Source organism: Pseudomonas sp. LAIL14HWK12:I7 (genome assembly GCF_000483465.1).
Lineage (GTDB): Bacteria > Pseudomonadota > Gammaproteobacteria > Pseudomonadales > Pseudomonadaceae > Aquipseudomonas > Aquipseudomonas kermanshahensis.
In genome coordinates this window covers 1-114,784 of sequence record NZ_AXYZ01000015.1, presented here as the reverse complement: position 1 = coordinate 114,784, position 114,784 = coordinate 1, and the positions used below count along the sequence as shown (strand labels likewise).

The 114,784-nt window shown below is 61.0% G+C and carries 106 protein-coding genes and 3 pseudogenes (1 of these 109 cut by a window edge); 48 read left to right on the top strand and 61 right to left on the bottom strand.

All coding sequences use genetic code 11. The features are described from left to right. Positions 1-955, top strand: the 3' portion of a protein-coding gene (locus D886_RS0115645; RefSeq protein WP_027594821.1) for a HAMP domain-containing sensor histidine kinase. The gene continues 437 nt to the left of window position 1, outside the view; only the last 955 of its 1,392 coding nucleotides appear in the window; its start codon lies beyond the left edge, outside the window; the stop codon is at positions 953-955. On the opposite strand, the gene D886_RS0115640 is transcribed toward D886_RS0115645, so the two are convergent. Continuing rightward, positions 868-1,713, bottom strand: a complete 846-nt coding sequence (locus tag D886_RS0115640; protein WP_027594820.1) for a helix-turn-helix domain-containing protein — start codon at positions 1,711-1,713, stop codon at positions 868-870. The genes D886_RS0115645 and D886_RS0115640 overlap by 88 nt on opposite strands. A gap of 113 nt (positions 1,714-1,826) precedes the next feature. On the opposite strand from D886_RS0115640, the gene D886_RS0115635 reads away from it, so the two are divergent. Beyond that, positions 1,827-2,714 carry an EamA family transporter gene (locus D886_RS0115635; RefSeq protein ID WP_027594819.1) on the top strand — a complete coding sequence of 296 codons (888 nt, stop codon included), beginning with the start codon at positions 1,827-1,829 and terminating at the stop codon, positions 2,712-2,714. A 45-nt stretch (positions 2,715-2,759) separates the two neighbouring features. Here the strand turns inward: D886_RS0115635 and cysS are convergent, their stop codons facing one another. Next, entirely contained in the window at positions 2,760-4,142 is a 1,383-nt protein-coding gene (gene cysS / locus D886_RS0115630; RefSeq protein ID WP_027594818.1) for a cysteine--tRNA ligase, read from the bottom strand. A gap of 9 nt (positions 4,143-4,151) precedes the next feature. Beyond that, positions 4,152-5,855 carry a glutamine--tRNA ligase/YqeY domain fusion protein gene (locus D886_RS0115625; protein WP_027594817.1) on the bottom strand — a complete coding sequence of 568 codons (1,704 nt, stop codon included), beginning with the start codon at positions 5,853-5,855 and terminating at the stop codon, positions 4,152-4,154. A 249-nt stretch (positions 5,856-6,104) separates the two neighbouring features. On the opposite strand from D886_RS0115625, the gene D886_RS0115620 reads away from it, so the two are divergent. Together D886_RS0115620 and D886_RS0115615 are read left to right on the top strand one after the other, a co-directional pair. Then, entirely contained in the window at positions 6,105-6,608 is a 504-nt protein-coding gene (locus D886_RS0115620; RefSeq protein ID WP_027594816.1) for a peptidylprolyl isomerase, read from the top strand. After that, a complete protein-coding gene (locus tag D886_RS0115615; protein ID WP_027594815.1) occupies positions 6,605-7,327 on the top strand; it encodes a UDP-2,3-diacylglucosamine diphosphatase in 723 nt (240 codons plus the stop codon). Before D886_RS0115620 ends, D886_RS0115615 begins: the two co-directional genes overlap by 4 nt. A gap of 139 nt (positions 7,328-7,466) precedes the next feature. On the opposite strand, the gene D886_RS0115610 is transcribed toward D886_RS0115615, so the two are convergent. Next, positions 7,467-9,737, bottom strand: coding sequence for an acylase (locus D886_RS0115610; RefSeq protein WP_081717505.1), 2,271 nt, complete (start codon positions 9,735-9,737; stop codon positions 7,467-7,469). Positions 9,738-9,954: 217 nt separating this feature from the next. Between D886_RS0115610 and D886_RS0115605 the strand changes: the two genes are divergently transcribed. After that, positions 9,955-10,329 (top strand): fe2+ zn2+ uptake regulation protein, encoded by a 375-nt coding sequence (locus D886_RS0115605; RefSeq protein WP_027594813.1) that lies wholly within the window; start codon positions 9,955-9,957, stop codon positions 10,327-10,329. Between the two features lie 36 nt (positions 10,330-10,365). Here the strand turns inward: D886_RS0115605 and D886_RS0115600 are convergent, their stop codons facing one another. Then, positions 10,366-10,554, bottom strand: a complete 189-nt coding sequence (locus D886_RS0115600) for a hypothetical protein (RefSeq protein WP_027594812.1) — start codon at positions 10,552-10,554, stop codon at positions 10,366-10,368. Positions 10,555-10,703: 149 nt separating this feature from the next. Between D886_RS0115600 and D886_RS0115595 the strand changes: the two genes are divergently transcribed. The 4 genes from D886_RS0115595 to D886_RS0115580 all read left to right on the top strand — a co-directional run bounded on the left by D886_RS0115595 (position 10,704) and on the right by D886_RS0115580 (position 13,143). Then, entirely contained in the window at positions 10,704-11,162 is a 459-nt protein-coding gene (locus D886_RS0115595) for a hypothetical protein (protein WP_027594811.1), read from the top strand. Between the two features lie 249 nt (positions 11,163-11,411). After that, positions 11,412-11,819, top strand: coding sequence for a Mor transcription activator family protein (locus D886_RS0115590; RefSeq protein ID WP_027594810.1), 408 nt, complete (start codon positions 11,412-11,414; stop codon positions 11,817-11,819). A gap of 40 nt (positions 11,820-11,859) precedes the next feature. Next, positions 11,860-12,522, top strand: coding sequence for a DUF2589 domain-containing protein (locus D886_RS27050; protein WP_033694218.1), 663 nt, complete (start codon positions 11,860-11,862; stop codon positions 12,520-12,522). A 60-nt stretch (positions 12,523-12,582) separates the two neighbouring features. Beyond that, positions 12,583-13,143, top strand: coding sequence for a DUF2589 domain-containing protein (locus D886_RS0115580; protein WP_027594809.1), 561 nt, complete (start codon positions 12,583-12,585; stop codon positions 13,141-13,143). Between the two features lie 9 nt (positions 13,144-13,152). Here the strand turns inward: D886_RS0115580 and D886_RS0115575 are convergent, their stop codons facing one another. Genes D886_RS0115575 through D886_RS0115565 form a run of 3 tightly spaced genes read right to left on the bottom strand, consistent with a single transcriptional unit; the run spans position 13,153 to position 19,268 of the window. Continuing rightward, positions 13,153-16,827, bottom strand: a complete 3,675-nt coding sequence (locus tag D886_RS0115575) for a translocation/assembly module TamB domain-containing protein (RefSeq protein WP_027594808.1) — start codon at positions 16,825-16,827, stop codon at positions 13,153-13,155. Next, positions 16,824-18,566, bottom strand: coding sequence for an autotransporter assembly complex family protein (locus D886_RS0115570; RefSeq protein ID WP_027594807.1), 1,743 nt, complete (start codon positions 18,564-18,566; stop codon positions 16,824-16,826). The genes D886_RS0115575 and D886_RS0115570 overlap by 4 nt, the downstream gene beginning before the upstream one ends. A gap of 51 nt (positions 18,567-18,617) precedes the next feature. Continuing rightward, positions 18,618-19,268 carry an N-acetyltransferase gene (locus D886_RS0115565; RefSeq protein ID WP_027594806.1) on the bottom strand — a complete coding sequence of 217 codons (651 nt, stop codon included), beginning with the start codon at positions 19,266-19,268 and terminating at the stop codon, positions 18,618-18,620. 163 nt (positions 19,269-19,431) lie between these two features. On the opposite strand from D886_RS0115565, the gene xthA reads away from it, so the two are divergent. Further along, positions 19,432-20,244, top strand: coding sequence for an exodeoxyribonuclease III (gene xthA, locus D886_RS0115560; RefSeq protein ID WP_027594805.1), 813 nt, complete (start codon positions 19,432-19,434; stop codon positions 20,242-20,244). 331 nt (positions 20,245-20,575) lie between these two features. Here xthA and D886_RS0115555 read toward each other — a convergent pair whose 3' ends face one another. After that, a complete protein-coding gene (locus D886_RS0115555; RefSeq protein ID WP_027594804.1) occupies positions 20,576-21,328 on the bottom strand; it encodes an anti-sigma factor in 753 nt (250 codons plus the stop codon). Then, positions 21,325-21,846 (bottom strand): sigma-70 family RNA polymerase sigma factor, encoded by a 522-nt coding sequence (locus D886_RS0115550; protein WP_027594803.1) that lies wholly within the window; start codon positions 21,844-21,846, stop codon positions 21,325-21,327. The genes D886_RS0115555 and D886_RS0115550 overlap by 4 nt, the downstream gene beginning before the upstream one ends. Before the next feature lie 124 nt (positions 21,847-21,970). Between D886_RS0115550 and D886_RS0115545 the strand changes: the two genes are divergently transcribed. From D886_RS0115545 to D886_RS27045, 5 genes are all read left to right on the top strand, one after another. Beyond that, positions 21,971-23,023 carry a catalase family peroxidase gene (locus D886_RS0115545; protein WP_027594802.1) on the top strand — a complete coding sequence of 351 codons (1,053 nt, stop codon included), beginning with the start codon at positions 21,971-21,973 and terminating at the stop codon, positions 23,021-23,023. Continuing rightward, complete coding sequence (locus tag D886_RS0115540) at positions 23,020-23,553, top strand: cytochrome b (RefSeq protein ID WP_027594801.1); 534 nt, start codon at positions 23,020-23,022, stop codon at positions 23,551-23,553. Before D886_RS0115545 ends, D886_RS0115540 begins: the two co-directional genes overlap by 4 nt. Positions 23,554-23,638: 85 nt before the next feature. Then, entirely contained in the window at positions 23,639-24,844 is a 1,206-nt protein-coding gene (locus tag D886_RS0115535; RefSeq protein ID WP_027594800.1) for an MFS transporter, read from the top strand. 79 nt (positions 24,845-24,923) lie between these two features. Next, on the top strand, positions 24,924-25,469 hold the full coding sequence (locus D886_RS0115530; RefSeq protein ID WP_027594799.1) for a cupin domain-containing protein: 546 nt from the start codon (positions 24,924-24,926) through the stop codon (positions 25,467-25,469). Positions 25,470-25,471: 2 nt separating this feature from the next. Beyond that, entirely contained in the window at positions 25,472-25,771 is a 300-nt protein-coding gene (locus D886_RS27045) for a hypothetical protein (protein WP_027594798.1), read from the top strand. Here the strand turns inward: D886_RS27045 and D886_RS0115520 are convergent. Beyond that, the gene (locus tag D886_RS0115520) at positions 25,744-26,358 is read right to left on the bottom strand and encodes a 2-hydroxychromene-2-carboxylate isomerase (RefSeq protein WP_027594797.1); all 615 of its coding nucleotides are present in this window, start codon (positions 26,356-26,358) and stop codon (positions 25,744-25,746) included. The genes D886_RS27045 and D886_RS0115520 overlap by 28 nt on opposite strands. Positions 26,359-26,386: 28 nt before the next feature. Continuing rightward, on the bottom strand, positions 26,387-27,118 hold the full coding sequence (locus tag D886_RS0115515) for an SDR family oxidoreductase (RefSeq protein WP_027594796.1): 732 nt from the start codon (positions 27,116-27,118) through the stop codon (positions 26,387-26,389). Positions 27,119-27,207: 89 nt separating this feature from the next. Between D886_RS0115515 and D886_RS0115510 the strand changes: the two genes are divergently transcribed. Next, positions 27,208-27,771, top strand: coding sequence for a TetR/AcrR family transcriptional regulator (locus D886_RS0115510; protein ID WP_027594795.1), 564 nt, complete (start codon positions 27,208-27,210; stop codon positions 27,769-27,771). Then, positions 27,758-28,351, top strand: coding sequence for a DUF4157 domain-containing protein (locus D886_RS0115505; protein WP_027594794.1), 594 nt, complete (start codon positions 27,758-27,760; stop codon positions 28,349-28,351). The genes D886_RS0115510 and D886_RS0115505 overlap by 14 nt, the downstream gene beginning before the upstream one ends. 195 nt (positions 28,352-28,546) lie before the next feature. Here D886_RS0115505 and D886_RS0115500 read toward each other — a convergent pair whose 3' ends face one another. Beyond that, positions 28,547-29,539 carry a bile acid:sodium symporter family protein gene (locus tag D886_RS0115500; RefSeq protein ID WP_027594793.1) on the bottom strand — a complete coding sequence of 331 codons (993 nt, stop codon included), beginning with the start codon at positions 29,537-29,539 and terminating at the stop codon, positions 28,547-28,549. 119 nt (positions 29,540-29,658) lie between these two features. On the opposite strand from D886_RS0115500, the gene ampC reads away from it, so the two are divergent. Both ampC and D886_RS0115490 read left to right on the top strand, forming a co-directional pair. Further along, positions 29,659-30,801 carry a class C beta-lactamase gene (ampC, locus tag D886_RS0115495; protein ID WP_027594792.1) on the top strand — a complete coding sequence of 381 codons (1,143 nt, stop codon included), beginning with the start codon at positions 29,659-29,661 and terminating at the stop codon, positions 30,799-30,801. 324 nt (positions 30,802-31,125) lie between these two features. Next, positions 31,126-31,458: a hypothetical protein gene (locus D886_RS0115490; RefSeq protein WP_027594791.1), complete on the top strand. Its 333-nt coding sequence runs from the start codon at positions 31,126-31,128 to the stop codon at positions 31,456-31,458. A 46-nt stretch (positions 31,459-31,504) separates the two neighbouring features. Here D886_RS0115490 and D886_RS0115485 read toward each other — a convergent pair whose 3' ends face one another. The 6 genes from D886_RS0115485 to D886_RS0115460 form a co-directional block, all read right to left on the bottom strand. Beyond that, positions 31,505-31,810: a hypothetical protein gene (locus tag D886_RS0115485; RefSeq protein ID WP_027594790.1), complete on the bottom strand. Its 306-nt coding sequence runs from the start codon at positions 31,808-31,810 to the stop codon at positions 31,505-31,507. 144 nt (positions 31,811-31,954) lie between these two features. Next, complete coding sequence (locus D886_RS0115480) at positions 31,955-32,143, bottom strand: hypothetical protein (RefSeq protein ID WP_027594789.1); 189 nt, start codon at positions 32,141-32,143, stop codon at positions 31,955-31,957. A 139-nt stretch (positions 32,144-32,282) separates the two neighbouring features. Further along, a complete protein-coding gene (locus D886_RS0115475; RefSeq protein WP_027594788.1) occupies positions 32,283-32,603 on the bottom strand; it encodes a YbjQ family protein in 321 nt (106 codons plus the stop codon). Between the two features lie 61 nt (positions 32,604-32,664). Next, positions 32,665-33,552 (bottom strand): EamA family transporter, encoded by an 888-nt coding sequence (locus D886_RS0115470; RefSeq protein WP_027594787.1) that lies wholly within the window; start codon positions 33,550-33,552, stop codon positions 32,665-32,667. Between the two features lie 141 nt (positions 33,553-33,693). Beyond that, positions 33,694-34,449: a class II aldolase/adducin family protein gene (locus D886_RS0115465; RefSeq protein ID WP_027594786.1), complete on the bottom strand. Its 756-nt coding sequence runs from the start codon at positions 34,447-34,449 to the stop codon at positions 33,694-33,696. A gap of 41 nt (positions 34,450-34,490) precedes the next feature. Beyond that, complete coding sequence (locus D886_RS0115460; RefSeq protein ID WP_027594785.1) at positions 34,491-35,534, bottom strand: ABC transporter substrate-binding protein; 1,044 nt, start codon at positions 35,532-35,534, stop codon at positions 34,491-34,493. 177 nt (positions 35,535-35,711) lie between these two features. On the opposite strand from D886_RS0115460, the gene D886_RS0115455 reads away from it, so the two are divergent. The 4 genes from D886_RS0115455 (at position 35,712) to D886_RS0115440 (ending at position 40,686) form a co-directional block, all read left to right on the top strand. Then, on the top strand, positions 35,712-37,664 hold the full coding sequence (locus tag D886_RS0115455) for an FAD-dependent oxidoreductase (protein WP_027594784.1): 1,953 nt from the start codon (positions 35,712-35,714) through the stop codon (positions 37,662-37,664). Positions 37,665-37,702: 38 nt separating this feature from the next. After that, the gene (locus D886_RS0115450) at positions 37,703-38,305 is read left to right on the top strand and encodes a cupin domain-containing protein (protein WP_027594783.1); all 603 of its coding nucleotides are present in this window, start codon (positions 37,703-37,705) and stop codon (positions 38,303-38,305) included. Between the two features lie 38 nt (positions 38,306-38,343). Further along, positions 38,344-39,399 carry a GlxA family transcriptional regulator gene (locus tag D886_RS0115445; RefSeq protein WP_027594782.1) on the top strand — a complete coding sequence of 352 codons (1,056 nt, stop codon included), beginning with the start codon at positions 38,344-38,346 and terminating at the stop codon, positions 39,397-39,399. Positions 39,400-39,480: 81 nt separating this feature from the next. Then, entirely contained in the window at positions 39,481-40,686 is a 1,206-nt protein-coding gene (locus D886_RS0115440) for an NAD(P)/FAD-dependent oxidoreductase (RefSeq protein WP_027594781.1), read from the top strand. A gap of 121 nt (positions 40,687-40,807) precedes the next feature. Here the strand turns inward: D886_RS0115440 and D886_RS0115435 are convergent, their stop codons facing one another. Continuing rightward, on the bottom strand, positions 40,808-41,419 hold the full coding sequence (locus tag D886_RS0115435) for an FMN-dependent NADH-azoreductase (RefSeq protein ID WP_027594780.1): 612 nt from the start codon (positions 41,417-41,419) through the stop codon (positions 40,808-40,810). 132 nt (positions 41,420-41,551) lie between these two features. Here D886_RS0115435 and D886_RS0115430 point away from each other — a divergent pair, with 132 nt between their 5' ends. Continuing rightward, positions 41,552-42,454 carry a LysR substrate-binding domain-containing protein gene (locus tag D886_RS0115430; protein WP_027594779.1) on the top strand — a complete coding sequence of 301 codons (903 nt, stop codon included), beginning with the start codon at positions 41,552-41,554 and terminating at the stop codon, positions 42,452-42,454. Further along, positions 42,447-42,806 carry an MmcQ/YjbR family DNA-binding protein gene (locus tag D886_RS0115425; RefSeq protein ID WP_027594778.1) on the top strand — a complete coding sequence of 120 codons (360 nt, stop codon included), beginning with the start codon at positions 42,447-42,449 and terminating at the stop codon, positions 42,804-42,806. Before D886_RS0115430 ends, D886_RS0115425 begins: the two co-directional genes overlap by 8 nt. 3 nt (positions 42,807-42,809) lie before the next feature. On the opposite strand, the gene D886_RS0115420 is transcribed toward D886_RS0115425, so the two are convergent. Beyond that, entirely contained in the window at positions 42,810-43,214 is a 405-nt protein-coding gene (locus tag D886_RS0115420; RefSeq protein WP_027594777.1) for a DUF1294 domain-containing protein, read from the bottom strand. A 1-nt stretch (position 43,215) separates the two neighbouring features. Further along, on the bottom strand, positions 43,216-44,046 hold the full coding sequence (locus D886_RS0115415) for an undecaprenyl-diphosphate phosphatase (RefSeq protein WP_027594776.1): 831 nt from the start codon (positions 44,044-44,046) through the stop codon (positions 43,216-43,218). Between the two features lie 296 nt (positions 44,047-44,342). Here D886_RS0115415 and mcpP point away from each other — a divergent pair, with 296 nt between their 5' ends. The 11 genes from mcpP (at position 44,343) to D886_RS0115360 (ending at position 56,090) form a co-directional block, all read left to right on the top strand. After that, entirely contained in the window at positions 44,343-45,977 is a 1,635-nt protein-coding gene (gene mcpP, locus D886_RS0115410) for a methyl-accepting chemotaxis protein McpP (protein WP_027594775.1), read from the top strand. A gap of 100 nt (positions 45,978-46,077) precedes the next feature. After that, a complete protein-coding gene (gene pnuC, locus D886_RS0115405) occupies positions 46,078-46,644 on the top strand; it encodes a nicotinamide riboside transporter PnuC (protein WP_027594774.1) in 567 nt (188 codons plus the stop codon). Then, positions 46,641-47,192 (top strand): AAA family ATPase, encoded by a 552-nt coding sequence (locus D886_RS0115400; protein WP_027594773.1) that lies wholly within the window; start codon positions 46,641-46,643, stop codon positions 47,190-47,192. The genes pnuC and D886_RS0115400 overlap by 4 nt, the downstream gene beginning before the upstream one ends. 298 nt (positions 47,193-47,490) lie before the next feature. After that, entirely contained in the window at positions 47,491-47,928 is a 438-nt protein-coding gene (locus D886_RS0115395; protein ID WP_027594772.1) for a hypothetical protein, read from the top strand. Position 47,929: 1 nt separating this feature from the next. Next, the gene (locus D886_RS0115390) at positions 47,930-48,502 is read left to right on the top strand and encodes a hypothetical protein (RefSeq protein ID WP_027594771.1); all 573 of its coding nucleotides are present in this window, start codon (positions 47,930-47,932) and stop codon (positions 48,500-48,502) included. A 51-nt stretch (positions 48,503-48,553) separates the two neighbouring features. Further along, positions 48,554-50,053 (top strand): hypothetical protein, encoded by a 1,500-nt coding sequence (locus D886_RS0115385; RefSeq protein ID WP_027594770.1) that lies wholly within the window; start codon positions 48,554-48,556, stop codon positions 50,051-50,053. A 64-nt stretch (positions 50,054-50,117) separates the two neighbouring features. After that, positions 50,118-50,798 carry a C39 family peptidase gene (locus D886_RS0115380; RefSeq protein WP_027594769.1) on the top strand — a complete coding sequence of 227 codons (681 nt, stop codon included), beginning with the start codon at positions 50,118-50,120 and terminating at the stop codon, positions 50,796-50,798. 44 nt (positions 50,799-50,842) lie between these two features. Beyond that, positions 50,843-51,601: a hypothetical protein gene (locus D886_RS0115375; RefSeq protein ID WP_027594768.1), complete on the top strand. Its 759-nt coding sequence runs from the start codon at positions 50,843-50,845 to the stop codon at positions 51,599-51,601. A 46-nt stretch (positions 51,602-51,647) separates the two neighbouring features. Further along, the gene (locus D886_RS0115370) at positions 51,648-52,928 is read left to right on the top strand and encodes a hypothetical protein (RefSeq protein WP_027594767.1); all 1,281 of its coding nucleotides are present in this window, start codon (positions 51,648-51,650) and stop codon (positions 52,926-52,928) included. A gap of 138 nt (positions 52,929-53,066) precedes the next feature. Next, complete coding sequence (locus tag D886_RS0115365; RefSeq protein ID WP_027594766.1) at positions 53,067-55,268, top strand: LTA synthase family protein; 2,202 nt, start codon at positions 53,067-53,069, stop codon at positions 55,266-55,268. A gap of 96 nt (positions 55,269-55,364) precedes the next feature. Continuing rightward, positions 55,365-56,090 carry a thioredoxin family protein gene (locus tag D886_RS0115360; protein WP_027594765.1) on the top strand — a complete coding sequence of 242 codons (726 nt, stop codon included), beginning with the start codon at positions 55,365-55,367 and terminating at the stop codon, positions 56,088-56,090. 138 nt (positions 56,091-56,228) lie between these two features. Here the strand turns inward: D886_RS0115360 and ureG are convergent, their stop codons facing one another. The 18 genes from ureG to D886_RS0115270 all read right to left on the bottom strand — a co-directional run bounded on the left by ureG (position 56,229) and on the right by D886_RS0115270 (position 76,340). Continuing rightward, positions 56,229-56,852: an urease accessory protein UreG gene (gene ureG, locus D886_RS0115355; protein ID WP_010953755.1), complete on the bottom strand. Its 624-nt coding sequence runs from the start codon at positions 56,850-56,852 to the stop codon at positions 56,229-56,231. An 11-nt stretch (positions 56,853-56,863) separates the two neighbouring features. After that, positions 56,864-57,538, bottom strand: a complete 675-nt coding sequence (locus tag D886_RS0115350; protein ID WP_027594764.1) for an urease accessory protein UreF — start codon at positions 57,536-57,538, stop codon at positions 56,864-56,866. Continuing rightward, positions 57,538-58,083 (bottom strand): HupE/UreJ family protein, encoded by a 546-nt coding sequence (locus D886_RS0115345; RefSeq protein WP_027594763.1) that lies wholly within the window; start codon positions 58,081-58,083, stop codon positions 57,538-57,540. Before D886_RS0115345 ends, D886_RS0115350 begins: the two co-directional genes overlap by 1 nt. 18 nt (positions 58,084-58,101) lie before the next feature. Then, positions 58,102-58,599: an urease accessory protein UreE gene (ureE, locus tag D886_RS0115340; protein WP_027594762.1), complete on the bottom strand. Its 498-nt coding sequence runs from the start codon at positions 58,597-58,599 to the stop codon at positions 58,102-58,104. A 10-nt stretch (positions 58,600-58,609) separates the two neighbouring features. Beyond that, positions 58,610-60,313 carry an urease subunit alpha gene (gene ureC / locus D886_RS0115335; RefSeq protein ID WP_027594761.1) on the bottom strand — a complete coding sequence of 568 codons (1,704 nt, stop codon included), beginning with the start codon at positions 60,311-60,313 and terminating at the stop codon, positions 58,610-58,612. Continuing rightward, positions 60,310-60,627, bottom strand: coding sequence for an urease subunit beta (locus D886_RS0115330; RefSeq protein WP_027594760.1), 318 nt, complete (start codon positions 60,625-60,627; stop codon positions 60,310-60,312). Before D886_RS0115330 ends, ureC begins: the two co-directional genes overlap by 4 nt. 19 nt (positions 60,628-60,646) lie before the next feature. Next, a complete protein-coding gene (locus D886_RS0115325; RefSeq protein ID WP_027594759.1) occupies positions 60,647-60,949 on the bottom strand; it encodes an urease subunit gamma in 303 nt (100 codons plus the stop codon). A 10-nt stretch (positions 60,950-60,959) separates the two neighbouring features. Beyond that, on the bottom strand, positions 60,960-61,793 hold the full coding sequence (locus D886_RS0115320) for an urease accessory protein UreD (RefSeq protein WP_027594758.1): 834 nt from the start codon (positions 61,791-61,793) through the stop codon (positions 60,960-60,962). Between the two features lie 364 nt (positions 61,794-62,157). Next, complete coding sequence (gene xerC, locus D886_RS0115315; RefSeq protein ID WP_027594757.1) at positions 62,158-63,072, bottom strand: tyrosine recombinase XerC; 915 nt, start codon at positions 63,070-63,072, stop codon at positions 62,158-62,160. A 261-nt stretch (positions 63,073-63,333) separates the two neighbouring features. Continuing rightward, positions 63,334-65,595 (bottom strand): ATP-dependent DNA helicase, encoded by a 2,262-nt coding sequence (locus tag D886_RS0115310; protein WP_027594756.1) that lies wholly within the window; start codon positions 65,593-65,595, stop codon positions 63,334-63,336. Next, entirely contained in the window at positions 65,592-67,241 is a 1,650-nt protein-coding gene (locus D886_RS0115305) for a VRR-NUC domain-containing protein (RefSeq protein ID WP_027594755.1), read from the bottom strand. The genes D886_RS0115310 and D886_RS0115305 overlap by 4 nt, the downstream gene beginning before the upstream one ends. 93 nt (positions 67,242-67,334) lie before the next feature. Next, entirely contained in the window at positions 67,335-68,642 is a 1,308-nt protein-coding gene (locus tag D886_RS27040) for an MFS transporter (protein ID WP_050580762.1), read from the bottom strand. A 97-nt stretch (positions 68,643-68,739) separates the two neighbouring features. Further along, complete coding sequence (locus tag D886_RS0115295; protein WP_027594754.1) at positions 68,740-69,957, bottom strand: fumarylacetoacetate hydrolase family protein; 1,218 nt, start codon at positions 69,955-69,957, stop codon at positions 68,740-68,742. A gap of 26 nt (positions 69,958-69,983) precedes the next feature. Continuing rightward, positions 69,984-71,054, bottom strand: coding sequence for an Ldh family oxidoreductase (locus D886_RS0115290; protein ID WP_027594753.1), 1,071 nt, complete (start codon positions 71,052-71,054; stop codon positions 69,984-69,986). A 16-nt stretch (positions 71,055-71,070) separates the two neighbouring features. Continuing rightward, complete coding sequence (locus tag D886_RS0115285; RefSeq protein ID WP_033694217.1) at positions 71,071-72,651, bottom strand: aldehyde dehydrogenase (NADP(+)); 1,581 nt, start codon at positions 72,649-72,651, stop codon at positions 71,071-71,073. A 35-nt stretch (positions 72,652-72,686) separates the two neighbouring features. Next, positions 72,687-74,228 (bottom strand): UxaA family hydrolase, encoded by a 1,542-nt coding sequence (locus D886_RS0115280; RefSeq protein WP_027594751.1) that lies wholly within the window; start codon positions 74,226-74,228, stop codon positions 72,687-72,689. A 164-nt stretch (positions 74,229-74,392) separates the two neighbouring features. Beyond that, the gene (locus tag D886_RS0115275; RefSeq protein WP_027594750.1) at positions 74,393-75,358 is read right to left on the bottom strand and encodes a LysR family transcriptional regulator; all 966 of its coding nucleotides are present in this window, start codon (positions 75,356-75,358) and stop codon (positions 74,393-74,395) included. 34 nt (positions 75,359-75,392) lie between these two features. Beyond that, a complete protein-coding gene (locus tag D886_RS0115270) occupies positions 75,393-76,340 on the bottom strand; it encodes a LysR family transcriptional regulator (RefSeq protein WP_027594749.1) in 948 nt (315 codons plus the stop codon). A gap of 101 nt (positions 76,341-76,441) precedes the next feature. Between D886_RS0115270 and D886_RS0115265 the strand changes: the two genes are divergently transcribed. Continuing rightward, positions 76,442-77,755 carry an L-fuconate dehydratase gene (locus D886_RS0115265; RefSeq protein ID WP_027594748.1) on the top strand — a complete coding sequence of 438 codons (1,314 nt, stop codon included), beginning with the start codon at positions 76,442-76,444 and terminating at the stop codon, positions 77,753-77,755. Between the two features lie 67 nt (positions 77,756-77,822). Further along, the gene (locus D886_RS0115260) at positions 77,823-79,124 is read left to right on the top strand and encodes an MFS transporter (protein ID WP_027594747.1); all 1,302 of its coding nucleotides are present in this window, start codon (positions 77,823-77,825) and stop codon (positions 79,122-79,124) included. A 7-nt stretch (positions 79,125-79,131) separates the two neighbouring features. Here D886_RS0115260 and D886_RS0115255 read toward each other — a convergent pair whose 3' ends face one another. The 3 genes from D886_RS0115255 to D886_RS0115245 form a co-directional block, all read right to left on the bottom strand. Then, positions 79,132-80,505 (bottom strand): GntR family transcriptional regulator, encoded by a 1,374-nt coding sequence (locus tag D886_RS0115255; RefSeq protein WP_027594746.1) that lies wholly within the window; start codon positions 80,503-80,505, stop codon positions 79,132-79,134. Beyond that, positions 80,505-81,887, bottom strand: a complete 1,383-nt coding sequence (locus D886_RS0115250; protein ID WP_027594745.1) for a hypothetical protein — start codon at positions 81,885-81,887, stop codon at positions 80,505-80,507. The genes D886_RS0115255 and D886_RS0115250 overlap by 1 nt, the downstream gene beginning before the upstream one ends. Before the next feature lie 515 nt (positions 81,888-82,402). After that, positions 82,403-83,428: a zinc-dependent alcohol dehydrogenase family protein gene (locus D886_RS0115245; protein ID WP_027594744.1), complete on the bottom strand. Its 1,026-nt coding sequence runs from the start codon at positions 83,426-83,428 to the stop codon at positions 82,403-82,405. Between the two features lie 204 nt (positions 83,429-83,632). On the opposite strand from D886_RS0115245, the gene D886_RS0115240 reads away from it, so the two are divergent. After that, positions 83,633-84,547 carry a LysR family transcriptional regulator gene (locus D886_RS0115240; protein ID WP_027594743.1) on the top strand — a complete coding sequence of 305 codons (915 nt, stop codon included), beginning with the start codon at positions 83,633-83,635 and terminating at the stop codon, positions 84,545-84,547. Between the two features lie 151 nt (positions 84,548-84,698). Next, positions 84,699-85,969, top strand: a pseudogene (locus D886_RS27035) (tyrosine-type recombinase/integrase). Positions 85,970-86,208: 239 nt separating this feature from the next. Here D886_RS27035 and D886_RS27030 read toward each other — a convergent pair. Both D886_RS27030 and D886_RS28865 read right to left on the bottom strand, forming a co-directional pair. Then, positions 86,209-87,365: pseudogene (locus tag D886_RS27030) on the bottom strand (IS3 family transposase). 112 nt (positions 87,366-87,477) lie between these two features. Continuing rightward, entirely contained in the window at positions 87,478-87,714 is a 237-nt protein-coding gene (locus D886_RS28865) for a hypothetical protein (protein WP_371097963.1), read from the bottom strand. On the opposite strand from D886_RS28865, the gene D886_RS0115210 reads away from it, so the two are divergent. After that, positions 87,706-88,167 carry an MmgE/PrpD family protein gene (locus tag D886_RS0115210; RefSeq protein WP_256215110.1) on the top strand — a complete coding sequence of 154 codons (462 nt, stop codon included), beginning with the start codon at positions 87,706-87,708 and terminating at the stop codon, positions 88,165-88,167. The genes D886_RS28865 and D886_RS0115210 overlap by 9 nt on opposite strands. 504 nt (positions 88,168-88,671) lie before the next feature. On the opposite strand, the gene D886_RS0115205 is transcribed toward D886_RS0115210, so the two are convergent. From D886_RS0115205 to D886_RS0115170, 9 genes are all read right to left on the bottom strand, one after another. Beyond that, the gene (locus D886_RS0115205) at positions 88,672-90,186 is read right to left on the bottom strand and encodes a sodium:solute symporter (RefSeq protein ID WP_027594738.1); all 1,515 of its coding nucleotides are present in this window, start codon (positions 90,184-90,186) and stop codon (positions 88,672-88,674) included. A gap of 1 nt (position 90,187) precedes the next feature. After that, positions 90,188-90,409, bottom strand: a complete 222-nt coding sequence (locus D886_RS27020; RefSeq protein WP_033693166.1) for a hypothetical protein — start codon at positions 90,407-90,409, stop codon at positions 90,188-90,190. Positions 90,410-90,467: 58 nt separating this feature from the next. Then, positions 90,468-91,556 (bottom strand): class II histone deacetylase, encoded by a 1,089-nt coding sequence (locus tag D886_RS0115200; RefSeq protein ID WP_155951430.1) that lies wholly within the window; start codon positions 91,554-91,556, stop codon positions 90,468-90,470. A 277-nt stretch (positions 91,557-91,833) separates the two neighbouring features. Next, the gene (locus D886_RS0115195; RefSeq protein WP_027594736.1) at positions 91,834-92,649 is read right to left on the bottom strand and encodes a LuxR C-terminal-related transcriptional regulator; all 816 of its coding nucleotides are present in this window, start codon (positions 92,647-92,649) and stop codon (positions 91,834-91,836) included. A 258-nt stretch (positions 92,650-92,907) separates the two neighbouring features. Continuing rightward, entirely contained in the window at positions 92,908-94,263 is a 1,356-nt protein-coding gene (locus D886_RS0115190; protein WP_050580760.1) for an alginate export family protein, read from the bottom strand. A gap of 349 nt (positions 94,264-94,612) precedes the next feature. Further along, complete coding sequence (locus tag D886_RS0115185; RefSeq protein WP_027594734.1) at positions 94,613-96,112, bottom strand: PucR family transcriptional regulator; 1,500 nt, start codon at positions 96,110-96,112, stop codon at positions 94,613-94,615. A gap of 141 nt (positions 96,113-96,253) precedes the next feature. Further along, positions 96,254-97,615 (bottom strand): MFS transporter, encoded by a 1,362-nt coding sequence (locus D886_RS0115180; protein WP_027594733.1) that lies wholly within the window; start codon positions 97,613-97,615, stop codon positions 96,254-96,256. Positions 97,616-97,659: 44 nt separating this feature from the next. Further along, positions 97,660-98,007: a cupin domain-containing protein gene (locus tag D886_RS0115175; protein WP_027594732.1), complete on the bottom strand. Its 348-nt coding sequence runs from the start codon at positions 98,005-98,007 to the stop codon at positions 97,660-97,662. A gap of 19 nt (positions 98,008-98,026) precedes the next feature. Continuing rightward, complete coding sequence (locus tag D886_RS0115170; protein ID WP_027594731.1) at positions 98,027-99,433, bottom strand: FAD-binding oxidoreductase; 1,407 nt, start codon at positions 99,431-99,433, stop codon at positions 98,027-98,029. Between the two features lie 180 nt (positions 99,434-99,613). Here D886_RS0115170 and D886_RS27885 point away from each other — a divergent pair. Continuing rightward, a protein-coding gene (locus tag D886_RS27885; RefSeq protein WP_155951429.1) for an IS3 family transposase occupies positions 99,614-100,769 on the top strand; the annotation gives its coding sequence in 2 pieces (ribosomal slippage) (positions 99,614-99,879 and positions 99,878-100,769; 1,158 coding nt in all). A 189-nt stretch (positions 100,770-100,958) separates the two neighbouring features. On the opposite strand, the gene D886_RS0115155 is transcribed toward D886_RS27885, so the two are convergent. Further along, on the bottom strand, positions 100,959-101,861 hold the full coding sequence (locus D886_RS0115155; RefSeq protein ID WP_027594729.1) for a LysR family transcriptional regulator: 903 nt from the start codon (positions 101,859-101,861) through the stop codon (positions 100,959-100,961). A 125-nt stretch (positions 101,862-101,986) separates the two neighbouring features. On the opposite strand from D886_RS0115155, the gene D886_RS0115150 reads away from it, so the two are divergent. Then, positions 101,987-103,057: an AbrB family transcriptional regulator gene (locus D886_RS0115150; protein WP_050580759.1), complete on the top strand. Its 1,071-nt coding sequence runs from the start codon at positions 101,987-101,989 to the stop codon at positions 103,055-103,057. 11 nt (positions 103,058-103,068) lie between these two features. On the opposite strand, the gene D886_RS0115145 is transcribed toward D886_RS0115150, so the two are convergent. The 4 genes from D886_RS0115145 to D886_RS0115130 form a co-directional block, all read right to left on the bottom strand. Beyond that, the gene (locus D886_RS0115145) at positions 103,069-103,839 is read right to left on the bottom strand and encodes an IclR family transcriptional regulator (RefSeq protein ID WP_050580646.1); all 771 of its coding nucleotides are present in this window, start codon (positions 103,837-103,839) and stop codon (positions 103,069-103,071) included. A 125-nt stretch (positions 103,840-103,964) separates the two neighbouring features. Next, on the bottom strand, positions 103,965-105,350 hold the full coding sequence (locus D886_RS0115140; RefSeq protein WP_256215109.1) for an MFS transporter: 1,386 nt from the start codon (positions 105,348-105,350) through the stop codon (positions 103,965-103,967). A gap of 113 nt (positions 105,351-105,463) precedes the next feature. Beyond that, complete coding sequence (locus tag D886_RS0115135; protein ID WP_027594725.1) at positions 105,464-106,666, bottom strand: CaiB/BaiF CoA-transferase family protein; 1,203 nt, start codon at positions 106,664-106,666, stop codon at positions 105,464-105,466. Then, a complete protein-coding gene (locus D886_RS0115130) occupies positions 106,663-107,604 on the bottom strand; it encodes a hydroxymethylglutaryl-CoA lyase (RefSeq protein WP_027594724.1) in 942 nt (313 codons plus the stop codon). Before D886_RS0115130 ends, D886_RS0115135 begins: the two co-directional genes overlap by 4 nt. A 391-nt stretch (positions 107,605-107,995) precedes the next feature. On the opposite strand from D886_RS0115130, the gene D886_RS0115125 reads away from it, so the two are divergent. The 4 genes and pseudogenes from D886_RS0115125 (at position 107,996) to D886_RS0115110 (ending at position 112,432) form a co-directional block, all read left to right on the top strand. Then, positions 107,996-108,928, top strand: a complete 933-nt coding sequence (locus D886_RS0115125) for an SMP-30/gluconolactonase/LRE family protein (protein WP_027594723.1) — start codon at positions 107,996-107,998, stop codon at positions 108,926-108,928. 103 nt (positions 108,929-109,031) lie between these two features. After that, positions 109,032-110,318, top strand: coding sequence for a CitMHS family transporter (locus D886_RS0115120; RefSeq protein ID WP_027594722.1), 1,287 nt, complete (start codon positions 109,032-109,034; stop codon positions 110,316-110,318). 234 nt (positions 110,319-110,552) lie between these two features. Beyond that, positions 110,553-111,097: pseudogene (locus D886_RS27010) on the top strand (TerC family protein). A gap of 87 nt (positions 111,098-111,184) precedes the next feature. Then, positions 111,185-112,432, top strand: coding sequence for an OprD family porin (locus D886_RS0115110; protein WP_050580757.1), 1,248 nt, complete (start codon positions 111,185-111,187; stop codon positions 112,430-112,432). Between the two features lie 147 nt (positions 112,433-112,579). On the opposite strand, the gene D886_RS0115105 is transcribed toward D886_RS0115110, so the two are convergent. Both D886_RS0115105 and D886_RS27005 read right to left on the bottom strand, forming a co-directional pair. Next, complete coding sequence (locus D886_RS0115105; protein WP_027594720.1) at positions 112,580-113,491, bottom strand: LysR family transcriptional regulator; 912 nt, start codon at positions 113,489-113,491, stop codon at positions 112,580-112,582. A gap of 59 nt (positions 113,492-113,550) precedes the next feature. Then, complete coding sequence (locus D886_RS27005; RefSeq protein ID WP_081717502.1) at positions 113,551-114,456, bottom strand: LysR family transcriptional regulator; 906 nt, start codon at positions 114,454-114,456, stop codon at positions 113,551-113,553. 81 nt (positions 114,457-114,537) lie between these two features. Between D886_RS27005 and D886_RS27880 the strand changes: the two genes are divergently transcribed. Then, positions 114,538-114,784: helix-turn-helix domain-containing protein (locus D886_RS27880; RefSeq protein ID WP_155951427.1), on the top strand; the 247-nt coding region annotated here is incomplete at its 3' end.

Genomic DNA, 114,784 nt, shown 5'->3' with positions numbered 1-114,784 from the left:
GGTACGGGACAATGGCTCGTTGTTCGTGGTCACGCGGATCATCCTGCATGCCCTGCTCTGGGGTATTTCCCTGACCTTGATCCCCGGGTTTGCCGGCTGGTACCTGCTGCGCCGCAGGCCGCTCAAGCGCATTCGCGCGATCCAGGCCCAGGCCGAGTTGATCGTCGCCGGCGATCTCACCCACCGGCTGCCGCTGTCAGCCCGTCGCGACGAGCTGGACATGCTTGCCGCCATCGTCAATGCCATGCTCGACCGCATCGAGCGGTTGATGCACGAGGTCAAGGGGGTGTGCGACAACATTGCCCACGACCTGCGCACGCCGCTGACCCGCCTGCGCGCGCAGCTGTACCGAATCCGCCAGCAGAGTGCCACCGACTCGGCGCAGGCCGAGGCGCTGGACCAGGCGATTGGCGAAACCGATACCTTGATGGCGCGCTTTCGCGGCTTGTTGCGCATCAGTGAACTGGAGGACCGTCAGCGGCGTGCGGGTTTTGTACAACTCGACCCGCACGATCTGCTGGTAGAGCTGCACGACTTCTACCTGCCATTGGCCGAGGATGGCGGCATTCGCCTGGAGCTTGAGCAGCCCGCGCAGCTACCGGCGCTGCACGGTGACCGCGAACTGCTGTTCGAGGCATTGGCCAATCTAGCGGGCAACGCTATCAAGTTCACCCCAGAGGGTGGCCGCGTGCGCGTGCTGGCGACGCAGGACGACCAAGGCCTGCACATCGCCATCGAGGACAGCGGCCCGGGGATTCCCGAAGAGGAACGTACGGCGGTACTGAAGCGGTTCTATCGCAGCGAGGAAGGTCACCGGCACCCAGGCTTCGGGCTGGGCCTGTCGATCGTTGCCGCGATCGTCGACCTTCATGGGTTTGGGCTGGAGGTAGGCACCAGCGAACTGGGCGGCGCCAGGCTGGTACTGCATTGCCCATTGACGGGGGCATCGAAGTAGCGGCTGGGCGCCTCGCCCAGCAAGCGCTTGAACACAGTCGCAAAGGCGCTCGGGCTGCTGTAGCCAAGCGCCAGTGCGACGCGGGTGACTGGCTCCCCCTTGCCAAGCCGCACCACGGCGTCCAGCAAGCATGCCTGCTGACGCCATTCAATGAAGCTGATCCCGGTGTACACGCGAAACTGGCGCGTGAACGTGCGCCGGCTCATGCAGGACCAGTCCGCCATGCCATCGATGCCTGTTTGCAGCGAAGGCGCCGCCAGAAACGCTCTGCATGCCCGCGCAAGGCGCGGCTCCTCGGGAATCGGCGCATTCAGCGACAGCGCCGGCATGTCGGCAATCTCATGCAGCAGCAAGCCCATCAAGCAGGCATCACGCCCCTGCAGGGGGTACTGCGCAGGCACTTCGATCGCCTTTTCAAGCAGCTGCTGCACCAAAGGCGAAACCGCAAACACCTGGCAATGCCCAGGCAACCCAACCCGCTCGGCGGCCTGCGGGCAAATATAGGCATTGAGCATGGTCACCGGGCCGCGCATCTGCATGGCATGGGCCACTTGTGCAGGCACCCAGATGGCCCGTAAGGGCGGCACGGCCCAATTACCTGATTCGGTTGCAACCGTGATCACGCCGCAAGCGGCAAAGGCAAACTGGCCTCGACCATGGCGATGCATCGGGAACAGTTCGCCATCCGCAAAGGCCTTTCTCGTCACCACCACATCACAAGGCGTGTCGTCGTACAGCGTATCTTCAACGTAGGTCATGGCCTGATTTTAATTAGATTCGACCTTGAATTGAAAGCGGGCCAAACCGTTACCGCGGCATAGTGACTGAAGCGTCAAGGCGCACTGCCGCGACCTCAGAAGATTGCCAAACCATGCACAGAAAACACCTGACCCTTGCCGTCCTGGTCACAGCCCTATGGGGCCTCAACTTCCCGATCACCAAACTGGGCCTGGCCCACGTCGACCCACTGCTGCTCACCGGCTTACGCTTCGCGCTGTGCGCATTGCCGTGGGTGTTTTTCGTCAAGCGCCCCAAGGTTGCCGTCCGCTGGTTAGGTGCCTATGGTCTGATCTTCGGCGTAGCCATGTGGGCATTGATCAATCTCGGCATCGCCATGGGTGTGCCACCAGGCAGCGCCTCGCTACTGATTCAGTTCAGTGCATTCTTTACCCTGGCGTGGGGCTGCTTGCTGTTTCGCGAGCCCCTGACCGGCCCGCAACTGGTCGGCATCGTGCTAGCGGCGACCGGCTTGGTTGGCATCCTCGCAGCAAGCCCGTGCAAAACCACGACAACAGGGTTGCTGCTGGTCTTGATCAGCGCACTGGCCTGGAGCATTGGCAACGTCATCATCAAGCTGTCAAAGGTGAAGGAGATCTTTGCCTTCGTGGTATGGGCCAGCCTATTTGCGCCAATACCCTTGCTGTCGCTCACGTGGTTGCTGCATGGCGCAACCCCGTTCGTGGCACTGGCAGCGCAGACGAATGCCATCGTGGTCTTTTCCCTGGTCTTCCAGGTGTATGCCGCGACGCACTTCTGCTATTGGGGATGGAATTACCTGTTGCGCGAATACCCGGTGTCCACGGTAGCGCCGCTGTCGCTGCTGATTCCGGTATTCGGCATCGTCAGCTCAGCCTTGATCGTGGATGAGGTGCCTAGCGGCTGGGAGTGGCTGTGTATTGCCCTGATCTTGTCAGCGCTGGCGGTCGGCATGAAAAAAGGGCGAGCGGTGCTGAGGAGAAAACCGCTGCCTGCTGTTTAGTGGCGTGTCGCGAAAGGGCTGCGTGGCAGCCCCTCGCGCCATTGATCAGTCGGCCAAGCGCCAGGTAGTCCCGCCCTTGCCGTCTTCCAGCACCACGCCCATGGCGGTCAGCTGGTCACGGACACGGTCGGATTCCGCCCAGTTCTTGTCTGCACGCGCCTGCAGGCGCGCCTGGATCAACGCTTCCACTTCAGCCGCATCGACCTTGCCTTCTGCGCCTGCACGCAGGAAGTCGTCGGCCTCCAGCTGCAGCACACCCAGCACATCACCCAGCTCACGCAGGCGGCCAGCAAGGCCCGCTGCCGCGTCGAGATCGCTGTCGCGCAGGCGATTGATCTCGCGCACCAGGTCAAACAGCACGGCGCAGGCTTCGGGGGTGCCGAAGTCGTCGTTCATCGCCATGCTGAAGCGCTCGACAAACGCCTCGCCACCCTTGGCCTCCACCCGTGGCAAGCCGCGCAGGGCGTGGTAGAAGCGCTCCAACGCGCCTTTTGCATCGCGCAGGCTGTCTTCGGAGTAGTTGATGGCACTGCGGTAGTGGCTGGCCACCAGCAGGTAGCGCACTACCTCCGGGTGGTACTTCTCGAGCACGTCACGGATGGTGAAGAAGTTGTTCAACGACTTGGACATCTTCTCGCCGTTGATACGGATCATGCCGCAGTGCATCCAGGCATTGGCGTACTGCTTGCCGGTGGCCGCTTCGCTCTGGGCGATCTCGTTCTCGTGGTGCGGAAACTCCAGGTCGCTACCGCCACCGTGAATGTCGAAGCTCTCGCCCAGGCAGCAGGTGGACATCACCGAGCACTCGATGTGCCAGCCCGGACGGCCCGGGCCCCACGGCGACTCCCAGCTCGGCTCGCCCGGCTTGACGCCCTTCCACAGCACGAAGTCCAGCGGGTCTTGCTTGGCCTCGTCGACCTCGATGCGGGCACCGATGCGCAGGTCTTCGATCTTCTTGCGCGACAGCTTGCCGTAACCGACGAACTTGCCTACCCGGTAGTACACGTCGCCGTTACCGGGCGCGTAGGCGTAGCCCTTGTCGATCAGCGTCTGGATCATGGCGTGCATGCCCGCGATGTGATCGGTGGCACGTGGTTCCTGGTCCGGCGGCAGGATGTTGAGGCGGCGCTCGTCTTCGTGCATCGCGTCAATCATGCGGGCGGTCAGCGCGTCGAAGGTCTCGCCGTTCTCGTTGGCCCGGTTGATGATCTTGTCGTCGATGTCGGTGATGTTGCGCACATAGGTCAGCTCGTAGCCGCTCTTGCGCAGCCAACGGGTGACCAGGTCGAAGGCCACCATGCTGCGGCCGTGGCCAAGGTGGCAGTAGTCGTACACGGTCATGCCGCACACGTACATGCGCACCTTGTTGCCATCCAGCGGCTTGAAGGCTTCCTTGGTTTTGCTCAGCGTGTTGTAGATGTTAAGCACGACGGTTCCTTAGCTGCCCCAGGAGTCACGCAGGGTGACAGTGCGGTTGAACACCGGGCGACCCGGCTGGCTGTCCTTGAGGTCGGCGCAGAAGTAGCCTTCGCGCTCGAACTGGAAGCGGTCTTCAGGCTGTGCCTGGCCCAGCGACGGTTCGGCGCGGCAGCCGGTCAGCACTTGCAGCGAATCTGGGTTGATGTTGTCCAGGAAGCTGCCGCCGTCCTCGGTCTTTTCCGGGTTTGGCGAGCGGAACAGGCGGTCGTACAGGCGCACTTCACACTCGACGCTGCCTGCGGCCGGCACCCAGTGGATCACGCCCTTGACCTTGCGGCCTTCCGGGTTTTTGCCCAGGGTGTCCGGGTCGTACGAGCAGCGCAGTTCGACGATGTTGCCGTCGGCATCCTTGATGGCTTCATCAGCGCGGATCACGTAGCTGCCACGCAGGCGCACCTCACCGGCCGGCTCCAGGCGCTTGTAGCCCTTTGGCGGTTCTTCCATGAAGTCGTCGCGGTCGATGTACAGCTCGCGGGCGAACGGCAGTACACGTACCCCCATGTCTTCCTTCGGATGGCGCGGCAGTTCGAGCTGCTCGACCTGGCCTTCCGGGTAGTTGGTGATGACCACTTTCAGCGGGCGCAGTACGCACATGGCACGTGGCGCGGTGCGGTCGAGGTCGTCACGGATGCTGAATTCAAGCATCGACATGTCGACCACGCCGTCGGAACGGTTGGTACCGATCATCTCGCAGAAATTGCGGATCGACGCCGGCGTGTAACCGCGGCGGCGGAAGCCGGACAGGGTCGACATGCGCGGGTCATCCCAAGCGTCGACATGTTTCTCGTCGACCAGCTGCTTGAGCTTGCGCTTGGAGGTGATGGTGTAGTTCAGGTTCAGGCGGCTGAACTCGTACTGACGTGGGTGCGCCGGCACCGGCAGGTTGTCGAGGAACCAGTCGTACAGCGGACGGTGGCCTTCGAACTCCAGGGTGCAGATCGAGTGGGTAATGCCCTCGATGGCGTCCGACTGGCCGTGGGTGAAGTCGTAGTTCGGGTAGATGCACCACTTGTCACCGGTCTGGTGGTGGTGGGCATGACGGATGCGGTAAAGAATCGGGTCGCGCAGGTTCATGTTCGGCGACGCCATGTCGATCTTGGCCCGCAGCACGCGCTCGCCGTCCTTGAACTCGCCGGCCTTCATGCGTGCGAACAGGTCGAGGTTTTCTTCGACGCTGCGCTCGCGGAACGGGCTGTTCTTGCCAGGCTCCTTGAGGTTGCCGCGGTATTCCTTGGCCTGATCAGGGGTCAGGTCGCAGACATAGGCCTTGCCACGCTTGATCAGCTCGACCGCCCAATCGTGCAACTGGTCGAAGTAGTTGGAGGCATAGCGCACGTCGCCGGCCCAGTCGAAGCCCAGCCACTTGACGTCGCTTTGGATGGCGTCGATGTATTCCTGGTCTTCCTTGGCCGGGTTGGTATCGTCGAATCGCAGGTGGCAGACGCCACCAAATTCCTTGGCCAGGCCAAAGTTTACGCAGATCGACTTGGCGTGACCAATGTGCAGGTAACCGTTGGGCTCCGGCGGGAAGCGGGTGACGATGCTGCTGTGCTTGCCCGAGTCCAGGTCGGCCTGGATGATCGGCCGCAGGAAGTTCGCAGGGACAGCGGGGGCGCCTTTGGCAGCGGCGTTGGGCGCGTTGTCGGCAGTGGGCTTGCTCATAGGATCCTTGAATGCACGTGTCCGGCCTGGGTAGGCCGATTGAATCAAAGGGCCTATCATAGCCGAAGCAGTCAAGCTGCTGACAGCCGGGCTCGGACAAACTGGCGTGATTTATCACGGCTTTTTGCCGCAGGCTGGCAAAATGGCCTGTGCGCGCCATTGTGTCGCGATCGCCTGATACTGCGTCAGGTGATAACCCGCGCACTGCGCACCCTAATTCCTTAATGCCTTGAAAGAGCGAATTTCAGCATGTCCAAAGTTAAACTGACCACCAACCACGGCGACATCGTCCTGCAACTGAACGCCGAAAAAGCCCCGCTGACCGTTGCCAACTTCCTGGCATACGTTGAAGCCGGTCACTACTCGAACACCGTGTTCCACCGTGTGATCAAGGGCTTCATGATCCAGGGCGGCGGTTTCGAGCCAGGCATGAACGAAAAGCGTGACAAGCGTGCCAGCATCCAGAACGAAGCCGACAACGGCCTGAAGAACGACAAGTACACCATCGCCATGGCCCGCACCATGGAGCCGCACTCGGCCTCGGCGCAGTTCTTCATCAACGCCTCCAACAACGACTTCCTCAACCACAGCGGCAAGAACGTGCAGGGTTGGGGCTACGCGGTATTCGGCGAAGTGATCGAAGGCCGTGAAATCGTCGACGCCATCGAAAAAGTCGCCACCGGTTCGAAAGCGGGCCACCAGGACGTACCGAAAGAAGACGTGATCATCGAGAAAGCCGAGATCATTGGGTGATACTGCTGATCTCCGATCTGCACCTGCAAGAAGAACGCCCGGATATCACCCGGGCGTTTCTTGATCTGCTCGATGGCCGTGCGCGGCATGCCAAAGCGCTGTACATCCTGGGCGACTTCTTCGAAGCGTGGATCGGCGACGATGCCATGACGCCGTTCCAGCAGTCGATCTGCCAGGCCATGCGCCAGTTGAGCGACAGCGGTACGGCGGTCTATCTGATGCATGGCAACCGTGATTTCCTGATCGGTCAGGCCTTTTGCGATGCCGCAGGCTGCACCTTGCTGGCCGACCCGAGCGTTGTCGAACTGGGCGGTGAGCAGGTGCTGCTGATGCATGGTGATACGCTGTGCACGCGGGACGTGGCCTACATGAAGCTGCGTCGTTACCTGCGCAACCCGTTGAGCCTTTGGATTCTGCGGCACCTGCCGCTGTCCACGCGGCACAAGCTGGCGCGCAAGCTACGCAGTGAAAGCCGCACGCAAACGCGCATGAAGGCCACGGAAATCGTCGACGTCACGCCAGATGAAGTGCCCAAGGTGATGGCGGCGCACGGTGTCAGGACACTGGTTCACGGTCACACCCACCGGCCGGCGATTCACAAGCTGGTGGTGGACGGGCAACCGGCACGGCGCATTGTGCTGGGGGACTGGGACCGCCGGGGCTGGACCCTGCAGGTCGACGAGCAGGGCTTTCAGTTAACGCCGTTCGAGTTTTCCTGACTACCCGGAAATCTGGGGCCGCTTTGCAGCCCATCGCAGGCAAGCCAGCTCCTACAGGTATGTGCGAATCCCTGGGAATACGCTGTACCTGTAGGAGCTGGCTTGCCTGCGATGGGCTGCGAAGCAGCCCCAGATTCACTTATCTATCCCCTTCGCTGATCACTGTCTCGCGATACTCAGGATCTGCCTTTATCTGCGCCTCGGTAAACGGAATCACTGCCAACTGCTTGGCCGAGAACGCCTTGGTCTGGTCATGCGCATGCGCCGAGCCCGCCTCGCTTGACTGTGAAAACGCCAGCAGTCCGCGCGCCTGCGGCCCTTGTTCGGTAAAGCTGACCACTTGCAGGTAGCTGGTACCACTGACCACCAGGCGCTTGCCCGGCCCATGCGGCACACTGTGGATCGCGTTATACACCCCAAGCCCCTGCGGCCCGCCAGGCACCGGCGTACCATCGATAGCCTGCTGCACCTGCCCCCAACGGCTATCGCCCCCTACCCCGCTTTTGGCCACTTGCTGCTGGGACGCCAGCGCCGCCTGGTGCAGCAGCTTGCGCACTGCCGCCTGCTCGACCGCCAGGCCACGCGGCGTATGCTGCGGGTCGGCCGGGTTGAACGCTACCCGCCAGCTTTCAGGGTGAGCCACCAGGGCCTCAAGCATGTTTTCGAAATGCACCAGGCCAACGCCGCTGTCCAGGTCTGCCTTGCCATTCCAGGCGACCAGGCTGGCACAGACAGGCTGCACATCTGCCTCGGCATCCTTGCACCACGCCAGCAGGTCCGGCAGCAGCAGGCTCGCGAGGTAGACCTCATCATCCGTCACCATGCGCTGCAGGTCGTCTACACCCAGCTTGGCCGTGCCTTGCAGGCGCTGCAGGGCAAACCGCCCACGCATGCCGAGCGGCTGGTCATCGCGGCTGACCAGCGGCGAAAACCCGGTCAACGGCTGAGCCGGGTTGGCCATCCAGGCAGGGTCGTTGGAGTTCTGCACGAAGTCCTTGCGCTCGAGGCTCGGCAGCAATCGTGCGGGGAAGATGCCGGGCTGCGCCGCCTGCGCGTCGACCTTCCACTGGCACGCACTGCGCGAGCCATCGAGCACCACCATGCGCCCTTGCGCCTTGGGGTTGCCGCACTCACTCAGCAGTTGCTGGTCGACGTACGGCACCACCGACTGGTTCAGGTACAGCGCCCCGCCCCCCTCATCGACAGCAAGCGTGTTAACCCAGGGAATGCCCTGCAACTGCTGCACCGAACCCTTCAACGCGTCCAAGCTGTCGGCGCGGTTGATGCGGTACCACTGCTGCAGCACCCGCGTGTTGCCCAGGTTGGCGTCGCGCAGGCTGTAGGCCGCGTGCGCGTCCCAATCCAGGCGCCCAGGCCATTGCACCACTGGCCCGAATTCCGAGCTGTAGACCTGGCGTTCTACCTGGCTCAAGGTGCCATCCTCGGCCTTGACCGTAACGCTGACAGCCTGCCGCATCAACGGCAGTGACTTGCCATCGAGCATGTAGCGGGTCGGGTCCTTCGGGTCGAGCTGAAGGCGATAAAGGGTGAAATGGTTTGACGTGTCGACCGTATGCGTCCACGCCAGATGCCGGTTGAAACCGATGTTCACCACAGGCAAGCCCGGTAGTGCCGCCCCCATCACATCCAGCTGGCCCGGTATGGTCAGTTGCATCTGGTAGAAGCGCATGCCGCCCATCCAGGGAAAGTGCGGATTAGCCAGCAGCAGGCCACGGCCATTGGCCGAGCGCTGCGAACCGACGGCCACCGCGTTGCTGCCGCGCTCCAAGGCAAAACGCTCCTGCCGGGCCAACGCCGTGGCAAAGCCTGTGGCCTCGCGCTGGCTGGTCAATGAGGGGGGCTGTGCCCCTGCCAACGCCTCGGCGAATTGTCCTACGCCCCCCTCAGCCAACAGGCGACGGGTCAACTTGAGCAAGTCTTCGCTGGTGATCGGCCGCACCCAGTCACCCTTCCCGCACTCTGCCGGCAGGCCTTGGCTGCGGCGCTCGGCGAGGGCACGGTTGAAGCCGCGTGCATAGCCATCGAGCAGGTCACGCACCGGTGCCGGTTGTGCCTGCAGAAATGCCCCCACAGCGCTCGGCGTATTGAGCCAGGTGAAGAACAGGTCGCTGGCAAGGTTGTCCCGTTGCTCGACGGTCTTGGCCTTGGCACCGAAGTGCCGCGATCGCTCGCCGCTGACCGTCAGCACTTCGTTAGCCAACAGGCACAGGTTGTCCTGTGCGTAGGCATAGCCGATGCCATACCCAAGGCCGCGCTCATCCTTGGCCACGATGTGCGGCACTCCGTAGCTGGTACGCCGGATCTGCGCACTGGCATCCATGCTGGCGGGCTGCGCCAGCGCGGCAGTGCTGAAGGCGACCAACGCAGCCGCCAGGCCTGCGCTGGTCATGGGACGAGAAATTGAGAACACGGGCACACCTCGGATCCAGGGGTCATCCCGATCAGACGAATGGTTGAATGAAAATTTTACGTATTACAAGGCGATAGAACGTCTTGAACAGGAAAGGCATATTTTTTTTCGAGCGGGCTGCAGATTTTCCGTTCTCATTCGTCCTAGTAAGTGAGGCAACCACATTTCGGGTTAGTCCACGAAAAGGAGCATTCACATGTACAACCCGCAACCCTCAATGCAGGCTGCACGCGTACCCGGCAAAGCGCCCAAGGGACAGGACGTTTTCGCCGACGAACGTGTCGGTAACGAACAGATTCGCGAACTTTTACGCACCTTTGGCTTGCGCACCAGCCTGATCCGCTTGAAGGTCATCGATGCGCTGCATGCGGCCGACCGTAATGGCCGAAGCATTGGCGTGCGTGGCGTGCACGCGCAACTGGAACAACTGGACATTCCACTGTCGTTCCTGAGCGTGCGTGAAGTGCTCAAGCGGCTGTGCGCTGAAGGCGTCATCAACCTGGGCAGCGACAAATGCTACAGCCTCAACCCCCAGGCCCGCGCCGTGCTGGATCAAGCGTCCCCGCGCTGAGCGTACGGCCGGCCACACCTGGCCGGCCCGCACAGATCAGGGCTTGACCTTGCGCCGCAGAATGCCGTTGATGACTACCACGACCACCGCAATGGCGATCGCCAGCAACTGGAAGGTCTGCTCACTGATCGTGCCCTGCTTTTGCAGGTGGGACAGGCCAACCATGAGGCCCAGTACTACCAGTATGATCAGAAGTGAATATTTGAGGCGCTGCACGTGTGTCATTGAAAGTTCCTTGCAACATCAGGGGCAAAAGGCTCGCAACGAGCCGCGGCAATGATACAACGCCCACCCGCACTGGCGCTGCATTTCCTGCTTAGTGTGGTGCCACTCGCCTGAAAGCATGGGCCCTCATCGCCCGTGCCGGAGGCACTATGTACAAATCCCTGCTGCTCGCATCCCTTGCTGTGACGCCCTTACCTCTTTACGCGCTGGACACGCGCCAGACACCCCCCGAACAGTTGCTCAAGCTAGGCAGTGAACTGGCGACCAACGCCGGGTCCAGCCAATGGCAGCAACTCTGGTACAGCGTTCGCGAAGCGGGTTACCTGCAGGCTCATGCCTTCCAGGTGCACTTCACCGTGCCGGCAACCCTGTTACCGGAGTTGGCCCGACAAACACTGGCACAGGCCGACCAGGTGCACGCAGTGAAGCAGACCCGGGCACTTTATCGCCGAAATTTTCCCGATCGCATTGTAGGAAAACGCGCCGAGCATGCGTTCAACGCGCTGTGCCTGCTGGTCGACTGGCGCGCCCTGCCCCAAGGCATGAGCACGACCCCCAAGGCATACCTGAGAAGCGCAAGCCTGTTGAGCCTCTATCCGTGCGACTGAGGGTCACTGACCCAGCAGGTAAGCCATGGCGTGTCACAGCGGGAATTCACCGGCTGCAGCGAATAGTTGAAGGCATGTCCTACGAGAAGGGAAATCACTGCCTGCAAACACTGTTCAACGAGGCTACAAACCCAAGCCTATATGGCGCCTAGCGACGCACCTTGGCTCTACCTGAGAATTCGGTCACACCTTCGACACAACGCCGCAGGTGATCGCTTACCGCATCTACACCGAACGAAGGAGCGTCTTATGGAGTTACCAGACCTTACCCGGATAGACATCAGCCAGTTACCCCACTCACTGCAAGCGCTGATCGACTGCATCGGTATCGACAATGCATTCCAGCTCACCTGCGCCTATGGCGGCAGACCCAAATACATCCCCAAACACCGCGAGCGCACCAAGCTCGCCGATGTGCTCCCGGCCGACGCGCTCGATGCGCTGATCAAGCGCTTCGCTGGTGTGGCCCTGGAAATCCCCAAGGCCGACCACTTCATGCGCCAGTTGCGCAACCTGCAGATTCAGCAGGAAAGCGCCGAGGGCTTGTCACGTAGCCTGCTGGCCGACAAGTACGGCCTGAGCCTGCGGCAGATCGGCAATATCCGCCGACAAGACCCCCTATGTTCGCTGGTCGATAACCCTAGTGGTCGCCACTGACGGCCAGGTTTGCAGCACCCATTAAAAAGAGAATCCAGCTATGTCCCTAGACAACAGCCTCATCGGATCCGTCATCAATGCCTTGCCGATGGACCGCATGATCGCAGGCCCCCTGCAAGCCGTGGTTCAGGCACAAGTTACCGCAAGCAAGTCCTACGCCGACTTCCTGATGCAAGTGTGCGTTCAGGAAGGCAAGGCGGTCGCCATCCAATTCGACTACGACGAAACCATCGTCGATGAACAGGGTGAGTACCAAGGCGTCGTCAGCAAAACCATGAAAGTGCCGCTGGTAGCGGCGATCACTCACCCTAACATCGCCATTGAGGAAGGTAATGTCGAGTTCGAACTGACCATCAACCAGATGTCGGAAGACGTGACCGACAAGAACCTGGCCGCAACTGCAACCGGGTCGCTGGGTTGGGGGCCATTCAAGCTCAACGTCAAGGGCAGCATCAGCCACAAGTCCACGCAAACCCGCAAGACCGACACCCGCGCCCGCTACGCTTTCAGCACGACCCTGAAGCGCCAAGACCCGCCTGAAGCGGTGATGAGGGTCATCGATTTCCTGACCGAGGCTGCCACCAAACCCACTGTCGTCAAGTCCGCAAAGCTGAATAGCCCGGACATGATCTCGCAAGCCGACACGCTCAACGGCCTCGCGAACGGCAGCAAATCAACGCCTGGGGCACCTGCGGCTAACTGAAGTCGGTAACGATCGCCCCCTCGCAACAGGGGGCACCCCCTGAACCCAGGAGCCGAACGTTTGGACAAGTCCCCCGCCCCCATGACATCCATCGACCTGCGCGAGATCACACGCGGCCTGCAAGAAGCCGCCAGCGCCACCAACAGCCTGATAGCTCAGCAGTACATCAATCTGTTCGATCAATTCTTCGACTGCGACACCGAAGCACTGGGTGCGCCCATGAAGGCCAAGATGGTCGAAGTCGCCATGGATGAGCAGCACATCATGCGTGTGCCCTTGTTTGCGCTAGTGTCGCCCAAGGGCCTGGCACTTGAGCGCATGCAGGTTGACCTGTCGGTCCGCGTCAAGGGCACCGAGGCGCAGCAAGCGCTGCAGGCGGCCAGCGCGACGAACGCCGCCAATTTCAAGGTGACCATTGGTAGCCAGGGCCGTCAGGGCGACAGTCGCGACCCTGACGAGGTGCAGATCCGCATGCAGTTCCAGGCCAGTGAGCCGCCTGAAGCGCTTAACCGGCTGATTGAGGAATACACCAGCCTGATCACACCGGTGCGCATAGCCAAACCCACCCCCCCGTCCACACCCGATACCAATGAATTCGTCGAAGCTGCCACGGTCCGTTGACCGCGGCGATCAGAAGTCCCGTTTGTAGAAGATATCCAGCGAGCTCGCCAACCCGCTAGCCGCCTCCAGGTAAACCATCCGGCTCAACTTGTAGCGCAACGCGATAGTGTTGGCAGGCTCGAACACCCCCACCCCGTAACGCAAGCTCAGCTTCTCGGTCAGGTTGCCGCTGGCGACCACACTGGTGGTGTTACCCGAGCCTTCGGTATCCAACTGGAAATCATCGATACCCAGGCTCGATGCCAGGCTGCCGGTAATGCCGGCACTGCCTGCCAAGCCCAAGCCCAACGCGGCCTCGGCGAGCATGTTGTTGTCCTCACCCGACGTGCCCAATGGGCGACCCAGCACCAGGTACGACAGGGCCTGCTCCTGGCTCATGGCAGGTTCGGAGAACACCTGCGTGGTGGGCTGCTCGGCACTGCCGCTCAAGCGAATACCGGCAATCACGTCATCGACTTTGCGAATCGCTTCAATGTCCAGGTACGGCTGATCGAGCGGGCCGGCGAACAGCAAGCGCGCCCGGCGTATGGTCAGGCGCTGCCCGTAGGCGCGGTAACGACCATCGGCCAGGCTCAGTTCACCGCGGGTATCAAGGTTGTCGCCGATATGCACGTGGCCCAACAGGTTGGCCGTGAGGCCAAAGCCTTTGAACGACAGCTTTTCGCGCCCGACATCGACATCGATGTCCATGGCCATCGCCATGGGCGGCTTGCCCTCCTCGGTCTGATGGCCAACGATAACGGTGTCATCAGACACCTTCACCGTCGAGGGTGGCAGCTCGCGTACCGTGATCTTGCCTTTTGGCACCTGCACCTTGCCGGTTATCGACAGCTTGTCGTCGACCAGGCGCAGGTTCAGGTCCGGGGCGACTTCCAGCGTCGCATAGGGCTCAACCGTCACCGGCAATTGTTGCCCCTGCAAACGCAGGTCCATGCCCAAGGCCTGGCCCCAAGTCAGATTACCGGACAGTTGCCCGCGCCCCGCTTCGCCGCTGCGCCAACCGCCGTTGAGCTGGACCTGTTCACCCGCGATCGTAGCCTGCAGCGAGAGGTCTTGGAGGCTAACCGGCAGTTCGGCGCCACTGACCTCGCCCTGGCTCAGTACCAGGTTGCCGTTGACCTGCGGTGCCAGCAGCGTACCCGACAAGTTTCCGCTGCCATTCAACTGCCCGGCCAGGCGTTCGACCATGGGCACGAACGGTCGGGCGACCGACAGGTCCAGGCCCGCCAGGCGGAAATCGCCCGACAATGGCTTGTTCTTGCCCAACGGGTCGAGGCGGGCATTCAGGCTCAGTTCGCCCAGGCGCTCACCCCGGAAATTCAAGCGGGTGTCGATGCGGCGAGGTGCCAGGGTGCTGTCCAGGCGCAGCGCCTGATAAGGGAAATCGATCCAACGCCCCTTGTCGCGCACGCGCAAGGTGCCGCCACTGGCGTCGACAACAATGTTGCCTTTCGGGCCGCTGGCCGGGATATCCAAGTTGACGTCGGCATTCAGCAGGCCCTGCCAGGCAAAGTCCTTTGGTAGCCACTGGGCCAGGCTGTCCAGCGGGAACTGTTTAAGGTGGTAGCGCAAGCGCGGCTCAGGCGCCAGGCGCTGGTCATCACCACACAGGCTGGCCTGGCCGGAACGCCAGCAATGGGCGCCAAAATCCAGCTGGCCGCTGGCCAATCGCTGCAGGCGTGCCGGCGCCTGCAACTGCCAATCCTGGCCTCCGGCCTGGATTCGGCCACTGGCAAGGCGACCACGCCAATCGCCTTTGCTCAACTGGCCGTCCAGGCCCAGGTCCAGCTTGAGCTGCGGGCCGTCGAGCGCCAGGGTCAGGGCTTGCTGGCGAATGTCGCCTTTGCCATTGGCCTGCAGGGTACCCAGTGCGGTGTCACCGAGTTGGATGCCGCCGGCCTTGAGGTCGATCACACCGCGTTGGCCGCTGTCCAGGCGTGCGTCCAGGTCCAGGCGCTGAATACGGTTTTCGGCCTGCGCCAGCTGTTGGCCCTGCAAAGTGAGCGTACCTTGGGGCGCCTTCAAGGTCCCGGCGACGTCCAGCCGGCCCTTGACCTGCCCTTGCAGCCTGGGCCATAGCTGCCCCAAACGCGGCAAGTCGAGATCCACGCGCCCGGCCAGCCGCTGTTGCAGGCTGCCACTGCCATTGATGCGGTTGTCACCCAGCTGGATAGCCAGGGCTCCGAGCGTCCAGCTTTCCCCAGCCCCTTGGGCTTCGACCTTGAGCACTGCCGGCTGCCCGCGCAGGCGGCCTTTAAGGTCGAGCTGGGCATCGAGCTTGAGTGCATCCCCCTTCATTTCACCTTTGCTGCGCAGCGGCCCGGCCAGGGTGCCGGGCAGTTCGGCAAGCCAATACGCGGGGTCGAGCGCCGAGAGCTGCAGGTCGACATCCCACGCCAGCGTATCGGCGAAACGCACCGCGACGCTGCCTTCGGCCTTGCCTTGCCCAGCGCTAAGCGCCAGCTGCGGCAGTTTCACCTGGTTCAAATCACCTTCGAACGGGCTGGCCAGGGAAAACGCCCCCGCCGGGCCGTCGAGATCACCCTTGAAGGTGCCTTGATAGTTGCCATCGCGGTAGTGGACCTGGGCATTGAATTGCTTGAGCGTGACGTCAGGCGGCGTCTCCAGCGGGTACAGGCGCAACCACGGGAAGTCCAGCCAATCGAGCTGGGCATCGGCTGTCAGGCCCTGTTGCCAGTCGGCACTGGCCTGCAGCTTCAGCCGCTGGTTATCGCTGGCGTTGAGGTCCAGGGCATCGACCTTGGCCCCTTTGCTATCCACCCGCCCGGACAGGACCAAGGCAATCGGTGACTGCTCAGCCGGCAAACTGGCCGAGCCCGACAATTTATAGCCCTTGAGCAAATCACCTTTGGCATTGAGCTCAAGCTGATTGAACTGCAGGGTGTCCGGCAGCGACCCGGCTGGTTTGAAAGCGTCGGAACGGATCTGCAGCGTTGCCGGCAGGTGCTCGGCCAACGCTTGCAGCTCACCGTTCAGCCGTGCATCGAGGTAACCCGAGCTGGTGCCTTCGAGAGTGAGGGTTTTCTGCAGCTCGCCTTGCGCGGTCAACGCCAGTTGCCAGCTTTTACCCTCTACCGATGGCAGCTGAACTTGCCCTTGCAGCTGCAGCGGCCAATCGCCCTTAGGTTGCAGGTCGCCTTGCAGGTCCAGGCGCAGGTCATCGCGCTGCAGGTGCAGGCGGTCGATGCGCATGCCCGTTTGGGTCCAGTGGGCGGCCAGTTGCACATCACCCAGCAGGTCGCTGCCGTCGAGTCGCAGTTGGCCGATCTTGACCTCGCCCAGCTCGATGGCGACCGGCAAGCGCAGGGCCGGGAGTTGCAGCGGGCCGCTTTCAGCCGGTGCATCGCTGGGTGCAAACGCCATGTCGATGCGCTGCGCCTGCAGTTGATCGATACACAAGGTGGCACGCAGCAGGCACGCGGGCGACCACGTCAACAGCGGGGCCTGCACCTCGACCCGGTTACCGCCCTCGACCCAGCTCAGCTGGCTGGCTTGCCAACTGCCCGCCAGGCGCCCTTGGAAGTCAGCGACCTGCAACCCCGGCACCCTGGCCAGTGCCCAGCGGCTGCCGCTTTCGGTCCCCACCAGCACGCCCAGCGCCAGGCCCACGGCCACTACCCCGCCGAGCACGCCCAGCAGTACGAATTTGAACACACGTGTCACAGCTCAGGCCCCATGGAGAAGTGCAGGCGAATACCGCCCTCGTCATCGAGGGCCTTGGCCAGGTCCAGGCGCAATGGCCCAACCGGTGAAACCCAACGCACACCAATGCCCACCCCGGTCTTGAGGCTTGGCAGCTCGAAGGTGTTGAACGAGTTGCCCTGATCGACAAAGGTTGCCACGCGCCACTTTTCAGTCAGTGAGTACTGGTACTCGACGCTGCCAGCCACCAGGTAGCGGCCACCGATGCGGTCGCCGTCGCTGTTTTTCGGCGACAAGGTCTGGTAGTCATAGCCACGCACGCTCTGGTCGCCACCGGCGAAGAAGCGCAGCGATGGCGGGATGTTGTTCTTGTAGCCGTTGGTGGCGCTGCCGCCAAATTGCACCCGGCCGAGGAAGCGATGGTTATGGCCAAGCGTGGTCAGGCCCTTGAGCAGCACGTTGCCGTGCAGCAGGTTGGTGTCGGAGACCAGGCCTTCCTTCGCCACCTGGGTATCGAACTGCAGGCGGTAGCCATTGTGCGGGTCAATGCGGTTGTCGCTGCGCAGGTACGAGAAGCTGACACCCGGCATCAGCAAGTTGCTCAGCCCCGAGTCATCGCCCAGGCGGTACTCTTCACGCTGGTACTTGAGCGAGATGACCCGCTGCCAGCCACTGGGCAACTTGCTGTGCCATTCAGGCCCGACGGTGAGCAGCTTGCTGAGGGTGTCGGTACCGGCGAGTTCCTCGTTCTGGTAACCACCGGCAAAGCGCAGTTTGTCGGTCAGCGGCGGGTCGAGCGGCACGTCATACCACAGGCCGACGTTCTGCCGAGGTGCCGACAGTTCGGTTTCCCAGCCGTAGCTGTGGCCCTGAGGGTTGACCCAGTGTCGCGTCCAGTTGGCCTTGCCACGGGGGCCGACGTCAGTCGAGAAGCCCAGGCCCAGGCCCATGGTGCGTGGTTTGCGGGTTTCCAGGCGGACCTCCACCGGGATGTCTTCGCCCACGGCGGCAGTCGGCGCGGCGTCTACCCGCACACCTTCGAAGTAGCCACTCGATTGCAGGTCGTTGTTGAGTTCGGCAATCAGCTCGGAGTCATAGGGCGTGCCTGGCTTGAACGAGACCATGCGCTGCAGCAGGTCTTCATCCAGCGGTGTGTCACCGCCAAACTTGACCGCGCCCAGGCGATAGCGAGGGCCGCTTTGGTAGACCAGTTCGATGTCGGCCACGCCGGCCTGGGGGTCGACCGCCAGGCGTTGGCGGCTGAAGCGGCCGGCGAAGAAGCCATAGCGTGAAGCCTGGTTCTGGATCAGCCGTTTGGCATCTTCGTAAAGCCCATGGTTAAGCTGCTCCCCAGCGCGCAGTGCCTTGCTGTCGGGCACCCGAAACGCCTTCATCTCACTGGCAGGCCCTTCGATGCGCACCGTCACGTTGCGCAGGCGCACAGGCTCGCCGGGGGCGATCTGGATTATCAATTGCGGGGCTTGGTCGGCTTTGGCGGGAGGCTTGACCTCGGTATCGATCTGGGCTTGATAGTAGCCAAGTGCCTGCGCGGCTTTGCGCGCCTGCTCCTGAGCCCCGCGACTGAAGCGCAGAAGCGCTTCTTCATCGCGGTCACCCAAGTTGCCGATATAGCCTTCGACATTGGCCTTGAGCGCTTTGTTGGCTGGTTTTACCTTCACCAGCAACTCGCTCTGGCCCCATGCTGCGAAACTGGCGACCCAGAAAACCAGGCCCCAGGTTAATCTTCCTGAATACGTCATGCGGGGCATGCTACCAGAGCCGGGCGCTCAAGGGAGCCGTCTGGCGGCTTGTCAGGCAAAAGCGGAAGTTGAAGACACGGGGTTGGGATGGAAGAACACCCTTTCTCGGATCGGCCCTACGGCAACCTCGCCAATTTCCTCATAGCCCTGACGCTGGTAGAACGCCAGGTAGTGCTCATTACCGGTGTCCAGCACGACACCCTGGGTGCTGGGGTCTTCCGCGCACCAGTCATGCACAGCTTGTAACAATTGCTCACCGTACTGGCGCCCCTGAAATTGTGGGTGCACGCCCAGTAGAGGCAAGACGTGCACCTGGTCTGTAGGCAAGCAACTGGCCAATGCCGCCTGGTAGTCCATGTAGCGTCGCGTGCAGCGCAGGCCGGTACCCAGCATCATGCGCAAACGCCAGGCCCAGCTGTCGGCCACCCCCAGCCTGCGCAGCGGCGGCACGATCAGGGCCAGGGCAATCAAACGGTCATCCAGCAACAGGCCAATGGCCGGCAGTTGCAGGTAAAAGTGCTGGCGGACCCATTCACGCACCATCACGCGCAGGCGGCGCTCATAGCCTGGGCGCTGCGCCTCGAAAATGTAAGCAAAGGTAGGTTCATGGCGGTAGGCGTTGTACAGCAGCGAACGCGCCTCACGGCTGTAGCCGTCGTCGAGTTGGCAGATACGCGCCGGCGTGGCAGTGGTTTCGGGCATTGCGGGCAGTCCTCCTGGAATGGGCTTGCAATGCCTTGGAGTGTGCTCCACCACGCATCGTTCAGCCCCTACAGCACGTTAGCAGCAGCACCCCGAACCCGCCATGCTGGTGATGACGCGCGATGTCGGCTAGCATCGCGGCTTTTACCGGGATTGTCTTTCCATGAAGATCGTCTGTTTCAACATCAACGGCCTGCGAGCGCGCCCGCATCAGCTGGCGGCGCTGATCGACAAGCATCAGCCTGACGTGATCGGCCTGCAGGAAACCAAGGTCAGCGACGATCAGTTCCCTCTGGCCGATGTCCAGGCACTGGGCTACCACGTGCATTACCACGGCCAAAAAGGCCACTATGGCGTCGCCTTGCTGTCGCGCCAGGCACCGCTGAGCCTGCACAAGGGCTTTGCCACCGATGAGGAAGACGCCCAGCGCCGCTTCATCTGGGGCACCTTCGCCGATGCCGACGGCAACCCGATCACCATCATGAACGGCTACTTCCCCCAGGGTGAAAGCCGCGACCACCCCACCAAATTCCCGGCCAAGCAGCGCTTCTACAGCGACCTGCAGGCCCTGCTCGAAAACCAGTTCCGCAACGACCAGCCGGTGCTGGTGATGGGCGACATGAACATCTCGCCCCAGGACTGCGACATCGGCATCGGCCCGGACAACGCCAAACGTTGGCTCAAGACCGGTAAATGCAGCTTCCTGCCGGAAGAGCGCGAATGGATGGAGCGCCTTAAAGGCTGGGGCCTGGTCGACAGTTTCCGCCACCTGCACCCGGACGTGGCCGACCGCTTCAGCTGGTTCGACTACCGCAGCCGCGGTTTCGAGGATGAACCCAAGCGTGGCCTGCGCATCGACCTGATCATGGCGTCGCAGCACCTGGTGCCACGGATCAAGGCGGCGGGTGTGGACTATGAGTTGCGCGGGATGGAAAAGCCGTCGGACCATGCACCGATCTGGCTGGAGTTGAGCTGACGCGGGTCTGGTGTAAGGCATTTGAGTTGTAGCGCCTGTGGGATCGAGCGCCGCCCGCGCGGCGCTTCGCAGCACAAGGCTGCTCCATCTGTTTCGGGCCAGTAACGCCTGTAGCAACGCGCGCGACCGCCTTGTTTGTTCCACACGATATCGAGGTGGGCGCCAAACGGCCGCGCGCCTCTGTCTCAGGACTGATTGGCCCGAAACAGATGTGGGAGCAGCCTTGTGCTGCGAAGCGCCGCGCGGGCGGCGCTCGATCTCACAGGCGCTGTAAATCCAATGCCCTACACCTGGCTGCCCACACCCACTCAACCAAATCATCACCATCACCCTACAACCCCAACCGCAACGCCTCCCCTACCCCCGCCCCACGCGTATCGTCCGCCGCACTGACCAACGCAAAGTTATACGCCCCATGCGACCAGTACCGTGCCTCCAGTTGCCCATCAACCCGCTGCCCCTCGGGCATGCGTTCATAACGCTCACCCGGCGAGCGCAGAAACAGGCTGATGCGTTCCCCTTTGCCATCCTGAAACACCAGGAGCGCCGCAGGCCCTTGCTCGTTGCTGAGCAACCGCGCGCCCACCGGCCTGAAACCGTAACCCGCCAGGTCCGGCAACTGGCCTACCCGGCTGAAATGACGCCCCAACCAGTCACGCAATTGAGTCGGGTCGCTGGCCTGGATATCCAGCGCCTCGCTACCGGCAAACAGCCGATGAGCCTGGACCGCATCGGCCATGGGCAGATCGACCCTGGCCAACATCGCATCCCGCGCCTGCCAACCGCCCAAACCACCCACACCAATCGCCAGCACGAGCACTGCCGCCGATGCCCAACGCCGTTGACGACGCTGGCGCAGCCGCTGCTTTAATTGGCCCAGATCCAGCTGCGCAGCTCCCGGCTGTTCACCAAGGCCGGCGAGTGCCACACGCAGCCGCCGCGCATCGCTGCGCCAGCCCTCGACCCTCGCCGCTTCCTGCGGGTTGGCCGCCAGCCAAACCTTTACCTCTGCCCGGCGGGCAGGCGTCAGGCGCTCATCGATGTAGGCATGCAACTCATCTTCAGTGGGGATCAGGCGTGTCATTTCAGTCTCCGCAAGGCCGGGGGTTGAGGGTTGCCCTCGGTCAGTTCGCGCAAGGCATTGCGGGCGCGCGACAAGCGCGACATCACGGTACCGATAGGGATGCCCAAGGCCTGGGCGGCCTCTTTGTAACTCAAACCTTCGATGCTCACCAGCAGCAGCAAAGCACGCTGCTCGGCCGACAGCCGAGCGAAGGCACGCAGGTCGGCCTGGGCCAGCACGATGTCTTCGATATTGCCGCCAACGGGCTCGCTTTCCACCTCGGCGCGGCCGAACCAGGACAGCCAACGGGCATGCAGGCGGTCGCGGCGTTTGCCGTCAAGAAACAGCCGATAAAGGATGGTGAACAGCCAGGCGCGCAGCGCCTCAGCTTCACGTTGCTGGCCCTGGCGGCTCAAGGCTCGCTCGACGGTGGCCTGCACCAGGTCGTCGGCGCTGCCCGATTCGCGCGTCAACCACAAGGCAAAGCGGCGCAAACGTGCCAGCAGCTCGCGCCACTGGTGTTCGTCCAGATCGTGCATGGCTATGTCCCGGCCTCTGGGGTTGTCAGTGTAAGAGGCAGACGCCCGGTAACAAAATCTATTCCCGTCGAGGGAATAAGTTTTTCCCTGCAGCGTCGTACCGGCACCTTCACAGAACCGGACGATGATCATGAACTCACCTTTGCACGGCCCCGCCAAGGCCCTGCGCCTGGCAGCCATCGGCGCTGTCATGCTGGCTGCCGGCGCAGGCTTTGCCTATGCCGCCGGCTGGATCGGCGCACCTGAACTGACACCAAAGCGCATCATCGACACCTTCGAGGCCCAGGCCGGGCACTACCCAGGCTACCGCAAGAACCACGCAAAAGGCCTCTGTGTCTCGGGCTACTTCCAGGCCAGCGGGCAGGCTGCCAGCCTGTCCACGGCCCGCGTGTTCAGCCAGGCACGCGTGCCGGTTATCGGCCGTTTTGCCATTGGCGGCGCCAACCCGTTCGCGCCGGACACGGCAATCCCGGTGCGCAGCCTGGCGCTTCAGCTCAGCACTGACGATGGGCAAGTCTGGCGTACCGGCATGAACAACCCGCCGGTGCTGGCGGTGGGTACGCCGCAGGCGTTCTATGAACAAGTCCTGGCCAGTACGCCAGACCCTTCCACTGGCAAACCGGACCCGGCCAGGCAACAAGCGTTTTTTGCCGCCCACCCCGAAAGCGCGGCGTTCCGCCAGTGGGCGGCGAGCTACAAGCCAAGCAACAGTTTCGCCAGTACCCAGTATCACAGCATCAATGCCTTCCGCCTGATCGACGCCGCCGGCGCGGCACAGCCGGTACGTTGGCAACTGGAGCCGCAAACCCCGTTTACCGCCCTGCCAGGCCAGGTGGACGACAAACAATACTTGCAGCACGACCTGCAACAGCGCCTGGCCCAAGGGCCGCTGCGCTGGACCCTGCGCCTGATCCTGGCCGAGCCTGGCGACGCCGTGGACAACCCGGCCAGCCCATGGCCTGCGCAACGGCGCAGCGTAGACGCCGGCACGCTTGTGCTCGAACAAGTCGACGCGCCTGAGCAAGGCGCTTGCCGCGACATTAATTTCGACCCGCTGATCCTGCCCCACGGCATCGAAGCCTCTGCCGACCCGATTCTGGCCGCCCGATCCGCCGCCTATTCGGAATCGTTCAACCGCCGCAGCCGTGAATCGCTCGGCACTGGAGCCCGCCCATGAGACCTGAAGCCTTCCACCCCCTCGCCCGCCTGCTGCACTGGCTGATGGCGGTGTTGATTGTGGCCATGCTGTTCATTGGTGTGAGCATGGTCAGCGACCTGTCACTGCGCCACCCCGTATTGCTCAGCCTGCACAAGGCCACGGGCCTGGCCTTGCTGGTACTGGTGGTGTTGCGTATCGGCCTGCGTTTGGCCTTGCCACACCCACCGCTGCCACGCGACCTGCCACCGCTGCAGCGGTTCGCCGCCGGTGCCTCGCATGTGCTGCTCTATGGCCTGATGCTGGCCATGCCACTGCTGGGATGGGCCATGCTGTCGGCCGGCGGCTACCCACGGCCCCTGCAATTGCCGGCAATCGCCCCCCACGACCTGCAGCTGTATGCCGTGCTGCGACAAGCCCACGGCTGGGCTGGCTACCTGCTGTTCGCGACGATCCTGGTGCACCTGGGCGCAGCGCTGATGCACGCCTTGGTGCGCCGCGACGGCGTCTTGCGTAGCATGTGGCCTGGCCCCCTGCGTCGCAGCGAATAAGCCGGTGCGGTTCAGGGCGTTCGACAATCGATAATAATGCTTACTAAGATCGGCGCACTTATCGCTGAACTTCTCTGGACTGCCCATGAACGTCGCAAAGGATCCTGCCACTCTCGTGCCTGCCAGCACGCTGGACTTACGCCCACTGCTGCTGGCCAACATGGCCTGCACCATGTCGATGATGGCCTTCGTTGCCCTGATAGGCCCAATCGCCCGCCAACTCGGCATGGCCACCTGGCAGGCCGGTGCCGCTGTTACCGTCGCCGGGGTGGTCTGGGTGCTGCTGGCACGCCCGTGGGGCCGCGCCGCTGACCGGCTAGGCCGCCGCCGCGTGCTGCTGCTGGGAAGCGCAGGCTTCACCGTGGCCTACTGGCTGTTGTGCGTGTTCGTCGAAGGCGCGCTGCGCTGGATGCCGGGCGCAACCCTGGCCTTTATCGGCCTCATGCTCGCACGCGGCTGCATCGGCGCCTTCTACGCCGCCATCCCAGTGGCTTGCAATGCACTGATCGCCGACCATGTCGAACCGCAGCGCCGAGCCCGCGCCATGGCCTCACTGGGCGCGGCAAACGCGGTCGGCCTGGTGCTGGGCCCAGCACTGGCCGCACTGCTCGCGCGCTACAGCCTGAGCCTGCCATTCCACCTCATGTCGCTGCTGCCGGCCACCGCGTTCTTCGTGTTGCTGTTCACACTCAAGCCAAAAGCGCTGGCGCACACCCATGCGCCCAGCCCTGTGCAACTGAGCGACCCCCGGCTGCGCCGGCCTTTGCTGGTGGCCTTCAGCGCCATGCTTAGCGTCACCGTGTCACAGATCATTGTCGGGTTCTTCGCCCTGGACCGCTTGCAGTTGGGCCCGGCTGACGCGGCTCAGGTCGCCGGCATTGCCCTGACCACGGTCGGTGTGGCGCTGATCCTGGCCCAAGTTGTGCTGCGCCAACTGGAATGGCCGCCGCTGAAGATGATCCGGGTGGGCGCCAGCGTGTCGGCCGTGGGCTTTGCCTGCGGTGCACTGGCGACCACCGCGCCCTGGCTGTGGGCGTGCTTCTTCGTCGCTGCGGCCGGCATGGGCTTTGTGTTCCCGGCGTTTTCGGCGCTGGCGGCCAATGCCATGCAGGCCTCGGAACAAGGCGCCACAGCGGGCTCGATCGGCGCCGCCCAAGGCATGGGCGCGGTGATTGGGCCACTGGCCGGCACCCTGGTGTATGCCCTGGACCCACGCTTGCCGTTCCTGGCGGTAGCCGCGCTGTTGCTGCTGGTCGGGCTATGGCCGATGCCACGCGAACCACGTGCCTGATAAGCACAGCGCGCAAGCGTGCAGAGTGTGTTTTAATGCGTCGCTCATTATTTTTGACACCTCTGATTACAAGGCGGCTATGGACACGGGGACGCGACTCAAACTGGTGCGTGAACGCAACAACCTCTCCCAACGGGAACTGGCCCGCCGCAGCGGGCTGACCAACTCGACGATCTCGCAGATCGAACAGAATCGCGTCAGCCCTTCGGTCAGCTCCCTGAAAAAACTGCTCGAAGGGATCCCGATGAGCTTGGCGGAGTTTTTCAGCTTCGACGAGCCGGTGCGGGAAGAGCGCTTCGTGTTCCGCGCCAGCGAGCAGCCAGACTTGGGCCGTAACGGCCTGCGCATGCTGTTGGTAGGTGCCAGTGTCGAGGCCCGTCAGATGCGCATGCTGCGTGAACTGTACGCACCCGGCGCCGATTCGGGCGAGCCAATCGTGCATGCAGAAGGCGAAGAGTGCGGCCTGGTCACCCGCGGCACCGTCGAACTGTGGGTCGATGGCCAGGTCAGCGTGCTCAATTCGGGTGACGGCTACTACATCCCCACTACCCTGCCGCACAGCTTCAAGAACATTGGCCAGGATGAGGCCGAAATCATCAGCGCCAACACCCCGGCGAACTTCTGACCGTGAACCGCCCAGGCACCGTGAACACACGGGCCGCGTATCAGCGCTTGCGTGACGCAGCCCTGGGCGTCCACCCCTTGCACATCACCGCCCAGCGGGCCGAAGGGCTGGTCGATGTGCTGATCGAAGGCTGGCAGTTGACCCTGGCCGTGGATGCCGAAGGCCTTGCTCAATGCGTCCAGTGCGTGGCCCCCAACGGTGATCAGGCCGGCCTTGAAGACTGGCACCGCTACGGCACCAACCCCACCGACCTGCTCAGCCTGTGGGAACGCACTCAGCTGGAAACACGCCTGGCCGGTTGACGCACCGCGTCCTCGACAAAATCCAGGCGGTCTTGCCCAAAGAACATCTCATCACCGACAAAGCAGGTCGGCGCACCAAATACACCGCGCGCAACGGCTTCCTCGGTCGCCTGCTTCAGGGCCGCCTTCACCTGCGCGTCGCTTGCCAGGGCAGTGAGCGCGGCAAGGTCAAAGCCGGCCTGTTCCAGCGTCTGCTGCAACACCGCCGCGTCCCCCAGGTTGCGTCGCTCGGCCCACAGGCCGTTGAACAATGCCCGCAACAGTGCCTCGAAGCGCTCCGGTGCTTGCAACTGTGTGCCAATTACACCGCGCATCAGCATCAGGGTATTCATCGGGAAGCCCGGTGGAAGCCCAAACGGCACACCGTAGCGCGCTGCGAAGCGTGCAAGGTCGGTAAACATGTAGCGGCCCTTGGCTGGGATCATTGCCGGCGAGGCATTGCCGGTGGCCTGGAATACCCCACCCAACAGCATGGGCCGATAATGCAGCGCCGCGCCATGGCGGTCACAGATACCCGGCAGCTGGGTCCACGCCAGGTAACTGGCGGGGCTGCCGAGGTCAAAGAAAAATTCGACGGTCTTGGTCATGGGTAGGGTCCTTGGTCGACGAGGGGGCTTACCAGCGTTCCATCCAGGGGCGCAGGTCCAGTTCGAATGTCCAGGCATCTCGCGGTTGGGCGTGGAGGAACCAGTAGCTGTCGGCTATATGGGCCGGGGCAAGGATGCCATCCTGGTCCTTAAGGGCGTAGCGCTCGGGGAAACTGTCGCGGATGAACGCGGTATCGATTGCCCCATCCACCACTACATGAGCGACATGGATATTGCGCGGCCCCAGCTCACGCGCCATGCTCTGGGCCAACGCCCGCAGGCCGTGCTTGGCACCGGCGAATGCGGCAAAGCCAGCAGCGCCACGGGTACCTGCAGTAGCGCCTGTGAACAGAATCGTGCCGCGCTCACGCACCACCATGCGCCGAGCCACCGCCTGCGCTGTCAGAAACCCGGCAAAACAGGCCATCTCCCAAATCTTGAAGTATTTGCGCGGCGTTTCGTCGAGAATGCTGCAAGGCACATTGGCGCCGATATTGAAGACAAACGCCTCGATCGGGCCGATATCACGCTCGATGGTCTCAACCAGCGCGGCCACCTCTTCCTCCTTACGCGCATCGGAGCCAAAGCCATGAGCCTGGCCACCTTCGGCGCGGATCTCGTCCAGCAGCGGTTGCAGCTTGTCCGCCTGACGGCGAGTGACACAGGCCACGTAGCCCTCCCGCGCGAAGCGCTTGGCGATCTCGCCCCCCGTGGCATCCCCTGCGCCGATCACCAGCACTACTTTTTGTGGTTGAGTCATGTGCGCCCCTTTGGTGAATGATCGTTTAGTAAACGAACGCTATGTTATGATCGCCCCCATCGTCAAGCCAAGTGCGCAGAGGCAATTGAATGCGCTATACCAGCGACCACAAGCAACAAACCCGCGAAAAGCTGCTGGCCACCAGCGGTGCACTGGCCAAACGCGGCGGTTTTACCAGCACTGGCGTAGCCGGGCTGATGAAAGCCATCGGGCTGACCGGCGGTGCCTTTTACAATCACTTCCCTTCCAAAGATGACCTGTTCACCGAAGTCGTTCGCCAGGAGCTGTGCAACAGCCCGCTGGCGCGCCTGGCCAATCAAGGTGCCAGCCGCGAGCGCCTTGGCCGTTGTCTGCAGCAATACTTGAGCCTGGCCCACCTGCACAATGCCGAAGGGGGCTGCCCCTTGCCGCCGCTTGGGGTGGAAATCGCCCGGGCAGATCAACCGGTGCGTGAGGTGGCCGAACATTGGCTGGTCGAGCTGCACAAAGCCTGGAGCACAACACTGGAGGATGAACAACTGGCCTGGGTGTTGATCAGCCAGTGCGTCGGTGCGTTGCTGATCGGGCGCATGCTCGCCAGCGAAGCCGTGCAGTCCGAAGTACTCGATGCCAGCCGCAGCTTCGTCGAAAAGGCCTTGAATGAAAGCCGTTAACCTGTTGCTTGGCTTGTTTTTGAGCGTGCCCGTGTTTGCTGAACAGACCTGCCCTCCGGGCCAGTACCAAGTCTGCCTGATGGGCTGTTTCTGTGCGCCGGTCGACCCAGGCCAGGCCGGGCAGATCCTCAAGGACGTCGAAACCATGGCCTCAACCAGCCTGGCCTACGCGTTGCGCCAGGCCCGCGACGAAGCCAGCGCCAGCGGCAGTGAGCCGATCCCGCTGCACATCCGCGCCCAGCTCGAACCCTGGTATGACTTTGCCGTGCTCGATGCCGCGCGCTTCAGGGTTGGCGATGAACAGCAGATGAGCGCAGCCAACGCGATGCTGCAAAACCCCGATGTGAATGCCGTGACACTGATCGACACGATCATCTTCCGCCATGCCAGCGATGCTGAAGACAATGTGGCGCTGTGGGCGCACGAGCTCAAGCACGTGCAGCAGTACCAGGCATTAGGCGTCGATGAGTTCGCCCGGCGCTACACGCGTGACTTCAATGAGCTGGAAGGCCCGGCCTACAAGATAGAGGCGGAGGTTGCCAAGGCGTTAAGAGCGCGCAGCTCCGGCCAGGCCCGGTGAAGTGATAAAGCACCTCAAGAACAGCACATAACTACCTGACTCAGCAGGTATTTGTTGGAGAACACAAGGTCTGAGCCTGCGCAATTACCTGTAGGAGCGGCGGTGCGGCGGTCCGACTTGCCCGCGAAGAGGCCGGAACACGCACCACAAAACAGTTGCTCTCACACAGTCAGCGGTAGGTATACCCCTTGTCTATCAGGACGATAGAGGGGCCTTCTCACCCACATCCTCACGGCTGGCATAACGTTGCGCCAGCACCGCGCACACCATCAGCTGGATCTGATGGAACAGCATCAGCGGCAAAATCATCGCGCCAATGCCACTGCCCACGAACAGCACCTGAGCCATCGGCACGCCGGTCGCCAGGCTCTTCTTCGAACCGGCGAACAGAATGGTGATGCGGTCTTCAAGGTCAAAGCCCAGCACCTTGCCAAGGAAACGGGTGCCATACAGCACCACCGCCAACAAAATCCCGCAGACCACGAACAGCCCCGCCAGGTGCTGTGGCGATACCGTGTGCCACAGGCCCGTCACCACCGCTTCACTGAACGCGGTATACACCACCAGCAGGATCGAACCCTGGTCCACGACCTTGAGCCAGCGCGCGTTGCGCTTGACCCATGCACCAATCCAGCGGCGTGCGATCTGCCCGGCCACGAAGGGCACCAGCAGCTGCAGGGTGATTTTCAGTACGGCATCCAACCCCGACCCGGTGTCACCGCTGGCGCCGAGCAACATCATCACCAGCAGCGGCGTGAGGAAGATGCCCAGCAGGCTCGAAGCGGCAGCGCTGCAAATGGCGGCCGGCACGTTGCCGCGGGCCAGGGAGGTGAACGCGATGGCTGACTGCACAGTGGCCGGCAATGCACACAGGTACAGCACGCCCAGGTACAGCTCATTGCCAACCAATGGCACGAACAGGGGCTTGAACGCCAACCCCAGCAAGGGGAACAGTACAAAGGTGCAGGAGAACACCAACGCGTGCAGGCGCCAGTGCCCGGCCCCGGCGATGATCGCTTCGCGCGACAACTTGGCGCCGTGCAGGAAGAACAGCAGGCCGATGGCCAGGTTGGTCAGCCAGCCAAAATACACTGCACCGTCACCCGAGCAGGGCAGCACGGTGGCGATCAGCACCACCCCGAGCAACGCCAGGGTGAAATTGTCGAATAACATCCGCAAATACTTCATCACAGGTTCCGTCTTGTCATTGTGCAAGGGCAGACGATAAGGTCTGCGGCTTTTCTTCGCTAACGCCGGAACCCCCACAGGTGTCGATGAACGGACACAACCCCACAAAGGACCTGCCCATGTTGCTCCCTCGCCTGGCCGCACTGGCTGCTGTCATCACATTCGCCATGGGCCACGCAGCCGCTCAGGCTGACGACACGCTGCAAGCACGCGTCGACCCCCTCATTCGCACACTGATGCAGGAGCAAGGCATCGCCGGCATGGCCGTGGCGGTGTACGCCCACGGCCAGGCGCACTATTTCAACTATGGCGTGGCCAGCAAGGCCGAGGGCACGCCGGTTACCCAAGACACCCTGTTCGAGGTCGGCTCGTTGAGCAAGACCTACACGGCTACCCTCGCTGCCCTGGCCAGCGCCGAAGGCAAACTGGACCTGCAGGCCCCGGCAAAACGCTATCAGCCCGCACTGGCTGGGGTGCCGCTGGGGGACGCAAGCGTGCTGGAACTGGGGGCCTACAGCGCCGATTGCCTACCGTTGCAGTTCCCCGATGAAGTGCAGACGCCGCAACAGGTCGTGGACTTCTTCCGCCACTGGAAGCCTCACGCCGCGCCGGGCACCCAGCGCTGCTATTCCAACCCGAGCCTGGGCCTGTTCGGCGATTTGGCGGCACGCGCGCAGCAGCGCCCCTTCGCGGAGCTGATGAGCCAGGGCCTGCTGGTGCAACTGGGCCTGAAACACACCTACCTGCAGGTGCCCGCCAGCGCCCAAGGGCTTTATGCCCAAGGCTACGACGCAGAAGACCGCCCGGTACGCGTCAGCCCAGGCCCTTATGCCGATGAAGCCTATGGCATCAAGACCAGCGCCAGCGACATGCTGCGCTACGTGCACCTGCAGATGAAACCAGACGGCCTGCCCGCTGCACTGCAAAACGCCATCGCGATCACCCATAAGGGCTACTTCCAGGTCGGCGCCATGACCCAAGGCCTTGGCTGGGAGCATTACCCTTATCCGGTTGCGCTAGGCACCTTGATCGATGGCAACAGCCCTCGCCTGATCCGTGAGCCTCAGGCCACCACCCGCCTCGTCCCTGCCAGCCCTGCCCTGCGTGAGGCCTGGTACAACAAGACCGGCGCAACCAGTGGTTTTGGCGCGTACGCCGCTTTTATTCCTGCCAAGAACATGGCCGTGGTGTTGCTGGCCAATCGTAATTATCCCAACGAAGCCCGCGTGCGTGCGGCCTTCCAGATTCTTGAGGGGCTGTAAAGGCATCGGCCGGTTTTACGCCGGCCAGCCGCTGGATTGTCGAACAACATGACAAAAATGTAGTGCCTAAAAATATTCACTACAAAACTGTTGACGCCGTTCATCGCGCTTGGGCATGATTGAGTTGTCTCCCCGATCGGGAGCGGTGGCAAGGGTGTTCCAGACGGCTTGCGCGGTAACGCAGGCCGTCCGTGGAGAGGGAACTGTCCAAAAGGCAGCGTGTGAAAGCCCCTGTTGCGATGCTGCTGTAGCAGCCTTGGTAGTGCGCTACACCGTGGTAGCGCCAACTGTGAAAATCACCTACGAATGGGTAATGGGGGCTTTATGATGAACTTGAACAACAATCCCACAATCGACCAATTGGCCCAGCTGTTCGCCGTGCGCAAGGACAGCCTCGACGACCATCTGCTGTGGGTCAGCCAGACCGGTGAGGTGCGTCTCGACCGCCTGCCACCGAACACCATCGAAGCTGAATTCGAAGAGCACCTGCCCAGCATGCGTGCACGCTTCAAGGTCTACCGCCGTGGCCAAGGCTACGTCGGCAAGAAGGCCGCTGCCGACACCGAGTTCGTTGGCCGCGTGCTGCAGACCCTGCAACAAGAATGGCCCGCCGCCCGTGAGCGGCAGGCAGTCAAGGTGATCGAACCGCTCAACTGAGTGGCTACCCGCACCCTCAAGCCCGGCCCCAAAAGGCCGGGCTTTTTCATGCGCGCCTGCGCGGTTGCGCCATGGCTGGCAGCGGCAAGGCGCCGGTAGCCAGTGCCCGGGCCCGCTCGACACCCCAGACCAGCGCACGGGTCATGGTCTCGCCAGGGCGCGAGGGGTAATACTCTTCCAGCACTGCCCGGCCATTGCCGGCGTACACACCGAGGAACAACTGGGTGGCGCCGAGGCGCGACAACCGCACCTGCACATCCAGCGTGGTGCCGTCACTGAGTGCTTCATCGTGGCTGCGGCTGTGCAGTTGAGCGTCGGCCCACTGCCAATAGGTCTCTTCCCTGACTCGCATGAGCGTTCAATCTCCGTTTGCAGAAATGCCGCGCCAGAAAACCACATCTTCGCAAGCCCTGCGAGCGCAACCCAACGATGCCATGAGCAGCGTCAACGAATGGCAATAAAAACCCCGCCGTTTGGCGGGGTTGCTGGAGCGGGATCACTTTTTCAGCGGAACCCGCGGCATGAAGCGACCCTTCTTGGTGCGCTGCAGATGTGCAGGCTGAAGCTGTTCCGAATCATCCAGCGTCATGTTGGCGAAGCCCAGACGGAATGCCGACTGGCCGCAACGCACCTGGCTGTTGATCGGGAATGCGTCGTTCAGGTCTTCAAAAAAGGATTCGCTCATGCCCAGTCTCCCTCCAGTGGCGGTCGCGCCGGCAAGCAGATGGAATGCCTAGGTGAACGCGGCCGGTAAAAGTGAGACTAGCTGGTCATTTGCAGACTGCCTGGCCAAACGCTTTACGCCCGACCAGTGGCACATGGCCTTATTTCAGGCGGACTGCCGTGCCGGTGGCGAACACCACGACCATGCCGCCCTGCACCGATGGCATGCTGATTTCGAAATCCACACCGACTACGGCATCAGCATTCAACTGCCGTGCGCGCGCTTTCAACTCTTCGGTAGCCTGCTCGCGGGCCTCGCGCAGTGCGCTCTCCAGGGTTTGGGAGCGGCCACCGAAGAAGTCGCGGAAACGCGCGAAGAAATCCCGCACAAAGTTGATGCCCTGCACGGACTCAGAACTGACGACGCCCAGGTAGTCGGCAATCGGACGGCCTTCGAGCTGGCTGGTGGTGGAGATGATCATGAAAGTGCTCCGTTGGCCTGGCGAAAAGCGCCAATTCTAACAGAGCACTGGCAGCCCGGCGTCAGGAGACGCTGGCCGCACGTAACCGCTGGCCGATCTTCGCGCCAAACACATTCACCAGCAGCCCGACCATCACCAGCAACGCGCCCCACCCCTGCAACACGGTCAGGCGTTCCCCCAGCAACCAGCCCGAGGAGCTCAAGCCAATCACGGGGACCAGCAGCGAGAATGGCGCGACCTTGCCCGCCGGGTGGCGCGACAACAGCTTGCTCCACAGGCTGTAGCCGAGCATGGTGGCGACGAATGCCAGGTACGCCAACGCCAGTACCGAGTTCCAACCGATGTTGGCCAAGGCGTGGCCGATGCGCTCAGGCCCTTCCAGCCACCACGACAAAGCCAAGAATGGCAACGGTGGAATCAGCCCGCCCCAGATCACCAGCGCCACCAGGTCGACCGACCCGAAACGCCGCGTGATGATGTTGCCCACGCCCCACATCGCGCCCGCGCACAGGGTCAGCAACAGCGCAAGCATCGGCACATGGCCGCCGTCTTCACTGCCGATCAACGCCAACCCGCTGGCCGCTACCAGCAGCCCCAGCAGGCTGGCAAGGCGCAACCGCTCACCCAGGAACAACGCAGCGAAACCCAAGGTGAAGAATGCCTGGGATTGCAGAATCAACGACGCCAACCCCGGCGGCATACCGCTGTACATGGCCTGGAACAAGAAGGCGAACTGCCCCAAGGAGATCGTCGCGCCATAAGCGATCAGCCAGCGCCAGGGCAGCTTGGGCCGCTTCACCAGCAACACCGCCGGGAAGGCCACCAACAAGAAGCGCAACGCCCCCAGCAGCATCGGCGGCAGGCCATCCAGGCCGACCTTGATGACCACGAAGTTGACTCCCCACGCAACAATCACCACCAGGGCGATCAGCAGGTCCTTGAGCGGCATTGCGACATCCTTCTTCAGGCTTTCTAGACATATTTCGTTACAGCATAAGGCTATTCCTTTTCCAGGGACCAGCACAGTTAGGGCGCAGGGTTGCGCAACAGTGTCACTGTTGCAGTCTTCATACGCCGTGGCATTCAACCATCAGTCGCGGTAACCCGGCGCCACCCGCCCCAGCATCCGCAGCAGCGCGCCCCACGCCAGCCCCACTGCATCCGGGTCCGACAGTTCGCCCTGCTTCAAGCCCTTCAGTGGCGCATTGAACTGCTGCTCGGTACGCTCACACACGGCGGCCGGCGGCAGGATCAATTGCCCGGCACTCTGCGCCGCCAACTGGATCTCGCAGGCTTTTTCCAGGTAGTACATGCGCAGGAAGGCTTCGGCCACAGAACGCCCGGTGGTCAGCAACCCATGGTTACGCAGGATCATCACCGGCCGGTCACCCAAGTCGGCCACCAAGCGCTGTTGCTCATCCAGGTCCAGGGCGATGCCTTCGTAATCGTGGTAGGCAACCTTGCCATGAAACTCCATGGACATCTGGTTGACCGGCAGCAGGCCACATTCCAGTGCCGCCACCGCACACCCTGCCCGGGTGTGGGTGTGCAGCACGCAGTGGGCGTCTTCGCGAGCCGCATGAATAGCACTGTGGATGACGAACCCGGCCGGGTTGACCGGGTGTGGGGTCGCCTCGACTGGCTGCCCATGCAAGTCGATCTTCACCAGGCTGGAGGCTGTGATCTCGTCGAACAGCAAGCCGTAGGGGTTGATCAGAAAGTGGTGCTCCGGCCCAGGCACGCGCAGCGAGATGTGCGTGAAGATCAGGTCGCTCATGCGAAAGTGAGCGACCAGGCGGTAGCAGGCCGCCAGCTCCTGACGCAGGGTCTGTTCGGTAGGGGTCATTTCTCGTTCATCCTGTTAGAAAAGCAGCTGTGAACACTAGGCTATTTCGTAGCCCAGGCATTGAATCGCTGCTCCAGCTCTTCGCCATGGTCGACCCAGAACGCCACGTTCATCGCCAGCGCCCCCTGCAGGTTCTGTGGCGAGGTTGGCACCCAGCCGGCCAGCGCCGGGGCGAGCCTGGCCGCTGCCTGGGTGTTGGTCGGCCCATAGGGGATCTGCTCGACGTAACGCACCTGGGTATCAGGCTGGTTGGCATAGGCGATCAGCCGCTTGGCCTGGTCGACATGCCGCGAGCCCTTGATGATCGCCCAATAGTCCATGCCATACAGGCTGCCCGGCCAGACCAATGCCAGCGGGCTGCCCTGCTGCGCTGCCACCGCGATGCGGCCGCTGTAGGTAGACGTCATCACCACATCGCCGGCAGTCAGCCACTGGGCCGGCTGGGCACCCGCGTCCCACCACTGGATAAAGGGCTTGAGCTCAGTGAGTTTGGCAAACGCGCGGTCAACCCCGGCGGGCGTTGACAGTACCGTGTACACGTCCTCGACCTTGACCCCATCAGCCAGCAAGGCGAACTCCAGGTTGTACACCGCACGCTTGCGCAGGCCACGTTTGCCTGGGTACTTGCTGACGTCCCAGAAGTCGGCCCATGAAGCCGGGGCTTGAGCCAGCTTGTTGCGGTCATAGGCAATCGCCACGCTCCACACCAGGGCGGCAGAACCGCAGTCCTGCGCGGCATCCGGAATCAGCTCGGCGGCATGGCCCAGGCGCTGCCAGTCCAGCCGCTCATAGATGCCCTCCTCACAGCCGCGCATCAGGTCTGGCCCCTCGATCTGCACCACGTCCCAATCGACGTTGCCGGTATCGGCCATGACCTGAATACGGGCCATTTCGCCGTTGTATTCGCTCTGGATCAACTTGCTGCCGTCCTGGGCACTGAAAGGCTTGAAGATCGCCTCGTCCTGGGCTTTCTGACCGGCGCCGCCATAGCCGACCACGACCATCTGCGGCGCAGCGTGCGCACTGCCCAAGCCAAGGGCCAGAAGCGCTGCGCAAAGGTGGGTTCTGCGAGGGAATGCATGCATCGAGGTTGCCTCCTGCCGGTGCCCAAGGGCCCGATTTCTTGTTGTTGTGAGGTCACGCCCTCACCAGTGAGGGTGAAGAAAACCTAGCCGCGCACCAGTAAAAAAACAAGTTGATTTTTTACTGGCGGTACACTTTCATAAACAAAACAAGAACAACACCGCACCGGAGCCGCCCGTATGCAAACTGCCTTTCCCCACCTGTTCGAAGCCTTGCAGATTCGCGGCAAGCGGCTGAAGAACCGCATCATGTCCACCGGCCACGACACGTGCCTGCCCACCGATAACCTGGTCAACGACAAGCTCATCGCTTACCAGCGTGACCGCGCCGCCGGTGGGGTTGGCCTGATTGTGCTGCAGGTGGCCGGTGTGCATGACAGCGCCCGCTACACCTCCCACGTGCTGATGGCCACCGACGATGCCTGCATCGACGGTTACCGACGCCTGGCCGAGGCCTGCCATGAACACGGCACCGTGGTGCTGTCGCAGCTGTTTCATCCGGGGCGGGAGATCATGGAATCTGCCGACGGCTTGCTGGCAGTGGCCTATTCGGCCTCGTCGGTGCCCAACGAGCGCTTCCGGGTGATGCCGCGCGCGCTGGACCAGCCGATGATCGATGACATCATCCAGGGCTATGCCAGCGCCGCCCGCCGCCTGCACCAGGCGGGGCTGGATGGCGTCGAAGTGGTCGCCAGCCATGGTTACCTGCCTGCGCAGTTTCTCAATCCGCGGGTCAACCTGCGCACCGATGGTTACAACGGCGGCCTGGAGCAGCGCCTGAGGTTTCTGCGCGAAGTGTTGGCGGCGGTGCGCGCCGCGACCGACGAACACTTCATCGTCGGCCTGCGCATCAGCGCCGACGAGCGTGACAGTGAAGGCCTGAGCGAAGACGAGTCGCTGGCGGCCGCCGAAGCGTTGCAAAGCCAGCTCGACTACCTGCACATCGTCGCCGGCACCTCGGCGTCCCTGGGGGGCGCGGTGCATATCGTCCCGCCCATGGCCATCGAGCCGGCCTACCTGGCGCGCGAAGCCGGCACGTTCAAGCAGCGCCTGGCCATTCCGTTGTTCGTTACTGGGCGCATCAACCAACCCCAAGAGGCCGAGCTGATCCTGGCGCGTGGCCAGGCCGACGTGTGTGGCATGACCCGCGCACTGATCTGCGACCCGCTGATGCCGACCAAGACCGAGCATGGCCGAGTTGAGGACGTGCGCGCCTGCATTGCCTGCAACCAGGCATGCATCGGGCATTTTCACCGCGGCCTGGCGATTTCCTGCATTCAGCGCCCAGAAACCGGCCGCGAACTGCAGTACGGCCAGATGACGCCCACCCCAGCCCCCAAGCGCATCCTGGTTGCAGGCGGCGGCCCCGCAGGCATGAAGGCGGCCGCCGTCGCCGCCGCGCGCGGCCACCACGTCACCCTGTATGAGGCCGGCCCACAACTGGGTGGCCAGGTGCTGCTGGCGCAACTGCTACCCCGGCGCAGCGAATTCGGCGGCGCCAGCACCAACCTGCAACGGGAAATGGCCTTGGCCGGCGTGGAGGTGGTGCGCAACACGCGGGTCGACCGCGCACTGGTCGAGCGCGAGCGGCCCGACCTGGTGATTGCCGCCACCGGCGCCACGCCCTACTGGCCGGCATTCGAACGCGCCGGCGAACTGCAGGTAGTGGATGCCTGGCAAATCCTGCGCAACGAGGTCACCCCAGGGCGCTCGGTCCTGGTCATCGACTGGCGTTGCGACTGGATCGGCCCGGGTATCGCCGAACGCCTGACGCGCGAAGGGCATCAGGTGCAATTGGCGGTGAACGGCACCCACTGCGGCGAGAACCTGCCGCTGTACGTGCGCGATCAACTGGCTGGCGAGCTGCACCGCCTGGGTATTCCCATCACGCCCTACGCCCGCCTCTATGGCTGCGACGACAACAGCGTGTACTTGCAGCACACGGCCAGCGGCGAACCGATGATCTTCGAAGGCATCGACACCTTGGTGCTGTGCCTGGGCCACCAGCCAAACGACACCTTGGCGACGGAGCTGGCCGGCCTGGTCGAAGTTCGGCGCATCGGCGACTGCCTGGCACCGCGTACCGCCGAGGAGGCAATTCACGATGGCCTGACGGTTGCCTGGGCGCTCTGAGGCTGTACATACTGCCGTTTTCCGACGGACCGACGTGCATGAGCCAACTCCCGCAGCCCCCCTCCGCCACCGACGACGGCAGCGCCGCGCCGCAGTTTCTGGGAACCCGCATCCGCGGCCTGCGCAAGCGCCGCGGCATGACCCTGGCGGAGTTGGCCACACAGAGCGAGCTGACGGCCGGCTACATCAGCCAGTTGGAGCGCAACCTCTCTTACCCGTCGATCCCGGCTTTGTTCAACATCGCCCGCAGCCTGGGTGTGACCATCCAGTGGTTCTTTGCCAGCGAGGCCAGCACTGCGCCAGAGGACCAAGGCTACGTGGTACGCCGTAACAGCCGCCTCAGCGTGCATTATGAGGACGGCATCGTCGACCAACTGCTGACACCCCAGCCCAACCGCGAGCTGGAGATGCTTCACTCGCGCTTTCCACCGGGCACCTACAGCCAGCAGAGCTACAGCCACGACGGCGAAGAGGCAGGGTATATTCTCAGCGGCAGTTTTGAACTGTGGGTGGGCGAGCGCTATTTTCAGCTGGGCGAAGGCGACAGTTTCAGCTACTCCAGCCAGGAGCCGCATCGCTATGGCAACCCAGGGGACGTGGATGCTGTGGTGATCTGGGTGATCACGCCACCGACCTTTTGAGCCCGCCAAGCGGTCACTTTTGATCAGGCCATCCGCCAATGACTGAACACGCCCACCAGCTTGAGCCTGCGCTGCAACCGGTCGACCACCCTCGCGTCGTGGTCTTCGTCGCCTATCCGCACATGGGCCTGCTCGACCTCACGGGCGCCCAGACGGTGTTCTGGGCCGCCACCAAGGCCATGGCCGAACGCGGCCGACCAGGCTATCGGGTACACACCGCCAGCCTTGACGGCGGCCTGCAGCAAACCGCTGAAGGCCTGGTGGTGGCGACAGAAACCTTGGACACCGTGATGGCACAGGTTGTCGACACGCTGATCGTACCCGGCGCCCCGGACATCATCCGCACCCTCCCCGACCACGCGCCGCTGGTGGCCTGGCTGCGCCGCGCCGCCGTGCAGGCCAGGCGCACAGCCTCGGTGTGCAGCGGCACATTTCTGCTGGCCAGCGCCGGTTTGCTCGATGGGCGCCGCGCCGCCACCCACTGGGCCATGTGCGAGGTACTGCGCCGCGACTTCCCAGCGGTGCAGGTAGACCACGAGTCGATCTTCGTTCAGCACGGCGCGGTGTGGACCTCGGCCGGGGTCAGCGCCGGCATCGACATGGCCCTCGCCCTGGTCGAACTGGACTGCGGCCGTGAAGTGGCGATGCAGGTGGCACGCGAGTTGGTGGTCTTTCTCAAACGGCCTGGCGGCCAGGCGCAGTTCAGTGAGCTGCTCAAGCTGCAGGGCCGCGATTGCAGCGAGTTCGAAGCCCTGCACCTGTGGCTCAACGAACACCTTGGCGACCCGCGGCTGAGCGTCGAACACCTGGCCGAACAGGCGCACATGAGCCTGCGTAACTTCACCCGGGTGTACAAGCTCAAGACCGGCCGCACACCGGCCAAAGCTATCGAAGTGTTCCGCCTGGAAGCCGCGCGGCGCCTGCTGGAAAGCGTCGAAAGCCCTATCGAGCAGGTCGCGCGCCAGTGCGGTTTCGGCAACGAAGAACGCATGCGCCTGGCCTTCCAGCGTCATCTGGCGGTAACACCGCGTGACTATCGCGCCCGTTTTGCACGCTCTGTTTCGTTGGCCGAAATTCAGGGTTCTTTGACCTAGGGCGTTACGCTCGTCGCTCGTAACATCGGTCTCCTCAAACACGGGCTACCTTGAGTACCCGGACATTCCAGGAGCACAACGATGAAGAATATCCTGATCATTGGCGCGGGCTTTGCCGGCCTCTGGAGCGCCCTGAGCGCTGTTCGCCAGCTGGACTTGAACGGTCGCAATGATGTCGAGGTGACGCTGCTCGCGCCCCAGGCCGAACTGCATGTACGCCCGCGCTTCTACGAACCTGAAGTACATACGATGGCCGCGCCGCTGGAGGCGCTGTTTGAGGCGGTGAACGTGCGCTTTGTGCAAGGCACGGCCTTCCACATCGATGAAGCTGCCAGGCGCGTACGCTATCGCACGCAAAGCGGTACCGAGTGCGAGCTGGGTTATGACCGCCTGATCATGGCCTGCGGCAGTGTGCTCAACCGGCCGGACATGGTCGGTATCGAGCATGTTTTCGATGTCGACAAGATCGACAGTGCGGCGCGCCTGGAGGCGCACCTCAAGTCCCTGGCTAGCCTGCCGGACACACCTGCCCGCAACACCGTGGTGGTGGCCGGGGGTGGCTTCACCGGCATCGAGACTGCCACCGAGTTGCCGGCGCGCTTGCGCAACATCCTCGGTGAGCAGGCCACACTGCGTGTGCTGGTCATCGACCGTGGCGCCAGGATCGGCGCAGCCTTGGGTGATGGCATTCGCCCCGCGATCGAGCAGGCATCCGAGGCTTTGGGGGTGGAATGGATCTGCGGCGCAACCGTGGCCTCGGTGGACCCCGACGGCGTCCTGCTGGATAACGGCCAGCGCATCAATGCCAATACCGTGATCTGGACGGTGGGGTTCAAGGCCAACCCATTGACCGAGCAGATCAGCGGTGACCGGGACCGCCAAGGCCGGCTGCACGTGGACGGCAACCTCAAGGTCAAGGGTAACGACGCGGTCTACGCGGCAGGCGACGTTGCTTATGCCGCCTGCGACGAGGTTGGCAACTATGCGGTGATGTCTTGCCAGCATGCGATCCCGCTGGGCCGCTACGCCGGCAACAATGCCGTGGCCGAATTGATCGGCGTGGCACCGATGACCTACAGCCAGCCCAAGTACGTCACCTGCCTCGACCTGGGCGCCTGGGGCGCAGTGTATACCGAAGGCTGGGAGCGCAAGGTGTCGCCACCGGAAGACAAGGCAGAGGCGAAGGTGCTCAAATCGCAGATCAACACGGTCTGGATCTACCCACCGGCCGCGAACGATCGTGCGGCGGCGCTGGCCGCGGCTGACCCGACGATCCCGGTCGCCTGACACAGCCGAATCGCCGGCAAGCCGGCTCCCACAGGTACAGCGCCAGAACTGAGGTTGGCGCTATCTCTGTGGGGAGCCGGCTTGCCGGCGATGGGGCGCAAGGCGCCCCCTTTAACTGCAATCAGGCAGCAGCGAACAGCTCGTTGGCAATCTGGGCCTGTGCGGCATCGATGGCCTGGCTGCGGTGCTCTGGGCCGTAGGCCAGACCATGGGCGCGTACGATTTCCAGGTCGGTGACACCGATAAAGCCCAGGAACACCTTGAGGAAGTCTTCATGGCCGGCACCCGTCGGCTGGCCAGCGTGCAGGCCACCGGCGGTGGATACCAGGATCACCTTCTTGTTACCGCACAGGCCTTCAGGGCCGGCTTCGGTGTAGCGGAAGGTCTTGCCGGCAACGGCTACGCGGTCAATCCAGGCCTTGAGCTGGGTCGGCACGGTGAAGTTGTACATCGGCGCACCGATCACAACGGCGTCGGCGGCGAGGAATTCTTCCAGGGTTTCGGCGCTCAGCTTGGCTTCGAAGGCCTGGGCCGCATCGCGCATGTCTTCTGCGGTACCGGCGGCCACCAAGGTAGCAGCGGAGAAGTGGGCGATGGCGTCGGCAGCCAGGTCCCGGTAGACCACTTCCAGGCTTGGGTCGGTGGCTTTCCAGGCTTCGACCACTTCGCGGCTCAGCTGGCGGGAGGCGGAATTGTCGCCCAGGATGCTCGAATCGATGTGCAACAGTTTCATGGGACTCTCCTGTAATGAAGACCGCGGCGTTGGGCGATCACGATGGGGAGAATCCTACCGGGATGACGAATAGCTGATAAGCAGGCAAAAATGCGTTAGTTTGTCCCACAGATGGAACAGTGAGACATTCCCATGCAAGACCTCAACGACCTCTTCTACTTCGCACGCGTGGTCGAAGCCGGCGGTTTCGCCGCTGCCGGGCGCCAGCTGGGCATCCCTAAATCACGCCTGTCACGGCGCATCGCCGAGCTGGAGGAGCGCCTGGGCACACGCCTGCTGCAGCGCACCACGCGGCAATTGAAGCTGACCGCCGTGGGCGAGCGCTACCTGCACCACTGCCAGGCCATGCTGCTGGAGGCAGAAGCCGCCGACGAGGCCGTCGCTAGCATGAGCAGCGAACCACGCGGGCGGCTGCGGGTGTCCTGCCCGGTAGCACTGGCACATGCGTTTCTGCCGGACGTGATCAGCCGTTTTCTTGCACAGTACCCACTGGTACAGCTGGACATGGTCCTGCTCAACCGCCGGGTCGACCTGATTTCCGAAGGCATCGACGTAGCCCTGCGCGTGCGTGACCTGGGCGACGAGGACCCGGCCCTGGTTACCCGCCGGCTGCGCCAGGCGCAAATGCAACTGGTCGCCGCTCCAGGCTTTGCCGACCACATTCGCGAGCCCGCCGAGCTGGCCTCATTGCCGGTGCTGGGCGCGGCCGAAGCTGACCGGCTGGTACACTTTCGCCTGCTCGGCCCGAATGGTCGCCAACAGGACATCGCCCTGGAGCCACGCCTGGCCATTGATGATTTCGTGGTGCGCAATGCGGCGGTCCGCGCCGGGTTGGGCTTCACTGCGCTACCCAGTATGTTCTGCGAAGAGGAACTGGAACGTGGCGAGCTGGTGCGGCTGCTGCCGGACTGGTCATTGCCGGGGGGGTATCTGCAGGCGGTGTACCCTCACCGGCGCGGTGTGTTGCCGGCCGTACGGGTATGGATTGATCATCTGGCAGCGTCGTTCGAGGCCTGTGGGGAGCGTTATGTCTAAGCAGAAAATGACCGAAGCCCAAGTGGCGGACTTTTGCCTGAGCCTGCCCGGTGCGCGGGAGGACTATAAATGGGGCGGTATCCGGGTGTTTTCGGTCGCAGGCAACAAGATGTTCGCGGTGCTGGACCTGGCGGGCGCAGGGTTATCGTTCAAGGTCGCCGATGAGCTGTTTCTGGGCTACTGCGACCGCCCCGGCGTGCGGCCCGCGCCCTACCTGGCCCGGGCGCGGTGGGTCAGCATGGCGCCGCCTTACCCCATGGGGCGCGACGAGCTGTGTGACCTGCTGCAGCGTTCGCACCAATTGGTGGTGCGAAAGCTGGCGAAGCGGTTGCAGGTGGGCTTGTTGATCTGATGATCAGATGGCGGAGAGCAGGTGGCGCCCCAAAAACAGGTAGTCCACCCAGAACACCTGATGCAGCAACACAATCCCCCAGAACACCAGCTGATACGACAGCTTGCGCGTCTTGTGCCGGAACATCTGCTGGGCAACCAGCGCCCCCGGCCAGCCGCCACACAGCTCGCTGGCATGCAGCACGTTTTCTGGCGTGCGCCAGGCCTGGCTGCGTGCCTGTTGTTTGTCCTGCCAGTACAGCAGCAGGCTGATCAGGCTTACCGCCGGGTAGAGCGCCAACGGCAACCAGGACTGATCGCGCCAGGCCATCTGCGCCGCGCCCAGGCCCGGCAGCAGGCACAGCACGCCCAACACCAGCAGTTTCAGGCGCACATTACGTACGCCCTCCTCGCTTTGAGCTTTGGCCATATCAACCGTGCGCCGTCGACCAATCGACCCAACCGAACTGCCAGGTCGCCAGGATCAACAGGCCAAAGGCAATGCGGTACCAGGCGAACGCCGCATAGCTGTGGTTGGCGATGAACTTGAGCAACGCGCGCACAGCGATCATGGCGAAGATGAACGAGGTCACGAAGCCGATGGCGAACACCGGCAAGTCGCTTGGCTGGAACAGGTCACGGTACTTGTAGCCCGAGTACACCGCTGCACCGACCATGGTCGGCATCGCCAGGAAGAACGAGAACTCGGTAGCGGCCTTGCGCGACAGCCCGAACAGCAGGCCACCAATGATGGTCGAGCCAGAACGCGAGGTACCCGGAATCATGGCCAGGCACTGGACGAAACCAATTTTCAAGGCATGGCTCCAGCGCATCTCGTCAACGTGGTCGACCTCCACGCGGTGCTCACGGCGCTCGGCCCAGAGCATGATCACGCCGCCCACCACCAGGGCCGCAGCCACGGTGATCGGGTTGAACAGGTATTCGTGAATCAGGTCGGCGAACAGCACGCCCAACACCACCGCTGGCATGAACGCCAGCAACAGGTTACCCGTAAAGCGCCGCGCCGTAGGCTGGGTGGTGAGCCCAAAGACCACGTCGAGTATCTTGCGTCGGAATTCCCACACCACCGCCAGGATGGCGGCAAGCTGAATGATGATGTTGAACGCCATGGCCCGTTCGCCACCAAAGCCGATGAGGTCGGCGACGATGATCTGGTGCCCGGTGCTGGAGATCGGCAAGAACTCCGTCAACCCTTCGACCACGCCTAAGATGATTGCCTGAAAGGCAGTCCAAAAATCCATCATTCCCCCGATGGAGCGCTGCTGCTGCAGGCCCCTTGTTCTTGATTTACTTGAAGTTGCCGCACACGGCCCGGCAGTTTTACAGCGACTGTTGGGCGTAACGCCAGTGGAAAAGTTCACGCCCCCTAAAGGTTTCATCTTGCGCGGCCGAAATCCTATCAAAGCCGCTTTGCAATGGCTTGCTCCGTTGCTGCAGACTACGACCAGACTAGCACTTAGCCATTAGTCGAGTGGGGGCTTGTCGCAAAGCATGCTTGGATGCACCTGAATAACAAGAACAAGGCGGGAGTGCCTGGATGAAAACCCTGAGATCGATGTCGATCAGCCGTCGTCTGTGGCTGATTCTGCTGGTGGCAGTGGCGATGCTGGTAGTACTGGGCCTGCTGATGCTGCGCCAGATCCATGGCGACCTGTATCACGCCAAGGCGGAAAAGACCCGCCACGTGGTGCAGACCGCAGCCGGTGTGCTGGCCTATTACCAAGGCCTGGAGGCGGCCGGCACGCTGAGCCGCGATGCCGCCCAGCAACAGGCGTTGCAAGTGGTGCGCGCGCTGCGTTATGACCACGACGACTACTTCTGGATCAACGACCTGGGGCCGAAGATGATCATGCATCCGGCCAACCCCAAGCTCGACGGCCAGGACCTGTCTGCCATTCGCGACCCCGACGGCTTTGCCGTGTTCAACGAAATGGTCAACCTGGCCCGCAGCCAGGGCGCCGGCCCGGTCAACTATCGCTGGCCCAAACCCGGCGCCAGTGAACCGGTGGCCAAAACCTCCTATATACAGCTGTTCAAGCCGTGGGGCTGGGTTATCGGCTCAGGCGTGTACATCGATGACGTGCAGGCCGAATTTGCCCGGCAATTGCGCGACGCCTCGCTGGTCGGCCTGGGCATTGCCCTGCTGATGGCGCTGGTGGTCATGCTGATTGCCCGCAGTATCGCCCGCCCCTTGCAGGAGGCCGTGCAGGCCATGGGCACAATCGCCAGTGGCGAAAGCGACCTGACCCGACGCCTGGACACCCACGGCCGTGATGAAATCACGCACTTGGGCGAGCACTTCAACCGCTTCAACGGCAAGCTTCAGGGCGTGGTCGGCCAGCTACAGGGCGCCGCCCATGACCTGGCCAGGTCCGCCGGCCATGTCGGTGACAACGCCGGGGCAGCGCAACAGCACAGTGCCCAGCAATCCCAACAGATGGAGCAGGTGGCCACGGCCGTCAACGAAGTCACCTACGCCGTGCAGGATGTGGCCAAGACGGCCGAGCAGGCCGCCGGGGAAATGCGCGCGGCGCAGCAACAAGTGCAGCATGGCCAGCAGGCCATTCATGGCAGCCTGGAACAGATCGATCGGCTGTCGGCGACCATCGACCAGGCTGTCCAGGTGATTCGCGACCTGGCCGGGCACAGCACGCGCATTGGGGGTGTGCTGGACGTGATCCGCTCCATCGCCGAGCAGACCAACCTGCTCGCCCTCAACGCGGCCATCGAAGCGGCACGCGCCGGTGAACAGGGCCGTGGCTTTGCGGTGGTCGCCGACGAGGTTCGCCTGCTGGCCCAGCGCACCGCTCAGTCCACGGCCGAAATCCATACCATGATCGAGCACCTGCAAGGCCAGTCGGACGCGGCAGTACGGGCTATCGACACCAGCAGCGAGGCTTCGCGCCAGACCATCGAGCAGGCCCGCGAGGCCGGTGCCAGCCTGGATGCCATTAGCCAGGTGCTGCACAACCTGACCGCGCTCAACGCGTCCATCGCCAGTGCCACCTTGCAGCAATCGCATGTGGTCGAGGAGATCAACCGCAACGTGCTGGATACCGCCGGCTTGTCCCAGCAGACCGCCGAGGCGGCACGCCAGTCGAGTGATGCAGGCGCAGCGCTGGGGCGGTTGAGTCAGGAACTGGAGCAGCTACTGCGGCAGTTCCGCGTATAGCCCCTGTGGGAGCGGCCTTGCCGGGGCGCTCCTGCACTACTCCTTCCATTATCGACAAGCTACAATCGCGCCCCTCTTATCGCCTCTCCAAGGATCGCCGATGTCCGGCCTTGAACTCATCGCCGCCGTACTCGGCGTCACCGCTGTCTGGCTCACCGTCAAGCAGAACGCCTGGTGCTGGCCGATCGGGTTGGTCATGGTGTTGATCTATGGCTGGCTGTTCTTCGAGGTAAAGCTGTACTCGGGCATGTTGCTGCAAGTGGCCTACGCCCTGTTGCAGTTGTACGGCTGGTGGCAATGGAAGCGCCCGGGCCGTGCGCACGATGCCCGCCAGGTGACACGCCTGCACACGCGCGCGCTGTGCACCGGGCTCGCACTCGGCGCACTGCTCAGCACGGCCCTGGGTGCAGCCATGGCCAACTGGACCGATGCCGCCCTGCCCTGGCTCGACGCCACGCTGACCGGCTTCAGCCTGGTCGCGCAACTGTGGATGGCACAGAAACGCCTGCAATGCTGGCCATTGTGGTTTGTGGTAGACATTGTCTATGTCGGCCAGTACCTGCATCAGCAACTGTATTTCACCGCAGGCTTCTTCGCGGTGCTCACGCTGATCGCCATACGTGGCTGGCTGGAATGGCGCCGTGACCCCGCGCTGGTGCAAGCATGAAGGTGCTGGTGCTGTGCGGGCCGGAATCCAGTGGTAAGAGCTGGCTAAGTGGCGTGCTGCAGGCGCATTTCGGTGGCGTGGTGGTCGCTGAATACGTGCGCCACTTCATCGACCAGGAATGCCGCGACACCTGCTACGCAGACATCTCCACCATCGCCCGTGGCCAGCTCGAGTGGGAAGACCGCGCCCGCGCGCAAGCGCCCGAGCTGTTGATACTCGACACCCACCTGCTCAGCAACATGCTCTGGAGCCGCGCCCTGTTCGACGACTGCCCGGCCTGGCTGGAACAGGCCTTGCTTGCTAGGCACTATGACCTGCACCTGTTACTGAGCCCTCAAGGCGTGGACTGGGTTGCCGATGGCCAGCGTTGCCACCCCGACCTGAACGACCGTCAGCGCTTTTTCGACGATAGCCTGCAGTGGCTGCAACGCCATCAACAAGCGCTATTGGTGATTGATGGCAATTGGCCGCAACGCCAGTTGCGGGCCTTGCAAGCAGTCGCTACGCTGCTTGATAGCGATGCGCCAGCCTGCCCCACCGAGTGTTAAGCCACTGACACACCCTGGTGGGTGATAGTCCCCGCAAATGCGGGGGTTGCCCCTGTTCCGGGGGCAGTGTCAACCTCGTGAAACACCCCTGCAAAAATCCCTCCAGGCACAGCCTGTGCTGGCTTTGCCAGTGGCTGGCCAAATGCCCTGTTTCAGCGGTGAAACAAAAAAAGCCGCTCTTCTTCAGCTTTTCTTCCCAACGTGTTGATTCCAAAGCATTAACTGAAAGCGGCACACCTTCTGCTCTCTTATTCGCAACGCTGAATAGGGCCAGCGCTCAAAAGAAGGAATTGCCATCGTGGGGAATCTTGATAAAGGCATTTATCGGCTCCTGCTGGTCAGTAGCATCGTCGGATCGGGTTTGAGCCTGCCTGCCCAGGCCGAGAATGGGATCATCACCATTACCCGCGATGTGCAGACGCGCAACGCGACCATCCCGCCGCTGATTCCCGACCCCAGCCCGACCACCGTCAACGCTAACCCGTCGGCGCAGATTCTCAAGCAGACCCATGAACTGAGCGATGGCGACTTTGCCAACATCAGCAGCGGTGCCGGCATCAGCGCCCTGGTCACGCAACAGACCAACACCATTGGCGGCAACGTCACCAACCAGACGCAACTGCCCAACCTCGCCGCCGGGCGCGGCTCAGGTTCAGGCAACGGCATCTCCAACATGGTCAACTCAAGCGTGCAACGCGGCCTGGCCCCCTTGCAAATCCTGACGGGAGGCAAGTGAGATGAGGCATACGCTGCTGATTTTGGCCACGCTCTGCAGTGCGCCGGCCTTTGCGCAATCCCCCGTGATCAACAACGCCAACATCGACGATTCGGGCAGCCAATACCAGGGCAACCTCACCGTCAACCAGGCAGCCGGCGACCTGCAGCAGCAGGCTAACGCCCGCGCCATCGCCGTGGGCCATGAGGCCAGCGCCACCACTCAGATTCGCCAGCGGCTCGGCACCGCAGTCGACCGCAACATGGATGCCACCGCGAGCATCCAGGGCAATGCTTTCAGCCAAGGCAGCGGCGCCCTGGGCGTCAACCAGAGCGCCGGTGCCAGCACCCAGCAAGCCAACGCACTGCGCATCAGCCTCAGTACTCAACCGCAAAGCATCGACGACAGCGTCCTCATGCAACAGAACGTGGCGCTGCTCAACAACTCCGATCCAGCTGACACCGCACCCGGCCATCGCCAGGTCACGACCAGTGACCAGGCATTCACCGGTAGCCGTGGGGTGATTCAGGTGAATCAGAGTGCCGGGGTGGGAAACCGAATGGCCAACACCTTGAGCATACGGGTCGCAGATTGACCCAAACAGTTAAGAACAACACTTAACCTAAATAAAGTACGGAGAATCACCATGAAACCCTCGATGGCAATCAAGCCTCTGGTTTTCGCAATTGCTGCGGTCATGGCTGTTGCTGTACAAGCTGATCAGAACGACCGGCGTGGTGGGCACCACAATGGTCACCATAACAACGGCCAACACACCCCACCTCCCACCCGGATCCCGGTGTACGCCACCGCCAACGCCATAGATAGCCAGCGCAGCACCGGCAATACCGTCACCAACCAAGGTACCATCAACGAAGCCGAGATGAGCAGCTCGGCCACCGGTGCCAGCGGCAACGTCGGGGTCAACGTGGCAGCCGGTAACGGCAACCAACAAGACAACGCCGCCGCCATCGCCAACGCAGCGTCCGACTCGAGCCTGGACAACAGCTTCGTGTTCGGCACCGCCGAAGCCACTGCGGACGTTCGCCAGTTCAGCAACAACAACCGGGTCGACAACTGGTCTACCCAATCGTCTGCGGTGATGAGCGGTTCGGGTGACGGCTCCTCCGGTAACGTGGGCGTCAACATTGCGGGTGGCGACCTCAACCAACAGAAAAACACCATGGCGATCGCCAACACCAATGCGCCATTGGGTAATGCCACCGCAACCGCCTCTGCCGACCAGAACGGCCCAGGCCTGACCGTGCACAACAACGCCGACCGCACCTACCGTGTGGACACGCTGACCTTCACCACGTCGGCCAGCGGTTCGAGCTCTCGCGATGGCTCGTTCACCTCCAGCGATGACCGCAGCTCGTCCTCGAGCTTCAGCGTGGCGGGCGCCCAAAGCGCCAGCAACAATGGCTCTAGCTCCTGGAACTCCAGTGGCTCGGCCAGTTCGAACGCCAGCGGTTCCAACAGCTCCAACGCCAGCGGGTCGAACAGCGCCACTGCCAGCGGCTCCAATAGCTGGAACGCCAGCGGCTCTGCCAGCGGCAACGCCAGCTCGTCCAGCAGTGCCAGCCTGAACGCTACCCTGGCTGCTGCCGCCGATGCGACGCGCACTGTGACCACCGACGATGGCCGTCGTGAACGCACCCGTACCGACAGCTTCGATGCTTCGCTCAATGCGTCGCTCGATGCTTCGATCGACAAGTCGCATGAAAGCGCCTACGACTCGTCGTTCGAAAAAGCGTTCGACTCCTCCTACGACAAGACCCGCAACTCTTCGTACGACAAGTCTCGCGACTCTTCGTACGAGAAGTCCCGCGACTCTTCGTATGAGAAAGCCCACGATTCTTCTTACGCAAACGCTTCGGAGTCTGCGTACGAAAAATCGGGCGAAAAAGCCAATCAATCGTCTAACGACGTGTCGAAAAGCTTCAGCGAAAGCAGCTCGTATGACCTGAGCAACACTGTGTCCTTCCAAGTGCTGACCCCAACCGGCTGGGCCAACCCTGTGACCAACACTGCAACCCTGAGCGGTTCGGTGAATGGCGGCAGCGGCAACCTGGGCGTCAACGTGGCAGCCGGTGTGGGCAACCAGCAAAGCAACTCGCTGGCCATCTCCAACACCTCGTTCTAACGGCTGTAGCCTCGAGGCCCCCTGCGGGGGGCCTTTTTCAACCAGAACAAGAAGGCACCCGATCATGCGTATTTTCGCCTTGGCGTTTTTGCTGTGCCTGGCCAGCGTGAGCGAAGCTGCACAAATGCCGTTGTCCGTGCTGCCCGGTGGCGCGGTGGTGTTCAAACCCATCCAGAGTGTGCGCGAGCGCAAGTTCGCCGACCTGGTGCAACAAAAAACCGACTTCAGTTGCGGCGCCGCGGCGCTGGCCACCATCCTGCGCCAGGCCTACTGGCTCGACGTGGACGAACAACACATCATCGAAGGCATGCTGGCGCACGCCGATCAAGACCTGGTGCGCACGCAGGGCTTCTCCATGCTCGACATGAAACGCTACGTAGAAAGCCTGGGCATGCGCGCCCGTGGGTACCGGGTAGCACCCGAAACCCTGACCAGCGTGCGTATCCCGGTCGTGGTGCTGATGGACATTCGTGGCTACAAGCACTTTGTGGTCATGCAAAAGGTCGACAACGGCTGGGTGTACATCGGTGACCCTGTGCTGGGCCACAAACGCTTCAAGGTCGAGGACTTCCTCAAAGGCTGGAACGGCATCATCTTCGCCGTGATCGGCCAGGGTTATGACAAGGGCAATGCCCTGCTCGACCCGCCTCTGCCACTGACTGCCAAGGGCCGCGTCAATAACTTCACCCCGGTACAGGACGCAGAGCTGCTGGATTTCGGCTTCATCAAAAGCGACTTTTTCTAACGGTTCTTCTAACGATAGGGAGCACGACGCTCCGGGAGCATCCAATGAAGATTCCATTCTGGCTAGCCGTGGCATGCCTGGCCGCCAGCTTACCGACCCACGCACAGCCGCTCACCCCCATCGAACTGAAGGATCAGGAGTTGGCGAACCTGCGCGGGCGCTACGTGATGCCGGGGCGGATCGTCAGCTTCGGCATCGTCATGACCAGCACCTGGCAGAATGCCAAGGGCGACGTGATCGGTGCATCGTCTACGCTGCAAGTGCAGCAAAACACCATTAAACCGCAGTTCTATGTGTCGATGATCGACGAAAAAGGCACCAGCGCGGCCCATTCGCAAAGTGCCAGCCCTGCGCCCGGCACCGGTGCGGTCAGCGGCGGCAGCGGCCTGAACTCCACCGAAGGGGTGACCCAGGTGGTGCGTGCGGCGGGCGACAACAACACCGCCTATAACAATGTCGACATCAACGTCACCAAGGCCAACCAGGCGCCCGTGGCCCAGCCGCAGGGCCAGGCACTGACCGCAGGCTCGACCCTGGTCGGCGAAAACGGCGCAGGCGCGCTGAGCGTTTCGTCCACCGGCGTGGGCGTGCAGCTCAATATCAATGCCGCCAACAACCAGGGCAGCACCGTGCAACGCCTGGCCCAAGGGGGCCTGACGCAGAACACGACGTTACTTGGCAACGGCAACCAGGTCAGCAACCTCACCTCCCTCAACGTCGTCATGCGCGAGAACGTACCCACGGCCGCTTCGCTGAACGGTAGCCTCGACCAGCTCAAAGGTCTTCGCACTCTCGGATACTGATCTACGCTCAGTCTCATCAAAAGTAGTCGGAAGGGACGGCATATCCATGCACCGATCGTTAACGTTCAGAGCTTTTGTCTGTTTGACTACCCTGGCCCCATCCACCGCCCTTTATGCAGCAGTCGACCCACAGGTTGAGGCCCTGAAACAAGAACTGATGGCGTTGAAACAGCGCTACGAAGCGCAGCAGCAAGCGTTGATGGTCCTTGAACAACGGGTTCGCCAGGTGGAGGAGACCCCCGCGGCGCCGCAGCCCAAACGGTTGACCAAATCCCCGGCCGAAACGGTCAAAGGCGGGCAGACCGTCGCCGCCGGGGCGCCAGGCACCACCGGTAGCTCCTATGGCCAGTCGCTCAAGGACGATTCCGAACCTGCGCAAAGTGTGTCCAACCTGTACGACGAGGCCAGCGGCTTCTTCGGTGGCGGCAAGTTCAGTTTCGAAACCGGCGTGACCTACACCCATTACGACACCCGCGCACTGGTGCTCAACGGCTTCCTTGCGCTGGACTCGATTTTCCTCGGCAACATCAACCTGGACCGCATCAAGGCAGACAACTGGACCCTGGACATGACCGCCCGCTACAACCTGGCACAGCGCTGGCAGTTCGACATTAACGTCCCAGTGGTCTACCGCGAATCGACCTACTCGTCTGGTGGCGCCGGTGGTGCAGCCCCGGTCACCAGTGATGAAACCGTCACCCGCGACCCGGAAATCGGCGATATCAACGTCGGCGTTGCCTACAAGTTCATGGACGAGTCCGAAAACTGGCCCGATGCGGTGGCGACACTGCGGGTCAAGGCGCCCACCGGCAAGGACCCGTACGGCATCAAGCTGCGCGAGGTGCCAGGCAACGACAACCTATCGGTGCCAGAAAGCCTGCCGACCGGCAACGGCGTATGGGCGATTACACCGGGCATCTCGCTGGTCAAGACCTTCGACCCCGCCGTGCTGTTCGGCAGCCTGTCCTACACCTACAACATGGAAGACTCGTTCAGCGACATCAGCCCCCAGGTCAACAGCAAGGTGCCGGGTGACGTGAAACTCGGCGACTCCTGGCAAGTCGGGGCCGGTATCGCCTTTGCTTTGAACGAGAAGATGAGCATGTCGTTCTCGGTTTCCGACCAGTTTGCCCGCAAGAGCAAGATCAAGCCGGATGGCGGCGACTGGCAATCGATCAGCAACAGCGATTACAACTCAGCCAACTTCAACATCGGCATGACCTTTGCGGCCAGCGACAACCTGACCATCGTGCCCAACCTCTCGATTGGCCTGACCGACGATGCGCCAGACTTCTCCTTCAGCCTCAAATTCCCCTACTACTTCTGACCCCCAGCCGCCTGCCGGGCCTGCGCAAGCCAGCCCGGCATTTGGTTACCAGCCTTGTAGCCCGCCGTATTCCCTGGCCCAGCCTGTTATCATTCAGAACAGTTGCATGACGATTTAATGGCAAAAGGGAAGTTTTCTGTGAAGAACCTGTTCGACCACCCACGCACCCGGCTCGTCGCTTTGGCGGGCCTGGTGCTGGTGATCCCACTGGGTACGCGCGCCATGCTGGGTTGGTCCAACCCGCTCGGTTATCTGTCCGACCTGGCCCTCGGCAGCCTGCTGGTCTTGCTGCTGCACCGCCGGCCGTGGTGGCTGGCGTTGCCGGTTTTGCTGGCCTGGGCGGCGCTCTGGGTGGCGTCGGCCGAGCTGGTGAGCGCGGTGGGCAGGCTGCCCACCAGCGCCGACCTCGGCTACCTGACCGACTCCCAATTCATGGAGAACTCAACCGGCGGCGGCCTCGCGCATGGCTGGTTGCCCTGGCTCTTGGCGGCCGGCGTGCTGGCCTGGTTGCTCAGCGTCTGGAGCAGCCGCGGCCAACGCGTCGCCCCCCTGCCCCGCAAGACCTGGGCAGTTACGCTGCTGCTGTTTGGCGCGCACTGGGGCAGCCAACACCTGGCGCCTTCCGATGCCGAGCAGTGGCGGCAGTACAACCTCTCCCATCAGTTGCTGTCGGCCGGCGTCGGTAGCCTGCAGCGCCAGGCCCTGGGCTGGGCCGGCCAGGAACAGGTGGTCACGCCCCTGCCCAGCAGTGGCCTGACCCAGTCCGACCTGCATGGCCAGAAGCTGCTCAAGGCACCGGGCAGTGCACGCAACCTGTTGGTCATCACCGTCGAAGGCATCCCCGGGGCCTACATTCGCCCCAACCGCCAGGCCCTGCACAGCCGCTTCGACGAAGACCTGATGCCAAAGCTCAGCCGTTGGGCCGAGCGCGGCATGAACACCCCGGATTATGTGCTGCACACCCACCAGACCATCCGTGGCCTGTACGCGATGCTGTGCGGTGATTACGACAAGCTGGCCAACGGCACGCCTAAGGGCGTCGAACTGCTGACCCAGAACGACCGTAACCAGGCCTGCCTGCCGGCACAGTTGCGCCAGGCCGGGTTCACCACCCACTACCTACAGGGTGCTGGGCTGCGCTTCATGGCCAAGGACCGCATCATGCCGCACATCGGTTTCGATTCGGTGCATGGCCTGGAGTGGTTCCGCAACAAGAACTACCTGGAATTCCCTTGGGGCAAGGACGACCGCGCTTTCTTCGAAGGTGCCCTGGACTATGTCGGCCAGCTGAGGAAACAAGACAAACCCTGGATGCTGACCTTGCTGACCGTGGGCACTCACCAGCCATATTCGGCACCGGCGGCTTACCTCGAGCGCTACGACACGCCCAAGCAGGCTGCCGTAGCCTACCTGGATGATGCAATCGGCGCGTTTCTCGATAACCTCGAACGCCAGGGTGTGCTCAAGGACACCCTGGTGGTAGTCACTTCCGACGAGTCCCACGGCATAGACGGCGTGCGCCTGGCATCCTCGTGGGGTTTCAACCTCACCCTGGCGCCGGAGCAGGCGGAGCTACCCACTATCAAGCGCGGCACTTATGGCCATATCGACCTGACCACGTCGCTGCTCGACTACTTCGCCTTGCCGATCCCCGTCGCACTGGGTGGCCGCTCGCTGTACCGCGATTACGACACTGGCCGCGAGATGATCGCCTACACCAACGGCATGCTGCGTTACCACAACGGCCAAGGCGTGTTCACCGAATGTGACTTCCAGCAGCGCTGCCGACGCTATGCCAGCGAAGGTTTCATCGCCGACCAGGCGCGCTACCTCGGCACCGGTGACGACATGCTCGGCCAGCAGGTCGTTACCCTGGCCGGCACCCTCGACCAATCGCTGCTGCAAACGCCGCTCAACCTGCGCTACCAGTTCGGCGGCCCATCACCGATAAAGTTGCGCAAGCGCATTCACGATGACTGGGCCGACAACCTGATCGGTGCGCAGTACCTGGAGATGCCCGGCGGCTCGCACACCCGTGTACGGGTCAAGGTGCGCTCGCTGGACCCGCGTCGTGCGGCATATATTCAACTCAAGGCCAAGCAACTGGAGCAAGATGTGCCATTGGGGCTGCCAGAAGAAATCCGCGTGACGGCGGATCAGCCACTAGAGATGGAGTTCAGCTTTGACAACCCGACCGAGCGCAAGGCGTTTTCCTTCCACCTGCTGGGGTATGGCGGCGGTGCGGTCGAAGTCAGCGACTTCAGTGTGATTACCGCATTACCTGGGGAAAGCGACGTGCCGGATGAACTGACCGACGACCCTATCGCCCATTCGGGCTGACGCCCAGCCCACCGTTCATCGCACCACCTTCGATGCCTGTCGATCTGGCCCTGCCCCGCTCGACCAGTGCTGAATCCCTACCCTGGAGTCAGCACCATGAGCAGTGAAAACAGGCATGAGGTGGTCTCCCGCAGCCAGTGGCTGGCAGCACGCCGACAGCTGTGGCTGCACGAAAAAGCCTTCACCCATCAACGCGACGAGCTGGCTGCAGCACGTCGCGCTTTGCCCTGGGTGAAGGTCGAACAACCCTATCGATTCCAGGGGCCGGAGGGCGAACTGAGCCTGGCCCAACTGTTCGCCGGGCGCAGCCAGCTATTGCTCTATCACTTCATGTTCGCCGAGGGTTGGCGTGAAGGTTGCCCAGGCTGCTCTTTCCTGGCTGACCATTTCGACGGCGCGAACCTGCACCTGGCGCACCACGATGTATCGCTGGTGGCTGTCTCCCGGGCGCCCTACGCCGAGTTCCAGGCATTTCGCCAGCGCATGGGCTGGCAGTTTTCGTGGTACTCGTCCGCAGGTAGCGGGTTCAATGAAGACTTTGGCGTCAGCGTGGGCAGCGACGAGCCTCGGCAGTACAACTATGAGCCTTATGAAGGTAGCGAAAGCGAGTTGCCGGGGCTGAGTGCGTTCTACCTTGACGCGGACGGCAGCGTGTACCACACGTACTCAACCTATGCCCGCGGGCTGGACATTCTGGTCAATACCTACAACTTCCTCGACATTGCGCCGTTGGGGCGTAACGAGGCCGGAACCATGGACTGGGTGCGGCACCATGACCGCTATGAAGGGCAGACCGGCAAGGCGCATTGTTGCCATGACTGATGCAAGCCTGCCCTGAATGTTGCCCTGTAGGCGCAGCCTTGTGCTGCGAAGACGCCGGTGAAAGCAGCGACATTTCACTGTGTAGCTTCCGGCCTCTTCGCAGCACAAGGCTGCTCCTACACGCGTATTGCATGCCGGCTAGCCGCGCACACCAAGCATCCCGCGCTCAACGATGAAATCGATCACCGCCTGCAGCCCTTCGCCCTTTTTCAGGTTACTGAATGTCCATGGCCGCTGCGGGCGCATGCGCTGGGTGTCGCGCTCCATCACCTCCAGCGATGCACCGACGTAAGGCGCAAGGTCAGTCTTGTTGATCACCAGAAAGTCAGACTTGGTAATCCCCGGTCCGCCCTTGCGCGGGATCTTCTCACCCTCGGCAACATCGATGACGTAGATGGTCAGGTCGGCCAGCTCCGGGCTGAACGTGGCGCTGAGGTTGTCGCCCCCGCTCTCCACGAAGATCACTTCAAGGTTACCGAACTTGCGCGCCAAGGCCTCCACCGCCGCCAGGTTCATCGAGGCGTCTTCGCGGATCGCCGTGTGTGGGCAGCCGCCGGTTTCCACGCCGACAATGCGCTCAGGCTCCAGTGCACCTGCCTCGGTGAGGATGCGTTGGTCCTCTTTGGTGTAGATGTCGTTGGTCACCACGGCGATCTGATAATGATCGCGCATGGCCTTGCACAGGGCTTCGAGCAGCGCGGTCTTGCCGGAACCGACCGGGCCGCCGACACCGACGCGCAGGGGTTGTTGATAGCTTTGCATGAAGGCAGTCCTCAGGAGCGGAACAAACGGGTGTATTGGGTTTCATGTCGCGATGAAGCAATCGCCAGCAATGGCAGGCCGCCACCGAGCTGGTCATCGCCCAGGGCCAGCGCCTGGTCGAGTACGGCGGGTAAGTCCTGGCCCAGGTCGCGCAGCAAGGTTTGCGCCGCCTGCTGGCCGAACGGCACCAGCTTGACCCCGGCCATCACTGCGCCTTCGAGCCAGGCGAAGCCAATGCCCAGCGCCAACTGACGCAGCGGGATCGACCAGTAGGCGCCGAGCCAGGCCATACCGCCCAGTTGGCTGAGTTCAAGGCTGGCCCGCCAGGCGGGGTCCTGCCCCAATTGCCAGCCATCAAGCAGGCGTGCCAGCGCCGAGCCACGCTGTTGTTCTTCCAGGCGCAACTCCGCGGTTTCCCGGTTGGCCAGCAGAAAGCGGCTCCATTGGCTGAATGCTTGGGCATCCGTGGCCAGGCAGGCCTGATACAGGCGTGCCAGCACGGGCCAGTCGACGCAGCCCAGGGTGTCGTGCAACTGCTCGCGCTGCCAGGCACTGAAGCTGGCGATATCCTGCACCCAACCCGCTTCGACGGCCCATTCCAGGCCTTGCGAGTAGGTGAACCCACCCACTGGCAAACCCGGGCTGGCCAGTTGCAGCAAGCGCAACAGCGCCAGGTCGCTGTCCATCAACCGGCCAGTACCAGTGCGGCGCCGGCCAGCAGGCCACCACCGAAGGCTTTTTGCAGGCCGCTGTGGCGGCGCAGCAAGCAACCCACCGCGAACCCGGCCACCAGCAGCAGGCCGCTGACGGTCACGAAGCCAGCACTGAACTGCCAGAACGCGCTGGGCGTGGCTTCAACGCCATGCGCCCAGCCGTGAAACAGGGCGAACACCGGCATGGCCAGCGCCAGCAACAGCTGGCGGCTAGGCAGCAACAGGGCCCCGGCGGCGACCAGCAACGACAAGCTGATCATCGTTTCCATGCCCAACACATCCCCAAACAGATGGCCGCACACCGCGCCACCAAACATCGCCGCCAGGGTTGCCAACGGCAAGGTCAGGTTGCGTCGGGTCAGCGCAGCGAGCACGCCAGTGCCCAGCAGCATCAGCAGGTGGTCCAGGCCGGTCAGCGGGTGCAGCAGGCCGTCCTGCAACGGGTTGCTGTCGTGGCCGGGGTGGGCGAAGGCCGGCACCGCCAGCATCAGCAGAAACAGGGCGAACGTCTTTTTCATCAGTGGCTCCAGGGCAGTTCAGGAATGGGCAGGCAGGCGCACGAACGGGTGGTCGTTGCCATGGCTGTGGCTATGGCTGTGCGGCGCGCTCTGGTAGGCGCCCGCCTCGGGTTCGAACGGTGCCTGTTCGGTTTCCACCGTCAGGCCCAGGCCACGCAGCATGTCGTCCAGCACATAGTCGTGCTGGTAGCGCAGCAGGCCGGGTTCGATCTGCAGCGGCACATGACGGTTGCCCAGGTGGTAGGCGGCCCGTGCGAGCAAGTGCGGGTCGGCGCAACGTACCGTCGAAACCGTTTCTGGTGCGGCCAGCACGCGAATGACCTGGCTGCCATCGGCATCGGCCAGCAGTTCACCGCCACGCAGCAGGTGGCCGCGCGCGAGCATCAGCCCGGCGTCGCGGCCGTCGTCGAGGGTTACCCGCAGGCGGCTCTTGATGCGGCTGTCCACATCCAGGGTGACGGTGCCGGTTTCGGCAAGCGAGCCGGGTTCGGTGACCCGGCGAGTCAGGACTATCATCTGTGCTCCTTCAGAACAGGAAGTAACGCTGGGCCAGCGGCAGTTCGCTGGCCGGTTCGCACACCAGCAACTCGCCGTCGGCACGCACCTGGTAGGTCTGCGCATCGACTTCGATGACCGGCTGCAAGGTGTTGTGGACCATGTCGGCCTTGCGCACCCGTCGGCAGCCGTGGGCCACACCGATCAGGCTGCGCAGGTTGAGTGCTTCGGCCAGGCCGCTGTCCATGGCGGCCTGCGACAGAAAGGTCATCCGCGTGGCGTGCCGCGCCGCGCCCAAGGCGCCGAACATCGGCCGGTAGTGCACGGGTTGCGGCGTCGGGATCGAGCCATTGATATCACCCATGGGTGCGGTGACGATCATCCCGCCCTTGATCACCAAGGCGGGCTTGACCGCAAAAAAGGCCGGAGCCCACAGCACCAAGTCAGCCAGCTTGCCCACCTCCACGGAACCCACTTCATGGGCAATGCCGTGGGTCAACGCTGGGTTGAGGGTGTACTTGGCGATGTAGCGCTTGACTCGGAAGTTGTCGCTGTAGCTGTTGTCCGGCGCCAAAGGCCCACGGCGCAGCTTCATCTGGTGCGCCACCTGCCAGGTGCGCAGCACCACTTCCCCCACGCGGCCCATGGCCTGGGAGTCGGACGAGGTCATGGCGAAGGCGCCCATGTCGTGCAGGATGTCTTCGGCAGCGATGGTCTCGCGACGGATGCGCGACTCGGCGAACGCCACGTCCTCGGCGATGCTCGGGTCCAGGTGATGGCAGACCATGAGCATGTCCAGGTGCTCGTCGACAGTGTTGACGGTGTACGGCAAGGTCGGGTTGGTCGAGGACGGCAGCACGTTGGCTTGCCCTGCGGCGCGGATGATGTCCGGCGCATGGCCACCGCCCGCGCCCTCGGTATGGAAGGTGTGAATGGTGCGGTCGCCAATGGCCGCCAGGGTGTCTTCGATGCAACCGGACTCGTTGAGGGTGTCGGTGTGGATCGCCACCTGGATGTCCATTTCCTCGGCCACGCCCAGGCAACAGTCGATGGCTGCCGGGGTCGAACCCCAGTCCTCGTGCAGTTTCAGGCCGACGGCGCCTGCCGCGATCTGCTCGCGCAATGCCTCGGGGCGCGACGCATTGCCTTTGCCCAGCAGGCCGATATTGATGGGCAGGCTGTCGGCGGCCTGGAGCATGCGCGCCAGGTACCATGGGCCAGGGGTGCAGGTGGTGGCGTTGGTACCGGTGGCCGGCCCCGTGCCGCCACCGATGAAGGTGGTGACGCCGCTGGTAAGGGCCTCCTCCACCTGCTGCGGGCAGATGAAGTGGATGTGCGAGTCGATGCCGCCAGCGGTGACGATCTTGCCTTCTGCAGCGATCACCTCGGTGCCTGGGCCGACTGGCACGGTGACCCCTGGTTGCACATCGGGGTTGCCGGCCTTGCCAATGGCAGCGATGCGGCCGTGCTTGACGCCGATGTCTGCCTTGACGATACCCCAGTGATCGATGATCAACGCGTTGGTGAGTACAAGGTCCATGGCTTCGGCCGCCAGCATCTGGCCTTGCCCCATGCCATCGCGGATGACCTTGCCACCGCCGAACTTGACCTCTTCGCCATACACGGTGAAGTCTTTCTCGACCTCCACCCACAGCGCGGTATCGGCCAGGCGCACACGGTCGCCCACGGTGGGGCCGAACATGTCGGCATAGGCCTGGCGGGAAATACGGCTCATGCCCTGCCCTCCAGTGCGCCCATCACCTTGCCCTGGAAGCCATAGACCTCGCGCTTGCCGGCATAGGCAACCAGTTGCACGGTGCGGGCCTGGCCCGGCTCGAAGCGCACGGCGGTGCCGGCTGGAATGTCCAGGCGAAAGCCCAGCGTAGGCGCACGCTCGAACACCAGTGCGTCGTTGACCTCGTAGAAGTGGTAGTGCGAGCCGACCTGCACGGGCCGGTCGCCGTGGTTGGCCACGCTGACGCTCACCGTCGCGCGGCCGCTATTAAGCTCGATGTCGCCGCCGGCGACCTGGATTTCACCTGGGATCATGCTGGGCTCCTGGGCTGTATCAGACGATGGGGTCATGCACGGTCACCAGCTTGGTGCCATCGGGGAAGGTCGCCTCGACCTGTACGTCGTGGATCATTTCAGCGACGCCGGGCATAACTTGCTCATGGCTCAACACTTCACGGCCCAGGCTCATCAGCTCGGCCACCGTGCGGCCATCCCGGGCGCCCTCGAGCACGGCGGCACTGATCAGCGCCACCGCTTCCGGGTAGTTGAGTTTCAGGCCGCGGGCCAGGCGCCGCTCCGCCAGCAACGCGGCGGTGAACAGCAGCAGTTTGTCTTTCTCTCTTGGGGTCAGCTCCATGGCGCTTCTCTCAGGTAGCCCAGATACGCGGCGGGCATGCTGGCAGGCCGAGGACGGCCGGGCGCAAGGCATGCCAGAGGCGTTGCAAGGTGTGTTGCAGGTGTTGGTTGTCGTGGTCGAGCAGGCGGATGACCAGCAGCGAGCCGATCAGGGTGGCGCCAGCGGGGTTGTCCAGCTCATCGAGCAAGGCCCGGACGTGGTCCAGCAGCGCAGGGTCCGCCGGGGCGGCGCAAAAGGTGGCGACCAAGGGATGCCCACCGAGCTTGCCTAGTTGCCCGCCTTCGATGCGCAGGCGCTCGTACAGGCCTGGGTCATCGGGCATTTCGATGTGCAAGCGGCTGTCGAGGGCGCCGTGATCGAATCGCTCATTCATCACCGGGCGGCCCAGGCACAGGGTTTCCCAGGCCAGCAACCGGGCGCCTGGCGCCAGGGTGAAGCGGCTGTCGAGGCTGGCACGAGCACCGGCGAAGAAAATGCTGTCTTGAGGCAGCCATTCCAGGGTGCTGTCGGCGGCCAGGTGAAAACGCTGGGCCAGCCGTGCGGTGGGGCCGATGCTGCGGTAGAACTTGCTCGCGCCGGGCATGGTCAGCAAGGCGTGGCTGCCAGGTTCAAGGTGGATGTCGAGTTCCAGCCGGTCACCGGCAACGATGCCGCCGGGCGGATGCAGCACATAGACATGGCACGGCGCGCCCTCGGGATAGAAAGGCCGCTGCACCAAAAGAGGTCCAAAATGCCGCCGCGCACCAAGGCGGGTCACACCGTCGCGCTGGGTAAAGCGCAACTGCAGGAAGGCGCTCCAGCCTGCGTCGTCTTGTTGTTGTTCGATCTGCTCCGCGAGCGACATCCTGCGGCCCCTGATATCCGTGGCCTGGTGGCCGTTTAGAGGGCCAGGCAGGCGGCGCTTGAGGGCTGCCTGCCTGACCACTCGATCAAATTCTCAGGCTGGATATAGCAGGTTGCGGGCCAACTACGCAGGTGAACAAAAATGAAATCGACAGCGCGACCGCTCTGGCATCGGGCACACAGGGGTGGCGCGCACAAAGCGAGGGCGCGCGAAGGCCCTGTTTCGGTGCCGGAATGTAATGAGCTTTGTTTTTTGTAGAGCAGCCTTGTGCTGCGAAGAGGCCGGTGCAAGCAGTGGAGATTACAGGTGCTTACACCGGCCTCTTCGCAGCACAAGGCTGCTCAGACAGCTATGCAGTGAGGCTTCAGTAATCGAAGCGGTCTACCGCCCGCCGCCGTTCGTTGTCATCCCGGCGGTCGTAACTGGCCGTAGTCTGGATATTGGCATGGTGCGCGAGCTTCTGGGCAATCGACAGGTCGTGCTCTTCAATAACCCGGGTGATGAATGCACGGCGAAAATCATGGGGCATGATCTTCACACCCACCTGGGCACCGCGTTGGCGCGCAATGTAGTAGATCGCATGCTTGGTGATGCGGGCGCGGGTAATGTGGTTGCCCCGGCGAATGCGGTTGAACAGGAACGGGTCGTCCGCTGCCCCCTCCGGCAAATCGTTGCGACGCAGGTCCAGCCACGCCTGCAGCTTTTCGAACGCCCAAGGCGGCGCATACTTGATCAACTGCCGGTTGCCCTTGCCCAGTACCTGCAGGCTGCGAGCATCGAAGTCGACCTGGTCCAGGTCGATGTCGACCGACTCCGACTTGCGCATGCCGGTGCCGTACAGCAAGGCAATGATCGCCGCGTCGCGCACACCTTGCGGCCGAGGGTCGGCCGCGCACACGTCCATCAACTCACGGATCAGGCTGCGCCGCAGGTTGCGCCCCGGTGGCAGGCGGCTACCGGTCGCCGGCTTGACCTCGCGGATCCTCAACAGCTGCTCATGGTCGATCAGGCCCTGGCGCCACGCCTCGTTCATCACCCCACGCACCGCATTCACATACAGCGACGAACTGTTAGGGGCGTAACCATCCTCGCGCAATGCCGCTACCAAGCCGATCACATGCCCAGGTTCAAGCAAGTGCCACGGTACATCGACAAGGTTGCAGTCGACGAAACCCAGCCGGTCGGCCGCGTCCTGAAGGATGTAGCGCATGGTTTGCTGGCTCGACGGCGCCAGGCGGGCCATGTACTGCAGCAGCGGGTTCTTCGAGAGATCGGTCACAACGTGAATCCTGTAGCGACGCTTGGACCGGTACGGGGCCAGCCAAAGCGTGAAGCGAGTCTATTCGACATGAAAGCAAGCCCAAATGACAACGCATGGCCATTCGGGCTTGGAGCAGTGCCATCACCTTGATATTCAAGGGGTTTGAAGACGGCGCGGAGGGTAATGTTACCCCAACTGACGCCCGCATAACGAACCCAAGCCCGCCTACCCGTCCACAGTTTGACCAGCGGTGAACGGCGCCAAGGGCAGCGGCAAGCGTCACGCACCGCCCGACCGCCACCAACTGGGAAACATCTGCTGAACCCGCGGTTCGGCAAAACGTTCGTCGATCAGCACCAACACGCCTTGGTCCTGATCCCCCCGAATGACCCTGCCCGCCGCCTGAATGACCTTGCGCACGCCTGGGTAGAGGTAGGCGTAATCAAAGCCTGCGCCAAACTGGCGCCCCAGGCGCTGCTTGAACTGCTCGTTGACAGGGTTGACCTGGGGCAGCCCGAGGGTCGCGACAAACGCCCCGATCAAGCGCGTGCCGGGTAAATCGACCCCTTCCCCGAACGCGCCCCCCAGCACCGCAAAACCCACCCCGCAGCCATCCGCCACGAAGCGATCGAGAAATGCCTGACGCGCCTCTTCATCCATGCCTGCCGCCTGCGCCCACAGGGGGATGTCTGCATGCTGCTCTGCCAACAAGCCGGCCACCTGCTGCAGGTATTCGAAACTGCTGAAAAAGGCCAGGTAGTTACCGGGCATGCGCTGGTACTGCTCGGCGATCAGCGCGACGATTGGCGCCAGCGAAGCCTGGCGTTCTCGGTAACGGGTCGAGACCTGGCTGGCGATGCGTACTTCGAGTTGTTCGGCGCGAAACGGCGCTGCCACTTCCAACCAGGCCGTGTCGGCCGGCATGCCGAGCAAGTCGCTGTAGAAATGCCGAGGGCTCAGCGTGGCGGAAAACAGCGTCACACTGCGCGCCGCCTGCATGCGTGGGGCCAGCAGCCGCGCCGGGGTGACATTGCGCAGGCACAGGGTGGCCAGGCGCCGCTTGCGCTGGCCTTCGCGCTGGCTGATGTCGAAGATGAAATGCTCGTCGAACAATTCAGCCACCCGGCTGAACTGCAACGCCTGGTAGAAGAACTGCAGCACCTGCACATCTACCTCGGCTGGCGCCTGATTCATGCGCTCCTGGATCAGCCCGATGCACTGTTGCAGGGCGCGTAGGAAGGCCTCCGGCAACTGCTCGCTGGCCTGATACGGTGCACGCTGCTCTTTGTACAACGCGTTCCACTGCCGGTTGAGGCGGTCCAGCGCATGGGTGAGCCCTTGCGGTTTGCTCTGGCGCAAGGCGAGCAACTGGCCTTGCTCGAGGCTGGCGCTGTACATGCCGCGACCGCGCTCGACCAGGTTGTGCGCTTCGTCTACCAGCACCGCCACCCGCCATTGGTTAGCCTGGGCCAAGCCGAACAGCAAGGCATGGGCATCGAAGTAATAGTTGTAGTCGGCCACCACCAGGTCGACCCAGCGGGCCATTTCCTGGCCCAGGTAATAAGGGCAAACCTGATGCGCCAAGGCCACCTCGCGCAGGCTGGCACGGTCCAGCAACGGCACCGCTGCTGCAGCCTCGCGCGCGGCGGGCAGGCGGTCGTAGAAGCCTTGCGCCAACGGGCAGGACTCGCCATGGCAGGCTTTGTCGGGGTACTCGCAGGCCTTGTCGCGGGCGATCAGCTCCAAGGTGCGCAAGGCCGGTTGCGGCGTGGCATCGGTGATCTGGCGCATGGCATCGAGGGCCAGCGCCCGGCCCGGCGTCTTGGCCGTCAGAAAGAACACTTTGTCGAGCTGCTGCGGCACCATCGCCTTGAGCAATGGGAACAAGGTGCCCAGGGTCTTGCCGATACCGGTACTGGCCTGAGCCATCAGGCAGCGGCCGGTGCTGACGGCCTTGTACAGGGTCTCGGCCAATTGCCGCTGGCCCTGGCGGAATTGCGCATAGGGAAACCCCAGCGCCTGCAGATCGCGGTCACGCTCGGCCAGTCGGCCTTGCTGACGCTGCGCCCAAGCCAGAAAGCAGCGGCACTGGGTTTCGAAGAACGCTTGCAGCGCGGCAGCCGTGTGGTGCTCGCTGATCAGCGTCTGGCCATCGCTGTCCACGTCCAGGTACACCAGGGCCACTTCGATGGCCGGCAATTGTCGCGCGTGGCACATCAACCAGGCGTAGACCTTGGCCTGGGCCCAGTGCAGCTGGCGATGGTTGGCCGGCTGGCGCGCAAGGTCGCCGCGGTAGGTCTTTATCTCTTCCAAGCGGTTGCAACTAGGGTCGTAACCGTCGGCTCGGCCTCGCACCCGCAGGCTTTCGAACTGCCCCTCGAGGGCCACCTCCGACTCGTAATCGGCCGCACGCCGCGCCACTACCCGACGGTGCCCCTCGATGCCTTCCTGGGCCGTGGGCGACGGGGTGAAGCGCAGGTCCAGGTCGCCAACCTTGGCACTGAACTCGCACAGGGCACGCACCGCCACGTTGTAGCTCACGCCGCCTCGCTCCAGCGCACATGGCACACTGCAACGGGCAAACCTTGGGCACGGCAGAACTCTAGCCAACGTAATTGGTTGTCTTGCAGGCGGTCGCCCGGCCCCTTGACCTCGACCATGCGGTAGCCGCCCTGCTCGGGCCAGAACTGGATCAGATCAGGCATCCCGGCGCGGTTGTTGCGGATGTCATGCAACAGGCGCAGGAAGCACTGCTTCAGGTGCGCGGCCGGCAGGCAAGCCAGTGCCTGTTCGAGCAAGGCTTCGCTGAGCATCGGCCAGAACACGAACGGCGACTGCAGGCCGTGCTTGGCGGCGTAGCAGTCGAGAATGGCCTGGCGGTGGCTACCCTCGTCGAGCCGCCCCAGGCAGCGGTCGAACAGCGCACTGCGCCGTTGCTGGAAGTCGCTGTCGTGCAGGTCTTGTGGCGCGGCCTGGAACGGGTTGAAAAAGGCACCTGGTACCGGCGCGAAGATCGCCTCCCAGCACAAGAGGCCGAACAAGCTGTTGAACAGTGTGTTTTCCACGTAATGGACCTGCCCGCCGGCCTCGGCCAAGTGCTGGCGCACAGCCTCCTCCACACCCAGGGCTGCGTGTTCACGCGGCAGCTCAAGTTCGATCAAGTGCAGCGGCGCAGCACGCTGGCGACGTTGTGGCGGGCCGCCGAGTTTGCGGGCCAGGCGCGGCAGCATGCGTTCGAGCGCCTGCACCTCCAGCGCATTGGCCGGGGCCGCGGCCAGCTGCTGTGCCAGTGCATGGGCCTGCGGCCATTGTTCGCTACGTTCCAGTACACGCACCTGACGGATTCGCGCTTGCGCATGGCTGCACTGGCCGTAGACAGCCATGGCCTGGTCCCAGTTGCCCTGGCGCTCGCATTGCTGGCCCAGGGCAAACAGCAGGCGCGCATGGCGCCGGGCCAACCAAGGGTTGTCACTGTGCAGCCCTGCCATCGCCCCCAGAATCGACAGCGGGTCATCGCCCTGCTCCAGCCGCTCGGCGCACTGGTGCAAGGCCATGGCCAGATCGACCTCGGCGCGATGGCGCAAGGCGCGCGAATCGGTGCTGAAAGGTACGTGCTCGTAGCGCAGCAAGCCTAGGTCGGCGAGCACGAAGTCCGACCAGTCCTGGTAAAGGTTGCCGAAGAACAACAGGCGCATGCGGTCACACAGCGGCTGCAGGCACCACTGGAAAATGCGCACGTCACTGCCGGGGAACCACGCCTGCAATGGCCTGGCCGTTAGCCCCAGGGGTTGAAGCTGCGCGAGCAAGTCGTGCTTGGCGGCGCGCGGCCGGCTCAATTGGGCGGCGAAGCACGATGCCAATTCGTCCTTGCGCAGCAAGCTGAACAGCTGCTCCAGCTCCAGATGCGCAGGCTCCCGAACCCAACCCAACGCCTGCAACGGCTGCAAGGCCAGCGCGGTATCGCCGATCTCGGCATAGGTCAGCTTGTCACTGCGAAACAGCTCGCCCTTGCGCATGACCATACGCACCATCAAGGCCTGCGCCGGCGCGTCCAATTGCGTAAACGCCTGGATGAACGCCAGCTCCTGGTCATCGAGCAGGTCGTCATAGCGCTGCTCGACCCATAGCAGCACCTGGCGGAAGTTATGCAGGTAATAGAACGGGTCGTCGACAGAATGGGCGATCACGGGGCAAGGTCGGGCAATGAATGTGGGTACTGGTTATACATACAGATACCCACACCTGACAAGTGCCGTAGGTCCAGTGGCGCAGTAGGGCTGTTACTCGGTCACCCCAACCATCGGCCCCGCCTCGGCCTTGGCACTGCCGATCGGTGCCTTCAGCAGCAGGAAGTAAGCCACCGCCGAGCACAGTGCCACGATCGCGCTGATCATGAATGCCGTGTTGAACGAACCCGAGTACTGGATGCTGAAGCCGGTGACGATCGGTGCCACGGAGCCCGCAATGTAGCCGCCGAAGTTCTGGATCGAGCCAAACGACGCCACCCGCGGGCTGTCGACGATGGTGTTGACGATCATCCACGCGGTGGCACTGGCCATGTTGATGCTGAACAGCGCCAGGCACAGCAGTACCACACAGCCGGTCAGGCCACTGACGAAGGACAGCGGCAAGGTGAACAACGCCGCCAGCACCAGGCCGGTGATCACGCTGAATTTGCGGCTGCCAAGGATGCTCATGCCGCGTTGGACCAGCAAGTCACAGAAGCGCCCGGCGACGATCGTGCCCGCCGCGCCGAAGCCATAGGCCAGCGAAACCACCCAAGCAGTCTTGTACAGGTCCAGGCCGTGCTCACGTTCAAAGTAGCCGGGCAGCCAGGTCAGGTGCAGCCAGAGCATGTAGATCACGCCCATGAAGCCCAGTACCGCCCCCCAGGTGCTGCGGTGCTTGAACAAGTCGAGCCAACCCGCAAAGTACGACACCTTCGGCGCCTGTGGATTGGCCGCAGGCAGCGGCTGCTTGGACTCGGTAGGCAACGGTTTACCTTGCGCAGCGAGCTCGGCCAGGTACTGCGCCTTGCTCTTGTAGAAGCTCAACCAGCACACCGCCAGTACCACACCGATCAACCCGGTGATGATGAACATGCCGCGCCAGCCGAAATTGACCATGAACAGCGTCAGCAAAGGTGGCGCCAGGCATGGGCCAAGGCAGGTCGAGGACCAGACGATACCGGTCGGGGTGCCGCGTTCGTTGGCATCGAACCATTCCGACAAGGCCTTGGCCGCCGAAGGGAACATCGGCGCCTCGCCAATCCCCAGCAACACGCGCAAGCCCATGAAACCGGCAAAGCTGCTGACCATGCCAAAGGTGGCCTGGGCCACCGACCAGGCCAGCAACGAGGCGCCGAGGGCGATCTTGCTGCCCAGGCGGTCGATGATCATACCCATCGGCAACTGGGCAAAGGCATAAGCAATGGAGAAGGCCGACAACAGAATGCCCATCTGCGAGGGGCTGATCATCATGTCTTTCTGGATCGAGGTGTTGGCGATCGACAGCGCGCTACGGTCCAGGTAGTTGACGATGCCAATCAACAGCAGGAAGACAACGGTGAGGCGCTGATACTTCTTCATAGGGTTCATTGGGTGGCCTTTATTATTATTGTTGCGGCGCCTTCAGCGCCTTGGCGATCCGTCGGTCCTGTTGCGTTCATCCTTGGTGCGGCAACCCTCAAGGTTGACGCGCAGTTACCGCCGCCTCGAGCAGGCCGCGCCGGCTCAGGCTGTCGATCAGCGCACGCAGGCCGAAGCCCCACTGCGGCGCGAGGTCGCTGGTGGTGACGCGGTTGCACAGGGTGCCCAGTTGCGCGTTGCTGATGGCGACCAAGTCGCCGGGCTTGTGGGTAAAACCGTTGCCTGGCTGGTCGCGGTCCTGCTTGGGCGCGAACAGGGTACCGAGAAACAGCACCAGACCGTCGGGATACTGGTGGTTTTCGTTGAGGGTCTGCTGCACCAGGTCCTGGGGGTCGCGGCTGATCTGGCGCATGGAGCTGCGGCCGGACAGGATGAAGCCGTCCTGGCCCTCGACACGCAGGTCCACTTCGGCGTTACGCACATCGTCCAGGCTGAAGCTCTCGTCGAACAGGCGCAGCAATGGCCCCAGCGAGGTGGAGGCGTTGTTGTCCTTGGCCTTGGACAGCAGCAAGGCACTGCGCCCCTCGAAGTCGCGCAGGTTGACATCGTTGCCGAGCATGGCGCCCTTGATGCTGCCGTCGCTCGACACCGCCAGTACCACCTCCGGTTCCGGGTTGTTCCAGCTCGACTTGGGGTGGATACCGATGTCGGCACCATGCCCGACCGCCGACAGTGGCTGCGCCTTGGTGAAGACTTCGGCATCCGGGCCGATGCCCACCTCCAGGTATTGCGACCACAAGCCCTGCTCCACCAGGACCTTGCGCAGCGCTTCGGCCTGGGCAGAGCCCGGGATGATCTGGGAGAGGTCCGCACCGATGCGGCTGGCCAGCGTATCGCGGATGGCATCGGCCTTGGCCGGGTCGCCCTTGGCTTGCTCCTCCACCACTCGCTCCAGCAAGCTGGCGGCGAAGGTGACACCGGCGGCCTTCACCGCTTGCAGGTCGATCGGTGCCAACAGCCAAGGCAAGCGCGCGTCACGCTGGCCAGGGTCGCTGTTGGCCAGCAGCGCCGGTAACTCGATCAACGCGTCGGCCAATGGTAACGCACGCAGGTAGGCCACCGGGTCGGCCACTTCCAGCAGGGCCGAAACCGTCGCCACATGGGCGCTGATATCGTGCACGGCGCCGGCCTTGACAAGCACCACGGCGGGGCCTTGATCCGGCAGCCAGACGCGCCCCACCCAGCTGCCGGTGTCGAACACGGCAAGGTCGTGGCTTAGCGGCAGTGGCTGGTTGGCATTCGATTGGTCTGTCATGGGTGCACCCTTGTTGTCATTGTCATTCATTGGGAAAGCGCCTGCGAACGGGTCGCCAACTGCAGCTGCTCGGCCAGCCGGTCGAGGTCGTCGAGCACTGGCTGCGACAGGCTCAGGCCCTGCACCAAGGCTTGCCGGCGCAACGTCAGGCCAGCTTGCCCAGGCAGGCGTACCGGGCGCTCGGGGTCTACCGGTCGGCTGGCCATGATCAACCGCCCGAGGAAGCTGGTTTCGTCGGTAAACGCTTGCAAGCCGCCGAAAAAGCGCGGGTCGATGACCACCGCGGTGGCCGACGCGCCCCACTGGTCCGGGGCGTCCTTGCGGCCATGGCCGGCCAATGCCGAGGTCAGTGCCTCGACCAGGATTGCCAGGGCAAAGCCCTTGTGGCCAAAGGCCTGACCACCCAGTGGCAGAATGCTGCCCTGGGGCGTGGTGAAGAAGTCACGCGGGTCATCGCTCAGGTGGCCATCGTTGCTCATCAGCACCGGGTGCGGCAGCCGGCTGCCGGCATCACGGCACTGCCCGACCAGGCCGAGGGTTACCGTAGACATGCTCACGTCCAGCAGGATCGGCTCACCCTGGGTCGGTATGCCGGCGGCAATCGGGTTGGGCGTGAACACCGGGTCGACCCCGCCATGGGCACAGACCAGCCCCACGGACGGGTCCGAGGAATACACCATGGCCACCAGGCCACGGTCGGTATAAGGCTTGAGGTAAGCCGCCAGGCAGCCGATGTGCGCGGCCCGGCGCACCACGGCAATGCCGATGCCCTGTGCGCTGGCACCTTTGGCCGCGCAGTCGAGGGCCCGGCTGACACAGTACGGGCCAAGTACGTAATGGCCGTCGAAAAGACTGGAAATGCCGCTGTCCGACACCTGCTCCAGCGCCTGGGCCTGCGCCTTGACCTGCCCGCTGAGCATGCCGCCGATGTAGCGGCTGACCAGGTTGAGGCCGTGGGTGCGATGGCCTAGCAGTTCGCCTTCGAGCAATACCTGGGTCACCACCTGGGCGACCTCGGCATCGGCACCGGCTTTTTCAAACAGTTGCTCGACGAACCGGGTTAGCGCCTGCACGTCATACCGTTTGGTTTGCGTCATGCCTGTCACTCCACGGTCAGTTCAGGGCTGCGGTGCTGGGCTTGCCGTCCACCAGGCGCTGGATGCCCAACGGGTTGGCGTTCTGCAGGGCGGCGGGCAGCAAGGCGTCAGGCACGTTCTGGTAGCACACAGGGCGCAGGAAGCGGTCGATGGCCAGGGTGCCGACCGAGGTGCCGCGGGCGTCCGAAGTGGCCGGGTATGGGCCGCCGTGGACCATGGCATCGCACACCTCGACCCCGGTGGGGTAGCCATTGAGCAGCACGCGACCCACCTTCACTTCCAACGCACCCAGCAAGTAGCCGTAGGCCGCCAGGTCGGCATCGTCCGCCAGCAACGTGGCGGTCAGTTGGCCGCGCAAGGCTGCCACCGCGCGCATAAGCTCGGCTTCATCGGCAACCTGCACCACCACCGTGCACGGGCCGAATACTTCTTCCTGAAGCAACTCGTCCTGCTCCAGCAGCAGGCTGACATCGGCTTCGAACAGGTGCGGTTGGGCTTGGTTACCGTGTTGCGCCTGGCCACTCAACCGCTTGACCCCAGGGTGGGCAATCAAGGCCTGCAGGCCCTTGCCATAGCTGCCCAGGGTGCCAGCGTTGAGCATGGTCTGCGGCGCTTGCTCTGCCATGTGCCCGGCCAACTGCTCGACAAAGGCACTGAACGCTGGGGAGCGAATGCCCAGGACCAAGCCCGGGTTGGTGCAAAACTGGCCACAGCCCTGCACCACCGACGCGGTGAGGTCCTTGGCCAGTTGCGCACCGCGCGAGGCCAAGGCCTGGGGCAGCACCAGCACCGGGTTGATGCTCGACATTTCGGCGAACACCGGAATCGGCTGCGGCCGTGCCGCCGCCATGTCGCACAGCGCACGCCCCCCCTTGAGCGACCCGGTAAACCCGACTGCCTGGATGCCGGGGTGCTTGACCAGGGCCTCGCCAACCCCGCCACCGAAGATCATGTTGAACACACCGGCCGGCATGTTCGTGCGTTCGGCAGCACGAATCAGTGCTTCAGCTACGCGTTCGGCAGTGGCCATGTGGCCGCTGTGGGCCTTGAAGACGACCGGGCAACCGGCCGCCAGGGCTGCGGCGGTATCGCCACCCGCTGTGGAGAACGCCAGCGGGAAATTGCTGGCGCCGAACACCGCCACCGGGCCAACCCCAATGCGGTACTGGCGCAAGTCTGGGCGTGGCAACGGCGTGCGGGCAGGCAGGGCCTGGTCGATGCGGGCGCCATAGAAGTCGCCACGGCGCAGCACCTGGGCGAACAGGCGCATCTGCCCGCTGGTACGCCCCCGCTCGCCCAGGATTCGCGCAGTAGGCAAGGCCGTTTCCTGGCAGGTCAAGGCAATGAAGTCTTCGCCGAGGGCGTCGAGTTCGTCGGCAATGGCCTCCAGGAACTCGGCGCGGCGCACCGCTGGCAGGTTACGAAACAGCGGGAAAGCCGCCGAGGCCGCGCCCACGGCGTTGTCGACTTCGGCCAAGGTGGCCTGATAGAAACCGCCGGGCAGGCGCTCGCCGGTGTGGGCGTCCACGCTGTAGACCAGGGTTTGGCCCAGCGCGCTGCGCTGGCCGGCAATGAAGTTGTGTCCGCTAACGTGCATAAAAGGTTGCCTCAAATTCGGGAGTGGGCTGTCGATCAGGTCACGGCGCCGATCTGCCAGGGTACGAACTCGTTCTGCCCATAGCCGTGCTGTTCGCTTTTGCTGCGCGCGCCGGAGGCGATGCGCAGCATCTGTTCGAAGATGTACGCGCCACGCTCTTCGATGCTGGTGGAGCCATCAGCGATGCCACCGCAGTTGACGTCCATGTCCTCTTCCTGGTGCTCGAACACCCGGTTGTTGGTCGCCAGCTTGATCGACGGCGCCGGGGCGCAGCCGTAGGCCGAACCGCGGCCGGTGGTGAAGGCAATCAGGTTGGCGCCGCCTGCGACTTGGCCGGTGGCCGAGACCGGGTCGTAGCCCGGCGTGTCCATGAACACCAGCCCATGGGCGCGTACCGCTTCGGCGTACTGGTAGACGTCGACCAGGTTGCTGGAGCCGGCCTTGGCCACCGCACCCAGCGACTTCTCGAGGATGGTGGTCAGGCCGCCCGCCTTGTTGCCGGCCGACGGGTTGTTGTTCAGTTCAGCGTTCATGCGCTGGCAGTAGTCTTCCCACCAGTGGATGCGTGCCACCAGCTTCTCGCCGACTTCGCGGCTTACGGCGCGACGGGTCAGCAGGTGCTCGGCGCCATAAATTTCCGGTGTTTCAGACAGAATCGCGGTGCCACCGGCCGCCACCAGGCGGTCGACGGCATTGCCCAACGCGGGGTTGGCGGTGATCCCCGAGTAGCCATCGGAGCCGCCGCACTGCAGGCCAACGATCAAGTGGCGGGCGCTGACCGGCTCGCGTTCTACCTGGTTGGCCTGGGCCAACAGCGCCTTGACCTGCTCAATGCCGGCAGCGATGGTCTTCGAGGTGCCGCCAATGCCTTGGATGGTGAAGGCGCGCAGTTGCGTGCTGGTGGTAAGCCCTTGGGTCTCCAGCAGGCTTTCGATCTGGTTGGTTTCACAACCCAGGCCGATGATCAGCACGGCCGCGAAATTGGGGTGTACGGCATAGCCAGCCAAGGTCCGACGCAACAGGCCCAAGGCTTCACCGGAAGGGTCTACTGCGCAGCCGGCACCGTGGGTCAAGGCCACTACACCGTCGATATTCGGGTAGTCGGCCAGCGCTTCGGGGTGGATGTCGCGGCGGAAATGGTCGGCCACGGCTCGGGCCACGGTCGCCGAACAGTTCACCGAGGTGAGAATGCCAATGTAGTTGCGGGTGGCTACCCGGCCATCGGCACGCACAATGCCCTGGAACACCGCCTCAGCGACCGGCGTGCTGCGGGCATCCACGCCAAAGGCATAGTCGCGGGCAAAATCACCCATCTGCACGTTGTGCACGTGAACATGGTCGCCGGCGTCGATGGCCTGTGAAGCAAAACCGATGATCTGGCCATAGCGGCGCAGGGGCTGGCCCTGCTCCACGCGCTGGGTGGCGACTTTATGGCCTGAGGGGATCGCCTGGCGCACGGTAATCGCTTCTGCGTCCAGGAACAGACCTTCAGGTAGTGCCTGGCGAGCGATGAGAACGTTGTCCAGCGGGTTGAGGCGGATGACGGCAAGGTCACCAGAGCGGGCAATCAGTTGCATGAGACCTCTCAAGGCGGTGCGGCTGACTTCTTGTTATGGCGTCGCCCGTTCGATACCGGGCGAATCTGCAACCACTGTAAGAAGCCTTGCGCAACATTCCCAATGAGATGATCCGATCACGCGATAACCCAGGGTTATCAATACCATCTATCGGTGGCGATTTATCAATCGCTTGTTGTGCCCTGCGCGGTACGTCGTTGCTGCGCGAAGTCGAGCAGAATCTCGACGAACGCGTGGGCCGACGGGGTCAGCGGCTCGTCCTTGCGGGTAACGATGCCGTACTCCAGCGCGGGCAGGTGCAAGGGGCTCTGCAGTTCCTTGAACTGGCCGCTGCTCAGCTGTGCGGCGACCATCGACCTGGGCAGCATCGCGATCATCGGGCCCGATTGCAGCAACTGCAGGAACATCGGCATCGAGATGGTCTCGACGCTGTCTGCCGGCGTGGCAATACCAGCCACCCTGAAGGCCTGTTCCAGGCGATTGCGAATTGGCGTGCCCACGGGGTAAAGCACCCAGGGCCACTCACCCAGTGCCTCCACTGGGGTGCTGGCCAGTGCATTGAGCGGGTGGCGGCTGTTGACCACCAGGCTGAAGGGCTCGGGCTCCAGGGGCTGATAGTCGAACAGCTGACTGAAGCGTTCTTCCGTGAAGCGGCCGATCATGATGTCGAGTTTGTTCTGCTCCAGCATGGCCAACAGGTGGTCACTGGAGTGCTCGACCACTTCGATCGAGAGCAACGGGCTGCGTGCCTTGATGGCGGCAATGGCTTGAGGCAGCACCACGGGGGTGGCCGCAAAAATGCCACCCACGCGGATGAACCCGTGCCCGCCCTTGCGCAGCCGGTTGACCTGGTCGACAAACTGCTGCGAGTCGCCCAGCACCCCTTGGGCGTAGCGCACCACATACTCGCCAAGCTCGGTGGGCGGCATGCTACGTGGCAGGCGCTCGAACAAGGCGAAGCCAAACTGCTCCTCGAGGTCACGCAGCATTTTGCTCAGCGCCGGCTGGCTGAGGTTCATCCGCGTAGCGGTGGCGTGCATGTTGCGGGTGCGTGCCAGGGTGTCGATCAGCACCAGGTGCTTGTAGCGGACCCAGTTGCAGAAGCTGGAGTGGGTAATGTCCGACGGCATCAGAGGGCAACCTCAAAAAGGTGTAAAGGCAGGGCTATTGCGTGCGCAGGTACTGCAGCAACCTGTCCAGGGCCACGGAATTGGGCCGCGAGCGCAGGGTCAGCAAGCCCAGGTTGGCCATCGAGATCGGCAGTTCTACCGGCAAGATGTCAACCATGCCGTAGCGCGCATAATGCTCGGCCACATCGTTGGGCACCACCGCAATCATCTCGGAGGCCTCCAACATCGCGGTGGTGGCCAAGATCGAGGCGGTCTCGACAATGTCCAGCGACTGCACCATGCCGCCCGCCTGCAAGGCACTTTCGACCCGGCGGCGCATGGGGCTGCCGATGGGGTGCAGGATCCAGGTCAGGGCCACCAGGTCGGCCAACTGCAACGCCTTGGCGTCGGCCAAGGGGTGGCCGGCGCGGGCGATGACGCGCATCTGCTCACCGCCCTCGAACAGTTCGATGTTCAGGTCCTGGCTGTCGCTCTGGTCGGGCAGGCGCCCGACCACCATGTCGAAATCACCGCGCAGCAGCGCCGGCAACAAGGTATCGCTGGTGCCGACTTCGAGCGAGATACGCACCTTAGGGTGATCGCGCTTGTAGGCCAGCACCGCCTTGGTCAGCAAACCGGGCACCGGCCCCATCACACTGCCCACCCGCACCAGGCCCAAGGCACCGCGCGCCAGTTCGGCGATCTGTGCCTGGGCATGTTCGAACTCGTGCAGCGCGTTCTGCGCGTAGCGAATCATCACCTCGCCATACAGCGTTGGCTGCATGCCACGCGGCAGGCGCTCGAACAGGCGCACGCCCAGGCGTTCTTCCAGTTGCTGCAGCAGCAGGCTGGCCGCCGGTTGCGTGGTGTGCATCGCAGTGGCGGCACGGCGCAGGTTGCCGAACTCGCCCAGAGCGTTGAGCAAGGTGATCTGGCGGCTGGAGATCTTCAATGTGCCAAGGTTTTGCGGCAGCGCTGGGCTGTCTGCGGGCATTTGAGACATATCAATTCCGATATCCCTACTTAGGAATTGGCGATTATGCCTATATCGCTCGACAACCTACAGTCGAGTCTCCCACTGCCTGACCAGAACAAGAGTCCGCCATGAGCATACGTATTACCCACCTGAGCGTCCGTGACATCCGCTTCCCGACTTCGCTGTCGCTGGACGGCTCCGACGCCATGAACAGCGCCCCTGACTACTCGGCCGCCTACGTCGTGCTGCACACCGACGCCGACGCCCTCGAAGGCCATGGCCTGACCTTCACCATCGGCCGCGGCAACGAAATCTGCGCGGCGGCGGTGCAGTCGCTGGCACCGATGATCGTCGGCCTGACCCTGGAAGAAATCACCGCCAACATGGGCGCGTTCTGGCACCGTTTCACGGTGGGTGACAGCCAGTTGCGCTGGCTTGGCCCCGAGAAAGGCGTGATCCACCTGGCCACCGCCGCCATCATCAACGCCGTGTGGGACCTGTGGGCCAAGCACGAAGGCAAACCGGTGTGGAAGCTGCTGGCCGACATGACCCCAGAGCAACTGGTGCGCTGCCTGGACTTCAGCTACGTCACCGACGTGCTGACCCCCGAGGAAGCCATCGCCCTGCTCCGCCGCCAGGTGCCAGGCAAGGCCCAGCGCGAAGCGCAAATGCTGCGCGAAGGCTACCCCGGCTACACCACCGCCCCCGGCTGGCTCGGCTACAGCGAAGAAAAAATGCGCCACTTGGCCCGCGAAGCGGTCGCCGACGGCTGGACCCACATCAAGCAGAAAATCGGCGCCGACCTGGAAGAAGACATTCGCCGCGCCAGCATCCTGCGGGACGAAATCGGCTGGGAACGCACCCTGATGATGGACGCCAACCAGGTCTGGAGCGTCGATGAATCGGTGGCCAACATGCGCCGCCTGGCCGCCTTCGAGCCCCTGTGGATCGAAGAACCCACCAGCCCCGACGACATCCTCGGCCACGCAGCCATCCGCCAACGCATCGCGCCCATCGGCGTGGCCACCGGCGAGCACTGCCACAACCGGGTGATGTTCAAGCAGATGTTCCAGGCCGGCGCACTGGACTTCTGCCAGCTGGACGCGGCCCGCTTGGGTGGCCTGAACGAGGTGCTGATCGTGCTGTTGATGGCGGCCAAGTACGATGTGCCGGTCTGCCCGCATGGCGGCGGGGTCGGGCTGTGCGAATATGTGCAGAACATCGCCTTGTTCGACTACATCGCCGTTTCGGCATCGCTGCACAACCGGGTGCTGGAATACGTCGACCACCTGCACGAACACTTCCTCGACCCGGTGGTGATCCGTCGCGGTCGCTACATGCCGCCACAGCGCCCGGGCTACAGCATTGAAATGCACGCTGACACCCTGGAGCGCTACCAGTACCCCAACGGCGCGGTGTGGCTCGACATCAACCGTTCCTGACCTACCGACCTGGGTGTGCCGCCGCACGCGCAGCACACCACCAGCACTTATCACGGGGAAAAAAACAATGACAATCCTCACCGGCACGACAGCGGCCACCGCGCCTGCCGTCGCTACCGAACAGCGCCTTAACGGCCTGTTGCTGCGCAAATTGATGCCACTGCTTATCGTCGTCTACGTGATGAGCTTCCTCGACCGCACCAACATCGCCTTGGCCAAGGCCAGCATGGGCATCGACCTGGGCCTGTCGGCGGCGGCCTACGGCCTGGGTGCCGGCCTGTTTTTCCTCACCTATGCCCTGGCCGAAGTGCCGAGCAACCTGATCATGCACCGGGTGGGCGCACGCTTTTGGATCACCCGCATCATGATCACCTGGGGCCTGCTGTCAGCGGGCATGGCGTTTGTCCAGGGGGAAACCTCGTTCTACATCATGCGCCTGCTGCTCGGGGTGGCTGAGGCCGGCCTGTTCCCCGGCGTCATGCTGTACCTGACGTACTGGTTCGACCGCGAACAGCGTGCGCGCGCCACCGGCTACTTCCTGTTGGGTGTGTGCCTGGCCAACATCCTCAGTGGGCCGCTGGGCGGCGCGCTGCTGGAAATGGACGGCGTGCTGGGCTGGCACGGCTGGCAATGGCTGTTCGTGCTTGAAGGCCTGCCTGCAGTGGCGCTGGCCTATGTGGTGTGGAAGAAGCTGCCCGATGGCCCAGCGTCGGCACCTTGGCTGTCCGCTGCCGATGCCCAGGACATCGAGCGTCGCCTGAGTGCCGAACGGGCTGCAGCGCCGGAACAGAGCAAGCTGGGGCAAATGTTTCGCGACAAGCAGATCTGGTTGGCGATTGCGGTGTATTTTGTGCACCAGATCACCATCTACACCGTGATCTTCTTCTTGCCAGGCATCATCGGCACCTATGCCGCGCTGTCGCCCTTCCAGGTCGGGTTGCTGACCTCGGTACCCTGGATCGCCGCTGCCATCGGCGCCGCCACATTCCCGCGCCTGGCGACCTCGCCCAGCCGTTGCCGTACCCTACTGTTCTTTGGTCTGCTGACCATGTCCGCCGGGTTGCTGCTTGCTTCGCTGTCCAACTCCTTCATTGGGCTGATCGGCTTTTCGTTGACCGCCTTGATGCTGTTCGTGGTGCAGTCGATCATCTTCGTCTTCCCGTCCAGCCGCCTGAGCGGTAGCGCACTGGCGGCGGGCCTGGCGTTCGTCACCACCTGCGGCCTGTTTGGTGGGTTTGTCGGGCCGTCGGTGATGGGCCTGATCGAACAGGCCACCGGCAGTACCCGCAACGGCTTGTGGATCATTGCTGCGATGCTGGTGGTGGCTGCACTGATCAGCACCCGTTTGCGTCAGGGGCAGAAGCAGTAGCTCGCCCTCATTTCAAGTGCTGCGAGCCGCCCTGCCCTATTGGCCGGCCGCAGCGCAGTTCCAGCGCTTGAGCCAGTTTCTCCAGGGCCTGCTGCAACGCATTTGGATCCTCGCCCACCCAGGTCAGTGCCAGGTATTGCTGATGACGCACCTCCGCGCTGTGCTGCCCGCCTGGGACCACGCGCAGGGCGCTGCCTGACAACGCCGCTACCACGTCATCCAGTCGCAGCGGCCAGCGGGAGCGCAACCACAGGGTCCAGCCGCCCTCAGGCATGTCGAAGGTCACGTGTTCGCCCAGCTCAAGCTTGAGCTGCCGGCTAAAGCACGCCATGCGCCGTTGCAGTTCTGCCCGCAGCCGCCCCAACTGGATCTCGATTTCACCTTTGCCAAGCAGATGAGCAAGTGCCTGCAACCGCAACGGCGCCAGCTGAAACGCACGCTGGGCGAACGCCTCGGCCAAGCCGGCATGACGCCCCATCACATAGGCGTAAGGCGCTTCGCCCCCCACTGCGGCCTCGAACGACCCCATCACCAACAGCCAGCGCGGGTCGACCCAGTCGCGCAGGCGCGCATTCGGTGGCCCGCTGTAACACAGTTCGCTGTCCAGGTCGTTTTCCAGCAACCACACCGGGTGGTCGCCAAGCAGTTGGCCAATCTGCTGCTGGTCGTGCTGCGACATCAGCCTGCCCTGGGGCAGGCTGAGGCACGATGGCATGATCAGCATGCCCACCGGCTCAGCACTGAGCAGCCGTGCCAGCGCCTGCAAATCCGCGGTGCCGCTGTTGCTCAACGGTACCTCCAGCACGCGCATGCCGCAGCGCTGCAAGGCGCGCAGCACCGGCCAGCAGCACGGCGATTGCACCAGCACGGTGGCGCCGCGCAAGGCCAACGCTGCCAGCAGCATTTCCACCAATGCCTGCACGTCAGGGGCAAGGTGCACCTCCTCGGCACGCCAGTAATGGCTGGAGGAACGGGTATAGCGCTCGGCCAACGCATTGCGCAGCCGGGCACCGCCGACCTCTTCCACCGGGGCGGTGCCACGCGCACGCTGACGTGCCAGGCGCCGCTCATGGGTAAACAGCGACCGCTCTAGCATCGAGTGAGCGGGCACATGCCATGGCCCAGCCACTGCTTGCACCGGCGAGCCGCCAGCGTGGGCGCGCACGAAGTAACCGGACCGCGGCACGCAATGCACACGGCCCTCATCCTCCAGCAAGCTGTAGGCGCTCTGCACAGTGGCCAGCGATACGCGCAAGCGCCGCGAAAGCGTGCGTAACGACGGCAAGCGCCATGGCTCACGGCCTTGTGCCTCATCGATCAGCGCTTCAAGGTAGCGGTACACCTTCCGATAGGCGTAATCGCCGGGTACCGATCGGCCCATCAGGGCAAGCCCTCAAAGGCGGGCCTTCCTGCAGCGGGCGGGCGCGGCAGCCACTTCAGGTGCACATCGCGGCGAGCCAGGTTGGCCATCAAGCGCCTGGACGTCGGTTGCAAGCCCCCCTCATAGATCGCCCGCAACGGTACCAGCGCCAGGCCGCTGGTGTTCACCAGCCAGTCCTTCACCGCCTCGGGGCACGGCTTACCCTGCAAGGCCCGGTGCAGGTAGGGCAACGCCACCAGCATGTCGGGATGACGGCACCTTAGAAAACGCTCAAGGCCTTTTCCCTGCCGGGCGAAAGGGCTGAACAACAGGCACACCAGTTGGGTCTGGCTGATGCCGTAGGGTTTGCCCAGGTGCGCAGAGGTTGGCTCGCGCTGCCCGCCGTCGCTGCTGGGGCTTGCCAAGCGTAGTGCCGGCCGATGGACCAGCGGCTCGAGGCTGCGCGCACGCAAATCGTGCAGTTGCGCCACGGCCCGCGAATCGACAAAGGCCGCCAAGGGCCAGGCGTCCTGAGCCGCATCGAAGCAGCAGCCCAGCATGTGATCGAACTGCTCGTCCTCAAGCAGGTGTGGCAGCAGGTCGTCGATGGCGATCACGCGCAAGGGCGCCTCCTCGGTCGCCATGCTGCTTGAAGCATCCACGCGCTCCAGGGGTGAGCCGGCAACCCCATGTAACCTGCCCAGCCCGTTGGCCAATGCCGACAGGCACTGGTGCACGACGTGGGGGCCACGCTCCCCTGCAAGGCGCAGGCTCCGCCGCGCCCAGGCCAGGTAGCGGCGGCGCTGGCGTGCAGGTACGGCAGTAATCAGCACATCGGCCCGCGGCTGCGCCTGCAGCGCAAGGCCCACTGCGCCCGCCAGCTCCAGGTGCAGCCGGCTGCCCAGCAGGGCTTCGGGCCTGGCATCGACCCCGTGGCCGAACATCAGCATGGCATTGCGCGCCAGTGCCCAGCGCTCCGGCGTAGCCGATAGCCGCCGGCTGAAAGGCACGACTTCACAGCCTTCGGTCATCTGCAGTTGCACCCGCGGGTCATCCTGCATGAACAAGGCATTGAAGCTGCGTTCATGGTTTTCCAGCACGGTATTGCCGGCAGCAGGCAGGTTGACCACCAGTACCCGCAACTGAAACGTCACAGGGGCACGCAAGGCGATACTCAACTGGGCGGCACGCAAGGTGGCCAACAGGTGGGCACTGCGCCGGTCAGCCCCTTGCAACACCAGCAAACGGAACGTGCCAATGTATTCGGGCCCACCGGCAGCCACCAGCAATCGCTGAATCAGCAACTGCAAGGAGGCACGTTGCGCCTGGGACATATGGCTCAACAAGCGCTCGAGCACTTGCTGGTAGATATAGTGCATCGCCTGATCGTGTATAGCGCCCACGTAATCACCTCATCAACTTCATGTATCCATCACACTGGCAACTGCAAACAGTGCAATGCGTCCTTCCTGAAGAAATTTCCTACAAACTACGGGAAATAATGACGTGACCTGCTCTGTCGCCAAGCCATCGAAAAAAATGCGCCGCACCGATGACCGGCCGCTGCCATACGCTGCCCTAACTCGGGCATAGCCATGCTCATTCCACGCTCCTTGCGCAAACTATCACTGGGCCATTATCGAGCGTTGGATATCGAATAGAAGATACAGATCAGCGTAAAAAAACCATTCAGCAAGCACGGGAATACACAATGATCCGGGGACCACAAGTATTCAACTTGAATTTCCTTCCAAGATATTACGACAATAAAAAGCAAAGGCTTAAAATATGTAGTCTCCGTACTTTTTAATTGTAGGATGCGTCTGATTTTTTATGGATATAGCATTTGGGCATTGCACCCACCAACGCACAAAAAACCCGGGACGTTGCCCGGGTTCTTGTGGTCTTCAACGTCCCCTCAGGAAGGCTGTGCCATATCCAGTACCACCCGCCCGCCACACGGGCATTCATCCATGTACCGATGCGCCTCGACCACCTGATCGAAGGGATACACCTTGATGATCTGCGGGGTCAGCAACTGATCGGCGGTGAACTGGTTGATATCCCGCAGCGCCCGCTGCAGCGCGACCTGGTCCTGGCTGATGCCCAGCTCCGGCTTGCCGGTAAAGTTGCCGATACAGTGCACATAGAACTGGATGTTCTTCTGAAACGCCGCACAGGCCGGAAACGGCGTCTGGTTGCCGCCTTGCAGGCCGTACAGCACCAGGCTGCCACGGGGCGCGAGCACATCGCCGAGCAGCGACATCTGCGGCCCACCCATGCCATCGAGGACCATGTCCACGCCACGCCCGTCGGTGTATTTGCCAACCTGCAGCAGCAGGTCCTGCTCCTCGGTGACAATCACCTTGTCCGCCCCCAGGCCCAACAGGTAGTCGCGCTGTTCAGGCTCCTTGGTGGCCGCAAACACCTTCAGCCCCAGCGCCTTGCCCAGTTGCACGAACGCAGGCCCGGCGCAGTGGCTGGCATCGGTCACCAACGCGGTTTGCCCTGCCTTGGCGCGGGCCAGGTCGACATACGCGAAGTAGGCAATCAGCAGCGGCGTGTAATGCACACTGGCCTCGATCGGCGTGAGAATAGCCGGGTAGCGGGTGATCGCTGTACGTGGCAGCACGATCACGTCGCCATAGACCGGGTGATCATTGGCGCTGGTGGCCGGGAAGCTGGCGACCCGGTCACCCACCGCAATATCCTCGACCCCTTCACCGACAGCTGTCACCACACCCGCCATCTCATGGCCGATCCCCGCCGGCAGGCGGGCTTGGGACGGTGCCAGGTTCTGACGCCAGAGCACGTCATACCAGCTGACGCCGATCGCCTCGACGCGGACCTGCACCTCGTCGGCGGCAGGCGACGGTTCGGCCTGCTCTTCGCAACGGAGCACATCGGCTGCACCGAACTTGTGGAAACGGATCATGCGGGACATCGCATACCTCGCCTTGTGAACCTCTATTACCACGGACTTTATCCGGGCTTTGGCCGTTAGACCATCAGTGGTCATTAATAGTCGACATGCTTGTCATCGATTGGGCACCTGACATTCATCTGAATTGGCCCCCGGAAATCGGTGCAGGGTAACAGCCTTTGGCCTTAAGATTCACCCCTGCCCCACTTTAGGCGAAGCGCACCGATGAATCGAAACGACCTGCGTCGTGTAGACCTCAACCTGCTGATCGTGTTCGAAACGCTGATGCACGAGCGTAGCGTGACCCGTGCTGCCGAGAAACTGTTCCTCGGCCAGCCCGCCATCAGCGCGGCCCTGTCGCGCCTGCGCAACCTGTTCGACGACCCCCTGTTCGTGCGCACCGGCCGCAGCATGGAGCCCTCGGCGCGGGCGCATGAAATCTTCGCCCTGCTCTCCCCGGCGCTGGACTCGATCTCTACCGCCGTCAGCCGCGCGGCCGAGTTCGACCCCGCCACCAGTAATGCTGTGTTCCGCATCGGCCTGTCGGACGACGCCGAATTCGCCTTGCTGCCGCAACTGCTCAAACGCATCCGTGCCGAAGCACCGGGTATCGTGCTGGTGGTACGCCGGGTCAACTACCTGCTGATGCCAACGCTGCTGGCCTCGGGGGAGATCTCGGTGGGCGTCAGTTACACCAGCGACCTGCCAGCCAATGCCAAGCGCAAGGTGCTGCGCCGCAGCAAGCCAAAACTGCTGCGCGCCGACAGTGTGCCCGGCAGCATCACCCTGGACGACTTCTGCGCCCGGCCGCACGCCCTGGTGTCGTTTGCCGGTGACCTGTCCGGTTTCATCGACGAAGCCCTGGACGAGATAGGCCGCAAGCGCCATGTGGTGCTCGCGGTACCGCAGTTCAATGGGCTGGGGAGTTTGCTGGCGGGTACCGACATTGTTGCCACGGTGCCGGATTACACGGCGGATGCGTTGACGGCTGCCGGGGGGTTGCGGGCTGAGGACCTGCCGATCGAGGTGCGCAGTTTCGAGCTGCACATGGCGTGGCGGGGGGCGCAGGATAATGATCCGGCGGAGCGCTGGTTGCGGTCGCGGATTCAGATGTTTTTTGGGGATCCCGATAGCTTGTGACTGACTTCCATCGAGATCCGCAAATACCAATAAAATCAGGCTCTTAATCTGATTTTACGTCCAAGGCCGTCCGTCGCATTCCGCTCATTTCCAACACGCCTGTGGGTATATTTTGGGGTACTTTTTCCGTTTCGAAAAAAAGTACCCGCACATGACGACGACCCTTCCCACGCCTGCATTGCGGCCTAAACTCAGCGATGCCTTCTTGCGTGCCATTGCTGAACCCGGCAAGTACGCCGACGGCGAGGTACCCGGTCTTTACCTGCATGTTCAGGCCTCGCAGAAGTCGAACAAGCCTGCCGCAAATACTGGCGGATGAGGTATCGCCTGCACGGCAAGGAGAACGTGTACGCGATCGGCCGTTATCCCGACATTGGCTTGAAAGACGCGCGCGACTTGGCTCGAGCCGCGCGCCAGAACGTAGCTCATCACGTCGCCCCGCTGAAGGCCAAACGCAAGAAAATCGCCGATCAGCTACTTAATGAGGAACGCACATTCAGTTACGTCGCCGAACAGTGGCTGGCCTTCAAGTCGCACGACCTCGTAAGCAAATCCCTCGCGGGCTTTCGCGGCGCTTTGAACAATCACATCCTGCCCACGATCGGCAATATTCCCGTCAACGAGATCAAACTGGACCACATCATCGAGATCATCGCTACCCTGCGCCGAGCACGCACACTGGCCATGGCCAAGCGCGTGCGTACCATCATCCGTGCCGTGCTCGGTTTCGCTGAGGGACGTGGCTGGGTGGAGCGTAACGTGGCCCTGAGCAACACCGAAGAGCTCAAGGTTCGCCATGTGGTAACCAGTAATCCAGCGATCGAACGACCAGCCGATTTGGGTCAGCTTCTGCTTCGTCTGGATGAACTCAGCCCGAGCAGCGTGAGCACCGCGATGCGCTTGCTGGTCATGCTGCCGGTTCGCCCGGGTGAGTTGGTGAAAATGCGTTGGGAAGACATCGACCTGGTCAGCGCCGACTGGCGCTATGTAGTTGGGAAAACACGCCATCTGGATAAGAGCAAACATATCGTGCCACTGCCGGAGCAAGCCCTTGTGCTGTTGCGTGAACTACATGAGCGGCGGATGGTGGATGAAGCGGGCAATGGCTGGGTCTTTGTCTCGCCGGTCTACCCAGGCTATCCAGTTGACGCCACATCCCTGGCCAAGGCCTACCAGCGGATCTGGCCGGAATACCGCATCACTGCGCACGGTTTCCGCGCCACCTACCGCACTATCGCTCACGAGCATTTGGGCATCGATCCGATTGTGCTGGAGTTGTCGCTGTCTCACCGTATGCCAGGCGCTCTGGGCGCAGTGTATGCGCGCGCGCAGTTGCTGCCGCAGCGACGAGAAGCGGCGCAGCATTGGGCGGACTACCTCGATCGGCTTCGAAAAAATTCCAAAGATACTGCAGCAGAATAGTTGTCGGAAAAGTACAGATCCTACTTGCACTTCCTTCTTGTCATGATCACAACAACTGCCTCTTCAGGAAGGGCCAACTCAATATCGTGAACATGGCGGAGCACTCGATATCCGAACTCACGCGACTTAGCCAGCCGGTAAAAATAAAGTTATAACAATCAATAAGATAAAAATTGAGTTCGAAAGCAGCGAAGTCCGCCAAATAGCGCTCCAACGACTTCTGAATCGCCCCTGATTTCCTAGACACTCTCCAAGCTCAGGAAATAGCGTTTCTCGTATTCTACTGGCGACAGCTGCATAGCACTGCCGTGTCGGCATTTAGGATTATAAAACATCTCGATGTAATCGAAAATATCACTCCGGGCTTCGTCACGCGTTGCGTAGATCTTTCGTCGGATTCGCTCCCGCTTCAAAAGCTGGAAAAAGCTCTCGGCTATGGCATTGTCGTGGCAGTTTCCCCGTCGGCTCGTGCTGCTGACCACATTGTTGGCCTTAAGGAAGCTTTGCCAATCTGAGCTACTGAACTGGGCCTTGGTCTGAGTGAATCATCACTTGCTGCTGTGGCTTGCGTCGCCAAACGGCCATCAACATCGCGTCGATAGCAAGGTCGCTGCACATCCTCGGCTTCATTGACCAACCAATCACTTGGCGAGAAAACAGATCCAGCACTACCGCCAGATACAGCCATCCTTCATAGGTGCGAATGTATATGATGTCTGTCACCCAGACCTTGTTCGGCTCGCTGACCTTGAACTGCCGGGCAAGGTGGTTGGGCGAGGCCAGGTTGGTTTTCCGCCATAAAAACAAGGTCGACGGCGATAGCCCGTTTGAGAACGCAACCCCTCTGTCTGCATCAAACGACCGACTCGATTTCGCCCGCAGGGTTCTCCCAGCTCACGCAGGTCATCATGAATTTTGCGGTAGCCGTACACGCCTCCGCTTTCGATCCAAGCCTGTTTGATCAAGCCAAGCAGACGATGATCTTCTTTTGCTCGGGCAGATTGAGGCTCGGCCAACCAGGCGTAGTAGCCGCTGGGATGCACCTTGAGGGTATGGCAAAGGCGCCCCACCGGGTAATCCGTCGAGTGCTTCTTGATGAAGGCGTACTTCAGCCGCACTCCTTGGCAAAGTACGCGGCGGCCTTCTTTAAGATGTCTCACTCTTCCGTCACGCGCTTGAGTTCAGCGCGCAGCTTACGCAGCTCAGCCTGCTGATCATCGTCTTGCTGACGCTGTTCTTGGGGTTTGCTGTATAGCTTGATCCAAGCGTAGAGGCTGTGAACGTTGTGAACGGACATGCCCGGGCGCTGGGCAACATCGGCGACAGGCTTGCCTTTCTCGGTCACTTGCTTGACCGCTTCGATCTTGAATTCTTCAGGGTAACGCTGACGACTCATGGCACCTCCTATTTGGGCCTCATTATGAGGCTTGGAGATGTCTAGGAAACCAAGGGCGATTCATAACGCAGTGACACCGAAACCTTTGACTGTCTCGATGCAAATGCGTGCGTCAAACAAGAGAACCCATCCGGCGTGCATCTGGGCCAACATTCAGCCTGCGGTTAGCACCTTTCTCCGCGACTGAGTACACAACTCTAGCGGCTGGCTGATGCTTCCGCTTTCGGCATTGAAATGCAACCACTGCGATCTGTAGCGAAGGCTCGAAAGGTATCGCGACAAGGTTCGTACGTTCTACGCCAACAAGTGCAAACTCGTCTACGATCGTGACGCCCTGCCCTTGCTTCACCAAGTTGACGGCCAAGCTGTACCGATTGGTTTCCAACGCAGCAACCTTGGTGAGCAAGCAAGAAGGCTCGCCAGGATAATGGGTGGACAGGGCAGCGCCAACGTGTTTGGGGAAACGGATAGCTTCAGCCTCACCGCAGCTGCGTTTGCCAATGCATTCATTATCAATGCACTCGATCATGATGACGGAGTGGAAAACGATGGGAAGGGCATGGGGCACCCCGGCGCCACGCTCATGGCCACCGCTATCGCAGCGTTGGACGCGAATCCCAAGCAGGTAACCGAGTCGGCTCTCTTGGCGGGACTGATAGCAGGCTTCGAAGTCAACAACCGCTTGATCCATTCACTGCGCCCAGTGCAGATAGTTTCAATAAAGCGTACGGCGTCGCAAAACACCAAGCCATCGGTGCCGCTGTGGTGTATGGCCGAATCAGCGGTTTCGATGAGGAACTGATGCACCACGCAGCGGATGGTGGGCTCCGATAGATTCGATGCCGAGGTCCTGACCGCCAACCAGGCGCGATTGTGGAGATCGAGAATGACGCTGGAGTGTGCATCCGTCACGCCCTTGCAATGCCCTGCGGCAGCGCCTCACGCCCGATTTCAGATGCAACGATCATCGAGAAGGCACGCCGTAATCTTGAGGGAAACGTTGAAGACCCAGACAGGTTTTTAACTACTTTTTGAAGGGTATTCCGGAGGGCGACTACCCCCTGAGACCCAAGTCGCTAATTGGCTCTGCCTGCCGCCGCTGACCCAAAGCTCACCTGGTAAAAACCATGAGGTGTTCAACTGCTTCTGCCCGCGTTTCGGGCAGAAGCGTACAGAGCACTAAACATGGAGGTGATGAAAAAACCAGCGACCGTGATTTACCCCCAAAAACTATTCGAACGACACCGAGCGTTTTTGATAGCCGGAATGACCCATCAAGTAAACAGCGCCACCCCTGGCGCTGCACTCAGGATACTGTGATAGGCGCGCCCTCTGACCCTGGAGCGCCGGAACCCTTGATAATGTTATACAACCCATCGACTCTCAACTGCTCAGCAGTATTTGAAGGGAACAGCAAGGTAATGCTGACGTACATGACGAAGTTAATGCCCAAGGCCACCACACCAGAAGTCAGCCCCTCTAACAGCGGCACTGAGACTGGGTAGTACCACTGCAACATGCCAGCGACTATAAAGCCCGTAATCATTGAGCAGACTGCAGCAGGGGCTGTCCCGCGCTTCCAGAAGATACCCAGGAACACAGTAGGCGCAAGTTGAACGATACCCTGGTAGGAAATCATCGCCAGGATAATAAGGTGGCTCGACTCAGTGGTGGCAACTGCAAAGGCCGCCGCGAGAAGGGTCAGTAACGCTACCGCCACCTGGCCAACGCGCTTGTTTTCAACCCGGTGCTGCCTGATTACACCTACGATGTCGTTGGCAGTTTGCGCACCAAGTGCTTGAAGATTCGCGCCTACGTTGCCCATTGTCGCGGCAACCACACAGATGCCGGCCAACGTGACGACCAGCACGCCTCCAATTTTTGCAGCGATGAACCACACCGCATCCGGAGCCTCCTGAACACCTGGCAACGAAGACGCACAGAGGGCAAGCAAGGTAACGGAAGTACCGAAAATCAGCAGTATTGGCGCCGCCTGCATCGCGGAGCGCTGGATGGTATTTGTACTTCGTGAGGCAAAGAGCCGAACAAAAATGTCTGGCCAACACCAACCACCCAGTGCACCTGTTAAAATCAATGAAAACAAGTAGAGCGGCCCAAGATCGCTACCAGGCCCTGGGATGGTAAAAAGCCGAGTGCTGGACGCATCCAGGCCGTGACCATTTGTGACCAGCCAGACAAGAAGGCCCAGCGCAATCATCGTACCCACCAGGTAGGCAGCAATCCCCTGCACCATGTCACTGATGATGACACCTCGTGCCCCAAATCTGATTGTCCAAATTTGGCGAGCAGCAATCAGTCCGACACCGATGAATACTGCGGTCCCTGCCCCCACGGCACCGAATGACAAATGGGTGAATACCAAGGTCAAAGACTGCATCCCTAAAACAATCCAAGGGAATGAGGCAATGATACCGATTGTAGCAGCCACTACACGTACGGCCTTCGAGTTGTAGCGCAACCCCAGCAAATCGGCCTGTGTTCTCAAGTCAAATGCCTTACCCCACGTATGCACCGGCCTGGCGAGCAGAAACATCAAGACAACTGCCAATAGCGAATAGGGAACGTAGTAAAACCCCATGATCCCCGATGATGCCGAAAAACCCGCAAAAGAGATGAAAATCGTGCCTGGAAGCCAGGTATTCACAAAGGCCATCGTCGAATAGAAGCTCCCGAAAGAACGTCCCCCCGTCGCATAGTCACTAAAATTTCCCGCACCGGAAACTTTATGGCTGCGCTCTAGCGCATAGACAATTATCAAGAAAAACAGGAAAACCCCACCGTAGCCAATAAGCATTTGCATTTTATTGTGCCTCACGGTTTGAGCATGCCGATATCAACGGCAGGGACACGGCTACAAACAAGCTAGCCCCCAGAAAGTAGCCAAGCGCGTGCTCAGCCACCCCATCACCGAAATACCAGTGAAGCGGAGGTGCTAGAATAATCAAACCATCAATCAACACGATGACATTTAAAAGCGACTTTCGAGAAAATAACCGAGCGGTATCGAAGACGGATTGCAGCATGGCAGCACCATTTTTATTTGACTAGTTTACTCTGTCCGCAAAAACCAACGTGTAGAACTCAATCAGCCCCACAGACCTCAACAATATTGCGCAGCAAAAATCTTCTCACTCCAGCGATGTGCTCAAGCTGATAAGACTGAACCTCTTGACCAAAAAGACCTTTCATATCCTGGAGATTAGGATCCTCTAGCCCTGTCAGTCGCCCACTGAGCGTTTCAATCACTGCCAAACCCATATAGGGAACAGTATTTTGCTCATAACCACCCTCATGGCACATCACGAGCCTCCCTTGACACTCTGCCTCGGCAACATCCATGACACGGCGGGTCAACTCACGGAAGCTGTCACTGTGGAGAAGCATGCGCCCCAAAGGATCGTAAGCACCTGCATCGAAGCCGCACGACACAATGATAAGCTGAGGACGAAATGCAATCAGTGCCGGAACAATGATCGTATCCATGGCTTCCATATAGGCACCGTGACCTGATCCAGGAAGCATCGGAATATTGAAATTGTACCCGCTCCCTTTACCCTCCCCCCTTTCTTTGTATCCACCTAATTCACTCGGATAGTTACCCTGCTGGTGAATGGACAGGGTCAACACCTCTGGCGATTCCCAGAAAATCTCCTGCGCGCCATTACCATGGTGTACATCCCAATCAACGATAGCCACACGCTCAAGGCCAAACTTCGTAATCGCATGGCGTGCTGCAAGAGCCCCGTTAGCTAATAAACAGAAGCCCATCGCAGCGTCGGCGACAGCATGGTGACCAGGCGGACGCACCAGCGCGTATGCATTTTTGACATCCCCCCTCAACACGGCATCAACGGCCTCTACTACACCACCTGCAGACATTGCCGCAATTTCGTAGCTTCCTGAACCCAGAGGGGTATTTGCACTGAATGCCCCCCCTCCGGAATCACTGAGCCCTTTGAGTTGATCCAAATATGCCCGAGTATGAACCCTCTCCAATTCATCTCGCCCAAGTGCTCTTGGCCGAATAGGGAACAACGCGTCTGTTATTCCGCTTACGTCCAACAGATTTTTGAATCGCCGTTTGGTTTCAGTTTCCTCGAAAGGCGTACCCGGCTGGATTGTCAACCCTGGTTTATATATCCCCGCGTGGCGGCCTGTCGAATGCCACATGAACAATTCATGCCAAACGAACCCAGTGCCCATAACCTACCTCTTGAGTCAAATCTGTTATTAGAGATGTAATCGATCTGTCTCATTAGCTTATGGGTTGAAGGTGAGCCTGAAAATGCCGCTATAGGGGTAGACGGCGAGGAGTAGGAGAGTCAGGACAAAGTGCTTGAAAGGCTCAAAATCGGTGGTTATAGGCAGGGAGCAACAGTGATGGCAGCCACCTGCCTCAGGTTGGCACAAGGGTCGGAGAAAGGGCCACCCTGCTGCCTCGCACCGTTCAATTCAAGGTAAGCAACTCAGTGCCTCGTGCGGGTGAAGAGCGTGCAAGAAAAAGGCTGCACAATTGTAGCTCAGTATTAATCCCAAGCTTTGAGTAGATATTACGGCGATGCACCTTTACCGTCTGAACACTAATCCCCAAGTACCTGGCAAGGTCTTTAGTACACCGACCTGAAATCATGAGATCAACGATCTCACGCTCCCTGGCTGTCAGCGTAGCGCCAACCTCACCTATAGCCGTACCCTGCCGAACAACAGCCGACCGCCCTTTGTCCAGTGAGTGCTTATAGTAATTACCAAGAACACCCTTGATAATCGCATAGACATTTTCCAACATGTATATCTCTTCCCGGGACGCAACAGACCCCTTGCGCCCAATTGAGAGCACCAGGGACGCCCCATCCGTCAATGGAACAACGAAATCCACCTCATCACGCAAGGCCAACCCTCTATAATAGGAGCTGTAATAGTCGCTCCCTTTCAGAGCACAGGTCTCCGAGTTAATCTGCACAACCTTGGAGCCGCCTTGCATACCAAGATGCAACAACAACGGATCATACCTGTAGGCGTCGGCCAAATACCTTTCAAAATAGGCCTCGTGACGACTCTGTGGAATATCGTGAGAGATTATAATCGGCAGTTCCGAGCCAGTATCATAGAGCTTCAAGATGAATGCCTCATGGCACACAACCTCCTTAAGCCACTCCGATATTCTGGTTGGCAAGTCTTGATCTGAACTGTGGTCATAGAGATCTGCTACCTGTTCATGCCACGGCAAGATCTCAGGATTCGACAGAAGGTTGTTGAGCCTCATGATTGCTTCCGGCTTTCAATATAAACGATAAGCTGTCGAAAGCAAAAAACATGCCATCAACTGAATTTCAGCTTCCTTTCCTCAATTGACGGCAAGTCTTCAGCACAAACGTCAAATATGCACGTTACCGCGCTGCTGCTCGTGATGCCCACCTACCTTTGCCGAGTACAGATTCTGTGGACGTTCCCTTACTACACGCGTCCAGGAGGTAGGTAACAAGCGTGGCCCCACAGCGATACTGACAGATACGAAGGCGGTTTAAAATTTATAGGTCATGTAAAACTGCCAGGCCGAAAAGTTTTTGCCACCAAAAACCTCTTTAGCTGCCGCCTGAGGCTTTACAAAATTATACGACAACGTTAAATATGTGTTCACCACTGGCGTCCAGTCTGCGAACAACGCAGTTTCATCGGCAAAGTCCTTGCTGCCAACAGGGGTTCCGTAATAATTCCCTTCATCCAGATCGAAATCATAGAATACCGCCCCTACGCTTAACGTCGACTGCACAGGAACCGCAATTTTCCACATACTCACCACCTCGTTGCTGTTATTCAACAAGTAGTTCCCTGTGATATCGCCGATCACCCAAGCCCCCCGGTCCATGTATCCTTTAGCCAAAGGATCCCAGCTTTTGCGCTTTTTATCTAACGGGTCGCTGTCACCGGAGAACTTCGCGTATCGATACGTAAGCTGAGGCGTAAAAGGTAGTTGAGAAAAATTGTAGGCCGCTTGTAAATACCACGCATCACTATCAAACTCGATCCCCTCCCCCTTACCACGCTGGATCGCATACTCGCCGTCCAGTAGCAGATCCGGCAACCCAGGCACTTTTGCGGAAAGCAGCCTGAGATCGTAAACACTCATACCGTTTTTGGGCGCCACGGCCTGGGTATCGTTATCGACATTGCTTACATTGACGTATGTTGCCCCAGCCCGACCCAACGAGAAGTCGTAATCCACATTCAACCCCGTAAGCCTTTGGTGCCCCAGGTACTTATCTGCAGAAACGGTGAATAGCTGACCGGACAATCCATTATCGCCCGCATACTTCAATATAACGGTCTCTTCGAATGCTCGACGAGGATCTGCCCAATATGCGCCATCACTGAGCATACCCAAGTGGCCGTCAGCAATTATAAAGCCATTGCCAACGACATAACTTTGCCTGCCACCACTCAGGCTCCATTCCCGATAAGTCACACCTACGTACAGATCCTCCCAACTGGTCCTGCCATCTCCTGAGCGTGTATAACCACCGGCATCTCCGTCGCCACCGGTATAAGCTGAAATAACTGAGCCCACCGCATACACATCAAAATCATCATCGACTTTGTATTTAGCCTCAAGCTTCGGCTTCACGAACGCCTCAAACCAGTCAGCGCTGTCTCCGTGGTTCCGGCCGTCTCGAAAGTCTATTTGACCAGCGCCAAAGTTAACGCCTTTCGTAGACAGTGCCGCCCCTCCCACTTCCAGGCTAGCCTCTACACTCAGAGGACCGTCATTAAACTCAACATCGGCGCAAGCAAGCTGAGGAATCACAGCACCTGTGATTAAAACCGAAACAATCACCGAACAGCGTAAATCCGTCACCCTCAATTTATCAAGCTGATACATGGCGCCCTCTGCACTCATATTTTTATAGTATGTGGCACACCAAAAAGATAGCGTTGCAGCGCATCCAAAGCCTCAGCGCCTTAATAAGGTGTTACCGTTGCACAGGTCGCCATTCATCCTTGGGGACTGCGCCAGATCAGCATATCCAAGGCGGTGAAACGCAGACATACCCCGATGGGGGCATGATCACCAAGCCCACCAGGAGAGGTCTGAAAAACGTTGCAGCGTCGACTGAAAGCGTTGCAGTTGTCACTTAAGAGTAACTGGGGTCAGCGTAGCCCTGCGAGCCCCCACAACCAAACGCGCGCAACTATAAAAACTTGCACACGGGGCGGAAAGTTGCTGTTTTTCAACTCGGAGTAGACAAGAAGCCGGGATTGCCCCCAAGCGCAATTGCCATTGAGCGCAGTGCAATCCACAACGCCACGACCCCTTCGGTGTCGTCCAAGGATCGCCCAGTGATCTCCTCGATCCGACGCACTCGATAGATCAATGTTTGCTTGTGTACTTTCAGTATCTGCGCGGACTTTTGCCATGAGCGATCCTGCTCCAGGAATACCCGTAGGGTATGAACAAGCTGACTACCGTTCTGGCAATCGTAATCAACCAAACCGCCGATGACTCGACGATACATCCTGTTAGCTTGCGCCAGATCGCCAGGCAGCCAGAATGCTTCGTCCAAGGCATTGGCGTATTCGACGATCTGCCGGTCTGGCGTCGAATGGGCTAACGCCAGACGCGCCTCCCGCAACGCTTCCTGCGCTCTGAGCGCGGTGCCCAGCAAGGTACTTACGCCTAAGTTACACCCCAGTACCCCGAGAAGGGATTGGCACGCCTTTGGGTCGGCCAGCACGATCACCAGCTCATCACCCGCCTGGCGGGCTACCAGCATTGTGCCCTGCCGGCAAAGATCGCGCTGCCAGTTGATCGGTGCGGCATACTCCATCCGGGCCACAATCAAACAAGCAGAGCCTGGCGGGCACCCATGCTGCTCAAGCCGCTGTGAGGCTGCACGCTCTGTCAACCTCATGCTAAGCAGATCGTCAACAAGCTCCGAGCCTAAGCGCAGCATGCGTTCATGCTCGCTTTGGACGCGCTCCAACTCGATTGCCAGCACCGAGGCAATATGATGGAGAATGCCGTAATCCAGCAACTGACCACCTGTGGCAAGAATCGCGCACTCCGGCAATGCCGGCAGTGCCATGAAGTACGCTTCGCTCTCGCCGTCATGACAACGCGTAAGATCGTAAGTGAGACGCGGACGCGAGTGGAGTACCTGCTGCCATTGCCCAGGCAGGGGCTCCAGCCCCTCTTCCCACGGCTGTAAACTACGCGTGTCGAATAGATAAATCTCAGCTGCGACATCGTCGGCGAGCCTTCGCAGCAGCCCATTCAAACCCAGATGCCGAAGCCCGATCCTTGCGCTCTCATAGAGACGCACAACGGCACGTCGACGTTGATCTTCAGTTTGCTGCCGTGCATCCAAAATGGCTTTCGTGACCGCGGAGAATGGCACCGAGTAATGAGTGATCAGCACCGGAAAACCCAGCAGTGATGCTTGATCGCACAAACCAGACAGATCCGCCGGGGCCTGCATATTTTCACCGATCATCATGCCTGCCACCTTGGCCTCAGAGAGCCGAGCGACATAGGCTCTTTGCTGCTCGGGCTCAGGCGGTATGCCGATACCCGTGGTCATCAGCAGGTCACCCTCCCCCAGCCATTCGCTTGGATCAGGCAGTTCGCACACATGGGCCCACCGCAAGGTTCGCGGCGTGCCCTCCATGCCGGTCAGCAGCCGAGTGCGTAACGATACGTTGTCGATAATGTCCTGAACGCTGAACGACATGATGATGAACTGCCTGGCTGGAGATGGAGAAACGCCCTGCTGCGTGGATGGCTAGGTACCACCCACGCCGCCGGACCCTGCTTCCACCCTAGCAGCGGCGTATATTGGACGTCGAGCCAGAACAGTGCTCGACGCGTTCAATCAGGTCGCCAGACTCAGCGACGCAGATTGTTGCAGAGATCGACCTTTAGTTTCCGGTGCCCAGGCCAAGCAGACGAAGAATGCCAGCAATGTAACAGCAGCACCAATCATCAGTGTCGCTTGCAAGCCAATGGACTCAATGCCAATCGGCGTCAGATAGGTACCCGTCGCTGCACCGATGCGGCTGAAACCCACAGCCACACCCACCGCTGTGGCTCGAACGGACGTAGGGAATAGTTCATTGGGATAGATCCATTCCAAAATGCTCGGTCCGCCCGACACGAACGCATAGAATGCGAATGCGCCGATGATAAACCAGGCGGGCGCATCAGCCCAAAGTCCCAAAACGAACAGCGGAATAGCCATCAACGCGAACGGGACTAGCACCATCGGGCGACGGCCCCAGCTTTCCACGAGTTTGAGCGCAGGAATCACACCAATGGCGAACAGCGTAGCGATCAGCAATTCACCCAACGTGGACGCGTTCACGCCTTTGATACCGGCGGAAATCAGGATCATGCCACCAAAGGTATAGAGCACGTACTGAGGGGTAATCTGAGCAAAGTAGAGCACGCCACACATGATCGTGCGCTTGAGATAGCCACCTGAGGAGATCATTTTCAGGTCGGCCAGTATGGAGCGTGGGCGCCCGCCGTCGTTAAGCTGGTCGATATCGTGTTTAGTAATTTTTACTGAGGTGCCGTAGACCTGACGGATAACTTCTTCCGCTTCCTGTACACGCCCCTTACTTGCAAGCCAGCGAGGCGATTCTGGAATGCCACGACGCATGATCACCACGATCAGGCCAACCACAGCCCCACTGAACAGCATCCAACGCCAAAGCGAATGATCGCCACTGAACTTGACGACCAAGTAACCCACCACAAAAGCCGTCATCGCTCCAACCGACCAGGCCAGCCCGGACAGGCCGATCATGAACCCGCGACGCTTGGAGGGAGTGAACTCGGTAAGCAACGAGGTGGCAATCGGATAGTCAGCCCCCACCGCCAGGCCAATGATGAAGCGAAGTACGATGAGCTGCCAAGCGTCAGTCACGAAAGCGCTCAAGCCGCAGGCAATGATGAGCACCGTCAAGTCCAATGCATACATGGTCTCCCGACCGATCCGATCAGTAAGGGCACCGAACACGGTCGCGCCGAAGAAAATGCCCATCAACGACGCGGCACCAATGAGGCCAGTCTCGATTGGCGATGCCGGAATGTCGTTGGCGAAGCCGATGAGGGCAATGCCAATCAAACTGAGGATGTAACCGTCCAAGAATGGGCCACCGCAGCACGCAAGCAGCAACTTACGGTGAAACTTGGAGACGGGCGAATTTTCGATGATATCGAACACGCTCATATAGCGACCTTTCTTATTGAAGTTATGGAAGGTACGAGGGCCAGTCAGCCGACGATGAAGTAGTGCTTGGTTACGGTTTCCTCAATCTCCCAGACACCCATTGTGTTTGGTGCGAAGTAAACGGCGTCTCCCGCCTGGAAATGGATGGCCTCGCCTTCGTCAGGCGTGAAAACACCCTTGCCACTGATGAAATAGCTGTACTCGGCCTGCAGCACCTGACGCCGCCAGACACCCGGCGTACACGTCCAAATCCCCAACGAAAAGCGCGGGTCTTCAACCACCTCATCAAGGGCAAGACGGGTTTGGGAAATAACGTCGCCGAGTGGGTGGGCGACCGGTGTCGAGACGGAGAACACAGTATCTGCAGCAAGGCGTTTAACGATCGGGGTCATGTCGTTGGCTCCTGTATGGTCAGGCTTTGTCTTCAAGTCCGGCTGGGGCGAGCCCAGCCAGCATGCGGTCAATAGCGGACGGTCGGACGCCGCTCATTTCAGCGCGCTCCTTGCGGATCACGGCATTTCGAACGAGCGAGCCACCCAAGTAGCGCAATGGCTCTGGCGGAAAGGTCTTGCAGACGCGACCTACCAAAGGACAAGTACTCCACTTGTCCTCGCTACCGAGTACAAGGCTGGCAAGGATGCGACCGCCGAGACGGCTAGGGCCGACCCCGTTCCCGCTCCAGCCAATGCCGTAGTGAATGTTCTGGCTTCCGGCCAGGGTGCCGAATACCGGTAGGCTGTCGTAGGTACGATCAATCGGCCCCGACCAAGCGTTCGTGAGCTCGGTCGAAGATAAGTTGGGGTATGTGCGGCGGAAGTCTGCCTCAGTCAGCTCAATGCTCTTGTCATGCCGGCTGAAGGTGTCATCAATTCGCGAACCATAAGCCAAAGCACCCGTGCCTTTGCCGAACGCAATACGGCCATCGCGCGTGGTGCGGTAATAGTCCACCATCAACTGCGAGTCGGTTATGGACTCCTGGCCCGTCCAGCCCATCTGCTCCAGCTTCGACGGAATTGGCGCGGTGACAACGATAGAACTGTTCACCGGGACAACCAGCTTAGCCAACTCGGGAATAGAAGCCGCCCAGGCGTTACTTGCGAGCACCACGGCATTTGCATGGACGCGACCATTGGTGGACGTAAGACTGACCGTTCTGCCCGGTTCAATGCTCTGGACTGGAGTCTGTTCGAAGATACGAATCCCAGCCTCAATTGCGACGCGCCGCATTCCACGCACCAAAGCGCCAGGCTGGACGGTGGCGTTACTGCGCTCATAAACGCCAGCAAGGTGCACGTCGGAGCCTGTCATCCTGGCCACCGCGTCGGCCGTCAGGCGCTGGAATGGAGAGACACCCAGACGTTCACACACGTCAAGCGTACTGTTCCAACTATCAATGTGAGCTGGAGTGGTCGCCGTCCAGATCCAGCCTTTTCGAACATAGTGGGCGTCGATCTTATTCTGCTCGCAAAACTCGCCCAGCTCAGTAATGGCGTCTTCGGCTGCCTGGGCCAGAAACAGAGCTTGCTCCCTGGAGCAGAAGCTCAGCAGCGACCCAATCTTCGGCCACCAGGACATGACGAAACCGCCATTGCGACCGGATGCCCCGCCACCGCAGATGTCCTGCTCCAGTACCACGACATTGATGTCCGGGCCACGCTCCTTAAGAGTGAGCGCCGTCCACAGCCCTACAAAACCGCCACCGACGATCGCAACATCGGCATTGTGTTCGCCCTCTAAGGGCGACGTGGACTGAAGATTGTCCTGCAGACTTTGTAGCCAGTAGCTACGCGTCAGAGGGCGAGAAGAGGCCAGGCGCATGGGATGGGTTCCACTGTGTTGTTTTTCACAGTTTCGCCCTCCACCACGCCACGCCACTATTGCACGTTATTAAGAAGTTAACCCACGGCATTCATACTATCGGACGAAGGCCGTTTTGTAGTGGTCTACTAACCCCGGACACCCATTTAGGCGAGAATGCTCGCCACAGAGAGGTGTCCGATGACCAAGCAACGCCGTACCTTTACCCCTGAGTTCAAGCGCGAAGCTGCCTGCCTGGTGCTCGATCAAGGCTACAGCCATGCCGAAGCGGCCCGTTCGCTCGGCTTGGTCGAGTCGGCCCTACGCCGATGGGTTAATCAACTTCAGCAGGAGCGCGGCGGCGTTACGCCGGCCAGCAAAGCGTTGACGCCAGAGCAGCAAAAAATCCAAGAGTTGGAAGCCCGGATCACGCGCCTTGAACGCGAGAAATCGATACTAAAAAAGCTACCGCGCTCTTGATGTCGGAAGATCTCGAGCGTACGCGCTGATCCGCCAGCTCAGCGACCATGAGCCCGTTGATTGTTTGTGCGAAGTGTTCGAAGTCACTCGCTCAAGTTACTACGCACATCGTCACAGAAGGCGAACTCCGGACGCTGAACGACTACGGTTGCGCAGTCGAGTGAATGAGTTGTTCACGCGAGGTCGAAGTGCGCCCGGCAGCCGTACCATCATGGCAATGATGCAAGAAGAGGGTGAGCAAATCGGGCGGTTCAAGGTACGCAGCCTGATGCGTGAGCTGGCGTTGATCAGCAAGCAGCCAGGATCACATGCGTACAAAAAGGCCACAGTGGAGCGGCCAGATATACCGAATACCTTGAACCGAGCGTTTGATGTCGAAGCTCCAAATCAGGTCTGGTGTGGAGACATCACTTACGTCTGGGCACAGGGCAAATGGCACTATCTGGCAGTTGTCCTAGATCTCTATGCACGCAGAGTGGTTGGCTGGGCCTTATCAGAAAAGCCGGATGGAGACCTGGTGGTCAAAGCGCTGGACGTCGCCTACGAACAACGTGGAAAGCCTCAAGGACTCCTGTTCCACTCTGACCAGGGATCGCAATATGGCAGCCGTCAGTTCCGCCAGAGACTGTGGCGCTACCGCATGCGCCAGAGCATGAGCCGCCGAGGCAACTGTTGGGATAATGCACCGATGGAGCGAGTATTTCGCAGCTTGAAATCAGAGTGGATACCGACCACGGGCTACCTGACCGGGCAGCAAGCTCAACGAGACATTGGCCAATACCTGATGGGCCACTACAACTGGATCCGGCCGCATCAGTTCAACGATGGACTGGCTCCAGCGAAAGCTGAAGAAAAACTCCAAACCGTGTCGGGATGAGTTGACCACTACATTTCGACAATGCTACGCGGTTGGGTGTAAGTGCCCATATCCATGGAACTCCGACGCGACATACCCTTGCGCTTCTGCCTGCGCTCTCCCGTGTCAGCCATACCCAACAGTGCTCGTTTCATCAGCGTCAATGCGGGGCAGTGGGTAGCACCCCTCACTCACATTAACGTTACGCCTTCAACCCTCATCAAGAAAAGATGAGCCCTTTTCACGCAAGAGCTCAATCATGGCGACCGCAGCAGGCGGTAGATACCCTTCTGCTCTCACCAGAACCGCCACCGTGCGGTTCATAGTGGTTTCCGTTAACGGCACTTCTCGAAGCCTGGACATGCCTTGGCCGTATTCCAAGGTTTCACGGGCCAGAAAGCTCAACAGCCGGGTACGGGCGATTAGCCGAGGCAACAGAGAGATAGAGTTTGTTTCAATCTGAACGCTTGGCGCAGGTAACTGCCTTTCGATGAACGCGTTGTCAATCCAACGCCTGGCCGACACGGTTGAGCCAGGTAGCACCCACCCATATTGACAAAGCGCATGCTGATCATAAGGAGACAAAAAAATCGGATGGTCTACGCTGGCGACCACCACCGCCTCGTCCTGCAACACTGGATAACTCTGAAAATCCGCATCATTGGCGATCAACGGGCAAATGATCGCATCCAACCTTCCTCCCCTTAGCGACTCTTTCAGCACGTCATCCTGGCCGATCGAAAGCTTGAGCGTCAGCTTGGGCGCCCTGCTCAGGAGAGCCTCGGTCAGTTGCGGCAACAAATAGTCGGCCATGCTCGCTGCGCACCCTAGCCTGATATTACCGACCAGGCCACTGGCATAGTCCCGGACTTCTCGCTCCGTCTCCGCAATGCTGAGGCGCAGCTGTTTACCCCGGGCAAGCAGAAATTCACCCACGCCTGTCAACTTGATCCGTCTACCGTCCCGTTGGAAGAGCCGCGCGCCTAAAGACGCCTCCAAACGCTGAATGCTCTTGCTCAGCGCCGGCTGGCTCCGGTTCAGCTTTTCGGCAGCTCGGCCCAGATGCCCCAGCTCTGCAATCGTTTCGAAATAGGCAAGGTCACGAAAGTCCATGATTCATGAATTTCAGTTATAGGTTAATCGAAAGTAGAAAATAGACTTCATCATTCCGGAGGTCGATAATTTTTTGCCGCCCTTAGGTCTGCTCAAGCTGAGCTATCGCCAGGAGATCCACTTCTTTGCAAACCACAGCACCTAAGTCTTTGCTTGCTCGAAAGACCTTCCGATGGATTGCCCTTGTCGGCATCGCAGGGCTGGCGGGGCAAGCGCTCCATGCGATAGCCGTTCCCGCTGGGTTGTTTCTAGGGCCAATGCTGATCGCCATCGCATTCGGTGTATGTGGCGCAAATTTGAGCCTGCACCGGCATCTTTTCAAGTTTGGCCAAGGGTGTGTTGGCCTTCTCGTGGCTCACTCCGTAACCTGGTCTGTGCTCACATCGCTGGCTCAGTCATGGCACGTCATGCTTTTCGCGACACTGATCACTGTCGTACTCAGTGCAGTCGTCGGACTCGGCACTGTTCGCTTCGGCGGCATTCCAGGGAGCACCGCGGCATGGGGCACAGCACCTGGCGCAGCATCCGCCATGGTATCCATGGCCGAGGAATATGGTGCGGACTCTCGAGTCGTGGCCACCATGCAATACGTCAGGGTTGTATGTGTCGTTATGATTGGATCATTGGTCAGCCACTTGCTCGGTGCCAGCAGTTTCTCACCGGAGGTTGCTCAAGCTAGCGCCGCCCTTCATGACACTACTGCATCAAACATCATCCTTAGCCTCGCCGTTATTCTGTTCGGTGTCGCGGCAGGCTCCAAGATTCCTGCAGGCGCTCTGCTTATGCCCCTATTGATAGGTGGTACATTGCAGCTCAGTGGCCTGCTTGAAATTGCAATGCCAAACTGGCTGCTCGCAACCGCCTACGGAGCGATAGGTTGCTACATCGGACTTCGATTCGACCGAAACACCGTGCGTTACGTCATCAAGCATTTGCCCACGATGATCATAGGTACAGTGATTCTGATCCTACTGTGCGCGAGCTGTGCCTGGGCTCTCGCGCTTGCCACCGGCACTGAGTTTCTCTCAATGTATCTGGCGACCAGCCCAGGTGGGCTGGATGCCATGGCAATCATTGCAGTGGAGACGCACGCAGATGTCGGGATGGTCTTGGCTATGCAAACGTTGAGGCTTTTCGGCGTGATTCTGACCGGGGCCTATTTCGCCAAGCAGATCATTCGCCTCACACAAGCTTGATAGCCTGCCCCTTACGCATCCCTGCCCTGCCCCAAGGCTGCCAGTATCTCTCGGCCACTCCCCCCCAGCAGGCTGGTCGCTTGAGCTGCGCGCTTGAGCAATAGCAGGCGGGCCGCTTGCAACTGATCCTTGTTGAAACGCTCGGATGGGCCTGACAGCGTTAGAGCGCCTTTAAACTCATTGCCAACGCCGAATACAGGAGCCGAGATCGACGATGTATCTGGGTCACGCTCCCCAAATGACGTAGCCCAGAACTGCTCTCGCACCTCAGCCAAAGCGCGATCAGCTGGCGGGCCAAATGCCCGGAGGATTTTTCCGGAAGCCCCAGCATGTAGTGGGAATCGATCACCCTCATGGATGCTGAAGCGCACTGCGCGTTTGGGTTCGACCCGGAACAACACGACTCGGGTATCGTTTTCAATCACATAGAAAGAAGAGGTCTCCCCGCTTTCTTCAGTGAGAGCTTCCAACACTGGGTAGATCGTATCCCGTAGTCGGAACGAGGCCTGGTAAATCTGAGCCAAACGCAGAGGCTCGTGACCTACGCCGTACTGCCCATCCGCGAAACGCCTGATGAAACCCGCTCGCTCCAACGAACTCATCAAGCGAAGGATGGTGCTCTTGTACAAGCCTGTACGACGAGCAATTTCGGCCAATGGAAGACTGGTGCGATCAGGTTCGAATGCACTCAGGATGGCAAAAGCCCTATCGACTGCAGCCACTCCTCCGTCCGCATTACTCTTCGAATCGTTGACTACCACGGGGTCATTTTTTGGCGACATCAGACTTCTGCTCGGCGTCATCGTGAAAAAGCGGCCCCTTTGAAGGGGCCGTTGAGATGGGTATTACCTTACCTGTCAGTCAGGCTAGCAGCTAGTCCATTCGCCAGAACGCCGTTCTGATCAGCTTAGGCGTCACGCATGAACAATTTAAGAGACAGAGCCATAAGTGCGGCGAAGAAGAGGATGCACCCCATAACCATCAGACCTGCCGTGAACGACTGAGTGTAGTCCTTGAGGAAGCCCATCAGGTATGGCCCAACAAACCCACCGAATGCTCCGATGGAGTTAATGAGGGCAATGCCGCCAGCTGCCGCTTGGCCGCTGAGGAATTTAGCTGGCAAGGTGTAGAAAATGGTCTTCGCCGAGATGGTGCCCACCAACGCCAGTGTGATGCCGGCCAACGCTGGAATCAGTGCATTCATGTTCACCGCAAAGATCAATGCCAGACCAGCCAACAATAGCGCAGCGATCAAGTTGAGAATCCCTCGGCCAGTGCGGTCGACGTGCTTGGCCCAGAAAAGCAAACCAATGGTCGAGAAGAAGTAAGGAACTGCCGCGACCCACCCGATCAGGCTAATCTCGACACCCTGCGCCTTGAGCATTTGAGGCAGCCAGATTCCAATACCATAGGTGCCGATGGTGAAGCTGAAGGTGATGGAGCTCAGAATCCATACGCGAGGATCCTTGAGGGCTTGAGCAAAACCATGGCTTTTGTCTGACTTGGCTTTCTCTTTATCCAGCATTCCAGTCAGAGCATCCTTTTCCTCCTGAGAAAGCCACTTCGCTTCACTAGGACGATTCGCAAGCACCTTCAAGGTAATCAAGCCCAGCACACACGCTGGCAGGCCCTCAATGATGAACATCCACTGCCAACCTGCAAGTCCCAGGGTGCCATGCATTTGCAGCAGCCAGATCGACAACGGCCCACCTACAAGGAAGGAAATTGGCGTCGCAACGGTAAACCATGCCAGAACCCGAGTTCGATACTGCGCAGGGAACCAGAGCGTAAGGAAGAAAATCACGCCTGGGAAGAACCCAGCTTCAGCCACGCCTAGCAGGAAGCGAATAATGTAGAAGCTGTAAGGGCCAATAACGAATGCTGTTGCAGCTGCCGCCAGGCCCCAAGTGATCATGATCCGCGCCATCCAGAGGCGCGCACCATAGCGATACATGGCCAGGTTGCTTGGCACTTCACATAGGCAGTAGCCGACGAACATGATGCCAGCACCAAGGCCAAACTGGGCAGCCGTGAGTCCTAGTTGATCAGTCATCTGCAACGCGGCGTAGCCTACGCTGGTGCGATCCAGGTAATTGAAGAAATAGGCCAGAGCAAGCAACGGAATCAGGCGCCACGCTGCCTTCTTCATAGCTTGCTGTTGCAAAGGGGTAATGACATCAGACTGTGGCATGGACAATGAAGTATCCGGGGTCGTGACGTTAGCCATGACTGTATCCTCGGTTTTGTTGTTATGAATACCGTGGCTGGATGGGCCAACGGTGGATGCAGGCATCCGATACGTCCTGCATCAGTGGTTCTGCTGATTTCACTCGAAAGTCGTATCGAGCTCGACGCTTGAACAATCGCCGAGAGCGAGCCCCTCAGAGGGACTCGTCACAGTTACGATCAGGCGGATTTGACCGTACCACTGGCCTCTAGCTGGGCTATCTGGTCGTTACCGTAGCCCAGCTCAGCCAACAGCTCTTTCGAGTGACTGCCAAGTTCAGGGACATTCAGTCGTGTCCCAAAACGCTGGCCGTCCATCTCGAACGGAAGCATGGGCACCTTGACCTGCTCTCCACTTGGGAGAGTCAGTTCGGCCATGCCACCCGATTGATTGAGATGCGCGTCTTCGAACATGTCTTCAGGGCGCTGGATAGGAGAGAACGGCAGGCCGGCTTTTTCACAGAGATCCATAACCGTCTGCTTATCCATTCCGGACAAGCGCTCCCGCACCAACGGAATGATTCGGTCGCGAGCCTGAACACGCTGGTTGTTTCGACTCAGTTCAGCGTCCCCACCAAGCTCTGGGAAGTCGAACGCCTGGCAGAACGATACCCACTGAGAGTCACTGACGACGCCCATGAAAACTTGCTCACCTTCCTCGGCAGTCTCAAAGACGTCGTAGATCGCCCATGCCGAAATTCGACTTGGCATAGGCGCCGCCGCGTTGCCAGTCACAACCTTCTGCATCATGTGCTGCGCGACCAGGAAGGCCGAGTTTTCAAACAGACCGGTCTGCACGAATTGGCCACGCCCTGTCTCTTTACGTTGCAGCAAGGCAGCCAGAATCGACACAGTGCTGAACATGCCGCCCATCACGTCATTGACGGAGGCCCCGGCACGCAGAGGTCGGCCAACAGGCCCCGTCATGTAAGCCAGGCCGGTCATCATCTGGACAACCTCATCCAGCGCCGTGCGCTTTTCATAGGGGCCTGGCAAAAAGCCCTTCATCGAGCTGTAAATGATGTCCGGCTTGATTGCCTTTACTTGCTCGTAGCCCAGGCCCAGCTTCTCCATTGCGCCGGGCCGGAAGTTCTCAGTCACAACATCAGCCGTAGCAAGCAATTTTTTCACTGCTGCCATACCGTCTTCAGACTTGATGTCTACCGCAAAGCTCTTTTTGTTGCGGTTGTAGGTCATCCAGTAGCCAGCACCGGAGCCCATGAGGCGCCGAGTGTTATCTCCTTCCGGCACAGGCTCCACTTTGATGACTTCAGCACCAAGGTCAGCGAGAAGAAGACCAGAGGTCGGGCCCATCACCATATGAACGAACTCGACGACTCGGATGCCAGCCAGTGGCAGAGACTTTTCTTCGTGCTGGCTCATACGGCCTCCTTCGCATAGGTGAAATTCTTGCCAACGCCAGCATCAGGGATAAAGCCGTATACAGGCTCTCCAGGGAGCCCACGGCGAAGCACTTCGCGAGCAGCAACCAGGCGATCAATGTCGACACCGGTTTTCAGCCCCATGGACTCCAGCAGATACACCAGGTCTTCTGTGACGATGTTGCCCGACGCACCTGGCGCGTATGGGCAGCCGCCCAGGCCGCCTTGGGATCCATCGAACGTCTTAACGCCCGCCTCCAAAGCAGCCACCACGTTGGCCAAGCCTTGGCCACGGGTATTGTGGAAATGTGCACTGCCAGCGAGCGAGCCGAGTTCCTGGAACAGCCGAGTGAAGAGGCGACGCACCTGGGTTGGATTGGCGTAACCAACGGTGTCGGACAGGCCGACCTCATCGATACCCAACTCTGCCATCTTCAGGGCAATTGCAATCGTCTCGTCATCAGTCACAACACCTTGAAGCGTGCATCCAAAAGCAGTCGACAACCCCGCCTCGATCTGAACATGCGGGAAGCGCTCATTGCGCAGAGCAACGACCGCTTGAACTTCATCGAAGACTTGAGCATGTGTCTTGCGGATGTTCGAAATAGAGTGCTGTTCGCTGACGGAAATGGGCAGGGTAATTTTGTGAATGCCGACGTTGAAAGCGGCTTCAGCACCTTTGAGATTCGGCACCAACGCAGTGACAAAAAGCTCTGGCAGGGTCAAGGCGTGCGCAACTACTTGAGCGGCATCAGCCATCTGGGGCAGCAGCTTCGGAGATACGAATGAGCCGACCTCGATTTCCCTCAATCCAGCGCCTGCCAAGGCTGAAATCCATTCCAGTTTCAGCTCGGTAGGCATGGTGCCCTTGACGCTTTGCAAGCCATCTCTAGGCCCGACTTCGCTTACCAGGATGTCGATTTCTGTCGCTTCTTTCACGGAGGTTCTCCTGTGGCGGTGGAGAGCCTGTCCGAACATTCATGCAGTGCAGCAACGAGGCGGAGCGCTGTTTTTATGATTGTTCTGTCAGGCAGAATTACGTTCTGTTTTAGTATCTACCCACAATTTCGTACCTGTCAATGAGAGCGACGATGAACGGTGGGGAAGCGACTGGGCCTGATGCAAGAGAACGGAGTCGCCCGTCTTAGCAGACTTGACAGGATGAGAATTAGCTTAGAAAGTGTTCTACCAAGAGCACCAATGTTCCGTCAGATAGAACATTACTCGAAAAAACAAGATCCTGCTGGCGACATACACTGACAGTACGAACTCAAACACCTGCCGTTTGAGCGTTTTCGTTGGTGCGCCTGTTTTCACATGGAGATTTGCCATGAGCCTGTATGCCCCACCAGAAGAACGGCCAACAGAGGTCTTCAGCAGATTGCCAAAAGAGTTTTGGCGAGACGGCGATTCCGACTGGGTCAGAGCCAACAAACCAGGCCAGCAAGTTCCTAGCTTCCTGGAAGGGCCGTCCTTCGATCAGGCGGGCAACCTCTATGTCACGGACATTCCGTATGGCCGGATTTTCCGCGTCTCTCCAGAGGGCGACTGGGAGCTGGTGGTCGAGTATGACGGCTGGCCTAACGGCTTGAAGATTCATCGGGATGGTCGGATTTTCATTGCGGATTACAAGAACGGAATCCTCGTTCTCGACCCAATCAGCAAGCGAATCGAACCCTTTCTGACGCATCGTCGGAGTGAGAGCTTCAAGGGTGTAAATGACCTTTTCTTTGACCAACAAGGGCACCTCTACTTCACCGACCAAGGTCAGACAGGCATGCACGACCCAACGGGTCGTGTTTTCCGCTACGACCTGGCGCAGCAACGCCTGGATTGCTTGCTGGATAACGGCCCTAGCCCCAATGGTCTGGTGATGGACCTCCAGGAGAAAGCCCTTCTGGTAGCCATGACGCGCGGCAATGCAGTCTGGCGGCTCCCACTCCAACCCGACGGCACCACTTCCAAGGTCGGCATTTTCACAGCCATGGCCGGTGGCGTGAGCGGAGCCGACGGTATGGCCCTGGACGATTCAGGCAACCTTTACGTTTGCGATGCAGGCAATGGGTGTGTTTGGGCATTCGATGCCCATGCCGTGCCGCTATATCGTTTCAAATCATGCACCGAGGGTCGCACCCTGACCAACCTCGCCTTTGGTGGTGAAGATAATCGCGGCCTTTACATTACAGATTCATCGACAGGACACATTCTGAGGGCTGATCCGGGCCACTCTGGAAAGTACATGTTCTCTCACCAGCCAGCCTAGCGACCTTGCGCCAGCCCTGTGCATACGGCGCACGGGGTTCGTTCGGCTCGAAAAAAGCTGACCAATTTCACTACTCATACAAAACAGATAATAAGAGGGATACATGCTCACTCTCCTGAGCTACACAATGATTACGTGCTTCATGTACCTTGTCATGAGCAAGCGCCTGTCGCCACTGGTTGCACTGATTCTGGTGCCGGTTGCATTCGCAAGCCTGGGCGGATTTGCGACCCAGCTGGGGCCAATGATGTTCGATGGGGTGAAGATGCTGGCCCCAACGGGGATCATGCTGACCTTCGCGATCCTCTACTTCTGCATGATGACCGATGCGGGCCTCTTCAACCCACTGATCAAGCTGATCCTTAAATGCGTGAAAGGCGACCCCCTGAAAATCGTCATAGGAACCGCCATTCTTGGATTCTGTGTAGGATTGGATGGTGATGGGGCAACGACGTACATCATCACGACTGCGGCGCTTCTACCACTGTATCGACGCACAGGCATAAGCCTGCAAGTGCTGGCCACCGTGTTGCTACTGACTATCGGGGTGATGAACATTCTGCCGTGGGCCGGGCCGTTCTCGCGTGCCGCTAGCGCCATGCATGTCGACATCACAGAATTGTTCATGACAATGCTGCCCTTGATGATTGCAGGCGCTGCCTGGGTAATTTTTGTAGCGTTCTATTTGGGCAGCCGCGAGCGCCGTCGCCTAGGTATTGCTCAACTTGACCATGACGAGATCATGAGCCACTACACCGACTTCAAGCTGACGGATTGGCGCTTTCTGTTCAACGCGGTGCTCACCGTCACGCTGATTACTCTGATGATGATCAACGTATTGCCGCTTCCAATTCTGTTCATGCTCGCTTTCGGCCTGGGCATCCTGGTTAATTTCCCGGGCGTCAAAGACCAGAAGGAATTGATCGGCAAATACGCCGATAGCGTCATGGCAGTGACGCTGCTGATTTTCGCCGCAGGCATATTCGTGGGGATCATGTCCAGCACCGGCATGATCAAAGCTATCTCGGACAGCCTGATCCACATCATTCCAGAGTCTGCTGGCCATTTCATGTCCGTCATCACTGCATTCATCAGCATGCCGTTCACCTACGTGCTGACCAACGATGCCTTCTACTTCGGGATCCTCCCCATCCTGGCCGAGACTGCGAGCCACTACGGCATCGGAGCCAAAGAGATGGCAATCGCAGGCCTCATTGGTCAGCCCGTCCATCTACTCAGTCCGCTTGTTGCCTCCACCTACCTGCTTTGCGGGTTGCTTGATATCGACTACGGCGACAACCAGCGTGCATCCATCGGCTGGAGTATCGGCACATGCGTGGTGATGTTTGTCGCGGCAGTTGCGCTTGGAACCATTGACATCTTCAACTGAGGATCTTCCTCAACCTCGCAATGCTCAGGTGGCGCTGCCGCCTGCGCTTGAAGCATTCAGCTTTTTCAACGAAGCATGATTGCGACTCGGGCCTTTCAAAAGAGGGTCAGGGGATATCACGGTCATTTGACCATTTCTGGTGAGCTACTCGGAGCCACGAACGCCGAGCGTAAGTGAACCTTGGTGACGGGGGGAAACCCCCGGCTACCTATGCATTTTGGAGAGTGAAGTGCAGTGGCTTTTGAATCGATCACATGGTCTGCGCTGGTGCAAATTATCGCTATCGACATTCTCCTCGGTGGCGACAACGCGGTCATCATTGCTTTGGCGTGTCGGAATCTACCGCTAGAGTTGCGCAAAAAAGCCATTCGCGCCGGTATGGAGGTGTCAGTTTGGTCGCCGCCATCAAGACCATCATCCTTGCTGACGCGGTGATGTCGCTGGATAACGTACTAGCTCTAGCAGGAGCAGCTGGTGGCGATCTAATGCACGTGTCCTTGGGCGTTCTAATAAGCATCCCCATCATCGTTTGGGGTAGCCGGCTGGTTCTTGCCCTGATGGATAAATCTCCTCAAGTCATCATCTTGGGCGCAGGGCTACTCGGCTGGATCTCAGGCGGAATGCTGGTAAGTGACATCTGGCTCGAGCCAAGAATCCCTTTCCCAGCAGACGTCACTCACTACGTCGCGAGCGCTGTAGGAGCGATGCTGGTGGTGGCTATCGGCATCTTGCTAAAAAAACAGAAACCCGCATCAAACGATACCCGCACCGCCCAGTAGTAATACCGCGTAACTCCAACCAAAAAAATAAAGTGGCTATTTCTGCGCGCTCATCTCCTGTGCGCGCAGACAACGCCTGGAGTAATCATGAAGGCACATAACGCAATCCCGGTCTGCACCTTGCTAGGTATTGGCAATCTTGCCACTCCCGCACTAGCGGAGGGTTTCATAGTGGATTCCAAGGTCTCTCTGCAAACGAAGAATTTCTATTTAAATCGAGACTTTCGAGATGGAGCAGGCCAGAACAAGCGCGATGAATGGGCCCAAGGTTTCATTCTCGATGCCAAGTCAGGCTTCACGCCTGGCCCTGTGGGCTTCGGTATTGACGCCATTGGGATGCTCGGCCTGAAGCTGGACTCCAGCCCCGACCGGACAGGCACCGGGCTTCTGCCAGTGCATGATGATGGCAGAGCTCCAGACGAATACTCCAAGCTTGGATTAACAGCGAAAGCACGGTTCTCAGAAAGCCTGCTTGAGGTAGGGACGCTGATCCCGGACATGCCTACCGTTAAAGCCAATAACGGACGCATCTTTCCGCAGACTTTTAGAGGTGGATTACTGAGCATTGGAGAAATCGAGTCCCTTGATGTCGTGGCGGGCCGTCTCACGAAAGTCACTGACCGCGACCAGACTGCTGCTCAAGACCTGGTACTGAACAACAAGAACCGCCGCTTTCAGGCCGGCATTTCTGCTGATCATTTCGACGTGGCAGGTCTTGATTACACCTTCTCCAAAGACCTTGTCGGCTCGTATCATTACGGTTCACTTGAGGATGTGTACACCCAGCACTTCTTCGGGCTGGTTGGATCTGTCCCCTTGCCCGCAGGCCAGTTGAAGGCAGACCTTCGACTTGCCATAAGTAGAGACAGCGGCAGCTCAGCAGCAGGGAAAATCGACAACAGATCAGCCAACGGCATGGTCACGTACAGTCTCCACGGCCACGGCTTTGGCGTCGGCTATCAGCAGATGTCAGGAAACACCGCCTTCCCTTACATCGACGGCACCGACCCCTACCTGATTAACTTCGTCCAGATCAATGACTTCGCCGGCGCCAAAGAGAAGTCTTGGCAGCTTCGGTACGACTTCAATTTCGCCGCAGTGGGAGTGCCAGGCCTAACCACCATGTCCCGTTACGTCAAAGGCAGTGATGTCGAGCTGGCCGGGAGCACCACGGGCAATGAATGGGAGCGAAATACCGAGCTGCAGTATGTCTTCCAGAGTGGCGCGCTAAAGAACCTGGGGATCCGCTGGAGGAATGCGAGCTATCGCGCTGACTTCGCCCGAGGTACTGATGAAAACCGCTTCATCGTCAGTTACAGCATCCCGTTGCTGTAGCAGTAAGGTTCCGGGCGATGACATATCACTTGCAGTAAACAGCCCAGAGCTCGTCCATATTTGTGGAGAAGCTCTGGCTTATCTTCCGCGTCGCATGCCCAAGACGGATCGACCGACACCCGCCCATCCATGCAAAACACGACAGTCCTAGCGATGGACATCCTCTAGCTCCACGGCCTTAAGGGCATCAATGACTGCTTTGACAGCCGGAAGTTTTGAAGCACCTTTCGGCACCGCTACAGAGATTCTTCGGAGTAGGATCGGCTTCACCGGTAGGCACACGAAATCAGGATCCCTGCGAACCGGGCCCAAAATCAAATTCGGTAGCACTGTAATGAGCGAGCTTGATCTTACGAGCTCAATCGTTGCAGCGGTATTCCGGCAGTTACTGGAAACGCGCGGTTCGAAACCTGCCGCTCGAAAAGCTCTCAATAGGAAGGACACGTAGGTTACAGCCGAGAGATTCAGAGCCCAGCGTTCGTTGGCCAGGTCGTTCAGATGGATGGATTTCAGTTCAGCCAAGCGGTTGCTTGAGGACATAACCAACATGAAATGGTCAGTGCATAGCGGTTCGAACTCGAGCTTGGACTCATGGGTTTCAATGCTCGTCATGTCGTCCACTACCGCCAGATCGACCTGATTAGCCGCTGCAGCTTTAAGCCCTTCTGTTGGCTCCATCTCAACCAACGAGACCGTGAGCTTGGGATGGGATTGCTCCAGAGCCCGGATCGCAAATGGCAAAATTCCAACGGCTACAGAACCAAAGGCGGCGACTCGAACCTCCCCTGTTACCTCCTGTTTACTCTGTGCGATCTCAGCTTCGATGTCATTGACCAGCTTGAAAAGCTCCACAGACCGGGATGCCAGCCGCTTCCCGACAGGCGTAAGTTCCACGCTTCGTCCGGAACGCTCGAAAAGAACGACATCAAGCTCTTGCTCTAGCAAAGCCAGCTGCTGCGAGATAGCGGGACGCGTCAGATGTACTGCTTCGGCTACTGCCGAGATCGTACCCAGTACTGAGAGCTCAGACAGCAATCGCAACCGGCTCAGGTTGAGCATAGTCCCTTACTCCTCTCCTCGATGATCACAGATCATATCGTAGAGCACTGCAGGTACGTTCAACTTAGCAGCATGGAACCCATATCTTCAGGCACGACCTCTTGTAGCGCATCGACAACAGCTGCAACGGAAGGCCTACGACTAGCCCCTTTAGGAACCACGGTAAAGATCCGACGCAACAGCACTGGGCGAATCGGCACCAAGGTGAAATCCGGGTCATTCATGATCTGCTTAAGCGACAATTGCGGAAGCACCGTGATGACCGAACTGGCCCTGACCAGCTCAAGCGTGGCCGCGCTATTTCTGCAGTTGCTCATCACGGTCGGCTCAAAGCCTGCCGCATGGAAAGCCCGCATTAGGAAGGAGTGGTAACTGATCGCGGCCAGGTTCAGCGCCCAGCGCTCATCTGATAGATCACTCAATTGAAGATTCTTACGATCAGCCAGGCGATGCCGGGAAGACATTACGACAGTGAAGTAGTCAGGGCACAGCGGTAGAAAATCCAGTTTTTCTGCGAAAGGCTCTGCATCGACCATATCATCAACGATCGCAACATCCACCTGGTTTGCAGCGGCGGCCTTCAAGCCTTCAGCCGGCTCAAGTTCAATCAGCGAGACGGCCAATTGCGGATGGTTTTGCTCAATAAATTGGACGCACTTGGGCACCAGGCCAACTCCGGCAGAACCAAAGGAAGCGAGTCGGATGACACCTGAAATCTCTTGGCGACCTTGGGCGATTTCGGCCTCGATATCGTTCACAAGACGAAAGAGCTCAGACGACCGCGCCACCAATCGCCGCCCTGCTGGCGTCAGCTCTACATTACGACCTGACCGCTCCACCAATGCCACGTCCAGCTCGCGCTCCAGCAATCCTAACTGCTGCGAGACTGCTGGGCGGGTGAGGTGCACTGCCTCTGCCACGGCGGATACTGTTCCTAGCACCGACAATTCCGAGAGCAGTTTCAACCTACCTAGTGTGGTGTTTCAGAAGTACCGCTGAAAATCTGAGCTAGGCTCTGTAGAAGCTCACTATCCAAGGGCATCGACATGGGTCGACCAGCAACCGTCATTATCCTTTCCGAAACTGAAAAGTCAGAGCTGCTACGCCGCATCAAGCTCCGTAAAGGCGCTCAGGACGCTCGATTGCGCGCGGAGATAATCCTCGCCTGTGCCGCAGGCGAGTCAGGAAATGACATCGCTCAGCGCTTGGGTACCAGTAAGGATGTGGTGTCACGATGGCGACAGCGTTTCTCTAAGTTGGGGCTGTTGGGGTTGAACGATGAACCGCGCTCTG

What these genes read in the sequence shown, in the direction of transcription:
- D886_RS0115430 (WP_027594779.1), top strand. Translation starts at nt 41,552, where the DNA reads ATGCAAGACCTCAACGACCTCTTCTACTTCGCACGCGTGGTCGAAGCC.
- D886_RS0115190 (WP_050580760.1), bottom strand. Translation starts at nt 94,263, where the DNA reads ATGTATCAGCTTGATAAATTGAGGGTGACGGATTTACGCTGTTCGGTG.
- D886_RS0115290 (WP_027594753.1), bottom strand. Translation starts at nt 71,054, where the DNA reads ATGACGCAAACCAAACGGTATGACGTGCAGGCGCTAACCCGGTTCGTC.
- D886_RS0115455 (WP_027594784.1), top strand. Translation starts at nt 35,712, where the DNA reads ATGCAAACTGCCTTTCCCCACCTGTTCGAAGCCTTGCAGATTCGCGGC.
- D886_RS0115590 (WP_027594810.1), top strand. Translation starts at nt 11,412, where the DNA reads ATGGAGTTACCAGACCTTACCCGGATAGACATCAGCCAGTTACCCCAC.
- xthA (WP_027594805.1), top strand. Translation starts at nt 19,432, where the DNA reads ATGAAGATCGTCTGTTTCAACATCAACGGCCTGCGAGCGCGCCCGCAT.
- D886_RS0115175 (WP_027594732.1), bottom strand. Translation starts at nt 98,007, where the DNA reads ATGACCCCGATCGTTAAACGCCTTGCTGCAGATACTGTGTTCTCCGTC.
- D886_RS0115610 (WP_081717505.1), bottom strand. Translation starts at nt 9,737, where the DNA reads ATGACCAGCGCAGGCCTGGCGGCTGCGTTGGTCGCCTTCAGCACTGCC.
- D886_RS0115370 (WP_027594767.1), top strand. Translation starts at nt 51,648, where the DNA reads ATGCACCGATCGTTAACGTTCAGAGCTTTTGTCTGTTTGACTACCCTG.
- D886_RS0115420 (WP_027594777.1), bottom strand. Translation starts at nt 43,214, where the DNA reads ATGGCCAAAGCTCAAAGCGAGGAGGGCGTACGTAATGTGCGCCTGAAA.
- D886_RS0115155 (WP_027594729.1), bottom strand. Translation starts at nt 101,861, where the DNA reads ATGGACTTTCGTGACCTTGCCTATTTCGAAACGATTGCAGAGCTGGGG.
- D886_RS0115620 (WP_027594816.1), top strand. Translation starts at nt 6,105, where the DNA reads ATGTCCAAAGTTAAACTGACCACCAACCACGGCGACATCGTCCTGCAA.
- D886_RS0115390 (WP_027594771.1), top strand. Translation starts at nt 47,930, where the DNA reads ATGAGGCATACGCTGCTGATTTTGGCCACGCTCTGCAGTGCGCCGGCC.
- D886_RS0115185 (WP_027594734.1), bottom strand. Translation starts at nt 96,112, where the DNA reads ATGTCGTTCAGCGTTCAGGACATTATCGACAACGTATCGTTACGCACT.
- D886_RS0115440 (WP_027594781.1), top strand. Translation starts at nt 39,481, where the DNA reads ATGAAGAATATCCTGATCATTGGCGCGGGCTTTGCCGGCCTCTGGAGC.
- D886_RS0115170 (WP_027594731.1), bottom strand. Translation starts at nt 99,433, where the DNA reads ATGCGCCTGGCCTCTTCTCGCCCTCTGACGCGTAGCTACTGGCTACAA.
- D886_RS0115515 (WP_027594796.1), bottom strand. Translation starts at nt 27,118, where the DNA reads ATGACTCAACCACAAAAAGTAGTGCTGGTGATCGGCGCAGGGGATGCC.
- D886_RS0115140 (WP_256215109.1), bottom strand. Translation starts at nt 105,350, where the DNA reads ATGCCTGCATCCACCGTTGGCCCATCCAGCCACGGTATTCATAACAAC.
- D886_RS0115475 (WP_027594788.1), bottom strand. Translation starts at nt 32,603, where the DNA reads ATGATCATCTCCACCACCAGCCAGCTCGAAGGCCGTCCGATTGCCGAC.
- D886_RS0115520 (WP_027594797.1), bottom strand. Translation starts at nt 26,358, where the DNA reads ATGACCAAGACCGTCGAATTTTTCTTTGACCTCGGCAGCCCCGCCAGT.
- D886_RS0115555 (WP_027594804.1), bottom strand. Translation starts at nt 21,328, where the DNA reads ATGACACGCCTGATCCCCACTGAAGATGAGTTGCATGCCTACATCGAT.
- D886_RS0115285 (WP_033694217.1), bottom strand. Translation starts at nt 72,651, where the DNA reads ATGCACGTTAGCGGACACAACTTCATTGCCGGCCAGCGCAGCGCGCTG.
- D886_RS0115570 (WP_027594807.1), bottom strand. Translation starts at nt 18,566, where the DNA reads ATGACGTATTCAGGAAGATTAACCTGGGGCCTGGTTTTCTGGGTCGCC.
- D886_RS27040 (WP_050580762.1), bottom strand. Translation starts at nt 68,642, where the DNA reads ATGAAGAAGTATCAGCGCCTCACCGTTGTCTTCCTGCTGTTGATTGGC.
- ampC (WP_027594792.1), top strand. Translation starts at nt 29,659, where the DNA reads ATGTTGCTCCCTCGCCTGGCCGCACTGGCTGCTGTCATCACATTCGCC.
- D886_RS0115260 (WP_027594747.1), top strand. Translation starts at nt 77,823, where the DNA reads ATGACAATCCTCACCGGCACGACAGCGGCCACCGCGCCTGCCGTCGCT.
- D886_RS0115135 (WP_027594725.1), bottom strand. Translation starts at nt 106,666, where the DNA reads ATGAGCCAGCACGAAGAAAAGTCTCTGCCACTGGCTGGCATCCGAGTC.
- D886_RS0115195 (WP_027594736.1), bottom strand. Translation starts at nt 92,649, where the DNA reads ATGAGGCTCAACAACCTTCTGTCGAATCCTGAGATCTTGCCGTGGCAT.
- D886_RS0115265 (WP_027594748.1), top strand. Translation starts at nt 76,442, where the DNA reads ATGAGCATACGTATTACCCACCTGAGCGTCCGTGACATCCGCTTCCCG.
- D886_RS0115635 (WP_027594819.1), top strand. Translation starts at nt 1,827, where the DNA reads ATGCACAGAAAACACCTGACCCTTGCCGTCCTGGTCACAGCCCTATGG.
- D886_RS0115445 (WP_027594782.1), top strand. Translation starts at nt 38,344, where the DNA reads ATGACTGAACACGCCCACCAGCTTGAGCCTGCGCTGCAACCGGTCGAC.
- D886_RS0115275 (WP_027594750.1), bottom strand. Translation starts at nt 75,358, where the DNA reads ATGCCGTCGGACATTACCCACTCCAGCTTCTGCAACTGGGTCCGCTAC.
- D886_RS0115550 (WP_027594803.1), bottom strand. Translation starts at nt 21,846, where the DNA reads ATGCACGATCTGGACGAACACCAGTGGCGCGAGCTGCTGGCACGTTTG.
- D886_RS0115450 (WP_027594783.1), top strand. Translation starts at nt 37,703, where the DNA reads ATGAGCCAACTCCCGCAGCCCCCCTCCGCCACCGACGACGGCAGCGCC.
- D886_RS27020 (WP_033693166.1), bottom strand. Translation starts at nt 90,409, where the DNA reads ATGCTGCAATCCGTCTTCGATACCGCTCGGTTATTTTCTCGAAAGTCG.
- D886_RS0115465 (WP_027594786.1), bottom strand. Translation starts at nt 34,449, where the DNA reads ATGACCCCTACCGAACAGACCCTGCGTCAGGAGCTGGCGGCCTGCTAC.
- D886_RS0115460 (WP_027594785.1), bottom strand. Translation starts at nt 35,534, where the DNA reads ATGCATGCATTCCCTCGCAGAACCCACCTTTGCGCAGCGCTTCTGGCC.
- D886_RS0115545 (WP_027594802.1), top strand. Translation starts at nt 21,971, where the DNA reads ATGATCATGAACTCACCTTTGCACGGCCCCGCCAAGGCCCTGCGCCTG.
- D886_RS0115485 (WP_027594790.1), bottom strand. Translation starts at nt 31,810, where the DNA reads ATGCGAGTCAGGGAAGAGACCTATTGGCAGTGGGCCGACGCTCAACTG.
- D886_RS0115640 (WP_027594820.1), bottom strand. Translation starts at nt 1,713, where the DNA reads ATGACCTACGTTGAAGATACGCTGTACGACGACACGCCTTGTGATGTG.
- D886_RS0115375 (WP_027594768.1), top strand. Translation starts at nt 50,843, where the DNA reads ATGAAGATTCCATTCTGGCTAGCCGTGGCATGCCTGGCCGCCAGCTTA.
- D886_RS0115320 (WP_027594758.1), bottom strand. Translation starts at nt 61,793, where the DNA reads ATGTCGCTCGCGGAGCAGATCGAACAACAACAAGACGACGCAGGCTGG.
- D886_RS0115505 (WP_027594794.1), top strand. Translation starts at nt 27,758, where the DNA reads ATGAAAGCCGTTAACCTGTTGCTTGGCTTGTTTTTGAGCGTGCCCGTG.
- D886_RS0115490 (WP_027594791.1), top strand. Translation starts at nt 31,126, where the DNA reads ATGATGAACTTGAACAACAATCCCACAATCGACCAATTGGCCCAGCTG.
- D886_RS27050 (WP_033694218.1), top strand. Translation starts at nt 11,860, where the DNA reads ATGTCCCTAGACAACAGCCTCATCGGATCCGTCATCAATGCCTTGCCG.
- pnuC (WP_027594774.1), top strand. Translation starts at nt 46,078, where the DNA reads ATGTCCGGCCTTGAACTCATCGCCGCCGTACTCGGCGTCACCGCTGTC.
- D886_RS0115120 (WP_027594722.1), top strand. Translation starts at nt 109,032, where the DNA reads ATGCTCACTCTCCTGAGCTACACAATGATTACGTGCTTCATGTACCTT.
- mcpP (WP_027594775.1), top strand. Translation starts at nt 44,343, where the DNA reads ATGAAAACCCTGAGATCGATGTCGATCAGCCGTCGTCTGTGGCTGATT.
- ureC (WP_027594761.1), bottom strand. Translation starts at nt 60,313, where the DNA reads ATGAGCCGTATTTCCCGCCAGGCCTATGCCGACATGTTCGGCCCCACC.
- D886_RS0115605 (WP_027594813.1), top strand. Translation starts at nt 9,955, where the DNA reads ATGTACAACCCGCAACCCTCAATGCAGGCTGCACGCGTACCCGGCAAA.
- D886_RS0115270 (WP_027594749.1), bottom strand. Translation starts at nt 76,340, where the DNA reads ATGTCTCAAATGCCCGCAGACAGCCCAGCGCTGCCGCAAAACCTTGGC.
- D886_RS0115595 (WP_027594811.1), top strand. Translation starts at nt 10,704, where the DNA reads ATGTACAAATCCCTGCTGCTCGCATCCCTTGCTGTGACGCCCTTACCT.
- D886_RS0115200 (WP_155951430.1), bottom strand. Translation starts at nt 91,556, where the DNA reads ATGTGGCATTCGACAGGCCGCCACGCGGGGATATATAAACCAGGGTTG.
- D886_RS0115360 (WP_027594765.1), top strand. Translation starts at nt 55,365, where the DNA reads ATGAGCAGTGAAAACAGGCATGAGGTGGTCTCCCGCAGCCAGTGGCTG.
- D886_RS0115105 (WP_027594720.1), bottom strand. Translation starts at nt 113,491, where the DNA reads ATGCTCAACCTGAGCCGGTTGCGATTGCTGTCTGAGCTCTCAGTACTG.
- ureE (WP_027594762.1), bottom strand. Translation starts at nt 58,599, where the DNA reads ATGATAGTCCTGACTCGCCGGGTCACCGAACCCGGCTCGCTTGCCGAA.
- D886_RS0115180 (WP_027594733.1), bottom strand. Translation starts at nt 97,615, where the DNA reads ATGAGCGTGTTCGATATCATCGAAAATTCGCCCGTCTCCAAGTTTCAC.
- D886_RS0115480 (WP_027594789.1), bottom strand. Translation starts at nt 32,143, where the DNA reads ATGAGCGAATCCTTTTTTGAAGACCTGAACGACGCATTCCCGATCAAC.
- D886_RS0115565 (WP_027594806.1), bottom strand. Translation starts at nt 19,268, where the DNA reads ATGCCCGAAACCACTGCCACGCCGGCGCGTATCTGCCAACTCGACGAC.
- D886_RS0115600 (WP_027594812.1), bottom strand. Translation starts at nt 10,554, where the DNA reads ATGACACACGTGCAGCGCCTCAAATATTCACTTCTGATCATACTGGTA.
- D886_RS0115245 (WP_027594744.1), bottom strand. Translation starts at nt 83,428, where the DNA reads ATGTCCCGCATGATCCGTTTCCACAAGTTCGGTGCAGCCGATGTGCTC.
- D886_RS0115255 (WP_027594746.1), bottom strand. Translation starts at nt 80,505, where the DNA reads ATGGGCCGATCGGTACCCGGCGATTACGCCTATCGGAAGGTGTACCGC.
- D886_RS0115295 (WP_027594754.1), bottom strand. Translation starts at nt 69,957, where the DNA reads ATGACAGACCAATCGAATGCCAACCAGCCACTGCCGCTAAGCCACGAC.
- D886_RS0115530 (WP_027594799.1), top strand. Translation starts at nt 24,924, where the DNA reads ATGGACACGGGGACGCGACTCAAACTGGTGCGTGAACGCAACAACCTC.
- D886_RS0115535 (WP_027594800.1), top strand. Translation starts at nt 23,639, where the DNA reads ATGAACGTCGCAAAGGATCCTGCCACTCTCGTGCCTGCCAGCACGCTG.
- D886_RS0115470 (WP_027594787.1), bottom strand. Translation starts at nt 33,552, where the DNA reads ATGCCGCTCAAGGACCTGCTGATCGCCCTGGTGGTGATTGTTGCGTGG.
- D886_RS0115435 (WP_027594780.1), bottom strand. Translation starts at nt 41,419, where the DNA reads ATGAAACTGTTGCACATCGATTCGAGCATCCTGGGCGACAATTCCGCC.
- D886_RS0115145 (WP_050580646.1), bottom strand. Translation starts at nt 103,839, where the DNA reads ATGTCGCCAAAAAATGACCCCGTGGTAGTCAACGATTCGAAGAGTAAT.
- D886_RS0115540 (WP_027594801.1), top strand. Translation starts at nt 23,020, where the DNA reads ATGAGACCTGAAGCCTTCCACCCCCTCGCCCGCCTGCTGCACTGGCTG.
- D886_RS0115240 (WP_027594743.1), top strand. Translation starts at nt 83,633, where the DNA reads ATGAATCGAAACGACCTGCGTCGTGTAGACCTCAACCTGCTGATCGTG.
- D886_RS0115510 (WP_027594795.1), top strand. Translation starts at nt 27,208, where the DNA reads ATGCGCTATACCAGCGACCACAAGCAACAAACCCGCGAAAAGCTGCTG.
- D886_RS0115330 (WP_027594760.1), bottom strand. Translation starts at nt 60,627, where the DNA reads ATGATCCCAGGTGAAATCCAGGTCGCCGGCGGCGACATCGAGCTTAAT.
- D886_RS0115325 (WP_027594759.1), bottom strand. Translation starts at nt 60,949, where the DNA reads ATGGAGCTGACCCCAAGAGAGAAAGACAAACTGCTGCTGTTCACCGCC.
- D886_RS0115280 (WP_027594751.1), bottom strand. Translation starts at nt 74,228, where the DNA reads ATGCAACTGATTGCCCGCTCTGGTGACCTTGCCGTCATCCGCCTCAAC.
- D886_RS0115415 (WP_027594776.1), bottom strand. Translation starts at nt 44,046, where the DNA reads ATGGATTTTTGGACTGCCTTTCAGGCAATCATCTTAGGCGTGGTCGAA.
- D886_RS0115625 (WP_027594817.1), bottom strand. Translation starts at nt 5,855, where the DNA reads ATGAGCAAGCCCACTGCCGACAACGCGCCCAACGCCGCTGCCAAAGGC.
- D886_RS0115500 (WP_027594793.1), bottom strand. Translation starts at nt 29,539, where the DNA reads ATGAAGTATTTGCGGATGTTATTCGACAATTTCACCCTGGCGTTGCTC.
- D886_RS0115380 (WP_027594769.1), top strand. Translation starts at nt 50,118, where the DNA reads ATGCGTATTTTCGCCTTGGCGTTTTTGCTGTGCCTGGCCAGCGTGAGC.
- D886_RS0115385 (WP_027594770.1), top strand. Translation starts at nt 48,554, where the DNA reads ATGAAACCCTCGATGGCAATCAAGCCTCTGGTTTTCGCAATTGCTGCG.
- D886_RS0115205 (WP_027594738.1), bottom strand. Translation starts at nt 90,186, where the DNA reads ATGCAAATGCTTATTGGCTACGGTGGGGTTTTCCTGTTTTTCTTGATA.
- D886_RS0115425 (WP_027594778.1), top strand. Translation starts at nt 42,447, where the DNA reads ATGTCTAAGCAGAAAATGACCGAAGCCCAAGTGGCGGACTTTTGCCTG.
- D886_RS0115125 (WP_027594723.1), top strand. Translation starts at nt 107,996, where the DNA reads ATGAGCCTGTATGCCCCACCAGAAGAACGGCCAACAGAGGTCTTCAGC.
- D886_RS0115350 (WP_027594764.1), bottom strand. Translation starts at nt 57,538, where the DNA reads ATGGACAGCGACCTGGCGCTGTTGCGCTTGCTGCAACTGGCCAGCCCG.
- D886_RS0115110 (WP_050580757.1), top strand. Translation starts at nt 111,185, where the DNA reads ATGAAGGCACATAACGCAATCCCGGTCTGCACCTTGCTAGGTATTGGC.
- D886_RS0115400 (WP_027594773.1), top strand. Translation starts at nt 46,641, where the DNA reads ATGAAGGTGCTGGTGCTGTGCGGGCCGGAATCCAGTGGTAAGAGCTGG.
- ureG (WP_010953755.1), bottom strand. Translation starts at nt 56,852, where the DNA reads ATGCAAAGCTATCAACAACCCCTGCGCGTCGGTGTCGGCGGCCCGGTC.
- D886_RS0115345 (WP_027594763.1), bottom strand. Translation starts at nt 58,083, where the DNA reads ATGAAAAAGACGTTCGCCCTGTTTCTGCTGATGCTGGCGGTGCCGGCC.